This is a genomic window from Micromonospora okii, from assembly GCF_020884795.1.
Taxonomy (GTDB): domain Bacteria; phylum Actinomycetota; class Actinomycetes; order Mycobacteriales; family Micromonosporaceae; genus Micromonospora; species Micromonospora okii.
Map to the genome: position 1 here is coordinate 265,872 of NZ_BBZF01000018.1, position 81,424 is coordinate 347,295.

Consider the following 81,424-nt stretch of genomic DNA (forward strand, 5'->3'; position numbering starts at 1 on the left):
GCCTGGCACCTGCGCCGCCGGGACCTGCGGACCACCGTCGCCTGTTTCGGGCTGGTGGCCGACGACCACGGGGTGGCGCTCGGGCATCCGCTGCTCGACCCGGGGTTCGTCGCCGCGCTCGTCGGCCTGGCCGGCGGGCGGCGACGCCCGTCCCGCGCGGAGCTGCTGGCCGGGATCGCCGCCGGTGAGCTTCCCGCCGTGGTGGTCGCGCGCCGCCCCAAGGCGCACTTCCTGGAGGTCTTCCTCCGCGCGCCGACGCGGGAGTTCGTGCGCGGCTGGGACGGCGGCGGCGTGGACGAGGAGGTGGTCGACCCGGGCGCGCTGCGGGCGGTGTGGGCCCGTTGGCCCGTCCCGGAGTGCACGGCCGGGCTCGTGCAACACCTGTGGTGCGGAGAGAACCCGCCGGCGCCGTCGGCGCGCCCGGCGGCCGGCGGCATGGAGGTGCCCTCGTGAGTGCTCAGCAGCCCACCGGCGTGTACCGGGTGGTGCCCCGGCGGACGGCCTGGCGGCAGGCCGGTGAGGAGGTCGTGGTGTTGGACACCGTGGAGTCCGTCTACTTCGGCCTGGACCCGGCGGGCGCGCTGTTGTGGCGTCGGCTGGTCGACGGGGCCACGGCGGACGAGCTGACCGAGGCGCTGGCCGCCACGGCCGAGGTGGACCGGGGCCGGGCCGCCGCCGACGTGGCGCGGTTCCTGGCGGAGCTGGACGGCTACGGCCTGGTCGAACGCGCCTGACCCCGGCGGCCGGCGGTCGGCGGGGACGGTCGCGCCGGCAGCCATCCGTCCGGCGGGGGGCGCCGCAGCAGTTCGGTCATGCCGTCGCGGTGCGGGTCGGGGTCGCCGTCGAGCCAGGCGTGGGCGTGGAAGCCGGCGCTGGGCGCGGTCACCCCGATGACCAGCGTGCGGGGGACCCGCCGGCCGGCGTCCCAGCGTTGCAGCACCAGCGATCGTTCCAGGCAGTTCGCGCCGGCGTGGCGCAGCGTCCGGAGCACCACGTCCCGGTCGGTGTCCGCGCCGGGCGGCGGGGCCGGCGGGCGGACCGCGTCCAGGCCGCCGTGGGCGAGCTGCCGCCGCACGCGCCGCCGGGCCCGCACGGCCCAGGCGGCGACGCGCAGGCCGCGCGGCCCGTGCCGGCGCAGCAGGAGCAGCAGCGCCCGGGGCAGGTCAGCCATCGGCGTAGCGGCGGGCCTGGCGGGTGGCGCGGCGCAGCGCGGCGACGGCCCGGGGCGCCTGCCAGCCGACCTGCGCGAAGCGCAGCAGGTAGGCCAGGGCCAGCCCGGCCGGGCCCCGGCGGGCGACCGGCCGGCGGTGGCGCATCGCGGCGGGGGAGGGGGCGAGCCGCCGGGCGAGGTAGGCGAGCCGGTGCCGGGCGGTGGGCAGCTCGGCGGCCCGGGCGAGCTGGTACGCCCCGGGCGTGGCCGGGCCGTGGACGACGTGGTGCAGCGCCGAGGTGGCCCTGGGCAGGCCCAGTCGCCGCGCCAGCGCCGCCCCGTCGGGCGTGCGGCGCAGGCCGAACGCGAAGGTGCGGGTGGCCCCGGTCGCCTCGGCGAGGGCGGCGGCGGCCCGCCAGGTCTCCTCGTCGAGCACCCGGGTCGCCCGGCGCAGGTCGTCCCGGGGGCGCGGGGAGCCGCCGGGGTGCGCGGCGTGCAGCGCGACGAGCAGGGCCGCGGCGGGGGCGGAGGGCACCTCGACGGTACGCCCGGCGAGGCTCATCGGCTCCGCCCCGGCGGCCAGCGCCGCCCAGAAGGCGGCGGCGTCGCCCACGCCGTGGAAGCCCCGGTGCAGGTCCACCGCGAGCCCCACCGGCCCGGGGGAGCGCCACAGCCGCTCGTGCCAGTGCGTCCAGTCGTCGGGGCGGGCGCCGGGGATCTCCACCCGGTAGCCGAGGTCGCCGAGCGCCTCCTCGGCGGTGGCGAAGCGGGCCGGGTCGACCAGCAGGTCGACGTCGCCGTAGGTGCGCTCGACGCCGAGCCGCCGGGCCAGGCCCGCGCCCTTGAGCAGGATGCTGTCGACGCCCCGGGCCCGCAGGGCGGCGTGCGTGGCGGCGGCGGCCTCGTCGAGGGCGAGGCAGTACAGCGCGGCGGGCAGGGGCGCGCCGGTCACGACCCGACCACCGCCCGCGTGCCGGTGGCGATCCCGTCGAGCAGCCGGCACACCTCGTCGAGGCCGGCCCAGTCCCGGGGGCGGGTGAGGTCCCAGGCCGGGAGGGCGGCGAGGGTGAGCAGGGCGGCCGGGTCGGTGGGCAGCTCGCGCCAGGAGCGCCCGGCGGCGAGCCGGGCCAGCAGGTCGGCGGCGGGCACCGGGTCCAGCCGCAGGGCGTCGCCCCAGCGCAGGAAGAACCAGCCGCCCAGCGGCACCCGGTCGGGGACGGGCGGCAGCGGCACCCGGGTCCGGGTGCCGTCGCGGGCCGGGCGCAGGGCGAGGGCCGCCCCGGGCACCGGCTCCCGCAGGTCGACGCAGCGCGGCCCGGCGAAGGCGTCGGCGCCGTCGACGGCGAGGACGTCGTCGGCGAGCACCGGCACCGCGCGGGCGGCCAGCGCCGCGAGCAGGCTGCTCTTGCCGGCGGTACGGGGGCCGGCGAGCGCCCACGCCCGGCCCCCGCCGAGGAATCCCCCGGCGTGGAAGGTCTCTCGGCCGGCCCAGCGGTTGAACGCGGTGGCCACGGGCGCGAGGTACGGGTGGGCGAGCAGGTCGGCGGCGAGCGGCGGCCCGTGGAAGGTGGCGGTGCGGCGGGCCCGGTCGACGGCGAGGTGCCGCCGGCCGTCGGCCAGCGGCCGGGCGCCGTACCGGTGGTCGAGTGGGGCGGGGGTGGGCGGCGGCCCGTCGGCGACCTGCCGCACGGTCACCTCCGGCAGGCCGTCGCCGGGCCGGGCGGGCGCGAGTTCGGTGACCCCGTCCAGCCCGTGGACCCGCAGGCCGTACGCGAAACGCCCGGACGGCAGCATGGGGTGTCCTCCGTTCCTCGTCGTCCCGGTCGGGCGACCGGGGCAGGGTGCGGGCGGCGCGTGCCGCCCGCACCCCGCGTGGGTTCAGCGCAGCGTGCCGCTGCGGAAGCCGCCCCGGCGGAAGTCGGCCGTCATCGGCCCGGCCGCTTCGAGCCTGACCTTCGTCGAGCCGCTCACCCGGGCGGGGGACGCCTCGGGGGGCGCGCTGACGAGCGCGTCGGCGTCCCAGCCGACCCAGTAGCGCCCCGGCGTGTCGACGGCGAACGTCAGGGCGACGTGGACCGTCCTGCCGGGGCCGATGCCGCCGAACTCGGTGGGGATCGCCAGGAGGCTGAACAGGCCGCCGCCGGGTGGGTAGGCCGACGGCGCGTTCATCCTCAGGTTGTGGACCTCCACGGTCCGCCCGTCGCTCAGCGCGATGCTGCTGGTCGTCGTGGTCGGGTTGATCAGGCGGAGGTTGCCGTGCGGCGGCGGTGGGGTGGGGCTGCCGGGCCTGGGCGCGCCGTTGGCCTGGCTCAGCGCCGTGATCCGGATGCGTGCCTGGCTGACCGGGGTGCGGCCCCGGTTCGTGACGGCGAACCGGATCACCAGGCGGTTGCCGGTCAGCTCCCGGTTGGGGGCCGCGTTCGCGGGCACCCCCGGGTCCAGCAGCGTGGACTGGACGACGGCGTTCTGCTGGTACGCGCCGAGCGTGTTGCGCGGCGACGGCGCGCCGAGCGCGGAGGGCACGCCGTTGATCGGGCCGCGGACCGTGGCCACCAGTCTCAGGTCGGCGACGCTGTCGTCGGTGTCCTGGGGCACGCCGTTGACCCGCACCCGCGACCAGGCGTGGGTGACGAACGGCGGGTTGGTGAACGCGGGCAGCGGGGCGGGGCCCTCGTGGAAGCCCGGTGCGGAGCCGCCCCGGTCGAGCACGGTGCGGGGCGTGTCGGGGGCGACGATCCGGAAGCCGCCGCCGCTGCCCAGCGACGGGACGGTGAGGTCGGGCTCGATGTCGGGCAGGGAGTAGTCGGCCGCGCCGACCAGCAGGGCCCGCCCCGGTGGCACGGGCCGGGCGGTGGGCGGCACGGTGACGGTCGTGCCGTCGGGGGTCTCGATCCGGAAGCCGGTGACCGGCATGTCGATCGCGGTGGTGTTGAGCAGCGCGACGAACTGGTCGGCGGGGCCGTTGACGCCGGACTGGGCGAACTGGCTCAGCACGACCTGGCCCGGCACGGCCCGCACGTCCACGGTGACCGTGTTGGAGTGCACCACCGCGTGGGTGTTGGAGCTGTCGTACTGCACCCGGAACGTGTTGCGGCCGAACGCCGGCATCTGCGTCTGGAACTGCGCGGCGTTGAACGCCACCGGGAAGGTGCCGAGCGGGCTGTCGGTGCCGTTGGGCAGCACGTCGACGAGGGTGACGGTGCCCTCGGCGATGCCGGGGCCGATCGTGACGGTGAAGGAGACCGGGGAGCCGAAGTCCGCCACGGTCGCGGCGGCGGTGAGCGTCACGACGCTGGTCGCCTGGATGAACAGCCGGAACGGTTGGGAGTCGCTGAGGCCGAGGGCGTCGGTGACCCGGACGGTCATCGGGTAGGCCCCGCCCGCGGTGGGCCGGCCGGAGAGCAGGCCGGTGGCCGGGTCGAGGGTCAGCCCCGGTGGCAGGCTGCCGGCGGCCAGCGACCAACTGAACGGCGCGGTGCCGCCCTCCACGATGAACTGGTCGGAGTAGGCCGCGCCGACCTCGCCGAGCGGCAGGGGGTCGTCGCGCAGGTCGGGGGCCCGGTTGACGGTGAGCACGACGAGGCGGGAGCCGTGGTTGCCGGCCGAGTCGACCACCCGGACCACGAACGGGAAGTTGCCGGCGGTGGTGGGAATCCCGGAGAGGGTGCCGTCGGTGGACCGGACGGTGAGTCCCGGCGGGAGGGCACCCGACTGCACGGACCAGACGAACGGCGGGACGCCCCGGGTGACGGTCAGGGCGGCCACGTAGGCGAGGCCCACGTCGGCGTGGGCCGGGGTGGGGAACCCGAGGGTGGGGGAGACGTTGGTGGTGACGGCGGCCGACGGCGCGGACTCCGGGCCGGTGCCCTCGGTGGTCCGGGCGGCCACGGTGAAGCGGTAGGTCAGGCCCGAGGTGAGGCCGGTGACGGTGCCGGTGGTGGCCGGGCCGAGGGCCTGGCTGGGCTCGGGGTGCCCGTTGAGGTAGGGGGTGACCACCCAGTTGGTGACGGGGGAGCCGCCGTCGGAGCCGGGGGTCCAGCTCAGCGTCGCCGAGACGCTGTTGACGTAGACGGCGACGACGGTGGGGGCCGAGGGCAGGGCCAGGGGCCGGGCCGGGCGGGAGCGCCTGCTGGCCGGTCCGGTGCCGGCCGCGTTCCGCGCCGCCACCGTGAAGGTGTACGTCCCGCCGGTGCGCAGGCCGGTGAGCAGCCGGCTGGTCCGGGACGCGTCGAAGGTCCGGGCCCGCTGCGCGGTCCCGTCGCGGTAGGGGGTCACCACGTACCCGGTGATCCGGCTGCCGTGGTCGGCGGGCGTCTTCCAGGTCACCACGGCCCGGCCGTCGCGGCGGGCGGCGGTGGGCCGGGCGGGCGCGGCCGGGCGGGCGGGCTTCGGCGCGGGTTTCGCGACCGGTGCCGCCGGGGCGGGCTGGGGGGCCCCGGCGGGCGCGGCGCGTTCGGGCCGGACGGGGTCGCGGGCGGAGGCGGGGGCCGTCACCAGGGTGGACAGCACCAGGGCGAGGGCGACCGCGGGGGCGGCCGGCCGGCGGAGGCGGTGCGACAGGGACATGTGTGCTCCTAGCTGGGCGTCGGCCGGCGGATGCGCGCGGGTCGGCGCTCGACGTCTGCGGATGCGGACTGCGGCGCGCGGGGGCAGCGGCCGGCGGCCGGCGGTCACGTCGCTGTGCCGCCGGTCGCCGCCGGGGCCGCGCGCCGGGTGATGCTCGTCCGAACACGACGAATGCTCGGATAAGATCAACTTCTGTCCATACCTCTATAGCACCCGCCGATGGGCCGGTGTCCAGGTCGCCGGGCGGTTGCGGGCGACAATTTTTCGTCCCCGGCCGGCGGCGTCCGCCCAGGTGGGGCCGGTTGCCGCCGGTGCCGTCCGGGCGGCGGTGTCCGGGGTGGTGCCGCCCGCGATCTTGTCGTGGGGTACAGTTCACCCGTCGCCGGCGAGCGCCGGCGGCACGCGGACGTAGCGCAGCTGGTAGCGCATCACCTTGCCAAGGTGAGGGTCGCGGGTTCGAATCCCGTCGTCCGCTCGCGATCCGCCCCGACGGGGCCGACCGTCGCCGGGCCCCGGCCTTGTCGCCCCGGGTCGGCGAGCGCGGGCGATTGGCGCAGTGGGAGCGCGCTTCCTTGACACGGAAGAGGTCACTGGTTCAAACCCAGTATCGCCCACCATGTATCGCTGAAAAGACACCAGGCCGGACGAGAACGACGTCCGGCCTGGTGTCTTTTCGTTGATCGAAGGGTCCGCGCCGGGCCGGCCCCGTCGCTCCCGCTCCCGGTGCCCGCGTCGGGCTCGGGGCGCAGGCGCGTCCCCGGTGGTCCACGGGGGCGACGGGGCCGGCGGCGGCGGTCAGCAGGAGAGGTTGGCCCCTGCCGGTACGCCGAGGATGCCGACGAACTGCTGGTACCTCGTGACGCGGCTCTGCACCTGGGCGGGGTTGCCGCCGTTGCACTCCAGCGCGCCGTTGATGCTGCGGATCGTCTGGCCGAAGCCGGCGCCGGTGACCATCGCGTTGTGGGCGGTCATCGTGCCGGGGCCGTTCTGGGTCATCCAGTACCAGATGGCGGTCTTCCAGGCCACCGTGGCGTCGGTCTGCACCAGCGAGGGGTTGGTCAGCAGGGGCAGGCCGAGGGCGATCCCGGCGGCGTTGTAGTTGAAGTTCCAGCTCAGCTGGATCGGCCCGCGCCCATAGTAGGCGGCCTGCCCGGCGGGGCAGCCGTAGGGCTGGGTGCTGTCGCAGTAGTGCGGGTAGTTCGCCGTGTTCTGCTCGACGATGTGCACCAGCCCGCCGGTCTCGTGGTACACGTTGGCCAGGAAGGCGGCGGCCTCCTGGCGCTGCACGGTGGCGTCGCCGGTCCGGGCGAACGCCGGGTACGCGCTGAGGGCGCCGACGAGCCCGGCGTACGTGTAGAACGAGTTGCGGCTCGGGAACATCTGGTTGAACTGGGCCTCGCTGACCACGAAGCCGCCGGGGTTGGTGGGCGGCGGGGTGGTGACGGGCGGCGGGGTGCTGGGGGGCGGGGTGGTGGGGCCGCAGACGCCGAGGTCCCGCCAGACGCCGCTGGTGCCCGGCGGGGTCTCGTTCTGGGTCCACCACTTCGCCTGGTAGTTGCGGCCGGTGTGCGATACCTGGGCGCCTCCGGTGTAGGCCACCGAGGCCTGCCAGGGCGTGGCGCAGGCGGCGGCCGATGCCGGGGTCGACGGGAAGATCGCCACCAGGCCGCCGGCGACGGCCAGCGCGGCGAGTGCGACCAGTGCGCGCAATCTCGACATGGATCACTCCTTTCGGGTCGATGCCGGTCGAGCATCGACAGAAGTGACTGTAACAGCACAGTTCACAAACTTTACTATTACTCGGGGCTGGTCACGGTCGGTCACCGACGCCTTCCACCCCCTCGATGCCACCCGGATCCCACCACCCCTCCGCCCGGCCCGTCCGCCGGCCGCTGTCGGGGCCGCCTCGTAGACTCCGCCAATGACTTCCGGCACCGAGACGCTCACCGAGACCCCGCTGGGCGTGCTCCGGCGGGTCTTCGGCTACGACGCCTTCCGGGGCGAGCAGCAGGAGATCATCGACCACGTGGTCGGCGGCGGCGACGCCCTGGTCCTGATGCCCACCGGCGGCGGCAAGTCGCTGTGCTACCAGATCCCCGCCCTGGTCCGCGACGGCGTCGCCGTGGTCGTCTCCCCGCTGATCGCCCTCATGCAGGACCAGGTCGACGCGCTGACCGCCGTCGGCGTGCGCGCCGGCTTCCTCAACTCCACGCTGGATTTCGACGCCCGCCGCCGGGTCGAGGCGGCGTTCCTCGCCGGCGAGCTGGACCTGCTCTACCTCGCCCCCGAGGCGCTCGGCAGCCGGGCGACCGTCGGGCTGCTGGAGCGGGGGCGGATCGCGCTCTTCGCCATCGACGAGGCGCACTGCGTGGCGCAGTGGGGCCACGACTTCCGCCCCGACTACCTGGCGCTGTCGATGCTGCACGAGCGCTGGCCCGACGTGCCCCGCATCGCGCTGACCGCCACCGCGACCGCCGCCACCGCCACCGAGATCGCCGCGCGGCTCGGCCTCACCGGGGCCCGGCACTTCGTGGCCAGCTTCGACCGGCCCAACATCCAGTACCGGATCGCGCCGAAGCGGGAGCCCCGCCGGCAACTGCTCGACCTGATCCGTGGCGAGCACCCCGGCGACGCCGGCATCGTCTACTGCCTCTCCCGGGCCTCGGTCGACAAGACCGCCGAGTTCCTCGTCGCCAACGGCGTCCCCGCGCTGCCGTACCACGCGGGTCTGGACGCGGCGACCCGCGCCGCCCACCAGCAGCGGTTCCTGCGGGAAGACGGCCTGGTCATGGTCGCCACCATCGCCTTCGGCATGGGCATCGACAAGCCGGACGTCCGCTTCGTCGCCCACCTCGACCTGCCCCGCTCCGTGGAGGGCTACTACCAGGAGACCGGCCGCGCCGGCCGCGACGGCCTGCCGTCGACGGCCTGGCTGGCGTACGGGTTGCAGGACGTGGTGCAGCAGCGCAAGATGATCGACTCCTCGGAGGGCGACCTCGCCCACCGGCGGGTCCTCGCCGCCCACCTCGACGCCATGCTGGCGCTCTGCGAGACGGTGGAGTGCCGCCGGGTGCGGCTGCTGAGCTACTTCGGGCAGGACAGCGGGGCGTGCGGCAACTGCGACACCTGCCTGGAGCCCCCCGAGTCCTGGGACGGCACCGTCGCCGCCCAGAAACTGCTGTCGACGGTGCTGCGGCTGCACCGCGAGCGCAACCAGAAGTTCGGCGCGGGGCAGTGCATCGACATCCTGCTCGGCCGCAGCACCGAGAAGGTCGTCCAGCACCGCCACGACAGCCTCACCGTGTTCGGCGTCGGCACCGAGCTGAGCGAGGCCGAGTGGCGGGGCGTGGTCCGGCAACTGCTCGCCCAGGGCCTGCTCGCCGTCGAGGGCGACTACGGCACGCTCGTGCTCACCGAGACCAGCGCCGAGGTGCTGGGCCGCCGCCGGTCGGTGCCGATGCGCCGGGAGGCGGCCCGCCCGGCGAAGACCCGGGCGGCGAAGTCCCGCCCCGGCGCGGCGGCGGCCGTGGAGCTGTCCCCGGCGGCAGAGCCGGTGTTCGAGCGGCTGCGTGCCTGGCGGGCGGCCACCGCCAAGGAGCAGGGCGTCCCCGCGTACGTGGTGTTCCACGACGCGACGCTGCGCCAGATCGCCGCCGAGCCGCCGTCGACGCTGGCCGAGCTGGCCGGCGTCAACGGGGTGGGGGAGGCCAAGCTCGCCCGCTACGGCGAGCAGATCCTCGAGGCCCTGGCCGGCTGACCGGCCCGCGCCTCACCGCTGGCCGACCGGCACGTCCAGCACCTCGTCCACGTCGCGGCGCGGGGTCGGCGAGCCCGGCTGGCCGTACCCGACGCGCATCACCATCTGCGGGGTGCCGAACCGGCCCAGGGAGAGCCGCAGCGCCTCCCGCGCCCCCGGCACCTCGATCGGCTGGGAGAGCATCGACACGGCCAGCCCGGCGTCGGTGGCGGTGAGCAGCACCCGCTGGAGGGCCTGCCCGGCGATCACCTGGTCGGTGGTGGTGTTGCCGGGGGAGCCGAGCACCGCCACGAGGGGCTCCGGCTCGAAGTCCCGCCCCGGCGCCCGGTCCCGCCCGCCGAAGCCACGGCTGGGCAGCAGGTCCTGCGGCTCGCCCAGCGGGCCCCCGGCGGCGGCCGGAATCCCGTCCGGGGCGGGCGCGCGCCGCACCCACGCCTCCCGCTCGGCCCGGTAGGCGGGATCGCGCTCCAGCACCCGGTTGGCGCTGTGGGCGATCTCGGCGAACGCGTTCACCGCGCTGACCCCGATGACCATCTCCAGCCAGCCCTGCTCGGCGCGGGCCGCCTCGCCGAGCCGCCAGCGGGCGTCGGCGGGCACCGGGTCGGGCCAGAAGGGCGCGCGGTTGCTGAACCGGCGCGGAATGGCCGCGTGCAGGGCCAGCTCCGCCGGGGTGGGCCGGCGCGGCACGTCCGGGGTCAGCCGGGCCACGATGTCCGGCTCCGTCGGGTACGGCCGCAGCCGCACCGTCGCCGGGGTGCCCGCCGCAGCCAGGGAGAGCCGCAGGTTGAACAGGGCCGCGCCGCAGGCGATCCGCGCCCCCCAGCCGCTCGGGTCGGTGGCGGGCAGGTGGCGCTCCCGGTCCACCGCCACCTCGATCCCGCCGTCGCGCAGGCGCAACCGCCACGGCTGGGTGTTGTGCAGCGACGGCGCCCGGACCGCGTCCGCGGCGGCGGCCCTGAGTTGCTCGACGGTGAAGCCGGTCTCCATGGTGACGCTCCTTCCGTGGCAGGTCGTGCGGTCCCGCCGGTTCTCCTCCACGGTGCGCGCCCGGGACGGTCGGCGGGCAGGGCCGGACGTCCCCTCTGCCCCGGGACCCCCTGCCCGGGGCGGGCGCGCCCGGGTAGGGACCTTCGGCCCGTGGCGGGTGGGGGTACGAGGGGGTAGAAACGAGGGATGATCCGGGTGTTCCTGCTCGACGACCACGAGGTCGTCCGCCGTGGCCTTGCCGACCTGCTCACCGCCAGCGGCGACATCGAGGTGGTGGGGGAGTCGGGGCTCGCGCAGGAGGCGGCCCGCCGCATCCCGGCGCTGCGGCCCGACGTGGCGATCCTCGACGCCCGGCTGCCGGACGGCAACGGCATCGACGTGTGCCGCGACGTCCGCGCCGTCGACTCGTCGATCAAGGGCCTGATCCTCACCTCGTACGAGGACGACGAGGCCCTCTTCGCGGCGATCATGGCCGGCGCGGCGGGGTACGTGCTCAAGCAGATCCGCGGCACCGACCTGGTCGACGCGGTGCGCCGGGTCGCCGCCGGGCAGTCCCTGCTCGACCCGGCGATCACCACTCGGGTGCTGGACCGCATCCGCAGCGGCGTGGAGCAGCCCCGCGAGCTGAAGACCCTCACCGAGCAGGAGCGCCGCATCCTGGAGTACGTCGCCGAGGGGCTCACCAACCGGGAGATCGCCGGCAAGATGTTCCTCGCCGAGAAGACGGTGAAGAACTACGTCTCCAGCGTCCTGGCCAAGCTGGGCCTGGAGCGCCGCACCCAGGCCGCCGTCCTGGCCACCCGCCTGCTGGGCCCCCGCAGCTAGGCGACGGGGCCGCCGGTCGACCCGGGGCCCCGACCGCGCCGGACCGCGTAGGTCGGTCCGCCGGGAAGCCGCGCCCCGGGCCGGTCTTCCGCCCGTCGGACACACCCTTGCCTTTCGCCGGCCAATTCCCTACTGTCCCGCTAGGAAAGATAGATTTTTAGGGAGGGTTCATGGCACCATCGGACGGCCAGACCAGGCGGCAGGTCATCGGCGGCATCGCGGGAGTCGCCGGTGCCGTCGCCGCGTCGGCGCTCACGCCCGAACAGGCGCTCGCGGGCGGGCCCGACGAGCGGCCGTTCCGCGCCGACGTCTCCGGCCGGCACCCCACGACGCGGCCGAACGTTCTGGTCATCCTCGGCGACGACCTGGGCTGGGCCGACCTGAGCAGCTACGGGTCGCCCAACATCCACACACCCCACCTGGACCGGCTCGCCCGGGACGGGGTCCGCTTCACCAACGGCTACTCCGCCGCCGCCGTCTGCTCCCCGACCCGCTTCGGGCTCTACACCGGTCGCTACCCCGGGCGGCTCGCCGGCGGGCTGCCCGAGCCCATCGGCCGGGCCCACGAGCTGGAGGGCCTGCCCCCGGGGCACCCCACGCTGGCCTCCCTGCTCAAGGGCGCGGGCTACACCACCGCCATGTACGGCAAGTGGCACTGCGGGTTCCTGCCCTGGTTCAGCCCGCTGCGCTCGGGCTGGGACGAGTTCTTCGGCAACTTCTCCGGCGGCCTCGACTACTACTCCAAGGTCAGCCACCTGGGCCAGCACGACCTGTACGAGGGCGAGGTGCCGGTGGAGTCCCTGGACTACTACACCGACACGGTCGCCGACCGCGCCGCCGCGTTCGTCCGGCGCGAGCACCGCCGCCCCTGGCTGCTGAACCTGAACTTCACCAGCCCGCACTGGCCCTGGGAGGCCCCCGGTGACCGGGCGGTCAGCGCGGAGCTGACCGCGCGCATCCGGGCGGGCGAGAGCGGCGTGCTCTTCCACCGCGACGGCGGCTCCCTCGACACGTACCGGAAGATGGTGGAGAACCTCGACCGCGCCGTCGGGCAGGTGCTGACCGCGCTGCGGCAGACCGGCCAGGAGCGGAACACGGTCGTCCTCTTCGCCAGCGACAACGGCGGCGAACGGTTCTCCCACCAGTGGCCGCTGACCGGCGGCAAGGGCGGCCTCGAGGAGGGCGGCATCCGGGTGCCGACCATCCTGCGCTGGCCGGCCCGCGTCCGGCCCGGCCAGGTCAGCCACGAGCCGGTGGTGACCCAGGACTGGACGGCGACCCTGGTCGAGGTCGCCGGGGCGCGGCCGGACCCGGGGCACCCCTTCGACGGCGCGAGCCTCGCCGGCTACCTGCTGCGGGGGGAGCCGGCCCCGGAGCGGGCCCTGTTCTGGCGCACCAGGGGCAACCGCGCGCTGCGCCAGGGTCGCTGGAAGTACTTCCGCGGCACCGGCGGGTCGGACGCCCTGTACGACGTCGTCGCCGACCCGCGCGAGCAGGCCAACCGGGCCCGCCAGCGGCCGGACCTGGTCGAGGCGCTGCGCAGCCGCTGGGAGGCGATCGACGCCACCCTGCTGCGCTACCCCTGACCGACCGGCCCGACCACCCGTCGGCGGGAGCGCGGACGCCCGGGGCCAGCTCGTCGGCGAAAGCGCGGGCACCCGGCTCAGTCCGCCGTCGGGAGCGCGGGCGCCCGGCTCAGTCGCGGAGCGGCACGGACCAGCGTAGTTCCGTGCCGCGCGGGCTCGCCGGGCGTACCTCGAAGTCGCCGGCGTGACGCTCGGCGCGCTCGCGGAGGTTGACCAGGCCGCCCCGGGCGGCGGCCGGGTCACAGCCCCGGCCGTCGTCGGTGACGGTCACCGTGACCCAGCCGCCGTCCACCCGCACCGCCACCGCGACCCGGCTGGCCTCGGCGTGGCGCACCGCGTTGGAGAGCGCCTCGCGCAGCACGGCGGTCAGGTCCGGGCGGACCGGCTCCGGCACGGCGCTGTCGATCGGCCCCGTCAGCTCCAGCGAGGGGCGGAAGCCCAGCAGGCCGGTGGCCACCTCGACCGCCTCGCGGATCTCGGTGCGCAGCGCCGCGCTCATCGGGGTGCGCAGCTCGAAGATGGTCCGGCGGATGTCCCGGATGGTGGCGTCCAGGTCGTCCACGGCGGCGTTGATCCGCTTGGCGACCTCGGGGCGGGCGTTCATCGCCCCGCTCTGCAACTGCAGGCCGGTGGCGAAGAGCCGCTGGATCACCACGTCGTGCAGGTCGCGGGCGATGCGCTCGCGGTCCTCCAGGACGACCAGCAGCTCCCGCTCCTCCTGCCCCCGGGCCCGCTCCATGGCCAGCGCGGCCTGCCCGGCGAAGCTGCCCAGCAGCGCCACGTCGTCGTCGCTGGCCCCGCTCCGGTCCGGCCCGTACGCGATCACCAGCACGCCGTGCAGCGCGTCGGCGGCGGCCAGCGGGGAGACCACCGCCGGCCCGGCGGTCACCGGCGCCGGCCAGGGCGCGGCCTCGGCCAGGTTCTCCACCAGCTCGTGCCGCCGCCGGGTGACCGAGCCGGCGAAGCTGGTCTCGGCGGCCGGCAGCACCGCGCCGGCCAGCTCCCGGGCCCCGTCGTCGGCGGCGTCGACCACCTCCACCGTGAAGTGGCCGGCGTCCTCGTCGTAGAGCAGCACCACGGCCAGCTCCGCCCCGGCGACCTCCCGGGCCCGGCGGGCCACCAGGGTCAGCGCGTCGGTGCGGCGCACCTCGCCCAGCAGCACCGAGGTGATCTCGGCGGTGGCGGCCAGCCAGCGCTCCCGGCGGTGGGCCAGCGCGTACAGCCGGGCGTTCTCGATCGCCACGCCGGCCGCGGCGGCCAGCGCCACCACGATCTCCTCGTCGTCCTCGGTGAACTCGGCCGCGCCCTGCTTCTCGGCCAGGTAGAGGTTGCCGAAGACCTGGTCGCGGATGCGCACCGGCACGCCGAGGAAGCTGTGCATCGGCGGGTGGTTCGGCGGGAAGCCGTACGACTTCGGGTGCTTGGTGATGTCCGGCATCCGCACCGGGCGGGGCTCGTCGATGAGCAGCCCCAGCACGCCCCGCCCGTGCGGCAGGTCACCGATCTTCGCGTGCAGCTCCTCGTCGATGCCGTGGGTGACGAAGTCGTGCAGCAGCCGGTCGGGGCCGATCACCCCGAGCGCGCCGTACCGGGCGCCGACCAGCTCGCAGGCCGCCTGCACGATCCGCCCGAGGGTGCTGCGCAGGTCCAGGTCGGTGCCGATGCCGACCACCGCGTCGAGCAGGGCGCGCAGCCGCTCCCGGCTGGTGACCACCTCGCCCACCCGGTCGAGCATCTCCTGGAGCAGTTCGTCGAGCCGCACCCGCGACAGCGGGCTCAGCCCCAGCGAGGGGGTGACGGTCTCGTGCCTCGGGTTCGGTGCGTCGGCGGCCACCGGGCGATGCTATCGCCCGGTGGCCGCGCGGACCATGATCCGATGATCGTGGGAGGCGGTCGTCACGCGCCCCCGGCGCGCACCGCCGAGGTGTCCACGATCTGCTCGGTGGCGAGCCGGGGGGTGTGCGGCGGGCCGGCGTGCTCCGGGTCCGCGAGCCCCATCCGCAGCACCAGGTACGGGTACCCGATCCCGGCCAGCGTCTGCCGCAGCGTCTGCCGGGTGCCCTCCACCTCGACGACGCCGGAGAGCGGCACCACCGACACGCCGAGCCGGGTGGCGGTCAACCACGCCGCCGACAGCGCCTCGCCGGCCCGCAGCCAGGTGTCCGGCTCGTCCTCGTCGCCGAAGAGCAGCCCGTACACGGCCGCCCGGTCGTGGCCCGGACCCACCGGCAGGGTGCCGGAGCGGCCGAAGTCCCGGGCCGGCACGGTGGTCTGCGGGGCCTGCGCGGGGAGCACCTCCGGCGGCAGGCCGGTGCCGGTGCCCACGCGGGTGGTCCAGTAGGCCAGCTCCTCGCGGAGCTGCGGGTCGTCCGCCTCGACCGCCCCGGCGTGTGCGGCGGCGGCGGCCAGCTCCATCACCTGGTCGGCGTTGAGCACCTGCATCCGGGAGCCCTCGGCGGCGACCGCCTTGGCGATGTCGTCGAGCGCGGCGGCGGGCACGGGCTCGTCGCTGACCGGCCGCCGGTCGGTGTGCCGCACCCGCATGCACTGCACCAGGCGCATCGCCTCCGCGTCGGCCCCGACGTGCCGCAGGTCGCCGAGCCGGGCCAGCAGCTCCGGGTCGCCCGGGTCGGGCAGCCGCTCCACGACACACGACCAGCCCTCGGCGGCGAGCGCCACCCGGGCGTGGTGCAGCGCGGTGCCGCAGCTCAACGCCAGCAGCCGCCCCTCCGGGTCGGCGGCGGTGAGCTGCCGGTCCCGGACCACGCGCAGCTCCAGCGCGTCGGGCAGCACCCGCCAGCGCCACGGCTGCGTGTTGTGCACCGAGGGGGCGTGGCCGGCCGTCGCGGCGGCCTCCGCGAGCGCGGTGGTCAACGGGCGGTCCGGCGTCTCGTGGCTCATCGTCACGACCTTTCGTCTCTGCCCATCGTGCCCCACCCCGGCGGTGCCCCGGGTGGGGTTGCCGCTCCATCCTGCGGCACGGGCTCCCCGGACGCACGGTACGCAGGTCCCCCCGCGCCCCGGCACCTCGCCCCGCTGATCACGGCCGGACGATTCGGTCGTTGGCCTCCCCGCAGGCCCCGGCCGTTGAGAGGATCCGCAGGTGGGCACCGAGGCGCGGGAGTGCGTGCCGGAGCGGCCGGCGGCACGGCGCGCCGCGCGGGGGTTCGCCCTCCGGTGGGGGCCGCTGACCGCGCTGACCGTGGCCGTGCTGGCCGGGGCGGGGCTGTGGCTCGCCGGCCGGCGCACCGCCGCCGACTGGCTCTGGGCGGCGGTGACGGTGGCCGCGCTGGCCCCGGCCGCCTGGTCGACGCTGCGTCGACTGTGGCACCGGCAGTTCGGGGTGGACGTCATCGCCGTCCTCGCGCTGGCCGGCACGCTCGTGGTCCGGGAGTACCTCGCCGGCGCGGTGATCGCGCTGATGCTGGCCACCGGGCGGGCGCTGGAGGCGTACGCCCAGCGCAGGGCGACCCGGGACCTGCGCTCCCTGCTGGAACGGGCCCCGCGCTCGGCGCGGCGGCGGCGCCCCGGCGGCGGCGTGGAGACGGTCCCGCTGGACCGGGTGGCCGTCGGCGACCGGCTGGTGGTCGGCCCCGGCGACGTGGTGCCGGTCGACGGGACCGCCGAGGAGGCCGCCACCCTCGACGAGTCGGTGGTCACCGGGGAGGCCCGGCTCGTGCAGCGGGCGGTGGGTCAGCCGGTGGCCAGCGGCGTGGTCAACGCCGGGGCCGGGTTCGGGCTGCGGGCCACGAAGGACGCGGCGGCCAGCACGTACGCGGGGATCGTCCGGCTCGCCGAGGAAGCGACCGCGCGCAAGGCCCCGGTGGTGCGGATGGCCGACCGGTACGCCGCGGCGTTCGTGCCGTTCACCCTGGTCCTGGCCGGGCTTGGCTGGCTGCTCTCCGGCGAGTTCGTGCGGGCCGTGGCGGTGCTGGTGGTGGCCACCCCCTGTCCGCTCCTGCTGGCCACCCCCATCGCGATCGTCTCCGGGCTGTCCCGGGCGGCCCGGCGCGGGGTGCTGGTCCGCGACGGCGGCTCCCTGGAACTGCTCGGCCGCGCCCGGACCCTGCTGGTCGACAAGACCGGCACGCTCACCGCCGGCCGGCCCCGCGCCGCCGAGACGGTGGTCGCCCCCGGCGGCGACCGGGACGAGGTGCTGCGGCTGGCCGCCTCCGTCGAGCAGCTCTCCCCGCACGTGCTGGCCGCCGCCCTGGTGCGGCAGGCCCGGGACCGGGGGCTGGCGCTGGCCGACCCGACCGAGGTGACCGAGGAGCCGGGGCGCGGGGTAACCGGCCGGGTCGACGGCCGGCTGACCCGCGTCGGGCAGCTCGGTGGGGAGCTGCCGCAGTGGGCGGCGCGGGTCGGCGAGCGCGCCGAGCTGGCCGGCCGGTCCGTGGTCTGGGTCAGCGGCGAGGACGGCCCGATCGGGGCGATCCTGCTGGAGGACCCGGTGCGCCCCGACGCCCGGCGCACCGTGCGCCGGCTGCGCGAGGCGGGGCTGGACCGGCTCATCATGGTCACGGGCGACCGGCCGGCCACCGCCGAGCAGGTCGCCTCGGCTGTGGGGGTGGACGACGTGCTGGCCCGCTGCTCGCCGCAGGAGAAGGCCGCCCGGGTCCGCGAGGAGTCCCGGCGGGCCGTGACGGTAATGGTCGGCGACGGCGTGAACGACGCCCCCGCCCTCGCCGAGGCGCACGTGGGGGTGGCGATGGGGGCCACCGGGGCGACCGCCTCCGCCGACGTCGCCGACGCGGTGCTCACCGTCGACCGGCTCGACCGGCTCGCCGACGCCGTGGAGATCGCCCGGTACGCCCGCCGGATCGCCGCGCAGAGCGCCGTCGTCGGCATGGGACTGGCCGTGGCGGCGATGCTCGTCGCGGCGGTCGGTCGGCTTCCTCCGGTGGCCGGCGCGTTCCTCCAGGAGGGCATCGACGTCGTGGTGATCCTCAACGCGCTGCGGGCCCTGCGTGGCGGGCTGCGCCGCCGGGCCGTCGCGCCGGAGAGCCGCGAGCTGCTCGACCGGTACGCGGGCGAGCACGCCGACGTCCGGGACGCGCTGGCCGGGCTGCGGGACACCGCCGACCTGGTCGCCACCGCCCCCGGGTCGCCGGAGTGCCTGCCCGCCCTGCGCGAGACGCACCGGCGGCTCACCGAACGGGTGCTGCCGCACGAGGCCGCCGAGGAGCAGCGGCTCTACCCGGCGCTGGCCTCGGCGCTCGGCAGCGCCGAGGCCACCTCGCCGATGAGCCGGGGGCACGTGGAGATCCGCCGGCTGGTCGACCGGATCGGCGCCCACCTCGCGCAGGCCGGCGCCGGGCCGCTGCGCGGCGACCAGGTCACCGACCTGCTCGCCACGCTGTACGGCCTCGACGCCGTCGCGCGCCTGCACCTGGCCCAGGAGGAGGAGGACTACTTCTCGCTCCGGGACTGAGGCGCGGGGCGGCTCAGCGCTCGCGCACCACCGCCACCGGGCAGTGGGCGTGCTGGATGAGCTGCTGGCTGACCGAGCCGAGCAGCGTCCCGCGCAGCCCGCCCCGCCCCCGGGTGCCGACGACCACGAGCTGCGCGTCCCGGCTCTGCTCGACCAGCGCGGCGGCCGGGCGGCCGGCCACCACGTCGGTGGCCACCTCGACGTCGGGGAACGTCTCCCGCCACCGGGCCAGCGGCTCCTCCAGCGCCACCCGCTCGGCCGCCACCGCGTCGTCGGGGGCCGGGCCGTGCTCCGCCGCCGGCTCCCACGCGCGCACCACCCGCAGCGGTACGCCCCACCAGGCCGCCCGCTCGACGGCGAAGCCGAGGGCCAGCAGGGAGGTCGGCGACCCGTCGACCCCGACCACCACCGGGCCCGTGCGGCGGCCGGCGGTGTCGCCGTCGCGGACCACCACCACCGGGCAGTGGGCGTGCGCGGTCACCGCCACGGCGGTGGAGCCGACGAGCAGCCCGCCGAACCCGCCGTGGCCCCGGCTGCCGAGCACCAGCAGCCCGGCCTCGGCGGAGCGCTCCTGGAGCACCAGCGCGGGCGGCCCGTCGAGCACCTCGCCGCGCACCTCGACCGTGGGCCGCGCGGCGGCGGCCTCGGCGGCGGCCTGGGCGACCAGCTCCTCCGCCTGCCGCCGGGCGGTCTCGTCGGGCCAGATGCCGGGGGCCACGCCGGGCCCCACCCACCCCGCGACCGTCACCCACTCGAAGACGTACGCGAGGCGGACCGGCCGGCCGGTCCGCTCCGCCTCGTCCATCGCCCAGTTCAGGGCGACCGTGGCGTCGGCCGAACCGTCGTAGCCGACGATGATCCCGTCACTCATCCCACTCACTCCTCACCGCGCAGCTCGGGGTCGGTCTCCCGGACCCAGCGCCACTCGGCCACCCGGGGGTCGTCGGAGCCGAAGCGGCGGGTGTGGTCCCGGCAGGACTGCCGGGCGTCGACCATCTCCTGACGCAGGTGGGCGGCGCGCGACGCCAGCCCCGGCGTCCGGTCGATCACGTCGATCACCAGGTGGAAGCGGTCCAGGTCGTTGAGCATCACCATGTCGAACGGCGTGGTGGTGGTGCCCTCCTCCTTGTACCCGCGAACGTGCAGGTTGTCGTGGTTGGCGCGCCGGTACGTGAGCCGGTGGATCAGCCACGGGTAGCCGTGGTAGGCGAAGATGATCGGCTTGTCGCGGGTGAAGATGGTGTCGAACTCGCTGTCCGGCAGCCCGTGCGGGTGCTCCGACGGCGGCTGGAGCCGCATCAGGTCGACCACGTTGACCACCCGCACCCGCAGGTCGGGCAGGTGCCGGCGGAGCAGGTCGGCGGCGGCCAGGGTCTCCAGCGTCGGCACGTCCCCGGCGCAGGCGAGCACGACGTCCGGCTCCTCGCCGTCGTCGGTGCTGGCCCAGTCCCAGATGCCCAGGCCCCGGCGGCAGTGCTGGACCGCCTCGTCCATGGTCAGCCAGTTCGGGGCGGGCTGCTTGCCGGCCACCACCACGTTGATGTAGTGCCGGCTGCGCAGGCAGTGGTCCATGGTGGAGAGCAGGGTGTTGGCGTCCGGCGGCAGGTAGACCCGCACCACCTCGGCCTTCTTGTTCACCACGTGGTCGATGAAACCCGGGTCCTGGTGGGAGAAGCCGTTGTGGTCCTGCCGCCAGACGTGGCTGGAGAGCAGGTAGTTCAGCGAGGCCACCGGCTGCCGCCAGGGGATGCGCCGGGTCACCTTCAGCCACTTGGCGTGCTGGTTGACCATCGAGTCGACGATGTGGATGAACGCCTCGTAGCTGGTGAAGATGCCGTGCCGGCCGGTCAGCAGGTAGCCCTCCAGCCAGCCCTGGCACAGGTGCTCGGAGAGCACCTCCATGACCCGGCCGTCGGGGGAGAGGTGGTCGTCGCCGGCCACGGTGCCGCCGACGAACGCCCGGTCGGTGACCTCGAAGGCCGCGCCGAGCCGGTTGGAGGCCACCTCGTCGGGGCCGAACAGGCGGAACGTGTGCGGGTTGGCGGTGATCACGTCGCGGACCCAGCCGCCGAGCACGCCGGTGGCGCCGGCCATCGGCTCGCCCGGCTGCTTGACGTCGACGGCGTAGTCCCGGAAGTCCGGCAGGTCCAGGTCGCGCAGGAGCTGGCCGCCGTTGGCGACGGGGTTGGCGCTCATCCGCAGGTCGCCGGTCGGGGGGAGCGCGGCCAGCTCGGCGACGGGCGCGCCGGTGGCGTCGAACAGCTCCTCCGGCCGGTAGCCGCGCAGCCAGCGCTCCAGCTCGGCCAGGTGCTCCGGGTTGTCCCGCACCTCGGCGATCGGCACCTGGTGGGCGCGGTACGTGCCCTCCACCTGCTTGCCGTCGACCGTGGCCGGGCCGGTCCAGCCCTTCGGCGTGCGGAGAATGATCATCGGCCAGCGGGGGCGCTCGACGGTGCCGCCGGAGCGGGCCCGGCGCTGGATCTCGGCGATCTCCGCGACCGCCCGGTCCAGGGTGGCGGCGAGCTGCTGGTGCACCCGCTCCGGGTCGTCGCCCGCGACGACGTACGGCTGGTGGCCGTAGCCGCGCATCAGGTCCAGCAGGTCGTCTTCGGGAATCCGGTCCAGCACCGTCGGGTTGGCGATCTTGTAACCGTTCAGGTGCAGGATGGGCAGCACCGCGCCGTCGCGGGCCGGGTTGAGGAAGACGTTGGACAGCCAGCTCCCGGCCAGCGGGCCGGTCTCGGCCTCGCCGTCGCCGATCACGCAGGCGACCAGCAGGTCCGGGTTGTCGAACGCGGCGCCGTAGGCGTGGCTCAGCGCGTACCCCAGCTCGCCGCCCTCGTGGATCGAGCCCGGCACCTCCGGTGCGACGTGGCTCGGGATGCCGCCGGGGAAGGAGAACTGGCGGAACAGCCGCCGCATGCCCTCCTCGTCGCGGCCCACCGAGTGGTACAGCTCGCTGTAGGTGCCCTCCAGCCAGGTGTTGGCCACCAGGGCGGGGCCGCCGTGCCCGGGGCCGGTGATGAAGATCGTCGGCAGCTTCCGGTTGACGATGACCCGGTTGAGGTGCGCGTAGAGCAGGTTCAGCCCGGGGCTGGTGCCCCAGTGGCCCAGCAGCCGGGGCTTGACGTGCTCGGGCCGCAGCGGCTCACGCAGCAGCGGGTTGTCCAGCAGATAGATCTGCCCCACGGTGAGGTAGTTGGCGGCCCGCCAGTACGCGTCCAGGAGGCGCAGCTCGTCTTCGGTCAGGGGGCTGTGCAGGTCTACAGCGGTGTCCATGCTGCGTTAGCCTCTCGCGGATCGGGGACGTTCGCATCCGGTGTCCCGGTTTTTCCCCGGGCACGTCAAGCGTCGCCGTTGCGCCCGTAAAGGATCAGGGCCGTTGGTCCCGGGGCGGGAGGCCCTCACGCCCCGACCGGCGCGGAGACCGTGAGGCCGCGCACCACGACCACCGGGGCCGGGGAGTGGTAGAGCAGGCTCTGGCTGACCGCTCCGAGCATCCCCCGCAGCGGCTCGTCGCCGCGGGCCGCGACGACGGCGAGCTGCGCCGAGCGGGACTGGTCGACCAGGACGGTGCCGGGGTCGCCGACGACGACGTGGCACTCGGCCGACACCGACGGGTGCCGGCGACCGCACCGGGCCACCGCCTCGGCGAGGGCGGCGTGTGCGTCGTCGCCCGCCCCGGCCCCGCCGGCGGGGCCCCCCGCGCTGGTCTCGCCCGCCGGGCCGGCCTCTCCCCCCGCGCCGGTCTCGCCCGCCGCGCCGGCCCCGCCCGGCGGGCCGTCGCGGGGCGGCTCGGTGACCCGGAGGACCAGCAGCCGCGCCGAGCGACGCTCGGCGCAGTCGAAGGCGAACTCCAGCGCCGTCCACGAACTCGACGAACCGTCCACACCCACCAGCACCGGGCCCTGCGGGGCGGGCTCGTGGCGGACCACCAGCACCGGGCAGCCGGCCTGGGCGGCGAGCTGCACCGCCGGGGCGTCGGTGGGTACGCAGCCCTCGCAGTGCGACATCCCGCCGTCCCCGACGGCGACGAGGAATGCCGACTCGGCGCGGCGGACCAGCGCGGCCAGCGGCGGCCCCTCGACGATCTCGCCGCTGACCGGCAGCTCCGGCTCCACCTCGGCGGCGACGGCGGCGGCCCGTTCGAGTATGTTCTCGGCCTCGTCGCGGGGGCCGAGCACCGACGGGCTCCGCAGCACCGCCGACCAGTTCAGCGCGTGCAGCAGGACGAGCGCCCGGCCGTGGCCGGCGGCCTCCCGGGCGGCGGCCCGGGCGACCCGGAGGGCCGCCTCCGACGAGCTGAGCGCGGCCACCACCGGCGCGTCGGCGGCTGGGGTCATCCGGCCTCACCTCCCGGCGACCGCACGGCGGGTCCGATCCCTGCGACCGAGCGTAATCGCCGACGGCCCGTCCCGAGCGGGTATCGCGCTGTCTCACCGCTTCCCGGCGGCGCGACAGGCATGTCGCACCGTTTGTCAACGCTGGTTGACACTGGGGCGATGTCAACCTATGTTGACGGTATGAGTCACGCGACGGAACTCGCGGCGGCGGCCGGCAGCACCGATCCCCGGGTCGGCCTGCGCGCCGTGCGCGCCCTGCGCCGGCTCCTCGAACGGCTGGAGGTGGTCCAGGTGGACAACGCCCGACGGCAGGGCTGGTCCTGGCAGGAGATCGCCGACGCGTTGGAGGTCAGCCGGCAGGCGGTCCACAAGAAGCACGCCGGGCGACCGGCGGTCCCGAGCACCTGGGAGGAATGATGTTCGAACGGTTCACCGACCGGGCCCGCGACGTGGTCAACCGGGCCGGCGACGAGGCGCGAGCCGCCGGGCAGCGCCCCATCGGCACCGAGCACCTGCTGCTCGCCGTCCTCGCCGACCCCGACGGTCTCGCTACCCGGGTGCTGCGCGACGCGGGCGTGCGCGCCGCCGACCTGCGTGCCGCCGTGGCCCGGCACACCGCCGAGGGCGGCGCGGGGCTCGCCGAGGCCGACGCCGCCGCGCTGCGGGAGATCGGCATCGACCTGGCCGCGATCGTCGCCCGGATCGAGGAGTCCTTCGGCCCCGACGCGCTGCGTGCGGCCGTCCCCGCCCCGCGCCGCCGGTGGGGGCGGCGGCAACGGCCCGGCGGCACGTTCTCGCCCCGGTCGAAGAAGGTGCTGGAGTTGGCGATACGCGAGGCGATGCGGCTGCGCCACCGACACATCGGCACCGAGCACATCCTGCTCGGGCTGCTGGGTGAGGGCGGCGGCCCGGCCGCGCTGGTGCTCACCGAGGCTGGGCTCGACCTGGACGACCTGCGCCGCCGCGTCGAGGTGGCCCTGCGCGCCGCGGCCTAGGCTGACGCCTGGCCGCCCCGGCCCTCCCGCCCCCGGCCCTCCCGCCCCCGCCGCCCCCCCCAGGCCCTCCCGCCCCCGCCGACGGGTCCGGACCCGAGTGTCGCGTCGCACAGCGTGACGATCTGTTCGGCAGAGGCATTGCTCCTCACCCCCTTTGCTCTGCTTCCATGTACGCAACGGTTCACGGACAGTAACCGGCCGGGGGCTTCCGCGGCGCTGTGCGGTTCCGCGTACCCGCAGCTCTGGCGCGGTGTTGCGGTCGTGGGTGCAGAGCAAAGGGGGCGTGGGGTGTGCGGCGAGGGTCAGCGGGACTGACGCAGAGTAGGGGGTATCGATCTTCCTGAACCGGCGGTGCGGTCATCGCGGTACGTGGTCGACGGCGCGCTCGACTCGGGGGGCCCGGGATTTGCAAACCCGTTCGCGGTGCGCGCAACCTCACCGGCTGCGGGCTCGCCGCCCGGGCCGAGTTGCTGCACACTGACGCCGTGGATGGTGAGCAGGGCACGCGTACGGCCGCCGACGGCGGACTGCGCTCCGCGGTGGTGGTCAACCCGGCGAAGGTAATCGATCTCGACGGGCTGCGCGAGATCGTCGACGGCGCCCTCGCCGCCGCCGGCTGGCCCGAGCCGCTGTGGTTCGAGACCACCCCGGAGGACCCGGGCCGCGGCCAGACGGAGGAGGCGGTCGCGGCCGGCGTCGACGTCGTCTTCGCCTGCGGCGGTGACGGCACCGTGATGTCCTGCGTCAGCGGCCTCGTCGGCACCGACGTGGCGCTCGCCGTGCTGCCCCAGGGCACCGGAAACCTGCTCGCCGCCAACCTCGGCCTCTCCACCGACCTGGCCGCCGGGCTGGAGGTGGCGATCGAGCGCGGTCGCCGCCGGCTCGACGTGGGCGCGGTCGACGGCCGCTACTTCACCGTCATGGCCGGGATGGGCTTCGACGCCCAGATGCTCGACGCCACCTCCGAGACGACCAAGGCCCGGATCGGCTGGCCGGCGTACGTCATGGGGGCCGCCCGGCACCTGCGGGACCGGCCGATGCGGGTCTCCGTGCGGATCGACGACCGGCCGCCGCTGCGCCGCCGCGCCCGCTCGGTGCTGGTCGCCAACGTGGGCCGCCTCCAGGGCGGGATCAGGCTGCTCGCCGACGCCGAGCCGGACGACGGCTGGCTCGACGTGGCCGTGCTCACCCCCCGCACGCTGCGGCACTGGGCGGCGATGGGCTGGGCGCTGATGAGCCGGCGTGGCAGCGTCCCGCGGATGGAGGTCTTCCGGGGCCGGCGGGTGGAGATCGTCAGCAACCGGCCCCAGCCGCGCGAGCTCGACGGCGACCTCATCGAGCCCGGCCGCCGGCTGAAGGTCGAGATCCGGCCCCGCGCGCTGTGGCTCTGCGTGCCGCAGCCGCAGGAGGCGCCCGACCTCGCCGACGACGCCTCCGCCGTCGGCGAGCGGGGCGAGGAGCTGATCGAGGAGGCCCGCCGTGAGTAGCACCAGGATGGTGCCCGAGACCCGGCTCATGGCCGACGAGGAGCTCTCCGCCGACGACGCCTGGCACACCCTGCGCCGCCACGGCGGCTGGTGCCTGCTGCGGGACGCGTTCGTCCGGTTCCGCTACGGCGACGGGTTCAGCCACTCCCGGGCGTTCGCCCTCCAGCTCTGCCTCGCCGTGGTGCCGTTCATGATCGCCCTCACCGGCCTCATCACCGACCTCGGCGCCGACGAGGGCGGCCGGGTGGTGGCCGACACCGTCCTCGCCGTCACCCCCGGGCAGAGCGAGGCGGTGGTGGAGGACCTGCTGGTCGCCAGCGAGCGCACCGAAAGCGCCGGCGAGCTGGCGCTGGCCCTGGGCCTGCTGACCGGCCTCCTCGCGCTCACCACCACCATGGCGCAGATCGAGCGCGGCGCGAACCGCATCTACGGCGTCGAGCGGGACCGCCCGGCGCTGTGGAAGTACCTGCGCGCCATCGTGCTCGCCCTCGTCGCCGGCGTGCCGGCGCTGGTCGGCTTCCTGATCCTGGTCGTCGGCGGGGCGATGGGCGACTCGGTGCGGCGGCACTACGCCTGGGGCGAGGCCGCCCACGGGGTGTGGGCCGTGGCCCGCTGGCCGTTGAGCCTCGGGCTGACCGTCCTCGCGGTGGCCCTGCTGTTCCGGCACGCCCCCCGGCGCAAGCAGCCCGGCCTGTCCTGGCTGTTCTTCGGGGCCGGCATCGCCACCGCGCTGTGGTGGCTGGCCAGCCTCCTGCTCGCCGCGTATGTGCGGTTCAGCGACGGGTTCGGGCAGACGTACGGCGCGCTGACCGGGATGATGGCGCTGCTGCTCTGGGCCAACCTCACCGGGATGGCGCTCTTCGGCGGGCTGGCCTTCGCCGCCCAGTTGGAGGCCGCGCGGGTCGGCGTGGCGGAGCCGGCGAGGCCGGACCTGTGGCAGCCGGAGACCGAGCGGGAAGAGATCTTCGACACCGGCGAGATGACCTCGCTCTGACCGCCCGACGGTGTACGTGGTGCGCGGATCGGGTAAAGCGCGTCGCCAGAGCCGACAAGGGAGGTGCGGGGTGACCGCGGTCAAAGAGGTGGTCCGGCGACCACTCGGACACTTCGCCGAGCGAAGCATCGCCGGTCTGCTGGCGGTGGCCGGCGCGGGCGTCGCGTTCGGGCTGCTGCTGATGCTCGTCCGGTTCCGGTTCAGCCCGCTCTACCGCGCCGACCACGGGGCCGCCGAGTGGTTCAACGATCTCGTGGCGCCGCACCACGCCCTGGTCACCGTGCTCCAGGCGATCACCGACCTCGGCGGGCGGCCGGTGCTGATCTGGCTGGTCAGCGTCGCCGCGATCGGGCTGCTGATCCGCCGCCAGGCCCGGCTGGCCGTCTACCTGATCATCACCGGGCTGGGCGGGCTGACCCTCGACCCCTCCCTGAAGGCCCTGGTCGGCCGGCTTCGGCCGGTGGTCGACGTGCCGGTCGCCAGCGCCCCCGGCAACAGCTTCCCCAGCGGCCACGCCCTCGGCTCGCTCGTCGCCTACGGCGCGCTGCTGCTGGTCTTCCTGCCCGCGATGGCGCCCCGCTGGCGCAAGCCGGCCATCGCGATCGGCGCGGTGCTGGTGGCGCTGATCGGGCTGACCCGGATCGCCCTGGGCGTGCACTTCGTCTCCGACGTCCTCGGCGGCTGGCTGCTCGGCGTGGCCTGGCTCGGCGTCACCGCGTACGCCTTCCGGCTCTGGCGGCGCGAGCGCGGCCGGCCGGTGCCGCCGCTGACCGAGGGCCTGGAGCCCGAGGTGGGGCGCGACATCGCCCCCGCCCCGGCCGAGGAGCACGTGCTGGAGCACCCCCGCTCCGCCGTCGCCGAGCTGCTGGTCGGCTGGGTGCTGGTCTTCGGCGCCCTGTACGGCTTCGGCATGCTGGTCAGCTACCACGCCAAGGACACCTTCCTCGGCACCCTCGACAGGGAGGTGCCGCGCTGGTTCGCCGAGCGGCACACCGGGTTCTGGACCGAGGTGAGCTGGTGGTGGAGCAAGTTCGGCGACACCCACGCGATCCTGCTGGTCTCGCTGGTCTTCTGCCCGCTGGTGCTCGCGGTGTGGCGGCGCTGGCGGCCGGTGCTCTTCGTCGTGCTGGCGATGGTGGGCGAGCTGACCCTCTTCCTCGCCTCCGCCCACGCCGTCGACCGGCCCCGTCCGCCGGTGGAGAACCTGGACGGGCAGATGCCCACCTCGTCGTTCCCGTCCGGGCACATCGCCGCCACCATCTGCCTGTGGGCGGCCATCGCGGTCATCGTGTTCCCGCGCACCGACCGCTGGTGGCGCTGGCTCTTCGTGGCGCTGGCGGTGATCATGCCGGTCGGGGTGGCCACCTCCCGGATGTACCGGGGGATGCACCACCCCACCGACTTCATGGGCGCGATCCTGCTCGGCGCACTCTGGATCGGCCTGCTCTACTGGGTGGTCCGCCCCAACGCCGACCTGGCCGAGGGGAACCAGCCGGCGATCTCCGCCGACCAGGTCGACGAGCTGGACGACGAGCTGGCCGAGGCCGGCCGACCCGGCTGAGCGCGCCGCCGTGCTGCGGGTGATGACCTGGAACATCAGGACGGGGGGCCGGGACCGCGCCGGTCCCGGCCGCCTCGACCGGGTCGCCAGGGTCGTCGCCGAGCGGCGGCCGGACCTGCTGGCCGCCCAGGAGCTGCGTGGCTTCGACTCCGGCGACGTGCTCGCCGGCTTCGCCGCCGAGGTGGGCATGCGGGCGCACCTGGCCCGCTCCCGCTTCGGGCAGCCGGTCGCCGTGCTGGTCCGCCCGCCGCTGCGGGTCGTCGCGGCCGGTCCGCTCCGCCGCCCGTTCCACCACGCGGCCGTACGGGTCACCGTGGCCACCGACGCCGGGCCGCTCACCGTCCTCGGCGCGCATCTCGACCCGTACTGCGGGCTGCGGCGGCGCGTCGAGGCGGGCTGGCTGGCCGCCGCCGTCCGCCGGGCCCCCGGCGAGCTGACGCTGCTGGGCGGGGACCTGAACACCCTCGACCCGGAGACCGACCACGCCGACCGCATCGCCCGGCTGCCGCCCGCGTACCGGCGTCGGCACCTGCGCCGCGACGGGCGCACGCCGGAGACCCGGGCGGTCGCCCGGCTCGCCGCCGCCGGCCTGGTCGACCTGCACCGCGCGCTCGCCCCGGGCGATGCGGGCCTGACCGCGCCCACCCGGCACGGCGGCGGGGCGGAGTTCTCCGGGATGCGGCTGGACTACCTCTTCGCGACCCCGGCGCTGGCCCGGCTCGCGCTCTCCTGCACGGTGCAGCGCGGGGGCGAGACCGAGTACGCCTCCGACCACTACCCGGTGCTCGCCGAGTTCGATCTGCGCCCGGCCTGACCGCGCCCCGGCCTGACCTCAGCCTGACCCCGGCCCCGGCCCGACCGCGCCGCCGGTTGCCGGCTCCGCCTAGGCTCGCCCGCGTGAACGCCACGCCCACGCGGGAGCCGCAGCCGCCCCCGCTGATCACCGTGCTCGCCCGGGGCGTGGCCCTGGTCGTGGTGCTGCCCGTGCGGCTGCTCTGGGAGCTGCTGGTCGGAACCGCCCGCTGGATCGGCCGCTGGCTGCTCAGCCCGATCGGCCGGGCGCTACGGGCCTGGGTGCTGCGCCCGCTCGCCTGGCTGGCGTACCGGCTGCTCTGGGTGCCGCTCGCATGGCTGGCCGGGCACCTGCTCTGGCGCCCGCTGGTCTGGGTCTTCCGCACGCTGGTCCGGCCCGTGGCGCGCGTGCTCGTCGACGCGCTCGACTGGCTGATCCGGCACCTGCTGGTGCCCCTGGTGGAGCTGGTGAAGCGGGCGTTCGGCCCGGCCCTGGCGGCCCTCGGGCGCGGGCTGTGGCGGCTGCTGCTGCTGGTGGCCGGAGCCCTCCGGTACGCCTGGCGGCTCGCCGGTCGCGTCCTCGGCTTCCTCTACCGGCAGCTGGTGCGCCCGGTCGGCCTGGCCGTGCGCTGGGTGTGGCGGCACACCGCCGTCCCGGTCGGACGGGCGCTGCGCGCGGCCTGGCGGGCCACCGTCGCCCCGGCGCTGCGCTGGCTGAACGGGTCGATCCTGACCCCGATCCGCCAGGCCACCCGCGAGCTCCTGACCGCGCTCGGCCTGCGCCGCTGAACCACCCACCCACCCCTCACAGGTGAGGGGTGGGTGAGGGATGGGGTCAGGTGGCGACGACGTCGGCGACGACGCAGGCGATGTTGTCGGGGGCGCCGGCGGCGTGGGCCAGCTCGACCAGCCGTGCCACGACCTGCTCGGGGCCGGTGTCGGCCTCGATCGCGCGGTGCAGTGCCGCCCGGTCGACGACCGACGAGAGCCCGTCGGAGCAGAGCAGGTAGCGGTCCCCCTCGGCGGCGGTGCGCAGGCCCAGGTCCGCCTCGACGTGCGCACCGCCCGCGCCGAGGGCCCGCACCAGCAGGGCCCGCTGCGGGTGCGCGGCGACCTCGGCCGGGTCGAGCCGACCCTGGTCGACCAGCGACTGCACGTACGTGTGGTCCCGGGTGAGCGGGGTCAGCTCGCCCCCGCGCAGCAGGTACGCCCGGGTGTCGCCGACGTGCACCAGCGCCAGCTGGGAGCCGGAGCGCAGCAGCGCGGTCAGGGTGGTGACGGGCTGGTGGTCGGCCACCGCCACCGCCGCCGCGCGCACCGCGCGGTCGGCCTCGGCGACCGCGCCGGCCAGCAGCGTGAGCAGCTCGGCGGGCGGCACGTCGGTCGCCTCCAGCGGCCGGAGGGCGGCGATGGCGGCGGCGCTCGCGGCGGCGCCGCCGGGGCCGCGCATCCCGTCGGCGACGGCGAGCAGCCGCTCACCGGCGTACGCGGCGTCCTCGTTGCTGTCCCGCACGGCCCCGGCGTCGCAGCGGGCCGCGTGGCGGATGCCGAGGGCGGGGGCGGGGGTCGGGTCGGACATGGGAGTGCTCCTTCCGGACAAAGCGTCCACGAGGAGGGTGGCGAGCCGGCCACGGGCCGCCGTGTCGGCGCTGACCCGTCGCCAGTACGCGTCGACCGCCTCGGCCGCCGCCGAGGGCCGGAGCCCGCAGACGGTGCGGATCTCGGCCAGTGGCATGCCGATGCGCCGGAGCGCGGCGATCAGCCGGGCCTGTTCCACCTGGTCGGGGGCGTAGAGCCGGTAACCCGACTCCGGGTCGACCGCCGCCGGGTGCAGCAGCCCCACCTCGTCGTACAGCCGCAACGCCTTCGGCGTCAGGCGGACCGCCCTGGCGAACGCCCCGATGGTCAGCAGCCCCACGTCGACATCCTCCTCGCGCCGGTCACGGCGACCGGCACGGACCAGGTTGGGGCCTCCCCGAAGGGCAAGGTCAAGCGCGGAGTTCGTGGACACCACGAGGAGGGCCCCCGGCCATCGACTCGTCGACGGCCGGGGGCCCTTTCGCGTCGTGCCGCCGCGCTAGACGCGGGTGATGCGGATCGCGTCGGCGATCACGAGGCCGGTGCTGCCGGACCACCGGCTGACACCCACCTTGTTGGCGTCCCCGGCGGCCAGGGTGAAGTTGCCCAGCGAGCGCCAGCCACCGCCGTTGGCGGTCTGGTTCATGTGGACCGTCTGGTTGCCGCTGCTGGTGGCCACGATGTACGGCGTGGTGGTGTTGTAGCCGGCGACGGCCGGGTACCAGACCTCCACCCGGTAGGTGGCGGTGGCCGGGATGTTCACCTTGTACCAGGCGGTGTCGCTGGCCGCGACCGGGTCGGCGAACCGGTAGTCGGCGCCGTAGCGCTGCGCCGAGTACGACGAGGTGCCCCAGTTGCTGCTCGCGGTGAACCGGCCGGCGGTGGTGTTGTCCACGATGGTCGACCAGGAGGTCGGCGGGGGCGTGGTGGTGCCGGTGACGAGCTGCATGTAGTAGGTCCAGTTCCAGTTCGGACCCGGGTCGGTGTGCGTGGCCCCCGGCACCTGGTTGTGCCCGATGATGTTGTTACGGGTCTTCGGGATGCCGTACTTGTCGGCCAGGTGCCGGGTCAGCGCCGCCGACGAGCGGTACATCGCGTCGGTGTACCAGGACGCGTTGTTGACGTAGCCCTCGTGCTCGATGCCGATCGACTGGGTGTTGTAGGTCCAGTTGCCGGCGTGCCAGGCGACGTCCTTGTCCCGCACCATCTGGGTCACCGCGCCGTCGGAGGAGCGGAGCAGGTAGTGCGCGCTGGTGCCGGCGGCGGCGTTCTGGAACCAGCTGATCGAGCCGGAGTAGCTGCCCTGCATGGTGTGGATGATGATGTAGTTGATCGGGTACGCCGACTCGCGGCTGGAGACCGTGTAGTTGGCCGAGTTCGCCGGCACCCAGGCCGCCGGGCCGTAGTCGGTGCTCTGGACGCCGTAGTCGGCGCTGCCCAGCGGCGCCACGCCGGCGTAGTCGCCGCGTCGGGGCGCGACCGGGCGGGCACCGACACTCACCGTGCCGGTCGCCGTGGCCGCGCTGAAGCCGCTGCCGAGCAGGTCGTACACGGTGTCGGCGTAGAGCCGGGCGGTGGCCCGGTCCGACGAGCCGCCGTAGCGGGCGATCACGCCGTACCACTGGTTGACGTCGTCGCGCTGCGCGGCGGTCAGCCCGGCCTGGTCGGCGTACGAGCGGAGCACCGCCGCCGCGCCGGCCACGTTCGCCGCGTCGCGGGTGCGCAGCTCGGTGCGGTCCAGCCGGGTGCGGTGCGCGGCCTCGTCGAGGGTCCGCACCTTCGGGTTGCTGGTCAGGTGCATCACGCCGTACCCGCCGGAGGTGCTGGGCTCGCCGTTGTGGCCGTCGAGCCGGGTCTCCGCGTAGCCGAGCGCGGCGAGCAGGTCGCGCGGCACGTCGGAGCGGGTCGAGGCCCGGTCGAAGGCGGCGGCGAGCGTCTCCGCGCCGTGCTGCGGCGCGGCCAGGGCCGGCTGGCCGGTCAGGCCGATCGTCAGGATCATGGCGCCGCCGAGCAGTTGGCTCACCCGACGCGAGGGTCTCCGAACAGTCACCGTCACTCCTCGTCGACTGCAAGGGGCGACCGTGATCAAGTCGCCCGGATCGCCGCACCATACAATGCGACATCCGTCTATGTCGAGAGCTTGCACTGAGCTAGATGACGATGAAGAATTTCTTCACTCGGCGGAAACCTGTGCGACACCGCGCCCGGTTCCGCCTGAGCGGCGGCTCAGAGCAGGAGATTGAGCAGGATCGTCAGGACGACCGAGGCGACGACCGAGAACAGGATCATCAGGAGGCAGCCGAGGCCGCCGCCGGCCGGCCGGATCTCCGTGTTGCCGATGCGCACGGGGCACCACCTTCTCAGCGGGGGAGGGTCACGACGAGGAGAGCAGGTCGCGCACCTGGGCGGCGACCTGGGCCGGCGCGGTGGTGGCGACGTTGTGCGCGGCCCCCGGCACCACCGCCGTGCGGGCGCGCGGGACCACGCGGGCGAGCCCGTCCCGCCAGGCGGCCGGGGCCAGCGGGTCGCGGGCGCCGGTGACCACCAGCGTGGGGGCGGCGACCCGGGCGGCGTCCGCCTCGATCGCGTTGCGCACCGAGTGCGACAGGGTGGCGAGCACGCGCGGGGGCCGGGCGTCCCAGACGTCACGGAGCAGGATCGGGGCCTGCCACTTCGCCTCGCGCAGCACGTCGACCAGGAAGCGGCCGACCAGCCCCCGCCGGCTGCGGGCCGCCGGGTCGCTGGTCGGGCCCGCGAGCACCAGGGCGCGGACCAGGTCGGGCCGGCGGGCCGCCAGCGCGGCGGCCACCTCCGCGCCGAACGAGTGCCCCAGCACGCACGCCGGCGGCAGCCCGTACGCGGCCAGCCACGCCGCCAGGTGGTCGGCGTGCCGTCCCACGTCGTACGCGCCGGGCGGGTGCTCGCTCAGGCCGAAGCCGGGCAGGTCCGGCACGTACACCGGATGGGTGGGGGCCAGGGCCAGCGCCAGCGGGGTGAGGTAGCGGTGCGACACGGCGAGCCCGTGCACCAGCACCACGGGCGGCGCGCCGGTGCCCGGGTCGGCGGCCCGGCGGGTGTGCGTGCGCAGGCCGTCGACCAGCCGCCACTCGCTGGTCAGCCCGGCGGCGGGCCGGGGCGCGGCCAGGGCGATCCGGCGCTGGGCCGGGGAGAACCCCACCGGGGCGGCCGGGCCCCGGGGCCGGACAGTCGCCGTCACAGCTCGCGCAGCCGGGGGAGCAGCTCCTCCCGGGCCCAGTCGAGGAACCTCGGCTGGGTGTCGCCGCCGACCTGGACGAGCGCGACGTGGGTGAAGCCCGCGTCGACGAACTTCCTGAACGCCTCGACGTGCCGGTCGGTGTCCGGACCGCAGGAGATCCCCTCGGCGACGTCCTCCTCGCGGACGAACTGCGTCGCGGCGGCGAACGACTCCGGGCCGGGCAGGTCCGCGTTCACCTTCCAGCCCAGCCCGAACCAGCGGAACTGGTCGTGCACGATCCTGCGGCACTCCGCCTCGTCCGGGCCGTAGCAGATGGCCACCTGCCCGAAGCGGGGCCGCCCGCTGCCGCCCGCCTCGTCGTACATGCGGATCAGGTGCGGGTCCGGCTCGGTGGCGACGAGGCCGTCGGCGTGCTCGGCGGCGAGCGTCACCGACTGCCGGCCGGACGCGGCCACGGCCATCGGCACGGGCGTGCGCGGCCGGTCCCAGACGTACGCGTCGGGCACGTCGTAGTGGTTGCCCGAGAAGGTCAGCGTCTCGCCGTTGAGCAGCGGGCGGATGATCTGCAACGCCTCCTCGAACATCTCGTGCCGCTGCTGCACGTGCGGCCAACCGCCGACGACGTGCTCGTTGAGGTTCTCCCCGGCGCCGAGGCCGAGGGTGAAGCGGCCGTCCGAGAGCACCCCGATCGTGCTGGCCTTCTGCGCCACGACCGCCGGGTGGTACCGGCGGATCGGGCAGGTCACGAAGGACATCAGCTCCGCCCGGCTGGTGGCGTGGGCGACCGCGCCGAGCACCGACCAGGCGTACGGGGAGTGCCCCTGGGACTCCAGCCAGGGGTAGTAGTGGTCGGAGATCACCAGGTGGTCGAAGCCGGCCGCCTCGGCGCGCATAGCGTAGTCGACCAGTTCCTTCGGGCCGGCCTGCTCGCACATCAGGGTGTAGCCGACGTTGACCATGCGGTGTCTCCTTCGCTCTCCCGATCGACACCGCATACCCCGACCGGGACCGGCCAACCCTCGCCCCTGCACCCACCCGGCGCCGAACACCGTTTGCCCCCGGGTGATCGATCGGCATACGCTGATCCCTGCGCCGGTCGGGAGCCGGACGGCGGCTGACGGGCCAGCCGCCTCCTGCCGTCACCACCACCGCACCCCCTGGGCACGGGGTGACCCTCCCTGAGGAAGGCCATGAGAAAACGTCTCTCCGTCGCGGGCGTCGCCCTGCTGACGGTCCTCGCCGCCGTGTTCGCCTTCGGGCAGCCGGCGCAGGCCGCCGCCGGCTTCACCGTCTCCAACGGCAAGCTGTACGACGCCAACGGCACCGAGTTCGTCATGCGGGGCGTCAACCACGCCCACACCTGGTACCAGCAGCAGACCAGCTCCTTCGCCAACGTCAAGGCCCTCGGCGCGAACACCGTGCGCGTGGTGCTGGCCAGCGGCCAGCGGTGGGCGAAGAACGACGTCGCCGACGTCGCCAACGTCATCTCCCTGTGCAAGGCCAACAGGCTGATCTGCGTGCTGGAGGTGCACGACACCACCGGGTACGGCGAGCAGAGCGGCGCGGCCACGCTGGCCCAGGCGGTCGACTACTGGCTCAGCGTCTCCAGCGCCCTCGCCGGCCAGGAGAAGTACGTCATCGTCAACATCGGCAACGAGCCGTACGGCAACCAGGGCTACGGCACCTGGGCGACCGACACCGCCAACGCGGTCAAGCGGCTGCGCGCCGCCGGCCTGACGCACACGATCATGGTCGACGCCCCGAACTGGGGCCAGGACTGGTCGTTCACGATGCGCGACAACGCCGCGTCCGTCTTCGCGGCCGACCCGCAGAAGAACACGGTCTTCTCCATCCACATGTACGGCGTCTTCGACACCGCCGCCGAGATCACCGACTACCTCGGCCGGTTCCGCACCGCGAAGCTGCCGATCGTGGTCGGCGAGTTCGGCTTCGACCACTCCGACGGCAACCCCGACGAGGACACGATCCTGTCGTACACCCAGGCCAACGGCATCGGGTACCTGGGCTGGTCGTGGAGCGGCAACGGCGGCGGCGTCGAGTACCTCGACATGGTCACCAACTTCAACCCCGCCGCCCTGACCACCTGGGGGCAGCGCATCTTCAACGGCGTCAACGGCATCAGGGCGACCTCCCGGGAGGCGTCGGTGTACGGCGGCGGGCCCAACCCGACCACGCCTCCGCCGCCCACCACGCCTCCGCCGACGACGCCCCCGCCCACTACGCCCCCGCCGACCACCCCGCCCCCGGCCGGCGGCTGCACGGCGACGTACACGATCGTCAACCAGTGGGCGGGCGGCTTCCAGGGCGAGGTGAGGGTGACCGCCGGCTCCGCCGCCGTCACCGGCTGGACGACGAGGTGGACCTACGCCAACGGGCAGACCGTCGGCCAGGCATGGAACGCCACGGTGAGCAGCAGCGGGTCGACCGTGACCGCCCGCAACGTGGACTACAACGGCCGGCTCGGCGCCGGGGCCAGCACCACGTTCGGCTTCATCGGCAGCGCGGGCGGCACCAACACCGTCCCCGCCGTCACCTGCACGGCGAGCTAGGCGTACCGCCACGGGTGGTCGGGTCCGCGTGGGCCCGGCCACCCTCGCGTCGCCCGGCGCGCGGGCCCGGGGTCGGGCTCACGCCCCGGCCACGTCGCCGGCCTGCTCCCAGATCGCGCGCATCTCGTCGAAGGCCTGCGCCATGAGCTCCACCATCGCGCGCCGGGCCCGCTCGCCGTCGCGCCGCTGGATGGCCTGGGCCACCTCCGCGTGCAGGTGGAGCGCCTGGTCGTGGGGGTGGTGCGGCATCAGGTGATGCTCGTGCCGGCCGGTGAGCACCTCCGCGACCAGGCTCTGCAGGCGCACGAACATCTCGTTGCCGGAGGCGATCAGCACGCGTCGGTGGAATTCTATGTCCAGCTCGAGGAAGCGCTCCTCGTCGCCGGCCTTGCCGGCGGCCCACATCTTCGCGGCGAGCCCGACGAGGTCGCTCGCCTCGTCGTGGCCCACCCGCTCGGCGGCGAGCAGGGCGGCGTGCGGTTCGACGGCGGCCCGCAGCTCGGTGATCGAGCGGAGCTGGGTGATACGGCCGACCGAGGCGAGCCGCCAGCGGATCACCTGGGGATCGAAGACGTTCCACTCCTCGATCGGACGGATCATGACGCCGACCCGTCGGCGGGTCTCGACGAACCCGATCGAGGCGAGCACGCGCAGCACCTCGCGGACCACCGAGCGGGACACGGCATACCGGTCGACCAGGTCGTCGATGTTCAGGACCGCCCCCGGCGGGAGTTCGCCGCCGCAGATGGCCGTGCCGAGGCGATCGAGGACCTGCGCGTGCAATCCGGCTTCAACCGGGGCGGTCCGGACGGCAGGGACCCCTGCGGGGGACGGTTTCACACGGCGGATCGTATCAGTTAGATCAACCCCTTGAATAAATCTGCTTTTTCGGCCTAGCATCCGGACGTTAAGCGGATGTAAACCAGGAGGTGGCGGGCCGCGTGGCGGTCCCGGCAGGCCACCCGCATGGCGGTCCTGGCAAGGCCACGGCATAGGGAGTTGGACGTGAGACGTCGATCGGTAATGGGAACCTCGCTGGCGATGGTGGTCGCACTGGGCCTGTCCGCCTGCGGTGGCGGCGACGCGGGTGGCTCGGACACCGTGCGCGTGACGCTGGTGAACCACGTCTGGACGGAGAACATCAAGAAGGCCCTGCCGGAGTTCGAGAAGCAGTCCGGCCTGAAGGTCGAGGTCACCCAGCTCGGTGAGGACCAGCTCTCCGACCAGTACAACGTCAAGCTCAACGCCGGGTCCAGCGACATCGACGTGATGATGTACCGGCCGTTGCAGGAGGGGAGGCTGTTCGCCGAGAACAAGTACCTCGCCGACCTCGGCGAGAAGGCCAAGGCGGACAGCGCGTTCGAGATCGGCGACTTCCAGTCCGGGCCGGTGCAGGCGACCACCCACAAGGACAAGGTCGTCGGCATTCCGATCATCACCGAGCAGGAGGTCCTCTACTACCGCAAGGACCTGCTGGAGAAGTCCGGCTTCACCGCCCCGCCGAAGACGCTCGACGAGCTCAAGACGCAGGCGGCCAAGGTCGAGGCCGACAACCCGGGAGTGGCGGGCTTCGTGTCCCGCACGGGCAAGGCCGCCGCCGTCACCCAGTTCTCCAGCTTCCTGTTCAGCTTCGGCGGCGACTTCGTCGACGCCGGCGGCAAGGCCACGGTCAACAGCGAGCAGGCCAAGCAGGCGTACGCCTACTACGGCGGGCTGCTGCGCGAGCACGGCCCGGACAAGATCAGCACCGACATGAGCTGGTCCGAGGCGATGGCGATCTTCACGCAGGGCAAGGCGGCCTTCTACACCGAGGCCAACTCGCTCTACAAGAACGCCACCGACCCGGCGAAGTCGAAGGTCTCCGACACCGTCGGCTTCGCGGCCTTCCCGGCCGGCCCCGCCGGCTCGAAGCCGTACAACATCCCCTCCTGGGCGCTCGGCGTCAACGACTCGTCCAAGAACAAGGACAACGCCTGGAAGTTCATCCAGTGGGCGGCCGGCAAGGAGCAGGCGCTCGCGCAGCAGAAGGCCGGCGTCCCGAGCGCCCGTACCTCCGTCTGGGACAACCCGGAGGGCGCGGCGACCTACCCGAAGGACCTCGCCGAGGCCACCACCGTCAGCACCGCCAACGGTGTCGGCCACGACCGTCCGCTGGTCAAGAACGTCGCCAAGGCGCGGGAGATCGTCGGCCAGCCGATCGTCGACGCGATCACCGGCAAGGACGTGACCGCCTCCGCGGAGAGCGCCAACGAGGCGTTCCAGAAGTTCCTCGACGACGAGGCGAAGTAGCCCGGGGCGCGGGTGGTGGGGCGGACGGCCCCGCCACCCGCGCCCCGGGCCCCTGGCCCTGACCCCTCCGGAGACCTGATGTCAGCCGTCACCACACCAGTCAAGAAATCACCCGGGGTCCGCTCGACGCACTCGGAGAGCTCCGCCCTGTCACGCTGGGCCAACAACCACCGCAAGTGGCTCTTCGCGGCGCCCGCCATGGTCTTCGTCGCCGTGCTGATCGTCTTCCCGGTGGCGTGGACGGGGTATCTCAGCCTCACCGACGCCGAGGGCTCGGTGCGCGCCGAGAGCAGTTTCATCGGGTTCCAGAACTACCTCGACGTGCTCGGCGACACCGACCGGTTCTGGCCGGCGGTGTGGCGCACCGCCCTCTTCACCGGAGTGGTGCTCTTCTTCGAGGTCGTTCTCGGCATGGCGATCGCCCTGCTGCTGTGGCGGCCGTTCCGTGGCGAGAAGTGGGTCCGGGTCGCGATCCTCCTGCCGCTGGTGGCCACGCCGGTGGCGGTCGGCATGATGTGGCGCCTCATCTTCGACCCCAACATCGGGGCGGCGAACCAGCTCCTCGGCTGGTTCGGCATCTCCCCCCAGCCGTGGCTCGCCGGGCAGGGCTCGGCCCTGCCGACCACGATGTTCATCGACATCTGGCAGTGGACGCCGATGGTCGTGCTGATCCTGCTCGCCGGCCTGACCGCGATCTCCGACGAGCCGCAGGAGGCGGCGCTGATCGACGGCGCGAGCACCTGGCAGCGGTTCCGGCACGTCACCCTGCCGCTGCTGATGCCGACCGTGATCGTCGCGATCCTGCTGCGCGGCATCGACGCGCTGAAGACCTTCGACATCCTCTACGCCACCAAGGGACGGGGCGGCGGGTCCTTCCACGAGGTGGAGACCCTCAACGTCTACGCCTACGGCCTCAGCTTCGACTACAACGACTACGGCGTCTCGTCGACCGTCCTCATCATCTTCTTCCTGATCATCATCGGGGTGATGTGGGCCCTGACGTACCGCAAGAAGGGGATGGACCGATGAAGCCGCGCGGGCCGTACAGGATCTTCCGGGCCGTGGCCCTCGTCCTCGTGGTGCTGGCGCTGGTCGCGCCGCTGGTCTGGATGGTCGCCGCGTCGCTCAAGACCAACGTCGACATCTACGACACCGAGAAGACCTTCTCCTTCACCCCCACGCTGGACAACTACGCCAACGTGCTCCAGCAGGCGAACTACGTGAAGTTCATCGGCAACAGCCTCTGGGTGGCGCTCGCCGCCACCGTGCTGTCGCTGCTGCTCGGCGTGCCGGCCGCGTACTCGATGAGCCGGTTCAACATGAAGAAGTCGGCGCTCGTCGTGCTCATGGCGCGGGTCATCCCCGGCGTCTCGCTGCTGGTGCCCTGGTACTACGTCTTCTCGAACCTGCAGATGGTCGGCGGCTTCACCGTGCTGATCCTCAGCCACATGTTCGTCTCGCTGCCGTTGATCGTCTACATCATGATGGGCTACTTCGACGGCCTGCCGGCCGAGCTGGAGGAGGCCGCGCTCGTCGACGGGCTGACCCACATCGGCGCGTTCCGCCGGATCACCCTGCCGCTGTCGGTCCCCGGCGTCGCCACCGCCGGCATCCTGTCGTTCATCTTCTCCTGGAACAACTTCATGTTCGCCCTGGTCCTCTCCGGGGCCGACACCAAGACGCTCCCGGTGGCGATCTTCGACTTCGTCGGCTACGCCAGCATCGACTGGGGCGGCCTGATGGCGGCGGCGACCGTGGTCACCCTCCCCATCATGGTGATCGCCCTGTTTGTGCAGAAGTACGTCGTCTCCGGCCTGACCGCCGGCGCCACGAAGGGCTGACGGCATCATGACCACGATCGAACGGGTGGAGACGTTCCTCGTCGCCCCGCGCTGGCTCTTCGTCCGGGTGGAGACCTCCTCCGGCGTCGTCGGCTGGGGCGAGGCGACCTGCGAGGGGCGCTCCGAGACGGTCCGCACCGCCGTCGAGCAGCTCAGCGAGCTGCTGATCGGCCGGGACGCGCTGCGCATCGAGGACCACTGGCAGGTGATGACGAAGGGCTCGTTCTACCGGGGCGGGCCGATCCTGGCCAGCGCCGTGGCCGGGCTCGACCAGGCCCTGTGGGACATCGCCGGCAAGCACTTCGGCGCGCCGGTGCACCAACTGCTCGGCGGTCCGGTGCGGGACCGCATCCGGGTCTACGGCTGGGTCGGCGGCGACGATCCCAGCGAGGTGCGCGACCAGATCGGCGCCGCCCTCGCCACGGGGCTGACCGCGGTGAAGATGAACGCCTCCGGCCGGATGAGCGCCGTCGCGTCCGTCGCCGAGCTGGACGCCGTGGTGCGGCGGGTCGCCACGGCCCGGGAGGTGCTCGGCGACTCCCGGGACGTGGCGGTCGACTTCCACGGCCGGTTCAGCCTCGCCACGGCCCGCCGGGTCGCCCCGCTGCTGGAGCCGTACCGGCCGTTCTTCCTCGAGGAGCCGGTGGTCCCGGAGAACTCGCACCTCATCGGCGAGTTCGTCCGCTCCACCACCACGCCCGTGTCGACGGGGGAGCGGCTCTACAACCGGCAGGAGTTCCTGCCGGTGCTCCAGGCCGGCATCGCGGTCGCCCAGCCGGACCTCTCGCACGCCGGCGGCATCACCGAGGTCCGCAAGATCGCCGCGCTGGCCGAGGTGTACGACGCGCAGCTCGCCCCGCACTGCCCGCTCGGGCCGATCGCGCTCGCGGCCTGCCTCCAGGTCGGCTTCGCCACGCCGAACTACCTGATCCAGGAACAGAGCATCGGCATCCACTACAACCTCGGCGCCGAGGTGCTCGACTACTGCCTCGACAAGTCCCCGCTGACGTTCGTCGACGGCTACGTCGAGCGGCTCACGGCCCCCGGCCTCGGCATCGACATCGACGAAGACGCGGTGCGCGCGGCGGACAAGCGCGGCCACGCGTGGCGCAGCCCCACGTGGCGGCACCGCGACGGCTCCTACGCGGAATGGTGATCACATGACCCTCGATCTCGTCGCCGAACTCACGGCCGCCCGCGTCCTGGCGGTCATCCGCGGCACCGACGCCGCCGGTGCGGTCGCCGCGGGCACCGCGCTGCTGGAGGAGGGCGTACGCATCGTCGAAGTCGCCCTCACCACGCCGGACGCGACGCGGGCCATCGAGGCGCTGCGCGCCGCCGCGCCCGCCGGCTCCCTCGTCGGCGCGGGCACGGTGCTCACCACCGCCGACGTGGCCGACGTGGCCGCCGCCGGCGCCCAGTTCGTGGTGACCCCGGCCGTGGTCGAGTCGATCGGCGAGGCCGCCCGCCGGGGCCTCCCGGTCGCCGCCGGGGCCCTCACCCCCACGGAGGCGTACAACGCCGTCCGGCTGGGGGCGTCGGCCGTCAAGCTCTTCCCCGCGTCGGTGGGCGGCCCGGCGTACCTGAAGGCGGTGCGCGACCCGTTCCCGGACATCCCGTTCGTGGCGGTCGGCGGGGTGGGCCTGGCCGACGTGCCCGGCTACTTCCGGGCGGGCGCGATCGCGCTCGGGCTCGGCGGCCCGCTGGTCGGCGACGCCGCCTCCGGCGGTGACCTGGACGCGCTGCGGGGCCGGGCCCGCACGTACCTCGCCGCCGTGCGGGAAGCCGCCGGATCGTGACCGCGCCCGACCTGCTCACCTTCGGCGAGACGATGGTCTCGCTGCGCGCCTCCGGCCCGCTCGCCGCCGGGGCGACCCTGAGCATGCACCTGGCCGGGGCCGAGTCCAACGTGGCGGTGGGGGTGGCCCGGCTGGGTCACCGGGCCGCCTGGGCGGGCCGGGTGGGCACCGACGAGTTCGGCGAGTACGTGCTGCGGCAGTTGCGCGCCGAGGGCGTCGCGGTCGACGGCGTGACCCGCGACCCCGACCGGCCGAGCGGCCTGATGTTCCTGGAGCAGCGCACCGCCGACCTGACCCGGGTGCAGTACCACCGGGCCGGCTCCGCCGGGTCGGCGCTGCGCGTCGACGACCTGCGGGCCCCGCTGGCCGCCGGCGCGCGGGTGCTGCACCTGACCGGGATCACCCCGGCGTTGTCCGACACCGCCCGGGAGGCCGCCCGGTGGGCGGTCGAGGCCGCCACCGCCGCCGGCATCCCGGTCTGCCTCGACGTCAACCACCGCGACCGGCTCTGGTCCCGCGACGCCGCCCGCGCGGTGCTCGCCCCGCTCGCGCGGCACGCCGCGATCGTCGTCGCCTCCGCCGACGAACTCGACATCCTCGGCGACCCGGGGGCCGACGAGCAGACGGTCGTGGCGGAGCTGCTCGGACGGGGCGTGGGCACCGTCCTGGTCAAGCTGGGCGCCGACGGCGCGCGGGCGCACACCCCCGACGGGGTCGAGCGGGTCGGCGCGCTGACCGTGACGGCCGTCGACCCGGTCGGCGCCGGGGACGCGTTCACGGCGGGTTACCTGTCCGGCTGGTTCGACGGGCTCGACCTCGCCGCCCGCCTGCGCCGCGCGGCGACCCTGGGCGCCTTCGCGGTCTCCAGCCGCGGCGACTGCGAAGGGCTGCCCCGCCGCGCCGAACTCTCCCTCCTGGACGGCCACGAGGCCGGAAACGTCCTGCGCTGAGCCGCCGCGTACACCCCTCGAAGAAAGGCATCCCGTGAAGATCGTCGCAGCCGATGTCATCGTCTCCAGCCCCGACCGCAACTTCGTCACCCTGAAGATCACCACCGACGACGGCGTCACCGGCCTGGGCGACGGCACCCTCAACGGACGGGAGCTGTCGGTCGCCTCCTACCTGCGCGACCACGTCGTCCCGCTGCTGATCGGCCGGGACCCGCACCGCATCGAGGACACCTGGCAGTTCCTGTACCGCTCGGCGTACTGGCGACGCGGGCCGGTCACCATGGCGGCCATCGCGGCGGTGGACGTGGCCCTGTGGGACATCAAGGCCAAGGCCGCGGGCATGCCGCTGTACCAGTTGCTCGGCGGGGCGTCGCGCACCGGGATCATGGCGTACGGGCACGCCTCGGGCCGCGACCTGCCGGAGCTGTTCGACTCCATCCGTCGGCACCTCGACCTCGGCTTCCGGTCGATCCGGGTGCAGACCTCGGTGCCCGGCATCAACGCCGTGTACGGCGTCGCCGCCCAGCCCAGCGCCGACGGCAAGCGGTACGACTACGAGCCGGCGCAGCGCACCCCGCTGCCGGCCGAGGAGGACTGGGACACCCGCTCCTACCTGCGCCACCTGCCGGGCGTCTTCGAGGCCGTGCGCAACGAGTTCGGGCCGGAGCTGCCGCTGCTGCACGACGGGCACCACCGGATGACCCCGATCCAGGCCGCCAAGCTCGGCAAGGCCCTGGAGCCGTACGACCTGTTCTGGCTGGAGGACTGCACGCCGGCCGAGAACCAGGAGGCGCTGCGCCTGGTCCGCCACCACACCACGACGCCGCTGGCCATCGGCGAGATCTTCAACACGGTCTGGGACTACCAGACGCTCATCCGCGAGCAGTTGATCGACTACGTCCGCTCCGCCGTCACCCACACCGGCGGCATCACGGCCATGCGCAAGCTGCTCGACTTCGCCGCGCAGTACCAGATCAAGTCGGGCATCCACGGCCCGACCGACATCTCGCCGGTCGGCATGGCCGCCGCGCTGCACCTGGACCTGGCCATCCACAACTTCGGCATCCAGGAGTACATGCAGCACGGGCCGCTGACCAACGAGGTCTTCCGGCAGTCGTTCACCTTCACCGACGGCTACCTGCACCCGGGGGAGCAGCCCGGGCTCGGCGTCGAGCTGGACGAGGCCGCCGCCGCGAGGTTCCCGTACGTGCCGGCCTACCTGCCGTTCAACCGGCTCCAGGACGGGACGGTCCATGACTGGTGAGCGCCCCGGCGGCGCGGCGACGCGGCACGTGGTCGTGATGGGGGTGTCCGGGGCCGGGAAGACGACCGTGGCCCGGGGCATCGCCGCCCGTACCGGACTGGTCTTCGCCGAGGCCGACGAGTTCCACTCGCCGGCCAGCGTGGCGCGGATGCGGGGCGGCGTGCCGCTGGACGACGCGGCGCGCCTGCCCTGGCTGCGCGACCTGGCCGGGTGGATGGCCGCGCGGGGCGCCGAGGGGGTGTCCACGGTGCTGGCGTGCTCGGCGCTGAAGCGGTCCTACCGCGACGTGCTGCGGCAGGGACCGCCGAGCGTCGAGTTCGTCCACCTGGACGGCCCGGCCGAGGTCATCCGGGAGCGGCTGGCCGGGCGCGCCGGGCACTACATGCCGGCGAGTCTGCTGGAGTCGCAGCTCGCCACCCTCGAACGGCACCGCCCGGACGAGTCGGTGCTGGTGCTCGACGTCTCGCTGACGCCCGACGAACTGGTCTCGGCGGCGATCGAGCGCCTCGGCCTGGCCGCCGGGGCGGCGGCCGACGACCGGCCGGCGGGCGGACCCGCCTGACGCTCCCCGGTGTTTCTCAGACAACTCACAGCGGTGACCACTAGTCTGCCCTGGTCAGCCGCCAGCGTTCCACGGTGGAGCGTGGCGCCGGTTCCGCGGAGGGTCCGATGGTCTTCAAGAAGATGTTGAGCGCGTTCGGCGTGGGTGGCCCCAGCGTTGACACGGTGCTGGCGAACCCGAACACCCGGCCGGGCCTCACCCTCGACGGCCAGGTCAACCTGGTCGGTGGGGACGCGCCGGCCGCCATCGAGCAGGTCGTCGTGGGCCTGGTCACCCGGGTCGAGGTCGAGAGCGGCGACGGCGAGTACGCCGGCGTCATGGAGTTCCACCGGATGCCGGTGAGCGGGGCCTTCCAGCTCGCCCCGAAGCAGCAGTTGTCGATCCCGTTCCAGCTCCCGGTGCCGTGGGAGACGCCGATCACCGACGTGTACGGCCAGCGCCTCTACGGCATGACGATGGGGCTGCGCACCGAGCTGGCGGTGGCCCGGGCGGTCGACAAGGGTGACCTGGACCAGGTCAACGTCCACCCGCTGCCGGTGCACGAGCGGATCCTGGACGCCTTCGCCCAGCTCGGCTTCCGGTTCAAGGGCGCGGACCTGGAGCGGGGCCGCATCCACGGCGTGCACCAGACGCTGCCGTTCTACCAGGAGATCGAGTTCTTCGCCGCGCCGCAGTACGCGCAGCTCATCAACGAGGTCGAGCTGACCTTCGTGACGAGCCCGCAGGGCGTCGACGTGGTGCTGGAGTGCGACAAGCGGGGCGGCTTCCTCAGCGCCGGCCACGACGTCTTCGGCCGGTACACGGTGGCCCACACCGACGCGGACCGGACCGACTGGGTGCGGGTGGTCGACGGCTGGCTCCAGGAGACCACGTCCCGCTACGGCGGCCTGCGGGCCCAGGGCTTCGGCGCGCCCCAGCACGGCTTCGGCGCGCCGCACCAGGCGTACGGCGCCCCGCACGGCTACCCGATGCAGCACGGCCACGGCCACGGCCACGGCCGGGGCGGCGTCGGCATGGGCGGGATCGTCGCCGGGGCGGCGCTCGGCGCGGTCGGCGGGATGGTCGCCGGGGAGATGATCGAGGACGCCGTCGAGGGCGACTTCGCCGAGGACTGGGGCTTCGGCGAGGAGTGACGCACGACGGTGGCCCTCCGGGAGGAGTTCCCGGAGGGCCACCGTGTTGTTCAGGAGCGGGCGGACCGGTCAGTGCCGGGCCTTGCGCTCCTCGCCGCCGCGATAGGCGCTCCCGGCCTTCGCCAGGCCCCGGCTACCCAGGTAGCCGATCGACAGCAGCGTGATGAAGAACCAGGCCTGCGGCGCGCGGAAGATGTCCACGCCGACCGAGTTCTTGCCGACCAGGTACGAGGCGGCCAGCACGCCGATCACCGAGGCGGCCCAGACCCAGAACTCCGTGGTCTTGAACGCCTGCTTGGTCTCCGTGCCCGGCGCCTGCATCGGCTCGCGGTGCCCGTCGTGCATCATGGGCATCGGCCGGGTGGGCGCCTCCTGCATGCCACGGTTCGGCGCCTCGTTCATCGCGCGGTTCGGCGCTTCCTGGGCCCGACCCGTCGGCCTGGTGGATGCAGCCTGCGTGCTCATCTTGTCCTCCTCAGGATGCGATGAGTCCTACTGCGCTCCCTCGCCCCGCTACCGCGTTTCGGCCACGGCACGGTTTCGCGTTTCCGGCGGGGGCACCCCCCGACTACCCGAAGGCCCGGCGAGGTAACGCCCCCGTACCGCCGGAGAGCAGCGCCCGGCCGCGACCCACCGGCGACACGGGCGGGGTTTGGCCGGTCGGTCACCGGGCACGCACGACATTCCGACACTTATGCGAGGTGGTGGACAGTGCGCGAGGACGACACGGGGCGGGAATCCGCCCGTAGGGCGGAGGAACGGATCGCCGGCGGCGTGTACGGCGAGGGGGCGCTCGACGAGGTCACCGTGCCGCAGACCGACGAGACGCGGGTCATCCAGGACGAGGACCCCGACGACCCGGCGGACGCCCCGGTCGACCCGGAGGTGCTGCGCGACGGCGGCCCGACCCGGGGCCAGGGCGCGGTCACCACGACCGGCGGCACCGCCGGCCCGGCGAGCGTGCGCCGGGTGGCCCGGCAGCCGGAGCAGCACCCCGGGAAGGTCGCCCCGACCACGACCGGCGACGCCACCACGGGCGGCCTGAGCACCCCGGCGGGCGGCTCGACCAGCGACCAGTCGAGCAGCGCCAGCCAGGTCGGCAACTTCACCGACGAGTGACACCGACTGCCTGCCTCACCGGTTCCCGGGGAGCACACGTTCCCGGAACCAGTGGCACGTTCCCGGAACCGGTGGCCGTCCGCCGCCGCGAAGGCCCCGATTCCGGGAAAGTGCGCCTGAAGTCCCGGAGAGGCCGGGGAGGCGCGGTCAGGACGCCGCGCGGAGGATGCCCAGGCGTTGGGTGGCGCGGGTGAGGGCGACGTAGAGGTCGCTGTGCCCGCGCGGCGACTCCGCCACGATCCCCTCGGGGTCGACCACCAGCACGGTGTCGAACTCCAGCCCCTTGGCCTGGCCCACGGTCAGCAACACCACCCGGCTCTCCAGCTCCGGGTGCTCGCCGACCGCCGCCTCGGGCAGCGCCGCGACCAGGGCCGCGCCCAGCGCGTCCACCCGGCCGCCGGGCACGATCACCCCGAGCCGCCCGTCGGCCAGCCCGGCCGCCTCGGCGACCACGGCGTCGGTCAGCTCGCGCGCCAGCGCCTCCTCGGCGACCGCGCGGTCCCACGGCGGCACGCCGCTGTCGCGCACCGAGCGCGGCGGGCGCAGGCCCGGGTCGATCTCGGCCAGCACCTCGGCGGCCACCGCCATGATCTCGGTCGGGGTGCGGTAGCTGACGGTCAGCTCCTCCAGCCGCCACCGCCGCCCCACGTACGGCTCCAGGGCGTCCGCCCAGGACGGCGTGCCGGCCAGCGCGCCGGTCTGCGCCACGTCGCCGACGATCGTCATGGACCGGCTCGGGCAGCGGCGCATCAGCAGCCGCCAGGCCATCGGCGACAGCTCCTGCGCCTCGTCGACGATGACGTGGCCGAACGCCCAGGTGCGGTCGGCGGCGGCGCGCTGGGCGGCGGTCAGCCCGTCGTGCTCCTCCTGGCGCTCCAGCAGCAGGTCGGCGTCGATCAGGTCGGCGACGCTGAGGATCTCGCCGCCGCTCGCCTCGTCCTGCACGTCCTCCACGTCGATCGACTGGGAGCCCCGGGCGATCTCCAGGACGCCCTCGGCGTACTCGCGCTGGAGGGCCCGGATGCGCTCCCGGCGGGCCGCGGCGGCGCGGTCGTCCTCGCCGAGCAGCTCGGCGGCCTCGTCCAGCAGCGGCACGTCGGCGACGGACCAGCCGCCCGGCTCGCGGCGCAGCAGGGCGCGGTCGGCGTCGCTCCAGCCGGGCGTGGCGGCGGCGATCCGGTCCGGGTCGGCGTACAGGTCGGCGAGGAGGCGCTGCGGGGTGAGCACGGGCCAGAGCTGGTCCAGCGTCGCCCGTACCTCGGGCTCCTCGCGCAGCTCCCGGCGGATCTCCGCGACGTCGGCCTCGTCGAGCAGGTTCTCCCCGCCCAGCGGGTCCGCGCCGATGCGCTCGGCGATCTGGTCGGCCAGGGCGTGCACGATCTCGACGTCGAACACGGCGCGGGCCAGGTTGTGCGGCCGGCCGGAACGGCGGGCCCGCTCCCGGGCCGCCCGGACGGTCTCCGGCGCGAGGGTCACCACGTCCCGCTCGATCTCGATCTCCAGCGGCTCGTCGGGCGCCCACTGCCGGTCCCGCACGGCCGCGCCCAGCACCTCCACCATCTCCGCGCGGCCCTTCAGCGCCGCCGCCCGCGCCGGCTCGCCGCGCCGGGCGCTCACCCCGGGAAACAGATCCCCGGGGGTACGCAGCAGCACGCCCGTCTCGGCCAGCGTGGGCAGCACCTGGGAGATGTAGCGCAGGAACGTCTCGTTGGGGCCGACCAGCAGCACGCCCCGCGTGGAGAGCTCCCGCCGGTAGGTGTAGAGCAGGTACGCCGCGCGGTGCAGGGCGACGGCGGTCTTGCCGGTGCCCGGTCCACCCTGGACGACGAGCGTCCCGGGCAGGTCGGCCCGGATGACCCGGTCCTGCTCGACCTGGATCGTCTCGACGATGTCGCGCATCCGGCCGGTGCGGCCGGCGTTGAGGGCGGCGAGCAGGGACGCCTCGCCGGTCAGCTCCTCGTGGGCGGTGGGGGAGGCGGTGGCCAGGTCGAGCACCTCGTCGTTGAGGGCGGTCACCTTCCGCTGCCGGGTGCGCAGGTGCCGCCGTCGCCGGACGCCCTGCGGGTTGGCGGCGGTGGCCAGGTAGAAGGCGCGGGCGGCGGGGGCCCGCCAGTCGATCAGCAGCGGGTCGTAGCCGCCGCTGGTGTCGAAGATGCCGATCCGGCCGACGTAGTGGCGGGCGTCGTCGTCGGTGTCCAGCCGGCCGAAGCAGAGCCCGTTCTCCACGGCGGAGAACTGCTCGACCTGCTCGGCGTACATCCGCACGGCGCTCTCGCGCTGGGACCGGGCCTGTGGGCTGCCGCCGCTGGCGCTCAGCTCCTCGGCGAGCCGTCGGGCGGCCTGCTCCCGCAGGCCGTCCAACCGGCCGTAGAGCATCGAGACGTACTCCTGCTCGTGGCCGATCTCGTCGTCGTGGCGCGGCTCGTCGTCGTGCCGTGGATCGTCGCGCCGGGGCGCGTCGTGGCGTAGCTCGTCGGGACCCGCGGAGTTCCTTGACAAGCCGTCTCCCTAGTGATTAGAATTGCGTACGGAACGGCTTCCATTCGCCGTTCCTTTTTTGTGCCTGAATTGCAAAAGATACCGTGCCGCGGCCCTCCCCACCAAGCGGTCCGGGCAGGTCACGCCGCCGGGTCGGGACGGAGACGCACGCATGTTGCTGGGCGCCGGTCAACGGATCGTCTTCATCGGGGACAGCATCACCGACTGCGGCCGGAGCGACGCCGCCGCGCCGTTCGGCGACGGCTACATGAGCCTCGTCCGCGCGTTCGTCGACGCCCGCTTCCCGGAGCGGGAGCTGACCTGGGTCAACCGTGGCATCAGCGGCAACACGGTGCGGGACCTGGCGGCCCGCTGGGACGCCGACGCGATCGCCGAGCGCCCCGACTGGCTCTCCGTGATGATCGGCATCAACGACGTGTGGCGCGCGTTCATCCCGGGCCGCGAGGCCGAGGCGGTGCCGATCGACGAGTACGAGCGCACCCTGCGCACCCTGCGCGCCCTGCTGCGCCGGGCTGTGGACGCGACCGGGTGCCGGCTGATCCTCGCCGACCCGTACTTCGTCGAGGCCGACGTCGACCAGCCCCAGCGCGCCCGGACCGACCGGTACGCGGCGGTGGTGGCCGCCCTTGCGAAGGACTTCGACGCGGTGCACGTGGCCACCCAGGCGGCCTTCGACCGGGTGCTGCGGCACAGCCCGCCGCAGCGCTGGGCCGACGACCAGGTGCACCCCGGGCTGCCCGGCCACGCGGTCATCGCGGACGCCTTCCTGGCCGCCCTCGACGCCTGAGCTCACCGGCGGCGGGTGCAGACCTCGCGGCTGCGCCCGACGTGGTCCGCCGACCACACCACCGCGACCGTGAAGCAGTAGTCGCCGGTGCGGTCCAGCTCCTCCACCGACCAGCTCGTGCTGCCCGGCGGCAGGGTCGCCAGCGGGCGCGGCTGCTGCCCCGACCGGGCGCCGGTGATCACCACCGGCCCGTTCGCGCCCGCCGGGTACGTCCAGCGCAGCGCGATGCGCTCCCGGTCGTCACTCAGCCGCACCCCACCCGGCGGGGCGCCCGGCGACGCGGCGGCCTTCGGGCCGGCGGACGGCGAGGCGGTGGCCGAGGGCGCCGGGGCCGGCTCCGGCCCCGAGCCGTCGACCCGGGCCACGCCGGCGATCACCGCCGCCGCCCCGAGCACCACCACGGTCACGCCGCCGAGCACCAGCAGCGGGGTGAGCCGGCGCTGCGGGGGCTCGGGCGGGCGCGGCACCACCACCGGCAGCAGCCGGGACGGGTCCGGCCGGACGGCGGGCACGCGCACGGGCCGCACCCCCGGGGGCGGCTCGTCGGCGGCCCGCTCCCGGTGTTCCCCGTCCGCCCAGGGGGCGGAGTCCTCCGGTGGCCACCGGTCGCGGTCGCCCCCGGCGTACGCCGGGTCGCCGGGCTCCGCGAGGGGGGCCGCGTCGTCGGCGGGGAACCGGGGGGCGGGCACCACGGGCGGGGGCGGCCCCTCGTCGGGCGGCCAGGCCGGCTGGTAGGTCGGCGGTGCGTCGTCGGGCGGCCAGGTCGGCTGGTGCGTCGGCGGCCCCTCGTCGGGCGGCCAGGCCGACTGGTAGGTCGGCGGTGCGTCGTCGGGCGGCCACGTCGGCTGGTGCGTCGGAGGCCCCTCGGCGGCCGGCGCGACCCGGGCCGCGGGCACCACGGGCTCCTTTGGCGCCTCCCGCTCCCGGGCGGGGGCCGGGCGGGAGCAGACGTGATCGGGGTTGGCGGCGGCGCGGGCCAGGGCCGCCACCTGCACGGCGAGCGGGTCGTCCACGGCGAGGTGCTGCCGGCACAGGTCCCGGGCCAGGGCCAGGTTGTCGTGCGCCTCGGCGAACTCCCCGCAGTCGCGCTGCATCGACCCGAGCCGGGCGAGCATCTTGATGCCGCTGGGATGGCCGTCGCCGTACACCTCGCGGTGCAGCTCCCAGGCGTCCTGCAACCGGTCCCGGGCCACCTCGCACTGGCCCCGGGCGTACTCCACAGTGGCCAGGTCGGCGTGGGCGGCCAGCACCCGCAGCGACTCCGGCCCGTCGGACGCGGTCAGCTCGATGACCACGTCGGAGTAGAGCCGGGCGGCGCGGGCGTGGCTGCCGACCCGGTGCAGCACCGCGGCGAGGGTGGCCGCCGCCGCCACCGTACGCGGGTCGGAGGGGCCGTGCAGCCGGCTCGTCGCCGCGTACGCGAAGGCGGCCCAGCCCCGCGCGGAGTGCGGCTCGCCCAGGGCGACCAGGACGCGGGCCTGGAGGCCGGCGGCGTCGGCCACCTCGGGGGAGGCGCTGTCGGGGTGCGGATCGGCGTCGCTCAACGCGTCGGAGAGCAGTTGCTGCGCACCGGCCAGGTCGCCGGCGGACACCAGTTGGTGCGCCTGGCCGGTCAGATCACCGAAGGCGGAGGACACGCCCCATCGTGGCCGTCCCGCGACAATATGTACAACCCCCCGAGGATCGCGATTCGGTCGTCATCCGGTCAGGTGGTCCGCGAGCGCCTCGCTGATCCGGCGCAACTGGTCTGCCTGGGCGGGGCTGAGCGCGTCGAAGAGATACCGGCGTACCCCCTCGACGTGGCCGGGCGCGGCGGCGGCGAGCGCGGCGAAGCCGGCGTCGGTGAGCACGGCGACCTGCCCGCGCCGGTCGGTGGGGCACTCCTCGCGGTGGACCCAGCCGGACGCCTCCAGCCGCGCGGCGGCGTGCGACAGGCGACTGCGCGAGGAGCCGGTGACGTCGGCCAGCTCGCTCATCCGCAGCCGGCGGTCGGGCGCCTCGGAGAGCCGCACCAGGATCTCGTAGTAGGCGTGCGGCATCCCCGCGTCGCGTTGCAGCTCGCGGTCGAGCGCGTCCATCAGCGCCCGGGAGGCGGTCAGGTACGCCCGCCACGTGCGCTGCTCGTCCGGGTCCAGCCAGCGGGTCATGGCTCCCAGCATAACCGACATTGTTGAACGCTCAACTAAACCGCGCTACGGTGGGGCGCATGGGAATCCACCGCCTCAACCACGCCGTCCTCTACGTCGGCGACCTGGCCCGCAGCGTCGCGTTCTACCGCGACGTGCTGGGCTTCCGCGTCATCCCGATGACCCCGGACGGTTTCCGGGGCGCGGCCTTCCTCCAGGCCCCCGGCTCCACCAACGACCACGACCTCGGACTGTTCGAGGTCGGGCAGGCGGCGGGGCGCTCCACCGCCGGCCGGGGTGCCGTCGGCCTCTACCACCTGGCCTGGGAGGTCGACACCCTCGACGAGCTGGCCGCCACCGCCGAGCGGCTCGCCGCCGCCGGGGCGCTCGTGGGCAGCTCCGACCACGGCACCACCAAGAGCCTCTACGGGCAGGACCCCGACGGGCTGGAGTTCGAGATCGTCTGGCTGGTGCCGGCCGACCGGCTCGACGACGCCGCCCTGGCCGCCCGCAAGCGGATCGGCCGCCTCGACCTCGACCGCGAGCGGCAGCGCTACGGCGGGCAGACCCGGGGCGGCGTCGGGATCTCCGTCCCGGCCTGATCCCGTTTGGGGGCATCGGGATCGGCGACCCCGGGGCCGGGCCGGCGGGGCGTGCGGTAGAACGGCAGGATGTCGACCCACACCGTCCCGCGCGACCTGCTCGTCCGCCAGCTCGACGCCTGGCTGCCCGCGGCGCTGCAACGCTCGCGCCGGGCCACCCTCGCCCTCGCGTACGCCGGAACCGGCGCCGAGGGCGCGGACGCCGCGCTGCGGGCGGTGGGGGAGCACGCCGACCGGCTGCGCGGGTTCCGGCTCACCGTTCTCGTGCTCGCCGAGGGCGACGAGGGCCTGCCGGCGCGGCTCGGTGCGGCCGAGGCGGGGCTGCCCGCCGAGGTTGCCGTGCACGTCGTGCCCGGCGGCCCGGAGCGGCTGCCGGTGGCGCTCAAGGCGGCCGGGGCAGCCGGCGCCCCGCTGCTCACCCTGGCCCACGGTGCCGCCCCGACCCCGGCGCTGCTGGCCGCCGCCCGGGTCGGCCGCCCGGCCGACCTGCTGCTGGTCGCCGGGCCGGGCGCGTCCCTGCGACCGGCGCTGGAGGCGGCCGGTTTCCCGCTCGTGGCCGAGGTCGACCTGCTCCCCGACCCGGAACCGGCGCAGCCGGGGCTGGTTGGCAGGGCGGAGCCGGAGCTAACGCAGTCGGAGCCCGCGCAGTCGGGCGAGGCGCAGGCCGAGGCGGGGAGCGGGGCGGCCGACGCCGGGCGGCGGGTCGCGTTCGCCACCGGATCGGACCGCAGCCTCCAGGCGTTCAAGGACGGGCTCTGGGCGGCCGGCGAGCGCGCCGGCGTCCGCTACCGCGACCCGGCGGCCCCCGGTGACCGGGCCCCGGCGGTCACTCCGACCCCGGCCGCCGCGCCTGCCCCCGAGCTCGAATCGCTGCGCCGGGCGATCCTCGCCGAGCTGGGCCGCTCCGGCCCGCGCACCGTCACCGAGCTGCGCCGGTACGCCCTCACCTCGACGCCCTACCGGTCCGCGGACGCGACCCGGGTGCTCACCGCCCTGCTCGAATCCGGGGCGGTGACCCGGGAACCCGCGCACGGCCGGCTCGGCGGCGACGTGCTGATCAGCGCCGCCCCCGGGGCCGGCCCGGTCGTCTAGGCCGCGCCCGGCGACGGCGAGGGCCCCGACACCGAACGGGGCGCCGGTGACCCACCGGCGCCCCGTTCGACCTCGGGATCGTCAGGCCCGGGACTTGTCCTGCTTCCACGACAGCGGGCCCGGCAGGTCGACGCGGTGCGCCTTGGCCCGCGAGTTCCAGGACCAGCGGCCGATCTTGATGCTCCACGAGGAGAAGCCGTTCTCCGTGAAGTTCAGGATGATCGGGCCGTACTTCTTGCGCTTGCGAAACATCAGGCCCATCGCGGGCTCCCTTCGTGAGCGTTCCCTGCCGTGTCGACATCGAACATGCCCGAACCGGCGTTCTGCGAAACCCACGACCGTCCGCACCGGACGGTGCCTCCGGCGGTCGGCAATGCATATCCACCCGATAGGTCTTGCGAGCTGGTTTACGCTGCTGGACGGGGAATCGGAGAGGGGAAGCCACGCGTGTCTCATATTATGGAAGGGTGTTGACCGGCTGCGTGGAGCGCCGTCAACATGAGGTCATGTCGCAGCGGGACGAGCCTCTCCTCACCGCTCGCGTCTACGTCGACCTGGTCCGGCACGCGAGCGCGCTCTGTTGAGCTGACCGGTTCCTCCGGCCCGGCCGCCGTCACCGCGCTTCCCACGCCTCCCGAGCGGCCGGCGCGACGGGCGGCCACGACGCCCCGACCGCGGGCCCCTCGCCGCTCCGCCCCGGCCCCATCGCCTCGCGGACAGATCAGGAGACAGCCGTGTCCCCATCCCCGCAGCCACCGCGTCCCCTCGCCCGCGTCCCCACCCCGCCGGCCCGGCCCCACTCCGGCCGGCCACGGCGGGCCCGCACCGGAGCCGTCCTGTTCGACGGGGTGACGAAGACCTTCCCGGCCCGCACCACCGGGCGTGGAGCCGTCGGTGCCGTCACCGCCCTGGACCGGCTCACCCTCGGGGTGAGCCCCGGTGAGTTCCTGGTCGTCGTCGGCCCCGCCGGCTGCGGCAAGTCCACGCTGCTCGACCTGCTCGGCGGGCTGGCCCGGCCCACCTCGGGGCGGGTGCTGGTCGACGGCCGGCCGGTCACCGGCCCGGGCCCCGACCGGGGCCTCGTCTACCCGCAGTCCGGGCCGCTGCCCTGGCGCACCGCCGCCGGCAACGTCGCGTTCGGGCTGGCCGCCCGGGGGGTGCCGCCCGCCGAGCGGCCCGACCTGACCGCCCACCACCTGGAGCTGGCCGGCCTCGCCGGGGTGGCCGACCGGTACCCGCACGAACTCCCCGCCGGCCTGCGGCGGCGCGTCGCCCTCGCCCGCAGCCTCGCGTACGGCCCGTCGGTCCTGCTGCTCGACGAGCCGCTCGCCGCGCTCGACCCGGCCGCCCGCGACGCCGCGCAGGCGGACCTGGCCCGCGTCCTGGCCCGTGCGGGCACCACGGTCGTCCTCGCCACCCGCGACGTCGACCGGGCCGTCCACCTCGGTCAACGGGTCGCGGTGCTGACCGCCGGGCGGGTCGGGCGGGTCGTCGACGTCCGCCTCGGTGACCGGGGCGCGGCGGGGACGATCCGCTCCTCCGCCGCCTTCCGCCGTCACCGGGACGAGATCACGGCGTTGCTCCACGACGGGGCCCGGAACGCCCGGGCCGCCGGCCGTACCCCCGCCCGGCCCACGACCGTCCCCGCCAATCGCACGCCCGACCTGCCCACGACCCCCGCCGCCGCCCGGGCGGCCCGCCCCGAGGAGCCCCCGTTGGCCGACGCCACCGAACGTCCCACCCGACTGTCCGTCCCGTCCGCCGCGCTGCCGTCGTCCCCGGCCACCCGGCCCGCCGCGCTCCCGCCGTCCTGCGCCCGCCCGGCCGGCCCGTCCGGCGGAGCGACAGCGTGACCGCCCTGGACCGGCGCAGCCCCGTCGAGCTGCGCCCGGTCGACGCCGACCTGTTCCGGGCCCTGCTGCGTCGGCGGGCGAAGACCGTCGCCGTGGTCACCGCGCCCGGCCGACGCGCCCGCCGGGGCCGGCCCGCGCTGCCCCCGGCCGGGTTCACCGCCGCCTCGTTCGCCCCCGTGTCGGTGGAGCCGCCGCTGGTCTCGTTCTGCGTCGGCCGGTCGTCGCCGAGCCTGCCCACCGTCGACCACGCCGAGCACGTGGCGGTGCACCTGCTCGCCGCCGACCAGCCGGGGGAGGCCCCGGCCCTCGCCGCCGACGGGTTCGCCGACAGTTCCGTCGACGGGTTCGCCGCGCGTTCCGGCTGGACGCCCGGCCCGTTCGGGGTGCCGCTGGTCGACGGGGCGCTCGCGGTGCTGCTGTGCCGGACCGTGCACCGGGTGGCGGCGGGCGACCACGCCCTCGTCATCGCCGAACCGCTGGCCCTGGGAGTGGGGGAGGGTGGCGACGTGCCGACGCGTGGTTACGCCGCGCCCGTCGGCCTCCGCTGACCCGGGCCGGCCGCCGGACCCGACCGCCTCAGCGGGGTTCCCAGGCGTCGGGGCGGGCGATCAGGCGGCGGACGTGCCCCGGCAGCCGGCCGCTGGTCATCTCGGCCAGGCTCACCTCGTCGACCACCTGCCGCACCGCCGCGCGGACGGCCACCCACAGCCGGGGCAGGTTCTCCGCCGCCCCCTCGTAGCTGGTCTCCTCGGGCCGTCGGCCGCGCACCCCGGCCAGCGGGCCGTCGACCGCGCGCAGGACCGCCCCGATGGTGATCTCCTTCGGCGGCCGGGCCAGCGTGTAGCCGCCCTCGGCGCCCCGCTGGGCGCGCACCAGCCCGGCCCGGCGTAGGTCGGCGAGGACCGCCTCGAGGAACTTGCGCGGCATGTCCTGCTCCGCGGCGATGGCCTGGGTGGACAGCAGTGAGGGGTACGCGGTGGCGAGGCTCAGGGCCGCCCGTACCGCGTAGTCGCCGCGCGCCGAAATTTGCACCCTGACATCATGCCCGGCCCGGCTGTTCGGCCGGCTCTGTGGGCTGCCGGGGCCGCACGATGCGGGCGGTCGGCGCCGCGTCCCGGCCGTTCGCCGCCCCGGCCCGCGCCGCCCGGAACACACCCGGGCTCACCCCGACCTCCCGGGTGAAGAAGCGGCCGAAGTTCGTCGGCTCCGGGAAGCCGAGCCGGCGGCCGATCCGCGCGATCGGCTCGTCGGTGGCGGCGAGCAGCCGGCGGGCCTGGAGCGCCACCCGGTCGTCGATCACCTGCTTCGCGCTGCGCCCGGTCACCGCCAGGCAGGCCCGGGTGAGGGTACGCACCGAGCAGCCGAGCCGCGCCGCGTAGTCCTCCACCCGGCGGGTGTGCTGGTAGCGGCGCTCGACCTCCTGACAGAGCCGGTGGAAGGTGACGCTCTCGGCGCGCCGCCCGGCCCCGGCGCCGCCTCCGGGCCCGGCCGGATCGGCGTCCCCCGGGTCGGCCTGCGCCGACGCGGGGGCGAGCAGGGTGAGCCGCAGCAGCAGCACGGCGAGCTGGTGGCGCAGCAGCGCGCGGACGGCGGGCCCGTCCGCCAGCCGCCGGCAGTCCGCCGCGAGCTGGGCCACCTCGTTGGCCACCGCGGTCCCGTCCGCGCCGGCGAGCTGCCGGTACGCGGGCACGCCGTCGGCGTCGACGTCGAGCCCGCGCAGGGCGGTAGCCGTCCAGCGGAGCACCACGGCGTCGAGCTGGGGGCCAGCGCAGCGCAGCGCCTGGCCGGGGCGCACCCGGAGCAGGGTGCCGGCGCGGCAGGGCAGCGGCCGGAAGTCCAGCTCGGCGGTGCCGTGGCCGCCGGTGAACAGGACGACCAGCTCCGCGTCGGACAGGACGGGACGCCGCCAGCCGGGTTCCGCGGCGAGGTCGCCGAGGGTGAGCGCCGCGATGTCGGTGGGCGGACCCGGCGGGTCGGCCGGTGCCGCCGGTGCGCCGGGGCGGGTCGCCGCCGTGGGGGGTGTCACGAGGTCGGAACGGGTTGCCGGGGAGAGCGGACCGGAAGGGACCATCGTCATCGACGGTATCCCGCGTGCGGGACACTCGCATCTCGACCGGATTGTCGGCGGGCGGCTTGTCGGGGCGCGGCGGCCGGGCTAGGTTACCGGTCGGTTACCCCCGGCCGCCGACCGCGCGGCGCCGCCCCCGACGAGGGCCCGGCGGGAGCACCGGCGGCCCCGGCGAACAGCGATGGGATGGGCATGACGGATCTGTTCTCGGTCGAAGGCAAGACGGTCCTGGTCACCGGCGGCTCACGGGGGATCGGGCTGATGATCGCCCGAGGCTTCGTGCGGGCCGGGGCGCGGGTGATCATCTCGTCGCGGAAGGCGGACGCCTGCGCGGCGGCGGCCGAGGAGCTCTCCGCCGAGGGAAGCTGCGAGGCGATCCCCGCCGACCTCGGCCACGACGAGGGGGCGCAGGGCCTGGCGGCGGCCGTGCGCGAGCGGTTCGACCGGCTCGACGTGCTGGTCAACAACGCCGGGGCCACCTGGGGCGCGCCGCTGGAGTCGTACCCGGAGAGCGCGTTCGACAAGCTGTGGGCCGTCAACGTCAAGGCCGTCTTCCGGCTCACCACCGCCCTGCTGCCGGCGCTGCGCGCGGCGGCCACCGACGACGACCCCGCCCGGGTCATCAACATCGGCTCGGTCGACGGCATCCGGGTGCCGCTCATGGAGGTCTACGCGTACTCGGCCACCAAGGCCGCCGTGCACATGCTCACCCGCAGCCTCGCCCACCAGCTCGCCGGCGAACGGATCACGGTGAACGCCATCGCCCCGGGGCCGTTCGAGAGCAGGATGATGGCCTTCGCGCTCGACGACCCGGCCTCGCGGGCCGCCATCGCGCAGCAGGTGCCGCTCGGGCGCATCGGCCGCCCCGAGGACATGGCCGGCACCGCGATCTACCTGTCGTCGCGGGCGGGCGCGTACCTGACCGGCGCGGTGATCCCGGTCGACGGGGGGATCACGACGCACGGCTGAGGCGTACCGGAGCGTCGGCGACGGCTGGCTTCGGTGCGCATCGGCGGCGGGCCGGCTGAGGTGCGCATCGGCGGCGGGCCGGCGACCGGCTGAGGCGTACCGGCGACCGGCTGGCTGCGGCGCGTACCGGAGCGTTGGTGGCCCGGGGTCGCGCGGACTCGGCAGATCCGCGCGGCCCCGGGTGGTGCTGGCCTGGTCAGCGACCGGCGAGCAGCCGGTTCACCGCCGTGTCGACGTCCAGGTGCTCGGCCTCCCGGCCGCGCGGGACGACGACGTAGGTCCGCCGCAGGAAGCGCACCAGGACGCTGCGTGGCACCTCGAACAGGGCGTTGCCGTCCGGCGACGACAGGGCCAGCGCGACGAAGTCGCCGCGCGGGGTGGCCCACGGCCAGACCCGGACGTCCCCGATTCCGGCCGGCTCGTCCAGGCCGGTGACCAGCAGCTCGCGGGCGAACGACCAGCTCACCGCCTCGCCACCGGCCGACTCGGCATGGAACAGGACATGGACCGCATACGGGTCAGCAGGGTCGTAACGCAGGCTGGCGCGCACCGGCAAGGCGGTGGCGTCAGGCGCGACGAGCCTTAGCGACGTCTCGACCTCTACGGTCGTCGGTCGAATCACACTCATGGACGTTCTCCCCCCGGCACCGCTGCGGAACGCGCGTGTCCCGCTTTTCCCATACTCAGGCGCTACCTCTGGCTACGCTCCGCCATACGCTGACTTCACCCAGTGGTGGGAAGGAGGTCGGAAACGCGCCTAGAATGTGAAAATTCTTGTACGATATCCGGTCTGCCCAGTACGTGATCCCGCCCGGCATCGGGGTGGTTCAGTCGTCGACTTACTCCGGTAACGTCCAGTGGGCTGATGGAGTGACGGGCCGGAGTGACACTGGAGGACGAAATGGTTACGAACCGATCCTCAGTGGATGTGCGGGCGAGGCCCGGCTCCCCGAAAGGAAGGGGCCGGGCAGCCGAAAGGCGGGGGTACGCAGTGCCGAACGAACAACGCGACCGGCGCCGTCCGGGTGGCCCCGACCGCCCCTCGGCCGGGGGTGGAACGGCGGTGGCCGAGCGGCGCGGCGGGCGGTTCCGGCAACGGATGCGCACCACCCTCGACCTGATCCGCGCCAACCCCACCGGCCGGGTCACCCTCAAGATCCTGATCTCCGTGGCGGGCGCGATCGTCGTCACCGTCGGCATCGCGCTGATCCCGCTGCCCGGCCCCGGCTGGCTGCTGGTGATCGCCGGGCTGGGCATCTGGGCCGTCGAGTTCCACTGGGCCCGTCGGCTGCTCGCCTTCACCCGGCGGCACGTCCACCGCTGGACCCGGTGGGCCACCACCCGACCCCTGCCGGTACGGCTCGCGCTCGGCTCCGTGGGCCTGGTCTTCGTCGGCACGGTGGTCTGGCTCTCGCTCAAGTACAGCCTCGGCATCGACGTGGTGGCGCAGGCGTTGCACTACCTCGCGACGCACTGACCCCGGATTTCCGGTCCGGTGCCACGATCGGGTAGAGTCATCGGCGCTGAGGGCGATTAGCTCAGCGGGAGAGCGCTTCGTTCACACCGAAGAGGTCACTGGTTCGATCCCAGTATCGCCCACCATGAATAAGGCAAGCTCAAGGCCCCTCGATCGAGGGGCCTTGACTCGTATCTGAGGGTCAGTTGCTGCTCGGAGGCAGCGAGAAGGCGGCAAAGGACCTCAACACCCGGCGGTCGCGCCCAGCCGTCGAGTGCCTGTAGCGGTTCAGCGTCGCCGATGTCTGCTCGTGCTCCGTCGCCCGCAACTCGTTGATCGGTACGCCGTCGGAGGTCAGCCAGGTCGCGTACGAGCGCCGCAGGTCATGGAAGCGCAACGCCGCCGGTAGGTCGCGGCGGCCCGGTAGACGTGCTCGTGCTCGGTGTGCGACCGCACTGCGGACGGTGGGGCCGGCACCGAACGCCGGCCTTGCGCCGATTCGACTTAGTCGAGCAACCAGGCGTGTAGCTGCGTGCCGTATGGAGTCAGGGCGAGCACCGCCAGCGCGCACCACACTCCCGTGCTGACCACGAGCCGGCCGAACGCTTTCCGGTCGCGGACCCGCCAGGTTTGCAGGAGGGCTACCGCCCCGAGGGTCAGGGTCACGAAAGCGAGCGGGTAGACGAACATCGCCAGCACCCGACCGAGCCCGAACACCCAGACCAGCGGATTCCACACCGAGTACGGACCGACCGGGGGGAGCGAATCCTTCGGGTCGCCCAACCGCTCCACCCCCGGGTCCAGCACAGCCGGCAGATCCCCGACGTGCAGTGCGGCTACGAGCAGCAGACCGAAGCTGCCGATCAGATACATCGCCAGCAACAGCAACTGCGCCCACACCACTACGCGACCGCCGAACGAGGCGGTCGGGGCCTGATCCTGTCGACTCATCGGCGCAACGTACACGCCGCTGTCGCTCTGCGGCCGGCACGCCTGACCCCCGGCGGCCGGCGTGGACAGCGGAAAGCCCGGAAGACCGCCGCAGATCGACAGGGCCGTGACCGGTGGGTGTGCTCTGCGGTCACCTCTGACGGGGACTGATTCCCACCACGGTCAGTGCGAGTAGTCGGTCCGCCTCGGTAGCGGGTTCCGGATGGTGTTCCGTGGCCAGGGCGATACCGGTGATCAGCATGAGCAAATCGGTGATGGTCACGCCGGGCGTCAGCGCGCCATCGTCCGTTGCGCGGCGTACCAGTGGTTCGCCCGCCTCGGTGAGCTGCGCCGAAGCGCAGTGCTCGTGCGCCTCGGCGGGGTCCGCCACGCTGTCGCGGTTCAGTGCGATGGCCAGTCCTCGGATGGTCGCGGCGGACGCGGTGACGGCGCTGAGCCATTCCAGCAGAGCGGCCCGGGTGTCGGCTCTGTCGCCCAGGTCGCGGGCGTGCGCGCACAGGGTCTCGATCCGTTCGCGGAAGACGGCCTCCAGCAGCGCGTGGCGGCTGGGGAAGTGCCGGCGCACCGTGGCTGACCCGACTCCCCCAAGGCGGGCGATCTGTTCCAGGGATGCGTCGGCGCCGTGCGCGGCGATCTCCTGCTCGGCTACGGCGAGCAGGCGCGCGTAGTTGCGCCGGGCGTCTGCACGCTGGACTGGCATCGGTCACCTCGAGGTTTGCTAAGTGGCGGGGCCCTCCATATAGTATCCAAGCAGAAACGGTGGGGCCCGCCGTTTAATGGCCGCGCAATCCAGGAGGAGCCCTCATGCCCACCGAACCCGCACCCGTCCTGGTCGTCGGCGCCACCGGACAGCAGGGCGGCGCCACCGCCCGTGCCCTGCTCGCGGCGGGCGTTCCTGTCCGGGCGCTGGTCCGCAACCCCGCCACCGACCGGGCGAGGGCCGTCGAAGCGCTCGGTGCCGAACTGGTCATCGGCGACCTCGACGATCGCGACTCGCTGGTCAGGGCTGCGCAAGGAGTCCGAGCCGTCTTCTCGGTGCAGATGCCCCCGATGAGCGGGGCCTCCATCGACTTCGAGGGTGAGCTGACCCAGGCCGTCAACCTGATCGAGGGCGCGCTGGCCGCGAAAGTGCCGCAGTTCGTGCACACGTCCGTCTCCGGCGCCGGGCAGCACACCGAGGCCACCGGCTGGGCCGAGGGGCGCTGGGTGCCCCTGGAGCCCTACTTCGCCACCAAGGCCAGCATCCAGAACCGGGTACGCGAGGCGGGCTTCACGAACTGGACGCTCATCAAGCCGGGCTGGTTCATGGAGAACTTCCTGCCCTCCTCGGCGTACCTCTTGCCCCGGGGCGTCGAGGGCGGCCTGGCGACCGTGCTGAAGCCGCAGACCCGGCTCTCCCTCGTCGCGGTCGATGACATCGGCAGTACGGCCGCCGCAGCCATCGCCGAACCCGACCGGTTCAACGGGGTCGAGCTGGAACTGGCCAGCGACTACCTGACCATGACGGAGATCTCCAAGATCCTCTCCCGTGCACTGGGCACCGAGCTGACCGCGCCGGAGATGACCGAGGAGGAAGCGGTCGCCGCGGGAATGCCGGTGTGGGCAGGCGTCTCACACGCATACATGAACGTGGCCGGGCAACCCGCCCGCCCGGAATTCGCCCGAGCCCTCGGCATCCCCCTCACGACCTTCGAGGAATGGACGCACGAACACCTCCGGCCCACAGCCTGACCCGGCTGACTGCGACCCCGAGCGCCGAAGTGGCGCAAGTCGGGATGGCGGCGAGGACCAAGACGAGCGCGTCTCCGGCAATGCTGTGGTGAGGCAAGTTCAGCCATTAGGGGCGAGCGATCCACACCCGCCGCCTCAGCGAGATTCGCAGCAACTGACAGTTGGCCGCTGGCTTGTGATCCGACAACTGATGCACACATCCCCGTCACGTCTTGCGCGACAGGGCGATGAACCCAGGAGCACATCAGCGCGCCTAACACCCTGCGGATCTGCCGAGTCGTGGACGTTCGCACGGTGACGACCGGCCTCCTCGGCTGGCCTAGCTGCTGTGAACGCCGCTTGCCGGAGCAGGAACATGTTCGATACGACGACGGGAGCACGGCCCATGTCATACGTACGACGCTTCGACCACGTCGGCATCACGGTTGCAGATCTCGATGTCGTGACCGCCTTCTTCGTAGCGCTCGGCCTGGAGGTGGAGGGCCGGACGTTCGTCGAGGGCGAGTTCCTGGAGACGGTCTGCGGCATCCCCGACTCCCGCACCGAGATCGTCATGCTGAAGTCACCCGACGATGGTGCCCGCCTGGAACTCGCGCGCTTCGTGCGGCCCGAAGCCGTGCCGGGCTCGCCGGCCGCCATGGCCAACGAGCTGGGGTTGCGAAACGTGTCCTTCGAGGTCAACGACTTGCAGGGCGCTGTCGATTGGGCAGCGAGCGAGGGCTACGAACTGGTCGGTGGTATCGGCGAGTACGAGGGCGCTTGGCGGATGGCCTATGTCCGGGGGCCCGAAGGGATCATCGTCTCGTTGACCGAGCGCATCGGCTGAACTCGCCAGGGCGCGTGGCCTGCACTCCGCTTGCTGCTCCCCGCCGGTCACATAAGACTCCCGGCCGTCGGCGCGGACGGGGGGCCCACCGTGGGGCGTCCCCTGACGAGCGGCCGTGCCCGGTGAGGTGGCGGGCCGATAGGACCACTAGCTCAGACCCCCTGAAAGCGTTGAGGCCCGGTACCGTCGATGACGGCGGGCTTGCCGGTTGTAATGGTCGGTGGGTCGCCACCCAGACCGCTACCTGGGGAAGAGGTGCACCAATGGACACCATCGGCGCGCGTATCAAGTATTGGCGGGCCCGCCGGGGCGGCATGACCCAGACAGTCCTCGCCGGGCTCGCTGGTCTGTCGCAGCCGTACATCTCCCAGATCGAAGCCGGGCACCGCAGCATCGACAGCCGGTCCACGCTCATCGCCATCGCGTCCGCACTGCAGGTCTCCGTCGCCGACCTTCTCGATCAGCCCGGTGACCCCACCGACCCGGCGAAGACTGGAGCCGCCGACACGGTGCCCGCTATCTGGGCTGTCCTACTGGAGATCAGCGAAGGTGAACGGCGTAACCCGGCCGGCAGTCGGGAGCAGGTTGTCGCCGCCCTGGGTGCCACCAACGCCCTTCGGATCGACGCCGACTACATCCGCATGTCCCGTACCCTTCCCGGCCTTCTCGCCGACGCTCACGGGCATGGCGGTGTGGTGCTCGCGGAGGCGGCCTACCTGACCTCGACGTGCCTGCGGCACCTCGGCCACCGGCACCTGGCGGTCGACGCGGCCCGCGTCGCCCAGACGGCGGCCGAAGACGTCGAGCACCACGCGTGGCGGGGGGCGTCCCGGTTCGCGTACGCGCAAGCCCTGCCCGTCGAGGCGACGGGGATCGCCGCCCGTGCCGCAGCTCGCACCATGTCCGACCTGCAACCGCACGCGAGCGACCGTGACGTGCGGCAGGTGCTCGGCCAGTTGCACCTGGCCGCCGCGCTGCGGTCGGCGGTCGGCGGACAACCGGTCACCGCCGAGGATCACCTGACCGAAGCGGAGCAGGAGGCAGCGACCCTCGGAGATCCACCACCGGACGGCGGATTCAACACCATGTGCTTCGGGCCGACGAACGTGACGCTGTGGCGAATGGCCATCGCCAACGAATCCGGCGACCACCAACGGGTGGTCGAGCTGGCCCGAACGGTGAGCGTGGATGCGCTGCCGATCGCCAACCGCCGGCAGGCGTACTGGATGGACCTGGGGCGGGCGTTGGCGCAGTCGGGCCGCAGGGACCGGGAGGCGGAAGTCGCGTTCGTCCGGGCGGAGCGCATCGCCCCGTCGCTGTTCGTGCTGAACCCGCTGGCCCGGGATGCGGTGTCCGCGATGGTGCGTCGAGCGCGACGCCGGGCGGTGTCGAAGGAGCTGCGCGTCCTCGCTCGCCGCCTCGACATAGCTGTGGGCGCATAACCGACAGCAATACGTGAACGGCCTGCCCGCTCCTACGTTCTGCATGGACGCGGCGGCATGAACTCCATCAGCACTGGTACCGGCCGTGCCGCGTCCTGTCAGAACGGCGGGCTGCGCGCCTCCCCGGTCGCAGCCCGCTCCCTCGGGGTGCGGCGGCTCGGCCCGTCCAAGAGGTCCGCCCGTCGCACCCCTCGGCGCACAGGGCGGCGGCATGGCGGTTGGGTCCGAGCTACGCAAGATTGTCCGGTGGCTGCTGAGGTGGTCTGCCTCGCTCCGCCGCGACCACAGGTCTCCAGGCTCGCTCAGGTGGGTTCTCGGGCCGCCGCTGAGGAGGCCCGGATGAAGGCGGCGGAGACGCTGGCCACCGTTGTCCCGCTACGTCGGCCGGGAAGGGGCCGCCAGGGCGAAGGTGAGGCTTCCGTTTGAACCCTTAGGGGCAACGGCCTGGGCCGGTGCTGTGCGCTCTCCTGGCCGCTCAGCCTTCTTCGTCGGGTGCGGCGTCTCGGACCTGGTGGGGGCGGTAGGTCCTGATCCACGCCTCCACCGCCGCGCGCTCCCAGACCCGCACCTTGCCGCTTGCCACCGTGTCCAGGGGTGCGGGGAAGGTGGCGCGGTTCGTGATCTCCGTAGCCCGGGTGCGTGACACGCCGCCGAGCATCTCGGCGATATCGGAAAGGGCCACCAGTCTCACGCGCCGACCGTATGCACGTGCAACCGGGCCACGTTGCCACTTCGTACGTTGCCACCCAATACCTTGACAGTTGCCACGTTCAAGGTGAGGTTGTAGTGGCGATCGCAACTGGTGAGCGGTCCGGCTACCTGATCGGGGATCGGTGGCCGGCCCTGCCTATCGCTGGAGATGACATGGAGATGGGGATGAGCGACGACGAGCCGGTACAGAGCCGGGGCGAGCAGATCCAGGAGACGGAGCGGGAAGCCGCGAGGCAGCGCATCCTGGCGTTGGCCGAGGCGGAGCGGATACCGGCGGAGGAGACGACCCGGGCGGTGCCGGACCGGCGGTGGCGGCGTGGACACCAGTGATCTGCTGCCGGTCGGCCGTCGGGTGGCGTACTGGCGGGGGCGGCGGAAGTTGTCGCAGCAGGTGTTCGCCGACCGGCTCGGCAAGTCGAAGAGCTGGGTGGACAAGGTCGAGCGGGGTGTCCGGTCCCTGGACAAGGTGTCGACCTTGCACGACATCGCTGCCGTGCTGCGTATCGATGCAGCGGTGCTGCTCGGACGGGAAACCCAGCCCGCCGGGGTGACCGAGCGCGGCGAGGGCGTGGCGCGCATCCGGGTGGCGTTGTCCCGGTACGAGGTCGCACTCGGCAGGGCAGCGGCTCGCCGGCCGGTGCTGCCGGCCGACCAGATGGCCCGGCAGGTCGCGCACGCCTGGACGACGTTCCAGCACGCCCGGTACCCGCAGGTGATCGAACTGCTGCCGGGCCTGCTGACCGATGCGGAGCGCACCCGCGCCGGTGATCCGCTGGCGGGTCGGGTGCCGCTGGTGGAGGCGTACCGGATCACCGCGTCACTGCTGGTGAAGCTCGGTGACCCCGACCTGGCGTGGCTGGCCGTGGACCGGGCCATGACCGCCGCAACCGGAGACCGGAGTCTGGTGGCCGCCGCAGCGGTGCAGCTCGGTCAGGTGCTCCGCGCCTGCGGGCAGGCGCGGGTGGCGAAGTCCGCGATGCTGTCCGCCGCGTACCGGATCGCCCCGCCCGTGGTCGAGTTCGGCCTACCCCCGGAGCTGTCCCTGTGCGGCACGCTGCTCGTCCAGGCGGCCCTGGCCGCCGCCAACCACGGCGACGCCCGCGCCGCCGCCGACCTGCTCGACGAGGCCGCGACCCTGGCCGCCCGCGTCACCGACGGCCACGACCACCACCGCACCGCGTTCGGACCCACCGCCGTGGACGTGGCCCGCGCCGCCGCAGCCGTCGAACTCGGCGACATCCGCGACGCGGTGACCCGGCACGAAACGGCCCTGCGGCGCGACGGCTGGCGGTGGCTGCCCACCGAACACCGCGCCGCGCACCTGCTCGACACCGCCCGCGCCCACCTGCACGCCGACGACCCGATCAACGCGGGCCGGCTCCTGATCGACGTCGACCGCATCGCACCCGCCGAGATCCGCCAGCGGCCCGCCGCCCGGGACCTGCTCGCCCAGCTCGCCCGCGACCCCCGCACCCCGACCACCATCACCCGGCTCGCCGTCGCCCTCGGGCTGGGCTGAGCGATGACCGGACCGCACCTGTCCCTGGCCCAGATTCGGAACCGACTGGTCCTCACCGCCCGTACCGTCCTGCGCCAGCACCGGCCCGGTCCCGACGGACGCTGCCCGACCTGCCGCATCCCGCACTGCCCGGCGGCGACCGCCGCCCGCGACGTCCTCCACGCGGCCGAGCGAGTACGGCAGCGAAGCGCAGCAACCCCGCCGCCCGCGCCCGGCAGCGACGGCACTGCCGGTTCCCGGCCTCGGCGTGAGTGAGGAACGGCCGAGCGGTGCGTCAGCCCAGCCGGGCGAGAACGCCGGACTCGATCACGATCGCGGCACCGATGAGCATGAACACGCCCGGCACGATCCAGTGCCCGTACCGTTCGACGACGTCGACCACCCGGCGGTGGGAGCCGAGCCACGACGCCGCCAGGCACCAGACCGCGACCCCGACGGCGAACACCGCGACCGTGATCAGGCCGGCCGCGACGCCGACCGTTCGGAACACGGGCGTGTAGACCGAGATGTTGTCCGCGCCGTTGGCCACCGTGATTCCGATGACGGGCAGGATCCCGGACGCCACGGTCGGCGTGGGCTGCTCGTCGTGGCGGCTGCGGATCGCGCCGAGAAGGCCGCGCACGCCGAGGCCGAACGGGAGCAGGCCCAGCAGGCCGACCCACTGGTCGGGGACGACCGTCAGACCGAGGGCGGCGATCGCGGAGACCGCGACCAGGGTGGCGATGCCGGCGTACTGGCCGACCCAGATCTGCCACGGCCGCGGCTTGCCCGACGCCCGCGCGGAGAGGAACAGCACCGTCAGGACGATGATGTCGTCGATGTTCGTGCCGGTGAACACCCCGGCTGCGGCGGCGATGATCCCGAGAAGGTCTCCCACGGATGGACACTGTACGGACAACGATTGCCATCGATCGTGGGGTCTCAAGCGGAACGTCGACTACCTCGGGTGTGAAGGTGGATATCCGGTGGCGGCGCGACCTGCCACCGGACGATGACGACGAAGAGCTGTGACGAGGCAGAAACCTGCCGTACAGGTGACAGACGACCTTGTCGCCGCGCGGCAATCGACGCAGGCCTCCGCATGGCGGGCGGTCGTCCGGGTATCTGCCGACCGTGACCTTCTCGATTGCCGCACGCTGTCCGCGTACCGGGCAGCTCGGGGTGGGAGCCCTGACGGCCAGGCCCGCGGTAGGCAAACTCGTCGCGCACGTCCACTCCGGCGGCGGCGCGGTGGCGACCCAGGCCACCCCCAACCCGTTCCTCGCCTACGACGGCCTGCCGCTGCTCACCGAGGGGCGCTCACCGCAGGACGTCCTGGCCGAACTGCTGGGCCGGGACCCGGGCCGGGAGGTGCGGCAGGTCGGCATGGTCGATCGCCAGGGGCGTTCGCACGCCTTCACCGGCTGCCCACCCGCGACGATCCCATGGGTGGGGCCGCCCGACAGGCGTTGTCGACCCCGGGCGACGGGGCATCTGGCCCGGGAAGGCTCTGACGTGGACGGTGGGGAGGGACCCCGACGGCGCACCCCGGCCGCTGGGGCGCGGCCCCCACGGCGGGCCGGAAACGTCCGCCCGTACACCTAGGATCAGCGGCGTGGATGCCGCCCTCGACACCCTGCCGAAGATCGGTGCGCCGGCGACCCGGGCCCTGGACAACGCCGGCTATTCGACGCTGCGCGACCTCGCGGGCGTGCCGCGTGCCGAGTTGGCGAAGCTGCACGGCGTGGGGCCGAAAGCGCTCGGAATCGTCCAGAGCGCGCTGGAGCAGCACGGACTGAGCCTGGGATAGGCGCTTCTCCCACCGTCGCGACGCCGGCCCGCAAATATTGGCCCTGCGTTCGTGGGCTTCCTCGGTAGGGTGTGGCGGCAGCGCCGTACCAGCCGGTTGGCGGCCTGGCGACGATGCTCCGGACGCCGTCCGGCTCCTGACGCACGGGGCCGCGAGCCGACGACGTCGTGACGCTTGGGCAGATTCGGAGGTGCGTGCCAGTGGCCGGCAAGTCGTATCAGGTCATCGTGCGCGGCAAGTTCCCGCCACTCGACGACAAGCAGCGGGCCGAGCTGCTCGCCAGGGCGGACGAGCACGACGTGTTCCAGGCGAAGTTCACCGAGGAAGGCACCGTCACCTACGAACGGTCGCTGCTCGGGTTCACCTTCCGCTGCCTGGTCCCCGCCGACGAGGCCGACGGGGAACCGGTCGTGATCGGCAGGGCGGAGGCGCTCGCCGTGGCCGCCGTTCGAGGGCTCGGCGCCGACTGCCGCGACCTCAGGTCGGTATCGACCGACCTCGGCGACATCAAGATCCGCCGACGGGTGCACTGACCCCGCCACCCCCGCTCCGCCTCCGCCCCGGGGACGGAGCCGCTCACATCGCCGGCCGGCACACCCCGGCCGGACGCCGGGCTCAGGCGGGCGGGGTCAGCCGGCCGGCGGCGGCGAGGCGGCGGACGACGGCCTCGTGAGGTACGGCGTGACTGGTGCGGCCACCCACCCCGGTGGTGGTCGTGGCGGTGAGGACGGAGTTCAGCAGCGCTTCCTCCACCGAGTCGAGCACGGCCGTGAAGACCGGATCGATCTGCGAGTCCGGCATCGTAGGCCGACCCGGCTCCGCCGTGCTGAACGCGATCGCGTAGTCGCCGCTGCCGTTGCTGTACGACGCGCCGACCCGGGCCATCGCGAAGATCGCGCGGCGGGCGAGTCGACCGAGTTGCCGGGCGTCCAGGGGCGCGTCGGTGGCCACCACGATCATGCACGAGTTGCCCGGCGGCTCGGCCGGGTCGGCCTGCGGGACCAGCTCCTCGACCGGCAGCGGGATGCCCAGCGCGGTGAGCACGCCGCCGAAGTTGGACTGGGTGAGGGCGCCCACCGTGATCGGGCGTCCGGCTGCCTCCACCGTACGGGAGGAGGTGCCGATGCCCGCCTTGTAGCCCAGGGCCGTGGTGCCGGTCCCGGCGCCGACGCAGCCTTCGGCCGGCGCGCCACCCGACGCGCGGGCCAGGGCGTCCAGCACGTGTGCCTCGGTGATCGGGCGGCGGCGGATGTCGGAGAGGTGTCCGTCGTTGGTCTCGCCCACCAGCGGGTTGAACGACACCCCGTCCGGTCGGCGGTCCATCAGGTGGGTGAGCACCGCGTCCGCGGCCCGGAACACCGACAGCGTCGCGGTGAGGACGATCGGGGACTCCAGCACGCCGAGTTCGTCCACCTGGGTCGAGCCGACCAGTTTTCCGTAGCCGTTCCCGGTGTGGACGGCCGCCGGCAGGGACCACCGCTCGGGGCCGAGCTGGCTCGGTACGACCGCCGTGACCCCGGTGTGCAGGTCCTGGCCGTCGTCGACGGTGGTGTGCCCCACGAGCACCCCGGGGACGTCGGTGATGGCGTTGTGCCGCCCGGTGGGCAGTGCGCCGACGACGATGCCGAGATCGCGGGCGCGGTGCTGGACCGGCTGCTTAATGGTGCCCTCCGTCAGGTGCCGCCGTCGGGCGGGCCGTGGTGTGGTGCGGAATGTCGTTCGCGAGGGTGTCCAGGGAACAACCAGGTTGATCGGGGCAGGTCGCGTCGGGTAGGAACACGGCATGTTACGTGGCGACAAGATCGGGCTGCGGGCCCGGTACGAGACCGACGTTCCCGTCCTGCAATCCGAGCTCTACGACGACGTCGCGACCCGGTCGAAGGCCGACTCCCGTCCATGGCGTCCGATCGCACCCGGCTCCGCCGCGTCGCCGTACACGGTCTCCGACCCCACCGACGACGCCGCGTGCTTCTCGGTGGTGCAGCTCGACGACGGCGAACTGGCGGGCGAGGCGCTGTTGTGGGGCATCGACCTGCACAACAGAACGGCTCACCTCGGGATCTCGCTGCGGCCGTCCTTCCGGGGCCGTGGGCTGGGCACCGACGTCATCCGGGTGCTGTGCCACTACGGCCTCGTGGTGCGCGGCCTGCACCGGTTGCAGGTCGAGACGCTGGCCGACAACGCCGCGATGATCCGAGCGGCCACCCGGGCAGGATTCGTTCCCGAAGGCACCCTGCGACGTGCGGCCTGGGTGAACGGGGACTTCGCCGACGAGGTCGTTCTCGGGTTGCTCGCCGCCGAGTGGGACGCGAACTGACCGCAACCGCCGTGGCTCGCAACGGGGCGCTGGGTCACGAGCACGCTCCGACTACCCTCGCCGCCGTGAAGGCAATGGAGATCGAAGCACCCATCGTTGGCGTCACCGTCTACCCGGACCGGGCGCGGGTCACCCGCCGGGGCAGCGCCCGGTTGCCGGCCGGCGAGCACCGGGTCCGCATCGCGCCGTTGCCGCTCGGCCTGCGGCGGGACTCGCTGCGCGTCGGCGGCCGGGGCGCGGCCACCGTGCTCGGCGTGGACGTGACGACGTGGCGGCAGGCGCGCAGCACCGACGGGCAGGTCCGCGAGCTGGAGCAGCGGCGTCGCGAGCTGGCCGACGAGGTGGCCGAGATCAACGACACGTACGAGATCGAGGTGCAGCGGGGGCAGTTCCTCGCCCGGCTGGCCGAGCGGGCCGGCGGCACGTACGCCCGCGCGCTGGCCGGCGGGGACGCCGACCCGCCCGACGTGGCCGCCTTCGCCGACTCGATGGCCGGGCAGCTCGCCGAGTCCCGCAGCCGCCGGCGCGACCTGGTCCGGCGGCGCACCGATCTGGGCGAGGAGCTGGCGGCGGTCGAGCGGCACCTCGACGCGGCGAACGGCAAGCGGGAGCCGGACCGGCTCGCCGCCGAGGTGACCGTGTCGGTGGACGCCGACGACACCGATCTGGACCTGGAGCTGACCTACCTGATCGACGGGGCCCGGTGGCAGCCCTCCTACGACCTGCGGCTGGTCGACGACACCGTGAACGTCACCTGGTACGGGCTGGTCAGCCAGGACACCGGCGAGGACTGGCCGGAGTGCGTGCTCCAGCTCTCGACCGCCCGCCCGGCGGCGACGACCGGCGTACCGGAGCTGTCGCCCTGGTATCTCGACCGGTTCCGGTCGCTGCCGCCGAAGCCGGCCATGCCGCCGGCGGGCTACGGCGCGGTGCCGGCACCGCCGAACCCGGGCTCGGCACCGGCCGCCGCGGGTGGGGTGGCCCGTTCCGCCGCCCCACCACCGCCCGCCCCGGTGCGGGAGAGCGTCGCCGCCGTCGAGCAGGGCGTCGCGGCGGCCACCTACCGGCCGGCCCGCCCGGTCGCGGTGCCGGCGGACGGCAGCGCGTACCGGGCCACCATCGCCGTGCTGGACCTGCCGGCCCGGCTGGACCACGTGACCGTGCCGGTCCGCGCGGCCGAGGCGCACCTGCGCGCGACCGTGCGCAACACCTCGACGCACACGCTGCTCCCGGGCGCGGCGGCGGTCTTCCACGGCGCCGACTTCGTCGCGGCCACCCGGCTGCCGGTCTGGGCGCCCGGCGAGGAGACCGAGCTGGCGCTCGGGGTGGACGACCGGGTGCGGGTGGAACGGAAGCTGGACCGGCGCGCCGACACCCGCGCCACGCTCGGGTCGACCCGGCGGCGCGACGTGGAGTACCGGATCAGCGTCGCGAACCACACGCCCCGGCCGGCGAGCGTGGAGGTGCGCGACCAACTGCCGGTGTCGCGCGACGACGCGGTCGTCGTACGGGAGACCACCCTCGCCCCGCCGCCGGCCGAGCGCACCGAGTTGGGCGAGCTGACCTGGCGGCTGCGGCTCGCGCCGGGGGAGAGCGGCGAGATCGTCATGGGTTTCCGCGTCGAACTCGCCAGGGGGGTCGAGCTGGCCGGCTGGCGGGAGTGAGGCGCCGCGCGGGCGAACGCGCGCGGTCCGGCTCCTCGTCCCCGACGCGCGTTTTCCGGCGAGGCGTTCATTTTAGACACTTCCGTAAGAAGTACGAAACAGTTGTCGATCGGCCGAGGAACCGTCGGTCAAAGGGTTTCTCGGCCGAAGAACGTTGCCTTCCGCGTCAGTGCGGGGCTGTGGGTCAGCGGGTACAGTGGCGGCCAACGCGATGCTGACACCCTGCGGTGTAACAGGTTGTTCGCATCGCAGACCGCCGCCGACCGCTGTGGACGGTAGCAATCCTGCGGTGTCGTGGCTCGGGGGACGGACACATCGGCGCCTGGCGCGCCGCACCCCCGCACCCCGCCACCCCGGAACGCGGCCAAGCCCTGCCGTCACGGGTGTCGCCGGCACCGAGGGGGAGAGGAGCTCTGCGGGCGGATGCGTGATGGCAGATGATCGTCGGAGCGTGCGGTCGACCATTACCCGGTGCCATCGGCGCGGGGCGGTGAGGGACGTGCCGGCCGGTGCGGGAGGCGGCACGTCGCCGGGCCTGCGGGTGCTCGTCGCACCCGGCCCGCTGGTCGTCCAGAAGGGACTGGAGGTCGTCCTGCGGGACCTGCCGGCCGTGGCCCAGGTGCGCTCCGTGGAGAGCGGCAACGCCGCCGCCATGCACCTCCGGCAGCGCTGCTGGGACCTGCTCGTGGTGCCCGTCGAGCCGGACGCGCCGGTCGAGCGGCTGCTGACCGTGGCGCGGGGGCTGGACGTCAAGACGCTGGCCGTCGTGCTGGCCAACGCCGGCCCGCTCCTACAGGCCGCGGTCGCGCTGCCGGCGGACGGCTTCGTCCTGGCCGTCGAGGTGGACCACCGGGGGCTCGCCGAGGCCCTGCACGACATCCAGCGGGGCAAGATGCCGGTGCCCGAGGAACTCGGCCGGCTGGCGCTCTCCGCGCTCCAGGAGCGGCACCGGCCCGAGCCCGGGACCCGGCTGACCCCGCGCGAGCAGCAGACCCTGGAACTGCTGGCGCGGGGGCTGAGCAACCGGCAGATCGCCGCCGCGCTGCACATCTCCGAGCACGGCGCGAAGCGCCACGTCTGCCGCATCCTGACCAAGCTGGGCTGCCCCAACCGCACGATGGCCGTGGCGGCGGCCTACCGCCTGGGGCTGGTCGAGGAGGTCGCCGGCTGAGCCGCGCGGGCCCGGGCCGGGGCGGCTCGGCTCAACGACCGGCGTCGGAGCCGACCGCCCGCCGCGCGTGTGCGGCGTACGGCCCGGAGACCTCCGCCGCGCCCAGCCCGCGCAGCGGCGCCGCCAGCTTCAGCCGCATCTCCGCGTACTCCTCGGCCGGATCGCTGTCGAGCACGATCGCCCCGCCCGCGCCGATCCGCAGCTCGCCGTCGTGGCATACCGCTGTACGGATGACGATGTTGAGATCCGTCGCCCCGGTGAGGCCGAAGAAGCCGATCGCCCCCGAGTAGATGCCCCGGGGCCGGTCCTCGAGGTCGTCGATGATCTGCATCGTGCGCAGCTTCGGCGCGCCCGTCATCGATCCGCCGGGGAAGCAGGCGCGCACCACGGCGGTGGGCGGGATCGACGGGTCGCGCACGCCCCGCACGGTCGACACCAACTGGTGCACCGTCGTGTACGACTCGACGGCCATGAACGCCGGCACGTGCACGGTGCCGACCTGGCAGACCCGGCCCAGGTCGTTGCGGAGCAGGTCGACGATCATCAGGTTCTCGGCGCGGGTCTTCGCCGAGGAGTGCAGCTCGTTCCGCAGCCGCGAGTCGCGGGCCGGATCGGGGTCGCGGGGCGCGGTCCCCTTGATCGGCTTGGCCTCCACGTCGCCGTCGGCCCCGATGCGCAGGAAGCGCTCCGGTGACGAGCAGAGCACCTGGCCCTCGCCGAAGTCCAGGTAGGCGGCGTAGGGGGCGGGGTTGAGTCGGCGTTGCCGCAGGTACAGCCCGACCGGGTCGCCGTCGAACGGCAGCCGGGCCTCGTTGGTCAGGCAGATCTCGTAGCTCTCCCCGGCGCGGAGCTGCCGCAGGCAGGCGTCGATGTCGTCGAGGTAGCCGTCGCGCGGGCGTACCAGGTAGGGCTCCGCGTCGACCGGGTCGCGCGGCGGGGTGGCCGGTGGCTCCTCGGCGGCGGGCCGCAACCGCCCGGCAATCTCGGCGATCCACGCGTCCGCGGCGCGGACCCTCCTCGGCTCGTCGCGGCACAGCGCGAGCACCCACGTCGCGTCCGACTCGTGGTCCACGGCGATGAACCGGGTGGCCGAGGCCCAGACCGCGTCCGGGGTGGGGGAGGTGTGCCGGTTCGGGGCCCCGCAGTCGGCCTTCAGCTCGTAGCCCAGGTAGCCCACGTAGCCGCCCTGGAGGTCGAACGGCAGGTCCGGGTCGTGCGGCAGGCGGCGTCGGTCGAGCCGGTCCTGCAACGCCTCGAAGATGGTGCCGGGCCGCGTGCCGACCGGCCGGCCCCTGCCGTCGAGGACCTCGACGTGGCCGGCGTCGACCCGGTAACGGAGCACCTCGCCGTCCGGGCCGCCCGGGTAGCCGAGGAAGGAGAACCGCGACAGCCCCGGGACGACCCGGCTGCTGTCGAGCCAGAAGGCGTACGGGTGGGGCGCGACGTGCCGCCGGAAGGTCGCGGCCGTCGCGCAGGCGAACGGCAGCCGTCGACGGCGCAGCACCCAGCCGCCGGGCCCACCGGCCTCGGTGGCGGACGCCACGGGCCGTCGCGGCGCCGGGCGGGGGGCGGGGCGCGACGGGCTGCCCCAGGCCAGCCGGCGGAAGTTCTCGAACAGCCGCCGGCCGTGCTCGCTGGCCACCGACTCCGGGTGGAACTGCACGCCGAACCAGGGCCGGGACCGGTGCCGCACCGACATGATCACGCCGTCCTCGGCCCAGGCGTCGGCGACCAGCTCCTCCGGCAGCGGGTCGGCCAGGCACAGCGAGTGGTAGCGGACGGCGACGAAGTCCTGGGGGACGCCGGCGAACAGCCCGGTGTCGGCGTGCCGGACCCGGGTGAGGTGGCCGTGGCGCGGCTGCGGCGCGCGGGTCACCCGGGCGCCGCAGAGGTGGCCGAGGAGCTGGTGACCCAGGCACACGCCGAGCACCGGCACCCGGCTGTCGGCCACCACCGGCGCGCAGCGCCCGACGTCGTCGGGGCGGCCGGGGCGGCCGGGGCCGGGCGAGACCACGATGGCGTCGAACGTGCGGGTCAGGGCGGTGGTCAGCTTCGGGCTGTCGTTGGTCAGCACCTCGGGCGGCACGCCGTAGGTCTCGGCGATGAGCTGGTAGAGGTTGAACGTGTACGAGTCGTAGTTGTCGACCAGGAGAGTCCTCATCGCGCCGCTCCCGTCGTCGTCTCGGCGGTGACCGTCTCGCGCAGCACGAAGCGGCGCAGCTTGCCGGTCGCCGTGCGCGGCAGCGCCGGCACCGGGGAGACCGAGCGGGGCACCTTGAACGGCGCGACCCGGCCGGCCAGCCAGCGGGCCAGGTCGTCGGCGTCCGGGGCATCGGCGTCGTCGGCCGCCACCACGAAGGCGTGCAGCCGGGTCGCCCCCCACTGGTCCGGCCGCGCCACCACGGCCGCCTCCCGCACGGCCGGGTGCTCCTCGATGAGCTGCTCCACCGGCCGGGGGGCCACGGTGATCCCGCCGACCATCTCCAGGTCGTCGGCGCGCCCGCACAGGGACACCGTGCCGTCGGGATTGCGCACCGCCAGGTCCTTCGTCCGTAGCCACCCGTCGACGAGCGTCGCGGCGGTCTCGTCGGGCAGACCGAGATAACCGGTCATGATCGTCTCACCCCGGACCCACAGCTCCCCCTGGGTGCCGTCGGGCACCTCCCGGCCGGCGTCGTCGAGGATCCGCAGCCGGTAGCCTGCCAGCTCCCGGCCGATCGTGTCGAGCCGGTGTTGGCGCAGGGTGTTGGAGCAGAAGCCGTGCCCGGCCTCCGTCGAGCCGAGCTGGTTGAGCAGCGGCGCGCCGAGCAGCGCCGACGCCTGCTCGCCGAGGCCGGGCCGCAGCGCCTCGCCGGCGGTCACCGCCGCCCGGACGCTGCGCCACGCCCGCACGTCACCGTCGGCGACGATCCCGGCGTACGCGGTGGGGACGGCGTAGAGCAGGCTCACCCGGTGGGCGGCGACGAGCTCCGCGATCTCCCGCGCGCCGGGGCGGTGCGGCAGCAGCACCGCCGCCGACCCGGAGAAGAGCGGGAAGACGAAGGCGTTGCCGAAGCCGTACGCGAAGTAGAGCTTCGACACCGACAGGGTCACGTCGCAGGGGCGTACCTCCACCACGCCGAGGCCCGCGCTGCGGTGGTAGCGCTCCGGGTCGGCGTGGCGGTGGACGGCGCCCTTGGGTCGCCCCGTCGTGCCGGAGGTGTACTGGACGTACAGCGGCGTCTCCGGGTCGACCGGGTGCGCCGCCGCGCGCGGCGCGCCGGCGGCGCGCTCCACCAGGTCGTCGCAGGGCAGGACGGGCCCGGGGAAGCGGTCGGCCAGCGCCTCCGGGCAGACGACCAGCACCGGCTCGCAGTCGGCCACGATGTCGAGGTGCTCCGGCGCGGCGAGGTCCGGGTTGACCGGGACGGCCACCGCGCCCAGCCGGGCGGTGGCCAGGAAGGCGACGTACCACGCCACGCCGTCCGGGGCGGCGATGAGAACCCGCGTCGAGGGCCGGACGCCGCGCTGGGCGAGCAGGGTCGCCGCCCGCGCGGCCAGGTCGTGGACCTGGCCGTGGGTGAAGCTGCCGGTCGGCTCGTGCACGGCCGGTCGCTGCTCCCAGCCGGAACGGCAGGTCAACTGTTCCAGGGCCACCGCGAGGTTCATGCCGCGAGCTCCCCGACGACGGCGCCCGCCCACGGACGGGAGGTCGTGGCGTCGGCCCGGGCGTTCGTGGTGACCACGAGGCGGCCGTCGACGCGGCCGACGGGCAGCCAGCCACGGGCGACGAGGTCGGCCAGCCGGCGGGCCTCCGGGTCGCCGGTGAGCACCGCCGGCACGAGCGCGCAGAGCAGGCGCAGCATGGCCTGGGCCGCCGGGGTGGGCAGCGGCGCCACGGCGTCGAGCGCCCGGACCACGACCGCCTGGAGCGCGTCCCGGGCCTCGGAGGCGCGCCCGGCGCGCTGGAGCTGCTGGAGGGCCTGCTCGCGGCGCTGGGTCACGTCGCGCCACCACCCGCCGTCGACCCGGGGCAGGACCCCGGGGAGGGCGTCGGGGGTGACGGGCGTCAGCGCCTCGTGGGGTGGCTGCGCCGACTCGTGGGGCGGGTGCGACCCGGTGACGGAGACGTCGGCGACGGCGACCGGCGCGGCGTCGAGGTGGCCACCGCCGCGTCCGGCCGGACCGTGCGGGCGCAGCCCGAGCAGCAGCCCGGCGAGGGTGGGCTCGGGGTCGGAGTACATATCGGACATCCCCGCCGGAATAGCTGTTTGTCGTGTCTCTGCCATGACCACCGCCGATGGGAAAGGGGAGCCTTCGGTGCCCCGTCGGATCTCCGGTAACCGGTTTCCTGCGCCAATAGCGTGCTTGAACCCAGACGGTAGCCCGCATGCTCGAAGACGGCAACAGAAGTCGTCGGTGCCCATTCCGTAATGGTGCGGGACACCGCCCGGGTACCCCGGTGCCGAGCGCCATTACCCCGTTTTCTCGGCCGCTAAACCGCAGGTCAGAATAGGTGTGGTCGAGTTCGGCGATAAATGTTAGGTATTCCTATGTGAACTTTCAGGGCGCACCGATGTACCCGATCGGGTACCCCTACTGATTCGCTAATCAGCGCCATTGTCGGCGCTCAAGTTGAGCGCTGTCCGGGTGCGTGTAAAAGTGGATCCCGTGGCGCAGCGAGACGACGAAACCCGCGTAATCGACGGTCCGATCAGCACCGCCGGCGTCGGCATCGACGTCGGGCGGGACGGGGCATCCGCGCCGGACGGCGTCCATCCTGGACCCGACCGCCGGCCGGCCGCCGCGTCGTCCGACGCCGGCCTGACGCCGCAGCGGATGCACGCCGACGTGGCGCGGGATCTCGCCCGCTCCGTGGCGGACATCGCGCCCGACGACGACCTCGTCGCGCACGGGCTGGACTCCATGCGCATCATGCAGCTCGTCGGCGAGTGGCGTCGCCGGGGCGTCCGGCTCCGGTTCGCCGACCTCGTCGAGCGACCCACCCTGGAACACTGGTGGAAGGTCCTGGCCATCGCGGAGAGCGACGCCGCCGCGGGCACCACCGGCACCGACGCCGCCGGTGACGACGACGCGCCGCAGCCGGCCGAGGACCAGCCGTTCCCGCTGACCCCGATGCAGTACGCCTACTGGATCGGCCGCCGCGACGACCAGGTGCTCGGCGGCGTCGGCTGCCACTTCTACGTCGAGTTCGACGGCGACGAGGACACCCCGGTCGACCCCGACCGGCTCGACGCCGCCGTCCGCGCCCTGTTGCGTCGGCACGACCTGCTGCGCGCCCGCTTCCTCGACGACGGCACCCAGCAGATCCTCCCCGAGTCGCCCTGGCCCGGCCTGACCGTCGACGACCTGCGCGACGCGGCGGCGGCCGACGTCGAGCGCCACCTCGCCGAGCGGCGCGAGACGCTGGCGCACCGGGTGCTCGACGTCGCCCACGGCGAGGTCTTCGACGTCCGGCTCACCCTGCTGCCCGGGGGCCGGCACCGGATGCACGTCAACTTCGACCTGCTGGTGGCCGACGTGCTGAGCATCCAGATCGTCCTGGAGGACCTCAGCCGCCTCTACGCCGAGGGCGACGACGCCCGGCTGCCGGAGCTCGGCTACGGCTTCCCGACCTACCTGGCCCGCCAGGAGCGGCGCCGGCGGCAGGCCCGCGAGCAGGCCCGCGAGTACTGGCGGTCGCGCATCCCGACCATGCCCGCCGCGCCGCAGCTCCCGCTGGCCACCGCGCCCGAGCAGGTCAAGGCCCACCGGTTCCGACGCCGCGACCACCTGCTCGACGTGGCCGCGCGGCACCGCCTCGAGGAGGTGTGCCGCCGCCACGCCGTCACCCCGTCCGTCGTGCTCGCCGCCGCGTACGCCGAGGTCCTCGGCGCCTGGAGCGCCACCCCCCGGTTCCTGGTCAGCCTGCCCCTGTTCGACCGGGAGATCACCGACCCGCACGTCGGGCGGCTCGTCGCCGACTTCACCAACCTCGTCCCGCTCGAGGTCGACGTCAGCGACTCCGTGCCCTTCGTCGAGCGGGTCCGCCGCCTCCAGTCGCGGCTGCGCACCGACGTCGGCCACAGCGAGTACGCCGGCGTCGAGGTGCTACGCGACCTGACCCGGTCGCGCCCCGACGACCGCCACCCCGCCACCGTCGTGTTCACCAGCGCCATCGGCATGGGCGACCTGGTCGGGCAGGAGGTGCAGCAGGTCTTCGGCCGGCTCGGCTGGATGCTGTCGCAGACTCCGCAGGTGTGGTTGGACCACCAGGTGGTGGAGCGTGATGGTGGGTTGTTGTTGGTGTGGGATGCGGTGGAGGAGTTGTTTGCGCCGGGTGTGTTGGATGCGATGTTCGGTGCGTATGTGGGGTTGTTGGAGTGGTTGGTGGAGGGTGAGTGGGGTGGGGTGGTGCCGGCGTTGTTGCCGGCGGAGCAGCGGGTGGTGCGTGCGGGGGTGAATGCGACGGCTGGTCCGGTGTCGGGTCGGTTGTTGCATGAGGGTTTCTTCGTGCGGGCGGTGGAGGAGCCGGGTCGCTCGGCGGTGTTCTGGGATGGTGGTGAGCTGTCCTATGGGGACCTGGCCGACCGCGCGCTGCGCGTGGCCGCGTGGCTGACGGACCAGGGCGTGCGGCCGGGCGAGGCCGTCGCCGTCCACCTGCCCAAGGGGCCCGACCAGATCGCCGCCGTGCTGGGCGTGCTGGCGGCCGGGGCCGCGTACGTGCCGGTGGGCGTCGACCAGCCGCCGGCCCGCCGGGACCGCATCTACCGGGCCGCCGAGGTGCGCGTGGTGCTGGACGACCTGAGCGTCGCCGAGGCGCACGAACCCCTGCCGGCCCCCCGCGCGGTCGACCCGGGTGATCGTGCCTACGTGATTTTCACGTCGGGGTCGACGGGGGAGCCGAAGGGTGTGGTGGTGTCGCATTCGGCGGCGGTGAACACGGTGGAGGAGGTGTGTTCGCGGTTTGGTGTGGGTGTGGGTGATCGGGTGTTGGCGGTGTCGGCTTTGGATTTTGATCTGTCGGTGTTTGATGTTTTTGGTTTGTTGGGTGTTGGTGGTGGTGTGGTGTTGGT

General features: G+C 74.2%; 76 protein-coding genes and 3 tRNA genes. 47 read left to right on the forward strand and 32 right to left on the reverse strand.

Features of this window, described 5'->3' with window-relative positions; all coding sequences use genetic code 11:
- A partial coding sequence (locus LPU43_RS16535) for a hypothetical protein (protein WP_229401320.1) occupies positions 1-453 on the forward strand: 453 nt, incomplete at its 5' end.
- A complete protein-coding gene (locus tag LPU43_RS16540; protein ID WP_229401321.1) occupies positions 450-734 on the forward strand; it encodes a PqqD family protein in 285 nt (94 codons plus the stop codon). The genes LPU43_RS16535 and LPU43_RS16540, both read left to right, overlap by 4 nt.
- Here the strand turns inward: LPU43_RS16540 and LPU43_RS16545 are convergent.
- The 4 genes from LPU43_RS16545 to LPU43_RS28705 all read right to left on the reverse strand — a co-directional run bounded on the left by LPU43_RS16545 (position 710) and on the right by LPU43_RS28705 (position 5,716).
- Positions 710-1,171, reverse strand: a complete 462-nt coding sequence (locus LPU43_RS16545) for a lasso peptide biosynthesis B2 protein (protein ID WP_229401322.1) — start codon at positions 1,169-1,171, stop codon at positions 710-712. The two genes, LPU43_RS16540 and LPU43_RS16545, sit on opposite strands and share 25 nt — an antisense overlap.
- The gene (locus tag LPU43_RS16550) at positions 1,164-2,102 is read right to left on the reverse strand and encodes a nucleotidyltransferase family protein (RefSeq protein ID WP_229401323.1); all 939 of its coding nucleotides are present in this window, start codon (positions 2,100-2,102) and stop codon (positions 1,164-1,166) included. Before LPU43_RS16550 ends, LPU43_RS16545 begins: the two co-directional genes overlap by 8 nt.
- Complete coding sequence (locus LPU43_RS16555) at positions 2,099-2,944, reverse strand: hypothetical protein (RefSeq protein WP_229401324.1); 846 nt, start codon at positions 2,942-2,944, stop codon at positions 2,099-2,101. Before LPU43_RS16555 ends, LPU43_RS16550 begins: the two co-directional genes overlap by 4 nt.
- A gap of 84 nt (positions 2,945-3,028) precedes the next feature.
- Entirely contained in the window at positions 3,029-5,716 is a 2,688-nt protein-coding gene (locus LPU43_RS28705) for a fibronectin type III domain-containing protein (protein WP_305074385.1), read from the reverse strand.
- A 402-nt stretch (positions 5,717-6,118) separates the two neighbouring features.
- Here LPU43_RS28705 and LPU43_RS16565 point away from each other — a divergent pair.
- Positions 6,119-6,191, forward strand: a tRNA-Gly gene (locus tag LPU43_RS16565).
- Positions 6,192-6,258: 67 nt separating this feature from the next.
- Positions 6,259-6,333 (forward strand) — tRNA-Val (locus LPU43_RS16570).
- Between the two features lie 178 nt (positions 6,334-6,511).
- On the opposite strand, the gene LPU43_RS16575 is transcribed toward LPU43_RS16570, so the two are convergent.
- Positions 6,512-7,435, reverse strand: a complete 924-nt coding sequence (locus tag LPU43_RS16575) for a glycoside hydrolase family 19 protein (protein WP_229401325.1) — start codon at positions 7,433-7,435, stop codon at positions 6,512-6,514.
- A 202-nt stretch (positions 7,436-7,637) separates the two neighbouring features.
- On the opposite strand from LPU43_RS16575, the gene recQ reads away from it, so the two are divergent.
- Positions 7,638-9,473, forward strand: a complete 1,836-nt coding sequence (gene recQ / locus LPU43_RS16580; RefSeq protein ID WP_229401326.1) for a DNA helicase RecQ — start codon at positions 7,638-7,640, stop codon at positions 9,471-9,473.
- A 12-nt stretch (positions 9,474-9,485) separates the two neighbouring features.
- Here recQ and LPU43_RS16585 read toward each other — a convergent pair whose 3' ends face one another.
- Positions 9,486-10,460 (reverse strand): Acg family FMN-binding oxidoreductase, encoded by a 975-nt coding sequence (locus tag LPU43_RS16585; RefSeq protein ID WP_229401327.1) that lies wholly within the window; start codon positions 10,458-10,460, stop codon positions 9,486-9,488.
- A gap of 186 nt (positions 10,461-10,646) precedes the next feature.
- On the opposite strand from LPU43_RS16585, the gene LPU43_RS16590 reads away from it, so the two are divergent.
- Complete coding sequence (locus tag LPU43_RS16590) at positions 10,647-11,285, forward strand: response regulator (protein ID WP_229401328.1); 639 nt, start codon at positions 10,647-10,649, stop codon at positions 11,283-11,285.
- A 170-nt stretch (positions 11,286-11,455) separates the two neighbouring features.
- Positions 11,456-12,871, forward strand: a complete 1,416-nt coding sequence (locus tag LPU43_RS16595) for a sulfatase family protein (protein WP_229401329.1) — start codon at positions 11,456-11,458, stop codon at positions 12,869-12,871.
- A 109-nt stretch (positions 12,872-12,980) separates the two neighbouring features.
- Here LPU43_RS16595 and LPU43_RS16600 read toward each other — a convergent pair whose 3' ends face one another.
- Positions 12,981-14,651, reverse strand: a complete 1,671-nt coding sequence (locus LPU43_RS16600; protein WP_229401410.1) for a sensor histidine kinase — start codon at positions 14,649-14,651, stop codon at positions 12,981-12,983.
- A gap of 116 nt (positions 14,652-14,767) precedes the next feature.
- Positions 14,768-15,772 carry an Acg family FMN-binding oxidoreductase gene (locus tag LPU43_RS16605; RefSeq protein WP_229401330.1) on the reverse strand — a complete coding sequence of 335 codons (1,005 nt, stop codon included), beginning with the start codon at positions 15,770-15,772 and terminating at the stop codon, positions 14,768-14,770.
- Positions 15,773-15,974: 202 nt separating this feature from the next.
- On the opposite strand from LPU43_RS16605, the gene LPU43_RS16610 reads away from it, so the two are divergent.
- Positions 15,975-18,302 (forward strand): heavy metal translocating P-type ATPase, encoded by a 2,328-nt coding sequence (locus LPU43_RS16610; RefSeq protein WP_229401331.1) that lies wholly within the window; start codon positions 15,975-15,977, stop codon positions 18,300-18,302.
- 13 nt (positions 18,303-18,315) lie between these two features.
- Here LPU43_RS16610 and LPU43_RS16615 read toward each other — a convergent pair whose 3' ends face one another.
- The 3 genes from LPU43_RS16615 to LPU43_RS16625 all read right to left on the reverse strand — a co-directional run bounded on the left by LPU43_RS16615 (position 18,316) and on the right by LPU43_RS16625 (position 22,645).
- Positions 18,316-19,173 carry a universal stress protein gene (locus LPU43_RS16615; RefSeq protein WP_229401332.1) on the reverse strand — a complete coding sequence of 286 codons (858 nt, stop codon included), beginning with the start codon at positions 19,171-19,173 and terminating at the stop codon, positions 18,316-18,318.
- Between the two features lie 5 nt (positions 19,174-19,178).
- Positions 19,179-21,581 carry a phosphoketolase family protein gene (locus tag LPU43_RS16620; RefSeq protein ID WP_229401333.1) on the reverse strand — a complete coding sequence of 801 codons (2,403 nt, stop codon included), beginning with the start codon at positions 21,579-21,581 and terminating at the stop codon, positions 19,179-19,181.
- Between the two features lie 125 nt (positions 21,582-21,706).
- Entirely contained in the window at positions 21,707-22,645 is a 939-nt protein-coding gene (locus LPU43_RS16625) for a universal stress protein (RefSeq protein ID WP_229401334.1), read from the reverse strand.
- Between the two features lie 180 nt (positions 22,646-22,825).
- Here LPU43_RS16625 and LPU43_RS16630 point away from each other — a divergent pair, with 180 nt between their 5' ends.
- The 7 genes from LPU43_RS16630 (at position 22,826) to LPU43_RS16660 (ending at position 29,263) form a co-directional block, all read left to right on the forward strand.
- The gene (locus tag LPU43_RS16630) at positions 22,826-23,062 is read left to right on the forward strand and encodes an HTH domain-containing protein (RefSeq protein ID WP_043962604.1); all 237 of its coding nucleotides are present in this window, start codon (positions 22,826-22,828) and stop codon (positions 23,060-23,062) included.
- The gene (locus tag LPU43_RS16635; protein ID WP_229401335.1) at positions 23,062-23,640 is read left to right on the forward strand and encodes a Clp protease N-terminal domain-containing protein; all 579 of its coding nucleotides are present in this window, start codon (positions 23,062-23,064) and stop codon (positions 23,638-23,640) included. Before LPU43_RS16630 ends, LPU43_RS16635 begins: the two co-directional genes overlap by 1 nt.
- Positions 23,641-24,125: 485 nt before the next feature.
- Positions 24,126-25,127, forward strand: a complete 1,002-nt coding sequence (locus tag LPU43_RS16640; RefSeq protein ID WP_229401336.1) for a diacylglycerol/lipid kinase family protein — start codon at positions 24,126-24,128, stop codon at positions 25,125-25,127.
- Positions 25,120-26,121, forward strand: coding sequence for a YihY/virulence factor BrkB family protein (locus LPU43_RS16645; protein WP_229401337.1), 1,002 nt, complete (start codon positions 25,120-25,122; stop codon positions 26,119-26,121). Before LPU43_RS16640 ends, LPU43_RS16645 begins: the two co-directional genes overlap by 8 nt.
- 70 nt (positions 26,122-26,191) lie before the next feature.
- On the forward strand, positions 26,192-27,682 hold the full coding sequence (locus LPU43_RS16650; RefSeq protein WP_229401338.1) for a phosphatase PAP2 family protein: 1,491 nt from the start codon (positions 26,192-26,194) through the stop codon (positions 27,680-27,682).
- Between the two features lie 10 nt (positions 27,683-27,692).
- Positions 27,693-28,496: an endonuclease/exonuclease/phosphatase family protein gene (locus LPU43_RS16655; protein WP_229401339.1), complete on the forward strand. Its 804-nt coding sequence runs from the start codon at positions 27,693-27,695 to the stop codon at positions 28,494-28,496.
- Positions 28,497-28,579: 83 nt separating this feature from the next.
- A complete protein-coding gene (locus tag LPU43_RS16660; RefSeq protein ID WP_229401340.1) occupies positions 28,580-29,263 on the forward strand; it encodes a hypothetical protein in 684 nt (227 codons plus the stop codon).
- A gap of 46 nt (positions 29,264-29,309) precedes the next feature.
- Here LPU43_RS16660 and LPU43_RS16665 read toward each other — a convergent pair whose 3' ends face one another.
- The 4 genes from LPU43_RS16665 to LPU43_RS16680 all read right to left on the reverse strand — a co-directional run bounded on the left by LPU43_RS16665 (position 29,310) and on the right by LPU43_RS16680 (position 34,228).
- Positions 29,310-30,392 carry a MerR family transcriptional regulator gene (locus LPU43_RS16665; RefSeq protein ID WP_229401341.1) on the reverse strand — a complete coding sequence of 361 codons (1,083 nt, stop codon included), beginning with the start codon at positions 30,390-30,392 and terminating at the stop codon, positions 29,310-29,312.
- Between the two features lie 159 nt (positions 30,393-30,551).
- Entirely contained in the window at positions 30,552-31,502 is a 951-nt protein-coding gene (locus LPU43_RS28935) for a golvesin C-terminal-like domain-containing protein (protein WP_373321733.1), read from the reverse strand.
- A gap of 924 nt (positions 31,503-32,426) precedes the next feature.
- The gene (locus LPU43_RS16675) at positions 32,427-33,269 is read right to left on the reverse strand and encodes an alpha/beta fold hydrolase (RefSeq protein WP_229401343.1); all 843 of its coding nucleotides are present in this window, start codon (positions 33,267-33,269) and stop codon (positions 32,427-32,429) included.
- Positions 33,266-34,228, reverse strand: coding sequence for a TIGR03557 family F420-dependent LLM class oxidoreductase (locus LPU43_RS16680; RefSeq protein WP_229401344.1), 963 nt, complete (start codon positions 34,226-34,228; stop codon positions 33,266-33,268). The genes LPU43_RS16675 and LPU43_RS16680 overlap by 4 nt, the downstream gene beginning before the upstream one ends.
- 231 nt (positions 34,229-34,459) lie before the next feature.
- On the opposite strand from LPU43_RS16680, the gene LPU43_RS16685 reads away from it, so the two are divergent.
- On the forward strand, positions 34,460-35,839 hold the full coding sequence (locus LPU43_RS16685; RefSeq protein ID WP_229401345.1) for a cellulase family glycosylhydrolase: 1,380 nt from the start codon (positions 34,460-34,462) through the stop codon (positions 35,837-35,839).
- 78 nt (positions 35,840-35,917) lie between these two features.
- Here LPU43_RS16685 and LPU43_RS16690 read toward each other — a convergent pair whose 3' ends face one another.
- Positions 35,918-36,622 carry a FadR/GntR family transcriptional regulator gene (locus tag LPU43_RS16690; protein ID WP_229401346.1) on the reverse strand — a complete coding sequence of 235 codons (705 nt, stop codon included), beginning with the start codon at positions 36,620-36,622 and terminating at the stop codon, positions 35,918-35,920.
- A gap of 258 nt (positions 36,623-36,880) precedes the next feature.
- Between LPU43_RS16690 and LPU43_RS16695 the strand changes: the two genes are divergently transcribed.
- The 9 genes from LPU43_RS16695 to LPU43_RS16735 all read left to right on the forward strand — a co-directional run bounded on the left by LPU43_RS16695 (position 36,881) and on the right by LPU43_RS16735 (position 45,677).
- Positions 36,881-38,128, forward strand: coding sequence for an ABC transporter substrate-binding protein (locus LPU43_RS16695; protein WP_229401347.1), 1,248 nt, complete (start codon positions 36,881-36,883; stop codon positions 38,126-38,128).
- A gap of 78 nt (positions 38,129-38,206) precedes the next feature.
- A complete protein-coding gene (locus tag LPU43_RS16700) occupies positions 38,207-39,157 on the forward strand; it encodes a carbohydrate ABC transporter permease (protein ID WP_229401348.1) in 951 nt (316 codons plus the stop codon).
- Positions 39,154-39,969 carry a carbohydrate ABC transporter permease gene (locus LPU43_RS16705; RefSeq protein WP_229401349.1) on the forward strand — a complete coding sequence of 272 codons (816 nt, stop codon included), beginning with the start codon at positions 39,154-39,156 and terminating at the stop codon, positions 39,967-39,969. Before LPU43_RS16700 ends, LPU43_RS16705 begins: the two co-directional genes overlap by 4 nt.
- 7 nt (positions 39,970-39,976) lie before the next feature.
- Positions 39,977-41,125: a galactonate dehydratase gene (gene dgoD / locus LPU43_RS16710; protein ID WP_229401350.1), complete on the forward strand. Its 1,149-nt coding sequence runs from the start codon at positions 39,977-39,979 to the stop codon at positions 41,123-41,125.
- Positions 41,126-41,129: 4 nt separating this feature from the next.
- A complete protein-coding gene (locus LPU43_RS16715) occupies positions 41,130-41,768 on the forward strand; it encodes a bifunctional 4-hydroxy-2-oxoglutarate aldolase/2-dehydro-3-deoxy-phosphogluconate aldolase (protein ID WP_229401351.1) in 639 nt (212 codons plus the stop codon).
- On the forward strand, positions 41,765-42,718 hold the full coding sequence (locus tag LPU43_RS16720; RefSeq protein WP_229401352.1) for a sugar kinase: 954 nt from the start codon (positions 41,765-41,767) through the stop codon (positions 42,716-42,718). The genes LPU43_RS16715 and LPU43_RS16720 overlap by 4 nt, the downstream gene beginning before the upstream one ends.
- A gap of 34 nt (positions 42,719-42,752) precedes the next feature.
- Entirely contained in the window at positions 42,753-43,982 is a 1,230-nt protein-coding gene (gene manD, locus LPU43_RS16725) for a D-mannonate dehydratase ManD (RefSeq protein WP_229401353.1), read from the forward strand.
- Complete coding sequence (locus tag LPU43_RS16730) at positions 43,972-44,544, forward strand: gluconokinase (protein WP_229401354.1); 573 nt, start codon at positions 43,972-43,974, stop codon at positions 44,542-44,544. Before manD ends, LPU43_RS16730 begins: the two co-directional genes overlap by 11 nt.
- Before the next feature lie 107 nt (positions 44,545-44,651).
- Complete coding sequence (locus LPU43_RS16735) at positions 44,652-45,677, forward strand: sporulation protein (RefSeq protein WP_229401355.1); 1,026 nt, start codon at positions 44,652-44,654, stop codon at positions 45,675-45,677.
- Between the two features lie 69 nt (positions 45,678-45,746).
- Here LPU43_RS16735 and LPU43_RS16740 read toward each other — a convergent pair whose 3' ends face one another.
- Complete coding sequence (locus LPU43_RS16740) at positions 45,747-46,142, reverse strand: hypothetical protein (RefSeq protein ID WP_229401356.1); 396 nt, start codon at positions 46,140-46,142, stop codon at positions 45,747-45,749.
- 246 nt (positions 46,143-46,388) lie between these two features.
- Here LPU43_RS16740 and LPU43_RS16745 point away from each other — a divergent pair, with 246 nt between their 5' ends.
- Positions 46,389-46,796, forward strand: a complete 408-nt coding sequence (locus LPU43_RS16745) for a hypothetical protein (RefSeq protein ID WP_229401357.1) — start codon at positions 46,389-46,391, stop codon at positions 46,794-46,796.
- A 147-nt stretch (positions 46,797-46,943) separates the two neighbouring features.
- On the opposite strand, the gene LPU43_RS16750 is transcribed toward LPU43_RS16745, so the two are convergent.
- Positions 46,944-49,199: a HelD family protein gene (locus LPU43_RS16750; RefSeq protein WP_505845635.1), complete on the reverse strand. Its 2,256-nt coding sequence runs from the start codon at positions 49,197-49,199 to the stop codon at positions 46,944-46,946.
- Between the two features lie 247 nt (positions 49,200-49,446).
- Between LPU43_RS16750 and LPU43_RS16755 the strand changes: the two genes are divergently transcribed.
- A complete protein-coding gene (locus LPU43_RS16755) occupies positions 49,447-50,082 on the forward strand; it encodes an SGNH/GDSL hydrolase family protein (RefSeq protein ID WP_229401358.1) in 636 nt (211 codons plus the stop codon).
- Between the two features lie 2 nt (positions 50,083-50,084).
- Here LPU43_RS16755 and LPU43_RS16760 read toward each other — a convergent pair whose 3' ends face one another.
- Entirely contained in the window at positions 50,085-51,719 is a 1,635-nt protein-coding gene (locus tag LPU43_RS16760; protein ID WP_229401359.1) for a tetratricopeptide repeat protein, read from the reverse strand.
- Positions 51,720-51,779: 60 nt separating this feature from the next.
- Positions 51,780-52,241, reverse strand: a complete 462-nt coding sequence (locus tag LPU43_RS16765; protein ID WP_229401360.1) for a MarR family winged helix-turn-helix transcriptional regulator — start codon at positions 52,239-52,241, stop codon at positions 51,780-51,782.
- A 47-nt stretch (positions 52,242-52,288) separates the two neighbouring features.
- Here LPU43_RS16765 and LPU43_RS16770 point away from each other — a divergent pair, with 47 nt between their 5' ends.
- Positions 52,289-52,810 carry a VOC family protein gene (locus LPU43_RS16770; protein ID WP_229401361.1) on the forward strand — a complete coding sequence of 174 codons (522 nt, stop codon included), beginning with the start codon at positions 52,289-52,291 and terminating at the stop codon, positions 52,808-52,810.
- 69 nt (positions 52,811-52,879) lie between these two features.
- The gene (locus LPU43_RS16775; protein ID WP_229401362.1) at positions 52,880-53,902 is read left to right on the forward strand and encodes a hypothetical protein; all 1,023 of its coding nucleotides are present in this window, start codon (positions 52,880-52,882) and stop codon (positions 53,900-53,902) included.
- Between the two features lie 81 nt (positions 53,903-53,983).
- Here LPU43_RS16775 and LPU43_RS16780 read toward each other — a convergent pair whose 3' ends face one another.
- Positions 53,984-54,163 (reverse strand): DUF4236 domain-containing protein, encoded by a 180-nt coding sequence (locus tag LPU43_RS16780; protein ID WP_007075522.1) that lies wholly within the window; start codon positions 54,161-54,163, stop codon positions 53,984-53,986.
- 245 nt (positions 54,164-54,408) lie between these two features.
- Between LPU43_RS16780 and LPU43_RS28940 the strand changes: the two genes are divergently transcribed.
- The 3 genes from LPU43_RS28940 to LPU43_RS16790 all read left to right on the forward strand — a co-directional run bounded on the left by LPU43_RS28940 (position 54,409) and on the right by LPU43_RS16790 (position 56,303).
- Positions 54,409-54,486: a putative leader peptide gene (locus tag LPU43_RS28940; RefSeq protein WP_373321734.1), complete on the forward strand. Its 78-nt coding sequence runs from the start codon at positions 54,409-54,411 to the stop codon at positions 54,484-54,486.
- 150 nt (positions 54,487-54,636) lie between these two features.
- Positions 54,637-55,755 carry an ABC transporter ATP-binding protein gene (locus LPU43_RS16785; RefSeq protein ID WP_229401363.1) on the forward strand — a complete coding sequence of 373 codons (1,119 nt, stop codon included), beginning with the start codon at positions 54,637-54,639 and terminating at the stop codon, positions 55,753-55,755.
- The gene (locus tag LPU43_RS16790) at positions 55,752-56,303 is read left to right on the forward strand and encodes a flavin reductase family protein (protein WP_229401364.1); all 552 of its coding nucleotides are present in this window, start codon (positions 55,752-55,754) and stop codon (positions 56,301-56,303) included. The genes LPU43_RS16785 and LPU43_RS16790 overlap by 4 nt, the downstream gene beginning before the upstream one ends.
- 28 nt (positions 56,304-56,331) lie before the next feature.
- Here LPU43_RS16790 and LPU43_RS16795 read toward each other — a convergent pair whose 3' ends face one another.
- Positions 56,332-56,787, reverse strand: a complete 456-nt coding sequence (locus LPU43_RS16795; RefSeq protein WP_229401365.1) for an RrF2 family transcriptional regulator — start codon at positions 56,785-56,787, stop codon at positions 56,332-56,334.
- Positions 56,788-56,794: 7 nt separating this feature from the next.
- Positions 56,795-57,826, reverse strand: coding sequence for a helix-turn-helix transcriptional regulator (locus LPU43_RS16800; protein WP_229401366.1), 1,032 nt, complete (start codon positions 57,824-57,826; stop codon positions 56,795-56,797).
- Positions 57,827-58,015: 189 nt separating this feature from the next.
- On the opposite strand from LPU43_RS16800, the gene LPU43_RS16805 reads away from it, so the two are divergent.
- The gene (locus tag LPU43_RS16805) at positions 58,016-58,792 is read left to right on the forward strand and encodes a glucose 1-dehydrogenase (RefSeq protein WP_229401367.1); all 777 of its coding nucleotides are present in this window, start codon (positions 58,016-58,018) and stop codon (positions 58,790-58,792) included.
- Positions 58,793-58,988: 196 nt separating this feature from the next.
- Here the strand turns inward: LPU43_RS16805 and LPU43_RS16810 are convergent, their stop codons facing one another.
- Positions 58,989-59,420, reverse strand: coding sequence for an SsgA family sporulation/cell division regulator (locus LPU43_RS16810; RefSeq protein ID WP_007457244.1), 432 nt, complete (start codon positions 59,418-59,420; stop codon positions 58,989-58,991).
- A 273-nt stretch (positions 59,421-59,693) separates the two neighbouring features.
- Between LPU43_RS16810 and LPU43_RS16815 the strand changes: the two genes are divergently transcribed.
- Together LPU43_RS16815 and LPU43_RS16820 are read left to right on the forward strand one after the other, a co-directional pair.
- Positions 59,694-60,269 (forward strand): TIGR02611 family protein, encoded by a 576-nt coding sequence (locus LPU43_RS16815; RefSeq protein WP_229401368.1) that lies wholly within the window; start codon positions 59,694-59,696, stop codon positions 60,267-60,269.
- A gap of 50 nt (positions 60,270-60,319) precedes the next feature.
- Positions 60,320-60,394: transfer RNA gene (locus LPU43_RS16820), tRNA-Val, on the forward strand.
- A gap of 358 nt (positions 60,395-60,752) precedes the next feature.
- On the opposite strand, the gene LPU43_RS16825 is transcribed toward LPU43_RS16820, so the two are convergent.
- Entirely contained in the window at positions 60,753-61,199 is a 447-nt protein-coding gene (locus LPU43_RS16825; protein ID WP_229401369.1) for a hypothetical protein, read from the reverse strand.
- A gap of 130 nt (positions 61,200-61,329) precedes the next feature.
- Entirely contained in the window at positions 61,330-61,899 is a 570-nt protein-coding gene (locus tag LPU43_RS16830; RefSeq protein ID WP_229401370.1) for a TetR/AcrR family transcriptional regulator, read from the reverse strand.
- Between the two features lie 104 nt (positions 61,900-62,003).
- Between LPU43_RS16830 and LPU43_RS16835 the strand changes: the two genes are divergently transcribed.
- The 3 genes from LPU43_RS16835 to LPU43_RS16845 all read left to right on the forward strand — a co-directional run bounded on the left by LPU43_RS16835 (position 62,004) and on the right by LPU43_RS16845 (position 65,198).
- Positions 62,004-62,930: an NmrA/HSCARG family protein gene (locus LPU43_RS16835; protein WP_229401371.1), complete on the forward strand. Its 927-nt coding sequence runs from the start codon at positions 62,004-62,006 to the stop codon at positions 62,928-62,930.
- Between the two features lie 385 nt (positions 62,931-63,315).
- Positions 63,316-63,756, forward strand: a complete 441-nt coding sequence (locus tag LPU43_RS16840; RefSeq protein WP_229401372.1) for a VOC family protein — start codon at positions 63,316-63,318, stop codon at positions 63,754-63,756.
- Between the two features lie 263 nt (positions 63,757-64,019).
- Complete coding sequence (locus tag LPU43_RS16845) at positions 64,020-65,198, forward strand: helix-turn-helix domain-containing protein (protein ID WP_229401373.1); 1,179 nt, start codon at positions 64,020-64,022, stop codon at positions 65,196-65,198.
- Positions 65,199-65,673: 475 nt separating this feature from the next.
- Here LPU43_RS16845 and LPU43_RS16850 read toward each other — a convergent pair whose 3' ends face one another.
- On the reverse strand, positions 65,674-65,889 hold the full coding sequence (locus tag LPU43_RS16850) for a hypothetical protein (RefSeq protein ID WP_229401374.1): 216 nt from the start codon (positions 65,887-65,889) through the stop codon (positions 65,674-65,676).
- A 185-nt stretch (positions 65,890-66,074) separates the two neighbouring features.
- Here LPU43_RS16850 and LPU43_RS16855 point away from each other — a divergent pair, with 185 nt between their 5' ends.
- Together LPU43_RS16855 and LPU43_RS16860 are read left to right on the forward strand one after the other, a co-directional pair.
- Positions 66,075-66,239: a hypothetical protein gene (locus tag LPU43_RS16855; protein ID WP_229401375.1), complete on the forward strand. Its 165-nt coding sequence runs from the start codon at positions 66,075-66,077 to the stop codon at positions 66,237-66,239.
- The gene (locus LPU43_RS16860) at positions 66,226-67,428 is read left to right on the forward strand and encodes a helix-turn-helix domain-containing protein (RefSeq protein WP_229401376.1); all 1,203 of its coding nucleotides are present in this window, start codon (positions 66,226-66,228) and stop codon (positions 67,426-67,428) included. Before LPU43_RS16855 ends, LPU43_RS16860 begins: the two co-directional genes overlap by 14 nt.
- A 274-nt stretch (positions 67,429-67,702) precedes the next feature.
- Here the strand turns inward: LPU43_RS16860 and LPU43_RS16865 are convergent, their stop codons facing one another.
- Positions 67,703-68,305, reverse strand: a complete 603-nt coding sequence (locus LPU43_RS16865) for a cadmium resistance transporter (RefSeq protein WP_229401377.1) — start codon at positions 68,303-68,305, stop codon at positions 67,703-67,705.
- 284 nt (positions 68,306-68,589) lie between these two features.
- On the opposite strand from LPU43_RS16865, the gene LPU43_RS28945 reads away from it, so the two are divergent.
- From LPU43_RS28945 to LPU43_RS16875, 3 genes are all read left to right on the forward strand, one after another.
- Positions 68,590-69,012, forward strand: a complete 423-nt coding sequence (locus LPU43_RS28945; RefSeq protein ID WP_373321730.1) for a DUF1028 domain-containing protein — start codon at positions 68,590-68,592, stop codon at positions 69,010-69,012.
- A gap of 10 nt (positions 69,013-69,022) precedes the next feature.
- Positions 69,023-69,217 (forward strand): helix-hairpin-helix domain-containing protein, encoded by a 195-nt coding sequence (locus LPU43_RS16870; RefSeq protein WP_229401378.1) that lies wholly within the window; start codon positions 69,023-69,025, stop codon positions 69,215-69,217.
- Between the two features lie 200 nt (positions 69,218-69,417).
- Complete coding sequence (locus LPU43_RS16875) at positions 69,418-69,750, forward strand: DUF6204 family protein (protein ID WP_229401379.1); 333 nt, start codon at positions 69,418-69,420, stop codon at positions 69,748-69,750.
- An 82-nt stretch (positions 69,751-69,832) separates the two neighbouring features.
- Here LPU43_RS16875 and LPU43_RS16880 read toward each other — a convergent pair whose 3' ends face one another.
- Entirely contained in the window at positions 69,833-71,002 is a 1,170-nt protein-coding gene (locus LPU43_RS16880; protein ID WP_229401380.1) for a P1 family peptidase, read from the reverse strand.
- Between LPU43_RS16880 and LPU43_RS16885 the strand changes: the two genes are divergently transcribed.
- The 3 genes from LPU43_RS16885 (at position 71,001) to LPU43_RS16895 (ending at position 74,369) form a co-directional block, all read left to right on the forward strand.
- On the forward strand, positions 71,001-71,534 hold the full coding sequence (locus tag LPU43_RS16885; protein WP_229401381.1) for a GNAT family N-acetyltransferase: 534 nt from the start codon (positions 71,001-71,003) through the stop codon (positions 71,532-71,534). The two genes, LPU43_RS16880 and LPU43_RS16885, sit on opposite strands and share 2 nt — an antisense overlap.
- A 74-nt stretch (positions 71,535-71,608) precedes the next feature.
- A complete protein-coding gene (locus tag LPU43_RS16890; RefSeq protein WP_229401412.1) occupies positions 71,609-73,198 on the forward strand; it encodes a DUF4139 domain-containing protein in 1,590 nt (529 codons plus the stop codon).
- A gap of 490 nt (positions 73,199-73,688) precedes the next feature.
- Complete coding sequence (locus LPU43_RS16895) at positions 73,689-74,369, forward strand: response regulator transcription factor (protein WP_229401382.1); 681 nt, start codon at positions 73,689-73,691, stop codon at positions 74,367-74,369.
- Positions 74,370-74,400: 31 nt separating this feature from the next.
- On the opposite strand, the gene pabB is transcribed toward LPU43_RS16895, so the two are convergent.
- Genes pabB through LPU43_RS16910 form a run of 3 tightly spaced genes read right to left on the reverse strand, consistent with a single transcriptional unit; the run spans position 74,401 to position 78,601 of the window.
- Positions 74,401-76,530 (reverse strand): aminodeoxychorismate synthase component I, encoded by a 2,130-nt coding sequence (gene pabB, locus LPU43_RS16900; protein WP_229401383.1) that lies wholly within the window; start codon positions 76,528-76,530, stop codon positions 74,401-74,403.
- The gene (locus tag LPU43_RS16905; protein ID WP_229401384.1) at positions 76,527-78,017 is read right to left on the reverse strand and encodes an AMP-binding protein; all 1,491 of its coding nucleotides are present in this window, start codon (positions 78,015-78,017) and stop codon (positions 76,527-76,529) included. Before LPU43_RS16905 ends, pabB begins: the two co-directional genes overlap by 4 nt.
- Entirely contained in the window at positions 78,014-78,601 is a 588-nt protein-coding gene (locus LPU43_RS16910) for a hypothetical protein (protein ID WP_229401385.1), read from the reverse strand. Before LPU43_RS16910 ends, LPU43_RS16905 begins: the two co-directional genes overlap by 4 nt.
- A 418-nt stretch (positions 78,602-79,019) precedes the next feature.
- Here LPU43_RS16910 and LPU43_RS28560 point away from each other — a divergent pair.
- The coding region (locus tag LPU43_RS28560; RefSeq protein WP_255686192.1) for an AMP-binding protein at positions 79,020-81,424 on the forward strand (2,405 nt) is incomplete at its 3' end.

Excerpts from the sequence above, each read along its gene's own strand:
- LPU43_RS16545 (WP_229401322.1), bottom strand. The coding sequence starts at position 1,171 with ATGGCTGACCTGCCCCGGGCGCTGCTGCTCCTGCTGCGCCGGCACGGG.
- LPU43_RS16555 (WP_229401324.1), bottom strand. The coding sequence starts at position 2,944 with ATGCTGCCGTCCGGGCGTTTCGCGTACGGCCTGCGGGTCCACGGGCTG.
- LPU43_RS28705 (WP_305074385.1), bottom strand. The coding sequence starts at position 5,716 with ATGTCCCTGTCGCACCGCCTCCGCCGGCCGGCCGCCCCCGCGGTCGCC.
- LPU43_RS16575 (WP_229401325.1), bottom strand. The coding sequence starts at position 7,435 with ATGTCGAGATTGCGCGCACTGGTCGCACTCGCCGCGCTGGCCGTCGCC.
- recQ (WP_229401326.1), top strand. The coding sequence starts at position 7,638 with ATGACTTCCGGCACCGAGACGCTCACCGAGACCCCGCTGGGCGTGCTC.
- LPU43_RS16585 (WP_229401327.1), bottom strand. The coding sequence starts at position 10,460 with ATGGAGACCGGCTTCACCGTCGAGCAACTCAGGGCCGCCGCCGCGGAC.
- LPU43_RS16590 (WP_229401328.1), top strand. The coding sequence starts at position 10,647 with ATGATCCGGGTGTTCCTGCTCGACGACCACGAGGTCGTCCGCCGTGGC.
- LPU43_RS16595 (WP_229401329.1), top strand. The coding sequence starts at position 11,456 with ATGGCACCATCGGACGGCCAGACCAGGCGGCAGGTCATCGGCGGCATC.
- LPU43_RS16605 (WP_229401330.1), bottom strand. The coding sequence starts at position 15,772 with ATGAGCCACGAGACGCCGGACCGCCCGTTGACCACCGCGCTCGCGGAG.
- LPU43_RS16615 (WP_229401332.1), bottom strand. The coding sequence starts at position 19,173 with ATGAGTGACGGGATCATCGTCGGCTACGACGGTTCGGCCGACGCCACG.
- LPU43_RS16620 (WP_229401333.1), bottom strand. The coding sequence starts at position 21,581 with ATGGACACCGCTGTAGACCTGCACAGCCCCCTGACCGAAGACGAGCTG.
- LPU43_RS16625 (WP_229401334.1), bottom strand. The coding sequence starts at position 22,645 with ATGACCCCAGCCGCCGACGCGCCGGTGGTGGCCGCGCTCAGCTCGTCG.
- LPU43_RS16630 (WP_043962604.1), top strand. The coding sequence starts at position 22,826 with ATGAGTCACGCGACGGAACTCGCGGCGGCGGCCGGCAGCACCGATCCC.
- LPU43_RS16635 (WP_229401335.1), top strand. The coding sequence starts at position 23,062 with ATGTTCGAACGGTTCACCGACCGGGCCCGCGACGTGGTCAACCGGGCC.
- LPU43_RS16680 (WP_229401344.1), bottom strand. The coding sequence starts at position 34,228 with ATGGTCAACGTCGGCTACACCCTGATGTGCGAGCAGGCCGGCCCGAAG.
- LPU43_RS16685 (WP_229401345.1), top strand. The coding sequence starts at position 34,460 with ATGAGAAAACGTCTCTCCGTCGCGGGCGTCGCCCTGCTGACGGTCCTC.
- LPU43_RS16695 (WP_229401347.1), top strand. The coding sequence starts at position 36,881 with ATGGTGGTCGCACTGGGCCTGTCCGCCTGCGGTGGCGGCGACGCGGGT.
- LPU43_RS16700 (WP_229401348.1), top strand. The coding sequence starts at position 38,207 with ATGTCAGCCGTCACCACACCAGTCAAGAAATCACCCGGGGTCCGCTCG.
- LPU43_RS16705 (WP_229401349.1), top strand. The coding sequence starts at position 39,154 with ATGAAGCCGCGCGGGCCGTACAGGATCTTCCGGGCCGTGGCCCTCGTC.
- dgoD (WP_229401350.1), top strand. The coding sequence starts at position 39,977 with ATGACCACGATCGAACGGGTGGAGACGTTCCTCGTCGCCCCGCGCTGG.
- LPU43_RS16715 (WP_229401351.1), top strand. The coding sequence starts at position 41,130 with ATGACCCTCGATCTCGTCGCCGAACTCACGGCCGCCCGCGTCCTGGCG.
- LPU43_RS16730 (WP_229401354.1), top strand. The coding sequence starts at position 43,972 with ATGACTGGTGAGCGCCCCGGCGGCGCGGCGACGCGGCACGTGGTCGTG.
- LPU43_RS16735 (WP_229401355.1), top strand. The coding sequence starts at position 44,652 with ATGGTCTTCAAGAAGATGTTGAGCGCGTTCGGCGTGGGTGGCCCCAGC.
- LPU43_RS16740 (WP_229401356.1), bottom strand. The coding sequence starts at position 46,142 with ATGAGCACGCAGGCTGCATCCACCAGGCCGACGGGTCGGGCCCAGGAA.
- LPU43_RS16755 (WP_229401358.1), top strand. The coding sequence starts at position 49,447 with ATGTTGCTGGGCGCCGGTCAACGGATCGTCTTCATCGGGGACAGCATC.
- LPU43_RS16765 (WP_229401360.1), bottom strand. The coding sequence starts at position 52,241 with ATGCTGGGAGCCATGACCCGCTGGCTGGACCCGGACGAGCAGCGCACG.
- LPU43_RS16770 (WP_229401361.1), top strand. The coding sequence starts at position 52,289 with ATGGGAATCCACCGCCTCAACCACGCCGTCCTCTACGTCGGCGACCTG.
- LPU43_RS16775 (WP_229401362.1), top strand. The coding sequence starts at position 52,880 with ATGTCGACCCACACCGTCCCGCGCGACCTGCTCGTCCGCCAGCTCGAC.
- LPU43_RS16780 (WP_007075522.1), bottom strand. The coding sequence starts at position 54,163 with ATGGGCCTGATGTTTCGCAAGCGCAAGAAGTACGGCCCGATCATCCTG.
- LPU43_RS28940 (WP_373321734.1), top strand. The coding sequence starts at position 54,409 with ATGTCGCAGCGGGACGAGCCTCTCCTCACCGCTCGCGTCTACGTCGAC.
- LPU43_RS16800 (WP_229401366.1), bottom strand. The coding sequence starts at position 57,826 with ATGGTCCCTTCCGGTCCGCTCTCCCCGGCAACCCGTTCCGACCTCGTG.
- LPU43_RS16805 (WP_229401367.1), top strand. The coding sequence starts at position 58,016 with ATGACGGATCTGTTCTCGGTCGAAGGCAAGACGGTCCTGGTCACCGGC.
- LPU43_RS16810 (WP_007457244.1), bottom strand. The coding sequence starts at position 59,420 with ATGAGTGTGATTCGACCGACGACCGTAGAGGTCGAGACGTCGCTAAGG.
- LPU43_RS16815 (WP_229401368.1), top strand. The coding sequence starts at position 59,694 with ATGGTTACGAACCGATCCTCAGTGGATGTGCGGGCGAGGCCCGGCTCC.
- LPU43_RS16825 (WP_229401369.1), bottom strand. The coding sequence starts at position 61,199 with ATGAGTCGACAGGATCAGGCCCCGACCGCCTCGTTCGGCGGTCGCGTA.
- LPU43_RS16830 (WP_229401370.1), bottom strand. The coding sequence starts at position 61,899 with ATGCCAGTCCAGCGTGCAGACGCCCGGCGCAACTACGCGCGCCTGCTC.
- LPU43_RS16835 (WP_229401371.1), top strand. The coding sequence starts at position 62,004 with ATGCCCACCGAACCCGCACCCGTCCTGGTCGTCGGCGCCACCGGACAG.
- LPU43_RS16840 (WP_229401372.1), top strand. The coding sequence starts at position 63,316 with ATGTCATACGTACGACGCTTCGACCACGTCGGCATCACGGTTGCAGAT.
- LPU43_RS16845 (WP_229401373.1), top strand. The coding sequence starts at position 64,020 with ATGGACACCATCGGCGCGCGTATCAAGTATTGGCGGGCCCGCCGGGGC.
- LPU43_RS16855 (WP_229401375.1), top strand. The coding sequence starts at position 66,075 with ATGAGCGACGACGAGCCGGTACAGAGCCGGGGCGAGCAGATCCAGGAG.
- LPU43_RS16885 (WP_229401381.1), top strand. The coding sequence starts at position 71,001 with ATGTTACGTGGCGACAAGATCGGGCTGCGGGCCCGGTACGAGACCGAC.
- LPU43_RS16880 (WP_229401380.1), bottom strand. The coding sequence starts at position 71,002 with ATGCCGTGTTCCTACCCGACGCGACCTGCCCCGATCAACCTGGTTGTT.
- LPU43_RS16890 (WP_229401412.1), top strand. The coding sequence starts at position 71,609 with ATGGAGATCGAAGCACCCATCGTTGGCGTCACCGTCTACCCGGACCGG.
- pabB (WP_229401383.1), bottom strand. The coding sequence starts at position 76,530 with ATGAGGACTCTCCTGGTCGACAACTACGACTCGTACACGTTCAACCTC.
- LPU43_RS16905 (WP_229401384.1), bottom strand. The coding sequence starts at position 78,017 with ATGAACCTCGCGGTGGCCCTGGAACAGTTGACCTGCCGTTCCGGCTGG.
- LPU43_RS16910 (WP_229401385.1), bottom strand. The coding sequence starts at position 78,601 with ATGTCCGATATGTACTCCGACCCCGAGCCCACCCTCGCCGGGCTGCTG.